Below are 115,343 nucleotides of genomic sequence, written 5' to 3'. Positions count from 1 at the left end.
AAACCAAGCGTATGAATGCGTTGGTGAATGATTTACTGTTGTTATCGAATTTAGAAAATAACAAGAAAATTGCAAAAAATCAGATTATCGAAATGCCGAGTTTAATGAATCAATTGTTTGATGATGCTCAGGCCTACAATGCCGATTATGGACACACGCTCAATTTACATATTGATAGCCACTGTGACCTGATTGGTTCCGATATGGAAATTGCCAGCGCGTTTAGTAACTTAATTACCAATGCCATCAAGTACACGCCAAAAGGTGGAACTATTACCATTGGTTGGCATGATGATGGTGAACATGCTTACTTTAGCGTGCAAGACACAGGCATCGGAATTAACCCTAAACATTTGCCACGACTGACTGAACGCTTCTATCGTGTTGACAGTGACCGTAGCCGTCAAACAGGTGGTACAGGTTTAGGCTTAGCGATTGTAAAACACGTGCTTATGCAACACGGCGCTTATTTAGATGTGCAGTCTAAAGAAAACGAAGGATCAACCTTTACCGCAGTTTTTCCAAAAGAAAGACTCTATAACATGACCTAAAGTTGCCCTCTCACATTTAAAAAGCCGACTCATGAAAAGTCGGCTTTTTTGTAGCATTTAAACCAATTTACTTAAAATTTGAGCAATAAGATTTTGTCTGGTTTTTCTCTATGACATTCAAAAAGTGAGTGGCAAAAGTATTACTTTGACGCAGTGCATCACGGTGATCACCACCATCAATCGTTTGATAAATAGTTGGTTTTTTTAATTTACATAACTGTTGGTAATAAGCAGATGTCCCTCTAGGGTCGACTAAATGATCTTTAGAGCCTTGAACAATCATTAATGGCACGGTCGGCACCATATTTTCAATAGACTGCTGTTTTAAGTAAGCCAAAAGAGGTTTTAAGTCTGCATTAGGGCGAAATATGCTAGAAGGAGATTTCTTCAAATCAGACTGGAGTTCAGATAAACAACGACTGCGTGCTTGAGTCAACACAGTGTTCATTTCTGGACTGACTAAGTTTTCAGGAACAATGCTTGGTTCTGCTGCTTGTGCTCCCAATAACACAATTGGGAAAAATGCTGCCACACTTGGTTCTGGGTTTGGATTACTCTGCACATATTCTGCAATGCCTTCATATTGATAGCCGCCTGGTGCAAGAGCGATTGCCCCTTTTAAATCTAGTTCGGGCGCATCTTTTTGACCATAAGCCGCCACTGTAATAGCAGCAGCCCCGCCTTGACTATGCCCCATCACCAACCACTGTTTATTGAAATCTTTTGGTTTAAGGACATGTAATGCACGCACTGCATCCACCACTGTATGCAGCTGGCTCTTTGCATTCATATAGGGATGTGCGCCTAACGTACCTAGTCCCTGATAATCAGGTGCGACAACTGCATAGCCACGTGCCAGCCAAGCATCTAAAGCTTTTGAAGCCACTTCTTGATATGAATGAACTGGTCCACCCACATAATCGCCCGAAGGTGCACAAGTATCGGCAACTCCAGTCGTGCCATGCGCCCAAGCCAGTACAGGCCAGCCATTTTTTGGCGGTGTGCCTTTCGGTAATAAAATAAAAGCCGATGCCACAATAGGCTCGCCCTGAATCCCTCGACTACGATAATTGACTAATAAATGCTGATCAGCATGAGGAAATAAATTCGTCACATCTTGCTGTGCTATAGAGAGGATTGAACCTGGTTTTTCACTCACAATTTGCTTACTCAAATCTTTAATTGGAGCAGCCATAGCAGAGCCAGACATCAAACAAACACTGCTAAATAAAATTTTAAAAAAGGAATTACTTTTTCTAATCAAGGGATTACTCCTCTATTATTTACATTACATCTATTTAAATAATCAATTTATAAAGTATAAACTACCATAAAAACATCTATAATTATATTCAATTCAAAAACATTAAATTATAATCACTGAAGTTTAATAAAACGATATTTTAAAAATAGGTAGTATAAATATAGTTGCAAAAATTAATCCCGTTTAAATAATAAAAAATATATGCTGATATTTTCTTAATTACTATAGCGATTAAAATGTCAAAACAATATAAATTTATACAGTACCTGATTTATCTTATTGTCGGTTCACTATCTATCCATAGCTTTGCAGACGTACAAGTATATGGTCCTGGTGGGCCAGCACCTGCAATGAAAGAAGCCGCTAAACAATTCACCAATAAAACAGGAATAGCAGTCCATGTGACTTCTGGACCTACTGCTCAATGGTCTGAAAAAGCGAAACTAGATGCAGATGTTATCTATAGTGGTTCCGAAGCCATGATGTCGGATTTTGAAAATACTTTTTCTGAGCAAATTATAAAAGACTCGGTAGAACCTTTATATTTACGCCCCGCAGCGATTTTAGTGAGAAAAGGAAATCCTAAAAATATTAAAGGATTTAAAGACCTCGCTAAACCCGGTGTTAAAGTTTTAGTTACGCATGGTGCAGGTCAAGTCGGTATGTGGGAAGATATCGCTGGCAGAACTGGGAATATTCAATTAACCAAATCTGTTCGAAAAAATATTGTCACCTATGCAGCCAACACAGGAATTGCCAAGAAAAACTGGGAAGAAAATAGCAGCTATGATGCTTGGTTAGTCTTTAATATTTGGGGAATCAGTAATCCAGACGTGGGACAAATTATCCCTATCGAACCAGAGCTCGTTGTCTATCGCGATACAGGTGTAGCATTGACTAAACATAGTTTAAAAGACACTGAAGCTAAACGTTTTATAGAGTTCTTATCGTCTCAGCAAGGTAATACTATTTTCAAAAAATATGGTTGGACTAAATAATTAAAAAAAGGGAGCTTAGCTCCCTTTTATTTTTTAAAATTATTCACTCTAGTTCACCTAGAATATATTCGTTTCAAATTAAATATACACCTGCGGCATATAAAGCGCCCAGTATTAAACAAAAAGCTGAGCTGACATACCAAAATAAATCAGTATTTCCCACAAATTTTGACTTTAACCATGGAAAAGCAAAACCACGGATAAGAAACACTGCTGCAACAAGCGACAAAATAATTTTAGTAAAAGGTAATACCTGTATTTCCTTTGCTGCAAAGAAGGCATACATAGAACATACAGTTAGAATTAATCCCACAGTTATAGCTGTAAAATTAGGATACCAGTGACCTCTTTCGGCCATCTGGACAATACTTTTACCAGCCCCTAAAATCCGAAAACCATTTGCTCCCCAGAACACACAAATAAAATGAAGTAATGCGGCACAGAATGTTAATAGTGCAGCAAGATATAGTAGAACGTTCGGAAGTGATTGCATTAGATTTTATACTAATCAACATATGTGAGATTTATTATACTTAATCATAAAATATATAAAACTTATAAATAGTTAAAATAAGATTAGCTTGGTATTTAATATTTTAAATACCAAGCTCAGGCCATCTCAATTATTTACTCTCAAACTCTTTAAAATCAGCTTTTCTGATTTTTGCATGAATACCTTTGGTTTTATCTACAACTTGTGAAACTTCAAAATCAGTTGCGGCACTTAAATACGCATAAGCCGTTGCTTCATCAATACCGTATTCTTGATTTAGGAAACGAATGGCTTCACGTGTAGATTTTTTCATCGCTTCATCTAGATCTTCATCAAGACCCGGCGTAATCCAAAACTCAGCATTTTCAGCTAAAGGTTGTTTTAGCTCTTTGCCCGGTATTTTATCTTTACCTGCTTTGAGCAAGGTAAATTTTAGTGTCGCACGTGCTGAAGCTTCGAGTGCAGTTAATGCTACTTCACCATCCCCTTGCGCGAAATGACTATCACCCGTATAGAATAATGCGCCTTTGACCTGAACAGGATAATAAGCTGTTGAGCCTGTACCTAGTTCATTAATATCAATATTTCCACCATACATTGCAGGTGGTACAGAGTGAACAGGCTCAGAAGTATTGGCTGCTACCCCCATAATTCCCATAAAAGGATACAGTGGGAAACGTATTGATTTACCCGATTCTGTTTTTAATACACCTTCATATTCACCTTGTGCATTTTTTTCAATTGGGGTGAAAATCGATACGTTTCCATAACGTTCAGGATGCTCAGCCGATGCGTTTTCTTGCTTTGCTTTTTTAGGAAACTCCCCGACTAAAGCACCCTTACCATGTCGATTTGAAATAACGCCATAAGGAACACGTGGCTCAACTTTAAGCACTTCAACTTTCAGAATATCACCGGGCTGTGCGCCTTCGATTGCAACAGGACCTGTGACAATATGCGGCCCATCTTTATGAAAATCATGCTTTAAATTTGACTGCGTAATTGTTTTTGCATCTTCCAATATTTCATTAGAATTTACGCCCTTCGATTTAAAGAACTTTTCAGCATTACGCCCTTGGTCTTCAAGCAAACCTTCATGAGAAACCGTATCAAATGTCACAACACTACCCGACGGAACAGTAAGCACGGGTTTAGCATCCCGATTTGGCAAATAACCCCATGTAATGGTATTTAAAGTAGATGGAACGTAATAATTCCCTTTATATTCACCACTTTGAAGTTGGGTAGGCTGTTTTGAAATTTGATTTAAAACTTTAAAATCATTGGCATGGGTGAGTGAAATACAAAGTACAGATAAAACCGAAGCTGTCAGGCGTTTAACTTTTAACATGATTTCAGAACCTAAAAAATATGAAAATTACAGTAAGGTCCTGAATAGTTAGCAAGCATTGTGCCAAGGCTAAAGGCTGTGCAATATCTAAAAAGCAAATCATAGTTATAAAATTAAATAATTTTTTTATATTTAATTACTTATCTTTAAATAAAATTAAAATTACGACTTAAGTCTAACTTAAATATTTCTCTATATTCTTCTTTATTAATTTTTAATTATATTAATATTTTTGCTCTCTTCAGACACATATTTATAGATTAGCCTATATAAAGTACTCATTTAGATCACTTAATAACAATTATATTTCCATATAATATAAACCCCAAAATTATAATATATTGTGTTTTTATATAGCTTAATTCAAAAAATAAACCCTGATTAATTAAAGTCAGGGTTTATTTATATTATAGGGGTTATATCGTTTACTAAACTGTATGTCCCATGCGTTCGCCCATTACAACCACAGACTCAGCTTTAAAGCGTTGCTCCCATTCGATCTTATCTTTTTCAAATAAAATAACTGCGGTAGAACCTAAATAAAAACGTCCAAGCTCAGCACCTTTCTCTAACTTTAACTGATGATGCTGTAATTCAATACGACCTGAAGGTTTCACTTTACCTGTCGCCACAGTTTCAATACCCGCAACAATCATTGCACCCACTAACACAACAGCCATACGGCCAAGTTCAGTATCAAACAAGCAAACCATACGTTCATTACGGGCAAATAGTCCCGGTACATTTTCAGCAGTCACCTGATTTACCGAAAATAGCTCGCCCGGTACATACAACGTTTCTGTTAATGTACCTGCAAACGGCATATGAACACGGTGGTAATCACGCGGTGATAAATAAACAGTCGCGAACTCACCGTCTTGGAATGGCTGAGCAAGTTGTGGATCACCAATTAATTTCTCTACAGAGAAACTTTGGCCTTTTGCTTGAAATACTTCACCCGCAGTGATCTTACCAATTTGGGAAATCGCGCCATCGGCCGGTGAAACGATGCTATCTGCATTTTCATCAACCAAACGTACACCTTCTTTTAATGCACGGGTAAAAAAGTCATTAAAAGATTTATATTTTAGTGCATTGCCTTGTTCAGCAATCGATAAATCAATTCCATATTTAGCTTTAAATGCATGAATAACAGCAGCTTTCACAACTGGATTTTCACTCGCAGCAACTTTACCTACCACACGGCTCAATTGATGCTGTGGTACAAGGTTTTGTGCCTTAATAAATAATTCTTTTTTTAATCGAGATGTGAAACTCACGACGGTGATTCTCCAGTAATAATAGGACTATCGAGGCGATTGCCCCATTCACTCCACGCACCATCATAGACTTTTGCTTCCCAGCCCAAGAGTCTAGCCAAAATATAGGCCAAACCGGAACGGTGATGTGACTGGCAGTACACGACTACAGGTTGTTGTAAATCGAACCCAAGTTGTTCAAGGCGCTGCCGCGTGCGTTCAAGCGGATGCAATTTTAGATGATTTTCACGATTAAGTGCAGTACTCCATTCAAAATGGAGAGCATTTGGAATGTGACCGCCGCGTCGCGCTGCTAAACGGACACCACTATATTCATCACTCGTCCGGCAATCCCACAGTTGCACACTTTCTTGTTCAACTTGTTTGCGTAGCTCTTCAAAATTCACTCGGAACTGCGCGGCATGTGATAAATCAATCTCAATTAAGTCTGCAACAGGAGAAAATTTTTCGACTTCTGCCGTAGTGGGCAACCCTGCTCCTAACCATGCATGGATACCACCATTAATTAAACTGGTACGGGTGAATCCTAAGCAGTGCAAATTCCAGATTAAACGCCCAGCCCATGCTCCGCCCTCATCGTCATAGACCACGACATGATGATTAGGTGAAATATTCAATTTTTCAATCAGTGCTTGTAAACCCGCTTCATCTGGCAAAACACCAGTGGCTTCTTCGTGCTGAGCCACTAACCATTTAGGCTGTAAGTGAATAGCATGTGGAATATGGAGTTGTTCATAAACCGATGCACGGCTTAAATCCACAACACGAATATATTCATTGCCTAAATAAGGCACTAACTCTTCTGCTTCTATTAATAAATCGAGTTTAAAATCAGGGAGGGTCATCGTCATGGTTTCTTTTTATACCAGCTTATTTCCAATCTTAGCATAAGCATATATCTAAAAAACTCTGATTTCCTGCTGCGCTTTAGCAGAAAATCAGATATCTGCATTCTCAGTTTTAAAAATAGTAAGACTATTTTCTACTTAAACTACTTCTTCAAGTTCTTCGATATCAAAAACCTGACGTAAATAAGCCAAGAAAGTATCATTATCAGTCATGGTCTTACCTGGACTGTCAGAAATTTTCGCAACTGACTGACCATTACATTCAACGAGTTTCAACACAATATTAAGCGGCTTTTGCCCCATGTCATTGGTCAAATTAGTTCCAATACCAAAACTCACTTGAAAACGATCTTTAAAGTATTGATGTAATTCCCACGCTTTTGGCAAATCAAGACCATCGCTAAAGGTCAGCATTTTGGTTTTAGTATCAATTTTTAATTTACGGTAATGTGCATAAGCCTTATCACCCCATTCATACGGGTCGCCACTGTCATGACGTAAACCATCAAATAGCTTTGCAAAATACAGGTCAAAGTCGCGTAAGAAGGCATCCATCCCCACCACATCAGTTAGGGCAATTCCTAAATCTCCACGATACTCTTGTACCCATGTTTCTAAAGCAGCTTTTTGAAAATCACGTAAGCGGACATCAAGCGCCTGAAACGCTTGTAAAAACTCATGTGCCATGGTTCCAATTGGTGTAATGTTAAGCTCTTTAGCCAGTAATACATTACTTGTACCACGAAACACATTTGGTACCGTTTTATGAAAAGCTGCCACAACATGTTTTTGCCATTCAAAGCTATAGCGACGACGTGTACCAAAATCAGAAACTAAAAACGGTGGATCATTCGGCTGCTGAGATTTTTCATATTGCTGAATCAATTCGAGTTTTGCTTGTAAACGACGTTCGCCTTCGGCCCAAACTTGATCTGTTTTGATACGGCTAAAATACAACTCATTTACAATCGCCAGAACAAAAATCTCGAACATCATGGCTTGGACCATCGGACCTTCGATACGAATATCCAAACGACCTTCCACATCAATACTTGCCTGAATAAAACGTCGTTTGAGTTGGAATAATTCTAAATAATCGACAAAGTCGCTTTTAATAAATCGTAATTTTCGTAAATATTGTAGCTCGTCTTCTTTATATTTGAGATTACATAAATGGTCGAGTTGCTCGTTTAAGTCATCCAAAATATCCACTAACGGATAAACTGTATCTTCTAAGTTTCTGCAACGAAAATGATAGACACTATGTGTTTGCGGGAATTTATGCAAAACCACTTGTAGCATCGTAAATTTGTACAAGTCTGTATCTAGTAAAGAATGGATAATTGGAGACATAGTCAATGATTATTCGCTTGCTTCTTAGCATTAAAGCATATTTTTATGGATGAATTGCGAGGTTTTATACCATTGTTGCAGTTCCATGAAATTTCCTTTTAAAAATCATTTAATTTAAAGTCTGCTAAACTACGTTAATTCAATTAATTATAGAAATTTGCTTTAACTATGCGCGCTTTAATACAACGAGTTCTTGAAGCCAAAGTGGTTGTAGACGGTGAAACTACAGGCGAAATCCAACACGGCCTACTGGTATTTTTAGGCATTGGCCGAGATGATACTTTGGCTGTTGGCCAAAAGCTTATTGATAAGATTTTGAAATATAGAATCTTTGATGATGAGCAAGGCAAAATGGGCTGGAACGTGTCTCAAGCAAAGGGTGGAATACTGCTCGTGTCACAATTTACTTTAATGGCACAAACACAAAAGGGTTTACGTCCAGACTTTGGCCCAGCAATGCCACCTAGCGACGCAAAAGCTTTATACGAGCAATTGGTTGAATATGCGCATTCTCAATTTGAAAATGTTCAAACTGGGATATTTGCTGCTGATATGAAAGTACATTTAATAAATGATGGTCCGGTGACATTCAATTTAGAAGTCGAAGCATAGATATAAAAAAACTCCCAAGATGGGAGTTTTTTTATATCTGGATATTAACGACCAGTTTTCTCTTTAATGAAAGCATGTGCCTGACGGACTTTATCTTTTACTGGTTTTGGTAATTTAGGTGGAATGAGCTTAGCAACTTGGTTAAACCATACTAATAGGCTGAAGTCACCTTCCATTTTAATACTGCCTTCTTGCATACCCGTCATAAATGCTGTTGGGTCACCTTTGATCAAAGTTTTTACACCTTGCTCACTGTCTGCAAATTGCAAAATAAAATCAGCCTTTTCAGGCGCACCTGCAACTGTATCAATCTGACCATTATTGATAATGATCTGACGTGCAACTCCTAAATCTGTACCGATCTGAATACGGAAAGCGCGGTCATGAATCAGTTCAATAAACTTAGGGCTAGTACGCGCCAACTGCTTCATACGCAGCACTAAACCTGCTACCAATAAATCTAACGGGTCTGTACTGACATCAACGAGAGGTAACTTGACTACAGGTATAGAAGAAAGTTTCATGAACATTCACGCCTATTGTATTTTTATGAAAACTTTAGAGCAAAACTTAGCAAGGACATACCATTGCTTATGTTTTATGCATCAATTGATAATTTTTTAGCTGGCAACGCAATCTAGATGAAACGTCAACAGACCCATCTATCGTAGCATAACTGGCTATTTTTTAATAAATGCTTTGTATAATAAAAATCACGTTTCGTAAATGAAAAAGGCATGCTGTGCATACCTTTTTACCGTTAGATAACAATTTAATTATCGGCTAGAACATTGCTGCTGATCATCTTCATATACTGGCGTGTGTTCTATATATTGGCGATTTGCCAAAGCCTTTTGTGCTTGTTTATCCTCACGTAACAAAATAAATGTAACCATTACCATCGCTAGACTTAGTGCAGTTAAATAACTATATGTGACTGGCATTTCAAAAGTGACTTGAACTCCAAAACGGACCACTTCCAATAGCCCCCAAAAGAACATCCCTGCAAGCATAAAACCAAGCCAACGACGGTAAGGAGAAAAGAAAACAGCAACAAGCGCGACAGCAATTAAGCTGAATCCGGCGATAGCGGCAAAATTCGCTGTTACCATAGAAACCTCCGTCTTAATGAAAACGTCTAAAAACATTCGGTCTTAAATACCCGACCTCATTCCAAAAACAACTTTAATTCATGATTTGTGTTGAAGCTTACGATGCATTATGTATGTTTTTTTTTAGAAAAAAAGACCCGTTTTTTCTCTATGCGACATACTTTGTCGCAACATTCTTTTGTCATTACATTTTTGTAAAATTCAAAAAGATCGATTCCCTATATGGCATCAATTCTGGCGTGTCATTACAATAAAATATGATGTTTTTAAGGGCCAAAATAAGTTTTTTTCAGATTTTTTTATTGCCTTTTTTCTGTGCAAAATTTTGACATAACTTGCTTGTTTTTATGACTATTCTGCATAAAAAAAGCGCTACTCTGAAGTAGCGCTTAAAGCTTATCCATATAGGTTAAGCACGATTTAAATCTTTATCATGCATACCGAGTAAATACAGCACACCGTCTAAACCAACACTTGAAATCGCCTGATTTGCGTTTTGGCGTACTAATGGTTTTGCACGATATGCAACACCTAGACCTGCAATCGCAAGCATTGGTAAATCGTTTGCGCCATCGCCTACTGCCATCGCTTGCTCTAGAGAAATCCCCATTTTATTTGCAAGCTCGCGTAGTAACTCAGCTTTACGGGCACCGTCTACAATCGCACCTTTCACTTCACCTGTCACGAAACCGTCTTGCACATCTAAGATGTTGGCATGAACTTCATCAATACCCAGTTTGCCTTGTAAATATTCAGCAAAATACTGGAATCCACCCGATAAAATTGCCGTTTTATACCCCAGTGCTTTTAAAGTCGAGATAAGGCGTTCTGCACCTTCGGTAATGGTTAAACGCTCTGCAATTTTAGGTAAAACAGCAGCATCAAGCCCTTTTAATAATGCAACACGTGCACGGAAGCTTTGCTGAAAATCAAGCTCACCTTGCATCGCTCTTTCAGTAATTTCAGCAACTTGAGCGCCTACCCCTGCTTCAATCGCCAACTCATCAATCACTTCTTGTTCAATTAAGGTTGAGTCCATATCGAAACACACTAAACGGCGATTGCGTCGATACGCATTGTCTTCTTGAACAGCAACATCAATATTTAATTCGCTTGAAAGAAGTAAACATGCAGCACGCATGGCTTGTGCATCTAAAGTTGGGCCGCTACTTAAACCAAACTGTACACAAGCACGACGCGGGAATGCGCTATCCTTTTCAAAGTCTACACGACCCGATAAACGCGTTACTGTTTCAATGTTAAAGCCTTGGCTAGACACAATTTGTGTAACCGCTTGTAAATGTGCAGCCGTGAGTTCTGGGGCTAAAGCCGTGACGATATAACGAGTCCGGCCACCTTCACTAACCCATTGTTCGTATTCTGCGCCCGTGATTGGTTTAAAGCGCACTGTTAAGCCAATATCATGTGCTAAAATCAGAATCTCTTTCATTGCCAATGCGGTTGCAGTTTCATTATCGGAAGCGACCACAATGCCTAATGTAAGTTGATTGTGAATAACAGCCTGACCTACATCCAGTATTTGCAATGAATGTACGGATAGTACTTGCATTAATCGGGTAAACTGGTTTGGTTGGTCCGGTCCTAAAAAGGATATAAGAATGATTTCTCGCATGAATTGACTCTAGTCTGAGTGACAACTATTGTAAGAATCATAATCGAATTTCAATATAATTGCCTTGGAAGTTTAACTTGATTGCGCCTAGACAAGGGCTATTTGCTAGCCTACTGATCGTTAGTTTTGCATTGCATACCTTTTTATTGGTCATTGCAACGACACACCAGCTTAATGAAAACCGTGCGAGTCAAGGTCAGCTCATGACCAGCCAGCTCGTTGCAGACAGCTTATCTGAGCTTGAACCTGCCAATACGGTGTCTTTAGCTCTGATTGCCAATCGCTATGCGACCAATCCAAGCGTTGCGTCTATTCGCATTCTTGATGCTAACAAACAGGTTCTAGCAACGAGCGGAATTTCAAAAACCCGCCAAGGCGAGATTTTTGCTCGTGATGCTCTTCAAAATGAAAAGAAAGTAGGCTCTATCGAGGTTACGTTGATTCAGCCAAGCATTGGAGAAATTCTTCGTACTCAATGGCTTGCAATTTTAGCTTCTCTGTTTTTGCATGTTTTATTATGGCTTGCCTATCGCGCGATTGCTCGTCCAACCCGTAGCGAATATTTGGCACGCATTAATGAAGAAAACCGCTTGAAGCATGAAATTCAGCAGTTAACTCAAGCATTGGCTTTAGAAAAACAAAATACGGTGACATTGGTTGCACAAGCTCAGCAACAAGCTAAAGCTAAACCAGCAGTCCGCCAACAAACTGAGAAAACTTCAGATTCAACTGATCAACATACTCTGGCACTTAATATCCAGTTCTATGACCCTAAACAGTTATTAAGCAGCGTTAACCAGTCGGTTTCTGTACCGTACTTTAAACTCTGTCAGCTCTTTTTAAACAAGAGTATTGAGCTGTGCGTTAAGCATTACCAATTAAAGCTAACCGATATTGAAGTGGTAGATGAGTTTAATGCCGACGGTGCAACACTTGCGATTTCAACTTCGCATGCCCACGCTGTAGAGTGTCTGCTCATGATTGGAACAGTCTTCCAACTACTTTCAGACGTTTTATATAAACGTTACCGTGAAGATAAACGCTTTGCGCTGCAAACTCGTAGTGCAACGTGTAATGCTGTAGAAGCGATGCAAATTGATGCAAAAGAAGCTGCTCAACGTTTAGCGCAGCATCTTCATGCGAAAGAGTCGGCTTTATATCTTGAGAATGATCAGCTCAAAGCAATTCAAGACAGCTATCAACTTGTTGCTATGCCAAACCCAAGCAATGTGATGACACGTCACGCATTTATGATTAATGGCATGAATGCAGAATGTGCTGAACTTGCTCAAAATATCCGGACTGAAATTTTAATGGGAAAAAAATCAATCCCACAAAATGATAGTCCAAGTAGTGCAGCTTCATAAAAAGTAACTACGCGCATCATAACCTAGCCTTTTGGCTAGGTTTTTTTATTTAGATTCATAGCTTTTCTTTAAAATCACTCCATTTTTTTATGATTTATTTGTATAAATAAATCTCGATCTATTCTTTGGATTCATAAATTTGGATAAATCAGAATCATAGGCAAAATTATCTAAACAGCGTAAACTATGCAAAATTTATTAAATAGAAATTGTCTTACGACAAAAAAAGGTGAAAGCGAATGCCGCTGAGTCGTGTTGAAGATCTTGTCGCCGATATTCGTGCAGGCAAAATGGTTATCTTGATGGATGACGAAGATCGCGAAAATGAAGGTGATCTTGTCATTGCAGCAACGCATGTTCGTCCTGAAGATATTAACTTCATGATTACCCATGCACGTGGTCTAGTTTGCCTAACGCTTAGCCGTGAGCGCTGTAAACAGTTAAACCTTCCGTTGATGGTTGACCAAAACGGTGCTCAGCACAGTACAAACTTTACCTTATCAATCGAAGCCGCTGAAGGTATTACAACGGGTATTTCAGCAGCAGAACGTGCACATACAATTCAAGCTGCTGTTGCAGCGCATGCTAAACCAACTGATATTGTACAGCCGGGCCATATTTTCCCATTAATGGCACAACCAGGCGGTGTTTTACATCGTGCAGGCCATACCGAAGCAGGTTGTGATTTAGCACGTTTAGCAGGTCTGGAACCAGCTTCTGTCATTTGTGAAATCATTAATGAAGATGGCACAATGGCACGCCGTGCAGATTTAGAAATTTTTGCTGAGAAGCATGGCTTAAAAATTGGTACAATTGCGGACTTGATTCACTACCGCATGACCAATGAGCAAACGGTTGAACGTCTGGAGCAAAAAACCATTCAAACAGAATATGGTTCATTTGAACTTTATCGTTATCGTGAGATTGGTAACCCGGACATTCATTTGGCTTTAGTCAAAGGCGAGCCAAAAGAAGGTGTTACAACAGTACGTGTCCATGGTTTTAGTCCAATTCGCGATTTGCTTAAGCTCAATAAAGCTGATGGTGAACCAGCGTGGAATTTAGACCGTGCACTACAGACGATTGCAGCGAGTGATCGCGGTGTTTTAGTCTGGATCGGACAAGATCATTTGCAAGACTTGGGACCAGCGTTGGATGATTTAAATAAGCCAAAACCGGTGAAATCCAATGCAGCACTTTCACATCAATATCAAACCATTGGTGTCGGTGCTCAAATTTTGCGTGATTTAGGTGTTGAAAAAATGAAGCTTCTTAGCTCACCATTACGTTTCAATGCCTTATCTGGCTTTAATTTAGAAGTAGTGGAATATGTCACTGCTGATCAAATCACAACGAAATAATCGAGGTTGCTATGGCAATTCGCCGTATTGAAGGTTTATTACATCTCGCAAGCGAAGGTCGTTATGCGATTTTAGTGGGTCGTTTCAACAGCTTTGTTGTTGAACACTTATTGGATGGTGCAATCGACACATTAAAACGTCATGGTGTAAATGAAGATAACATTACTGTTATTCATGCTCCTGGCGCATGGGAACTCCCGATTGTTGCTAAAAAATTAGCTACATCAAACCAGTTTGATGCAATCATCGCACTTGGCGCAGTGATTCGTGGTAGCACACCACACTTTGACTTCGTTGCTGGTGAGTGTGCAAAAGGTTTAGGTGTAGTGGCGTTAGAAAGCAGCTTGCCTGTCATCAATGGTGTATTAACTACTGATAGCATCGAGCAAGCCATCGAACGTTCAGGTACAAAAGCAGGAAACAAAGGTAGCGAAGCTGCATTGACTGCTATTGAAATGGTTAATTTATTAAAGGCAATTTAAAGCATGTCTCAAACACTGCAAGCCGCTTATGCAGCAAAACGTAAAGCACGTCGTTTTGCTGTACAAGGTATTTATGAGTGGCAAATGAGTCACAACCCTGTACATGAAATCGAAGCACGCACCCGTGCTGAAAATGCAATGCACAAGGTAGACTTAAACTACTATCACGAACTGCTCACACAAGTGATTGCACAGCACGAAGATCTTGATGCATTACTTATTCCGGTACTTGACCGTGAACTTAGTGCACTTGATGGTGTAGAGCTAGCAACATTACGCTTAGGTGCTTATGAGTTACGTGATCATTTAGAAGTACCATATCGAGTAGTTCTAGATGAAGCTATTGAACTCGCTAAACACTTTGGTGGAGCAGATAGCCATAAATACATTAATGGCGTTCTAGATCGTTTAAGTTCAACACTACGTAGTGCTGAAAAACAACAAGCAAACTAACAGGTTTGAAGTTGATATGGCTGAGTTTTCTATTATTGACCAGTACTTTAACAGACAATCTTATACGGATGTCACCTTAGGTATTGGAGATGACTCAGCCTTAATTACCCCTCCCGCAAACCAACAATTGGTGATCTGTGCAGATACACTCGTTGCTGGACGTCATTTCCCTCTCGATACTTCTGCCCATGCAATTGGCTGGAAAAGCGTAGCTGTTAATCTTTCAGATATTGCAGCAATGGGGGCAAAACCGCATAGTATTTTACTGGCGCTCAGCCTACCTACAATTGATCATGAATGGCTTGAAGGATTCAGTCAGGGAATTTATGACTGCTGTAATCAATTTGGGGTTGCTCTCATTGGCGGAGATACGACCCAAGGTCCTCATCTCACCATTACCGTCACAGCCATGGGCTGGGTTGAAACCGGACAAGCTGTGTTACGTTCCGGTGCCAAAGTCGGTGACTATGTTTGTGTGAGCGGTCAAGTGGGTGATGCCGCGTATGGTTTACAGCATCTAGGTCATCCATTACAAAAGAGACTGGACTACCCAACACCACGTTGTCAGCTTGGACAACAGTTGAAGGGATTAGCTTCTAGTATGATTGATATTTCTGATGGATTAGCCCAAGATTTAGGCCATATTTTAAAAGCCTCGCACGTCGGCGCCCGATTACTTTTAGAAAAGTTACCGATTGATTCAACACTACAAGAACTACCAGAACAACAGCGCTGGCAATATGCACTCGCTGGTGGCGATGATTACGAATTATGTTTTACAATAACACCGCAAAATTACGAAAAACTTTTGCAAAAACAACTAGACATTAAGATTACAATGATCGGAGAGATCGTTGAGCAAACACAACTAACTTTTGAGCATTTGGGTTCAGATTACCCATTGCAAATTCATGGATACCAACACTTTGCATAAGCCACCGATTCATTTTAAGGACATGTCTTGGTTCAACCGCTGCATCGTTTTCTGTGGAGTTGGTTTCGGATCTGGTCTCGCACCTAAAGCTCCCGGTACTTTTGGCTCTGCCTTTGCCCTACTCTTCGTTCCAATCTGGTTATCGCTTGGCTTTAACTTAAGCTTGATCGCAATCCTCCTCATGTCATTGGTGGGGATTTATATTTGTGGTCAAACCGCAAAAGTTATAGACGTACACGATGATGGTCGTATTGTGTGGGACGAATTTGCAGGTCAATCTATTACCTTCCTTCCCCTGCTTTATTTACAACAAATGAATTGGATGTGGGTGATCGGGGGATTTATATTATTTCGGATTTTCGATGTTTGGAAACCTTGGCCTATACGCGTTATTGATCGTCAAGTGCATGGTGGTTTTGGTATTATGCTTGACGATATTATTGCCGGTGTATGGGCTGCTCTTTGTACACTAATTATTATCCATTTGAGTTAAATCATTAGAGTTATTCATGTCAACTACCGTCATTATTCTTGCTGCAGGCAAAGGAACGCGTATGCGTTCTCAGCTTCCTAAAGTATTACAACCTTTAGCGGGTCGCCCACTTTTAGGACATGTCATTCAAACAGCAAAAAAAATACACGCAGAAAATATTATTACGATTTATGGACATGGTGGTGACCACGTCAAACAAACTTTTGCACAAGAAAAGATTCAATGGGTTGAACAAGCAGAACAATTAGGTACTGGTCATGCAGTACAAATGACTTTACCCGTACTTCCTAAAGACGGTATTTCATTAATTCTTTATGGTGATGTACCTTTAGTACGTCAAACAACGCTAGAGCAACTTGTTGAAGTATCAAGTAAAACGGGTATTGGCATGATTACTTTACATGTCGACAACCCAACAGGTTATGGTCGTATCGTTCGTCAAGAAGGTAAGATTCAAGCGATTGTTGAACATAAAGATGCAACAGAAGCTCAGCGCCAGATTCAAGAAATCAACACAGGTATTTACTGTGTTAGCAACGCAAAACTTCATGAGTGGTTGCCTAAACTTTCAAATGAAAATGCGCAAGGCGAATATTATCTAACTGATATCGTAGCAATGGCTGTTGCAGATGGGCTAGAAATCGCATCTATTCAACCAGAACTCGCTTTTGAAGTTGAAGGCGTCAATGACCGTTTGCAACTTGCTGCACTTGAACGTGAGTTCCAGCAACAACAAGCTAAAGAGCTTATGCAACAAGGCGTAACTTTTGCCGACCCTGCACGCTTTGACTTACGCGGTACTGTGAAAGTTGGACATGACGTTCGTATTGACGTCAATGTGATTATTGAAGGCGACTGCGAGCTTGGTGATTTTGTCGAAATCGGCGCTGGTTGTATTTTAAAGAACACCAAAATTGCAGCGGGCACCAAAGTTCAGGCCTATAGCGTTTTTGATGGTGCGGTTGTTGGTGAAAATGCTCAGATTGGACCATTTGCACGCTTACGCCCAGGTGCTAATTTGGCAAATGAAGTACATATTGGCAACTTTGTGGAAGTTAAAAACACAACAATTGGATTGGGTAGTAAAGCTAACCATTTCACCTATTTAGGTGATGCAGAAATCGGTGCTGAATCGAATATTGGGGCAGGTACTATTACTTGTAATTATGACGGTGCAAATAAACACAAAACCACTATTGGCGATGCCGTTTTTATCGGTTCTAATAGCTCGCTGGTTGCTCCGGTGACCATTGGGAATGGCGCAACAGTTGGTGCGGGTTCTGTGATTACGAAAGATGTAGCCGAACAAAGTCTCTCCTTTGAACGTGCGCAACAAATTTCAAAAGCAAATTATCAACGTCCCCAAAAGGTTAAAAAATAAGAGGATTGAAGTATGTGTGGTATCGTCGGAGGCGTTGCAGAACGTTGTGTAACCGAGATTTTAATTGAAGGTTTAAAACGTCTTGAATACCGCGGTTATGATTCTGCGGGTGTAGCTTTACTAAATAATCAACAAATTTTACGTGAGCGTCGTGTAGGTAAAGTTATTAACCTTGCAGATGCTGTTGCTGAACACCAGCTTACAGGGGCTATCGGGATTGCACATACCCGTTGGGCAACCCATGGTAAACCAACTGAAAACAATGCTCACCCGCATATGTCTGGTAAGGTTGCTGTCGTACATAACGGTATTATTGAAAACTATCAAGAATTAAAAGACGACCTTCAAGCATTAGGTTACGTTTTTACTTCTCAAACAGATACTGAAGTTGTTGCACACTTAGTTGCTGAAGCCTTAAAAAACACAGATAGCCTTTTAGATGCTGTTGAAGCGGTTGTACCACAGCTTAAAGGTGCGTATGCGTTAGGTATTATCCATAGCGATTATCCAGATGAACTGATTACTGTACGTGAAGGTTCACCACTCGTGATTGGTGTAGGTATTGGTGAAAACTTTATTAGTTCAGACCAACTTGCACTTTTACCAGTGACTAACCGCTTTATTTACCTAGAAGAAGGTGATATTGCCCGTCTTACTCGTACTTCAATTGAAGTATTTGCAAATGGGCAACCTGTTGACCGTCCTGCGAGAGAGCTTGACGCAACTGTAAGTAGTGCATCAAAAGGTGAATACAAGCACTACATGCTCAAAGAAATTTATGAGCAACCAGAAGCAATCAAGCAAACGATTTCTCAAGCGCTTGATGGCAATAGCTTACGTGATGATTTCTTGAAAAATTCTGAAGCAGATTTCAATAAAATTCAAAGCGTACAAATCATTGCGTGTGGTACAAGTTACCACTCAGGAATGATTGCGAAATATTGGTTTGAGCAACTGATTGGTGTACCTTGCCAAGTTGAAATCGCAAGTGAGTTCCGCTATCGCACACCTGTAATTGTTGAAAATACACTTTATATTTGTATTTCACAGTCAGGTGAAACTGCTGATACTTTAGCTGCACTACGTGAAACTCAAAAACGTGCGAAAGCAAACAATATCGATATTCAGACTTTGACTATCTGTAACGTTGCAACGTCTTCAATGGTTCGTGAAACTGATCATCACTTATTGACCCTTGCTGGTCCTGAAATTGGTGTTGCTTCAACTAAAGCGTTTACGACTCAACTTGCTGCGCTTATGTTGTTAATCTTGAAAATTGGTCAAGTGAAACAACGTATTAGCCCTGCTCTTATTGAAGAAATTACACGTGAATTGTGGCACAGCCCGAAAGTTATTCTTGATACGCTTAAGAATGACCCAGAAATTTTGCGTTTGTCAGAATTATTCGTTGAAAAAAATCACTGCTTATTCTTAGGCCGTGGTACGAATTATCCAATCGCATTGGAAGGCGCATTAAAGCTGAAAGAAATTTCATATATTCATGCTGAAGGCTATGCGGCTGGCGAGTTAAAACACGGCCCATTGGCACTTGTTGATAGCGAAATGCCAATCGTCATTCTTGCGCCAAATGATGAAATGCTTGATAAGCTCAAATCAAATATGGAAGAAGTTCAGGCACGTGGTGGTGAATTATTCGTTTTCGCTGATGAAAATAGTGGCGTAGTCGAAAAAGAGCGTCAACACGTTGTACAAATTCCAGCAGTAAACGAATGGTTAGCTCCAATTGTTTATAGCGTACCAGTTCAGTTATTGTCGTATCACGTTGCTGTTTTACGTGGTACAGACGTTGACCAGCCACGTAACTTGGCGAAGTCAGTAACTGTAGAGTAATTCAAAAAAGATCATTATTAAGGCATCGCCTGCTTTAATAAATGATTGATTAAGCCCGATATGCATTAATTGCCTATCGGGCTTTTTATTGCGTTCATACCAGAACATAAAGAACACTCCCCCTAGGCCCCCGTGTCACAACGGACTTTTTACTTTTGCGCTGATTTAAAGTTTGAGAGATCATTGTGACACAGAGATAAAGGAGCTAAGCGAACTTAGCCCATTTCATTTTTGTCACAACGTCGAATGATGCTGAGCATATTCGGGGCAAAGTCCTGTGGGAGATCAGGGCTTTGCAAACTGGTGTGTTTTAAACGTTGCACAGTTTGAGGTGAATAAATCTGTTCAAGCTGTTGGCAAATACAATTGCAACTGGCTTGCATTTTTTCACCTGATAAACAAATTTTTTCAAATTCCTGCTGAGCATTGGCATCATCATTTGTAATACTGTAAGCACCGACCACAAGGTTTAAAACTAATATAAATTTATGAAGTTTCATATTATTCTCATGATTATTTATATCTTTAAATAAAAATATGATTCGTCTAAATATTAAAATAATATTTTAAATAATAATTAATCCTCCCATAAAAATAGGATAATAAAATAATTAAATTTTAAAATAAAAATAATTTATAAATCTAAAAAATCAGGTTGTAGAAAACCCAAATTTTAAATAAATAAAATAGTTAAATGAGAGAGAAAATGAGTTTAAATTGTGGCATGGCCAACTCCTTAAAAATGGAGTCCTACCACCAAATCACCGTCAATTGATTAGGGTGGCAGAACGAAAGAGGGTTGACAGACTAGACTTAGCGACCAGCACGCGCGAACGCGTCCCCCTTCCGCCCTACCATAGAGAAAAAGGGGGCACAAAGGTTCCACATGGGAAATACTCAGAAAGTATAACCCATTTGCTAAGTACGGTCTGTCAAAACCGTCTGGCAATGTAGGCCAGCAACGAGATAATAATCGGTATAATAAAGTACGTCAATTTATTTTAATGAAAAAGTTTAAATATAATAATTTAATTAATTTTTGAATAATATTATCCTTATTATTATATTCATGACTTTTAATTAAATTTAAAATATAAAATTTGGTTATATATATTTAGTAAATAAAATAAATTAATCATTAAGTAATTTAAAAATATATTGTTATCAAAGCAACCATAACTTTGATAACTCATTTATTAAAAAGCCTGATATGTCTTTGAAATACATATTGGAATTTTTTATTGCGCTCATAAAGCTCTAAAACATAGTGGCCCCTTTTATTAAGGAATTCTAATAAATACAATTAAATCAACATGTTATATACAAAAACCAACAAAAACACTTGGCTTTTTACATGAAAAGTTATGGTATAAATCACGCTTCGAAATTTACTTGATAACTATTAATTTCGACTATTACAAAAAACTTTCTAATTATAAGGAGCAACTCGTCATGGCTAATGGATTTCCAGGTGGAAACTTTAGAATCATTAACAAAGAAACAGGTGCATGTATTTCAAGTCTGTACGGTGGTCAGACACATGGTTTACAAGACGCCGTAACTGCACGTGGAGAAACTGGTGTTTTACCTTATTCTCATACAAATGACCGACAATTTACGGTACATGACAAGGTTAAAAACATAGAAGAAGAGCTTTGGTATTTTGACAGTCACGCAGACAGCTGGGGTCGTAGAGTAAATATGCTTTATAACAAAGTGACTGATATTCGCTCTAGTTGGGCTCTCGGTGCTCGTGTTGAAACAGATGCGATTGCATATAAATTATTAGATAACGACTTAGAACATTTCCTTAATCTTTTACCAAAGCAAGATGAAGAAACACTCGCCCACTTAAAAACCGCTGATTGTCTTGATATTGTTGGTTTATTAGAGACATTTATTCATAGTAACGGCGAAGAAAATATTAAATCCGAACTCATTGGCAAACTCGATGAGACTAAGCTGAACGAATATTTAAATACCGTACTCGCTCATGAGTCAATTCGTCGCATTGAATACAAGTTCCACGAATATGCTTCCTCTCCTTTACTATTTTTAGATATTCCTGAACTTAAAGATTTACCTAATAGCCCTTTCGCTCAGCAGAATGAAAAAATCTATAAGATCATTCTTGCCGCTGTGCAATTAGATGTCTTGGATCAAAAAGATTGGACTACAAGATCAGAGTTCCGATTGCATTTACGCCATGACAATATCGATGCTCTACTAAAAAATATGAAGAAAGAGAACATGATGGAGCTTCATGTAAAAGCATATAAAGAATATGAAAATACTCAAGACCTTAAAAAAGAAGCCGTAAAAGTCCTTCTAGAGCTTAGAAAAACGCTTGATTTACATACGAATGAAAAAAATATGGATACGGTCAAAAAGATTTTAAAAGTCAGCTTAAAATCAAATGAGTCTTTTGAACAACTCCAAACAGCGTTAAACAGTACCAATGGTAAAGAATTAAAACCAGTTAATTGGCACAGTGGCGATGTTTTCTTGCAAGGCGCGGGTCGTCAGTACCAAACTAAATGGGCATTTGAAGATGGTTATATCTTTGTAGAAGGCCAACCAGATGCTGTACTGACACATCTCTGGGGTTCAACTGTAGGTATTAGTCAACGATCTAATGACCCAAAACAGCGCTGGGAACTTAAAAGAGCTTAATTTGAGCTAGAACATAAGATGGTAAGAGAAAGCTTTCTTACCATCTTTATCAAATTTATATTGCGATATCTTTTACTGGTAAATGCTTACCTAATAAAGAAAAACTAACATCCGCAACTTCCAACGGGTCTGAACTGGTCCAAATAATATGATTTCCCTCATTTGGACTTTCAGAACTTAAATCATATCTATTTAATTGGCGCATTAAATGTGCGGTAACTGCTTCCGAAGGCTCAATAATTTGAATATCACGACCTACAATTTCCTGAATCGTATCTGAGACAAATGGATAGTGCGTACATCCTAAAATAATCGTATCGACTTTTTGTTCGACCAACGGCGCCAAAATATTTTTTAAATAATCCTTAACTTCCGCGGTATATGCTTTGCCCGTTTCGATTTTTTCGGCCAAACCAATACAAGGTACTAAAGACACTTTGATATTTTGTGCATACGTTTCAATTAAACTTTTTAAGTTTTTGCCCTTCACTGTAGTTGCAGTCGCCAAAACCGCAATATGCTTGCTTTGTGTGATTGCTACAGCTGGTTTTACCGCTGGTTCTATTGCAATCAGTGGCACATTAATTTGTGCTCTAATCGTTTCAATCGCTACAGCCGTCATGGTATTACAAGCAATCACGATCGCTTTGCATTTGCCATGATCCACTAAATTTGAAATTAAATGCGCGGTTCTTGAAACAATCCAGTCACTTTCTTTGTCTCCATATGGGACATATTTCGAGTCAGCGAAATAGATAATGTCTTCATTCGGAAGAGCCTCTCGAATATGCTTAAAGAGAGACAACCCGCCTAAACCAGAATCAATCATTCCAATCGGGTTGTTATTGTTATTCATGGTTTGTCCTGCATTTCATATACTTAGAAAAATTCTTTCATGGTTGCCAAGTCTGTGAGCACGACTTTGGGCTGAATGGTTTTTAATTTTTCAGCCGATGTATAACCCCAACATACAGCAGCAAAATCAATGCCTGCTTTATGTGCAGCTTCGCCATCAGTCGTTTGGTCGCCGACATAAATGGCCTGCTCTTTATTTAAATTCAAAATATTGAGAACACGTTTAATTCGTTTAGCTTTGCCAAATATAGAAGAGCCACCATCAATATGGCTAAAAAGTTCACATAGTTCTGTACCAAGAATACTTTGACAGTTTTCTTTAGAGTTTGAAGTAATAATTGCGAGCATATATCCCCGATTATGTAGTTCAATTAAGTGGTCCCGCATGCCGTCAAACATGTAAACTTCTTGGTCTCTTTCTTTCATTAAACGAATGAAATCTTTGGCAATCCAAGGCAGTTTCCACCTAGAAACATTCATCTCTTTCATAATTTCTTTTGGTGAAAGATGTTTGTACTGCTCTACTTCATGTAGCTCTACAGATTTAAATTTATGTTTCTTGGCAAGCTGATTTAAAGCACCTAAAAAGAAGCTAAAGGAGTCAACTAAAGTACCGTCCATATCAAAAATAATAGCTTGATATTCTTTTAAAGATTTTTCCATTTTAAAGTTCTGAAATAAAATATATTTTTTATAATTATATTCTGTTTTCTATTAGTTTTTAAATCAGGCCCAACGAGGACCTGACCTAAATTTCGATTTTTATTTTAAGCTGCCGCTTTTTGTTCCTTAATCCAATTTTTAATACGTGCATCCAAAATATTTACAGGCAATGTTCCTGCATTTAAAATCATGTCATGGAACGCTTTGATATCAAAACGGTCTCCGAGCTCATGTTTTGCAAGCTCCCGTAGCTCTAAGATTTTTAGTTGCCCCATCTTGTATGCCAATGCTTGGGCAGGAATAGCAATATAGCGGTCTGTCTCTGCCTGAATATCAGGCTCATCTAAAGCAGAGTGTTCTCTCATAAAATCAATCATTTGCTGGCGGGTCCACTTTTTATAATGTACGCCAGTGTCCACCACTAGACGACACGCACGAAATAACTCGCTCGAGAGTCTTCCATAGTCTGAAAGCGGGTCTTTATAGAAACCAACATCTTTACCCAATTGCTCTGCGTAAAGTGCCCATCCTTCAATATAGGCGGTATGGTTGGGTTGCTTTCGGAACATCGGTAAATTTGGCAGGTTTTGGGCAATATCAATCTGCATATGGTGCCCAGGAATTGCCTCATGATAAGCGGTCGCTTCCATTGATATTTTTGAACGTTCAGAGAAGTCGCCAGTATTTACATAAACTTGTCCGGGACGTGAACCATCAGGTGTTCCTTGGTGATACTCCGCACCTGCCGCTTCTTTTTCTCGATATTGCTCTACAGGCAAAACTTCGACTTTATTTTTGGGTAATAAACCAAACAGCTTCGGCAACTCTGGTTGCATTTGGGCAATGTATCCTCGATAAATCTCTAAAATTTCTTCACGAGATTTTGGGAAAACAGAGGGATTTGTCTTTAATGATTGTTGGAAACTTTTTAAGTCGTTGAAACCTTGTGCTTTGGCAATTTTAAGCATTTCCGCTTCAATACGGGCAACTTCTTTTAATCCAAGTTGATGAATATTTTCAGGACTTTCCGAGGTGGTCGTATTATTTTCTACATAAAAGCGATAGAGCTCATCACCGTTTGGCAAGCTCCATATCCCCTCGTGTTGTCGCCCATAGGGTAAGTAATCTTTTTGAATAAACGTCCCGAGTTTTTGATAAGCAGGGCGAACATGCTGATCTATGGCCTGTAGTATTTCACGGCTTAAACGCTCTTGTTCTGCTTTAGAAATGTTTTTTGGAAATTGCTTTAATGGAGAAGCAAAAACACTGTCCTTTCCTGCTGGAGTTGCAATGCTATCAATCTGCTTTGCCACTTTTTCAATTAAATACTTGGGTGGCATCAAACCATCTTTTTGTCCTTGTTTTGCTAACTGAACACCTTGATCAAGAATGAGAGGAATTTGTTTTAAACGGGCAATATAGTCTTGATATTGCTTCGTATTATTAAATGGAATCGAACTAATAAATCCCGGAAATTGTAAATGTAGTCCCCACATTTGGTTGAAAGGCATCTCATAGAGTTTCAAATCGTAATTTTTAAGTGACTCTTTTAATTGATAAACCATTAAATCTTTATTTAATTGATCAGTTGCTGAAAACCCTGTGCTATCAATCGCTTCAAAACGTTTTAAAAAATTTTGAGTAGTTTTTTTATCTTTCTCGATCTGATTTTTTGAAAGCTCAGTCCACCGATTGTTATAGCGCAAATCGCCTAAAACGGTTGCAGTTTCAGGATTATTTTTCAAAGTATATTCCCACTGCTCTTGTAAAAGCTGGTTTAAAGCTTTCACCCGAACAGAGACATCACTGTTTTGTTTAGCTTGTGATTTTTCGATGGTATTAGAATTAATTTCGGGGGTTGCTGCATTAGTGGAATGAGATATCCAAAATAAAACACTGATACAAGCCAAATGTAAGGTTCTGTTTTTCATTTAATTATCCAGAAATATTTAACGAAGGTTAAAATAAAGACAAAACAAATTACGTGCCAAACCGCATATAAAATGGTGTAAAAATCGAGTATTTTTTAACTCAATGATTTTATAAATTAATTTTCTTTTTAATTAAATTATTTATAGTTGCTATCTATATTCCGTCTCTGACTTTAATGGATCAGACACTTAAAAAAGTGCACATGAGCGATCTCAGTGCACTTTTTAATTTCTATATTAAAAATTGTTCCTCAAGAAAACAAATATTGATAAACAATATACGCAGCCAGTTTTGCTGTTCGGTTGTCTAAATCAAATTTTGGATTGCACTCTGCAATATCTAAAAGTTGGATTTTGCCAGTCTCTTGAATATGTTTAAAAATTGCTTCAAAAGTCGCTAAATCAATTCCTTTTACAGCAGGTGCACTTACTCCGGGTGCAACCGCGGCAGCAAATACATCTAAATCAATCGTAACGTATAAACAGTCCACTTTTTCAATAAAAGTATCAACCGCTGCAAGCACGTTGTTTAGGTTAAAAATATTCACCTCATGATCGCGCAAATATGAACAATTCAGCGCATCGGCGGTATCAAACAAAACTTTAGTATTGGCATGGTTAGCAACCCCAATACATAAATAATTAAATTGTTTTTGATGCTGTTCGGAAAGTCGCGCTGCTTGTAAAAAAGGTGTTCCAGAAGTGGCATACTCTGCTTCACGCAAATCAAAATGGGCATCGAAATTAATAATGCCTATTTTTTTATCTGGTGCGTGGGCTTGTACATATTGGAACAGACCACTAAAGCTACCAAATGCAACTTCATGTCCACCACCCAATACAATCGGTTTTAAACCATTTTGCAGGCTATTTTCGACTTGTTCAGCTAACTCTGTTTGGGCTTGTTCCAAATTGTCATATTCGCAGGTCACTGTACCCAAATCGACAATACTGACTGGACGATGAATTGGTAAGTTAGCAAGTTGGGTACGAATTGCATCTGGCGCATCGGCAGCACCGACTCGGCCTTTGTTACGCTTCACTCCCTCATCAGAGCTAAAACCAATTAGCGCAAATTCGGCAGGTTGTGTTTTGTTCACAATATGGTGAATACGTTGGTGTGCTTCACCCTCGCCATCATGACGGCCTTGCCATTTAAATGTGTGGTTCATATGACACCGTTTAAAAAATAACTTCTTGTCCATGCTGAACGACTCGCTTAGGCAAATCTCCGCCAAGCCAGTAAACAATTTCAGATGGATGTTCAATATCCCAAGCGACAAAGTCAGCGACTTTACCTTGTTCCAAACTGCCGTGCGTTTGTTCTAAGCCGAGCGCTTGTGCAGCATGAATAGTGACACCCGCTAATGCTTGCTCAGGCGTTAAACGGAATAGCGTGCTGCCCATGTTGAGCATTAAACGTAAAGAAAGTGCTGGAGATGTACCCGGGTTTAAATCACTCGACAGCGCAATACGCACGCCATGTTTAATGAGACTTTCAATCGGTGGATATTGCGTTTCACGTAATAAATAAAACGCGCCCGGCAATAACACTGCAACCGTACCCGACTCTGCCATGGCTTTGACATCATCTTCGGTCATGTACTCTAAATGGTCAGCCGATAAAGCTTGATAACGTGCAGCCAAGCTTGAACCGCCTAGCGATGAAAGCTGTTCAGCATGGAGCTTAACGGGTAAACCTAATAATTGCGCTGTTTTAAAAACACGTTCAACCTGAGCAGGTGAAAATGCTAAATGCTCGCAGAAGGCATCAACTGCATCGACTAAACCTTCGGCATGCAGTTTAGGCAGCATTTCTGTACAGATATGCTCGATATAAGCATCGCTTTTATCTTTGTATTCTGGTGGTAACGCATGTGCTGCTAAACAGGTACTTTTTACCGTTATCGGTAATTTTTCACAAATTTGACGGATCACACGGAGCATCTTGCGCTCATTTTCGTAATCAAGTCCGTAGCCAGACTTAATCTCAATGGTCGTTACACCATCTTGCTGCATGCAACGAATACGCTTAAGTGCTGAACTCAGTAGCTGTTCTTCACTTGCTTCACGCGTTGCACGCACTGTGCTGGCAATTCCACCACCGCTTGCTGCAATTTCAGCATAGCTCACACCTTGCAAGCGTTTTTCAAACTCAACGCTACGGTTGCCACCAAATACACTATGTGTATGACAGTCGATGAACCCTGGGGTCACCCAAGCGCCATTTAAATCAACTGTTTCTGAATATGTGTCGGCAGGAATTTGTTGTTGTTTTCCAATCCAGTGAATCAGATGCCCTTCTGTGACTATTGCAGCATCTTCAATGTAGGAATATTGCCCATTTTGCATGGTCGCAATGTGGCAATTTTGCCAAAGTTTTTTCATTCGCCTTTCCTCGAAACTGCCCAATAGCAATACTATCGGGCAGTTGACTTGTTAGCTTTCTATCTCGATATTTTGCGGAATTGAATTATTTTGCTTTCCTGAATTCTGCTGAGGTTTTACCCAAATACGATAGGCAATCATTAACAGAACAAGCCATGTGATTCCTACATAAATTGCAGGGCGTGAATCTGGGAAATATCCCATCATGACTAAAATGAACACCATAAAACCGATTGCAAAAGCAGGAGCATACGGCCAACCAATAACTGGAAAATCCAATGCCTTAATTTCAGCAGTAGACAACTTACGGCGCATCGCAACTTGCGAAAGCAAGATCATGAGCCACACCCAAACGGTTGCGAAAGTTGCAATCGATGCAATGATCATGAATACATTTTCAGGAATCAGGTAATTCAGCACCACACCAATTAACAGCACGCCAGCCATAACCACTACAGTCATCCATGGCACACCATTACGTGATAATTTTTGAAAAACTCGAGGCGCTTGACCACGGTTTGCCATGCCATAAAGCATACGACCAGCACCAAATACATCACTATTAATCGCTGAAACAGCAGCAGTAATTACGACAATATTTAAAATTGTAGCTGCTGATTGAATGCCTAAATTCTCAAAAATCTGTACAAATGGACTACCTTGGCTACCAATTTGATTCCATGGGAAAATCGACATTAGTACAAAAATGGTTAGTACGTAAAACAGTAAAATACGAACCGGAACAGCATTAATCGCTTTTGGCAAAGTTGTTTTCGGGTCTTGTGATTCACCAGCTGTGATACCAATAATTTCGATACCACCAAAAGCAAATACAACCACAGATAAACACGCAACCAAGCCTGCAATCCCATGTGGCATAAAGCCGTCATAAATCCATAAGTTTTGAATACCCGGTACCACACTGCTATGGTCAGCATGGAATCCATAGAACATTAATCCTATTCCACCTAAAATCATGGCAACAATGGCGCTCACCTTGACAATAGAAAGCCAAAACTCGAGTTCGCCAAAGACTTTAACGTGAATAAGGTTAATTGCACCCAAGAACATAATCAGCGATAGAATCCAGATCCACCGTGGTACATCGGGATACCAAAACCCCATGTAAATACCAAAAGCAGTGACATCAGCCAACGCCACAATGATCATCTCAAAAACATAAGTCCATCCCGTCGTAAAGCCAGCCAATGGACCAATGTACTGTGAAGCATAGTGGCTAAACGAACCAGAGACAGGGTTTTGGACAGCCATTTCACCCAGTGCGCGCATAACGATATAAATTGCAATCCCTGCAACGATATACGCCAGTAATACTGAAGGCCCTGCCATTTTAATCGCAGTTGCCGAACCATAGAAAAGCCCAGTTCCAATTGCTGAGCCCAATGCCAAGAAACGAATGTGGCGGGTGTTCAATCCCCGCTGTAATGTGGAGTTTTGTGACATTATAATCTCCAATCCTTGAGGATATTTAGTTAGATTCGGCCACTCCATGTGACCGTTTTATTAATCACACTTCAGACAAACTAGGGAGTAGTTTTGGAATAAGTAACTCGTTTAAGCAGCCGCTTGAGAGTAATTCACTTGCTTGTTCAATATCAGGAGCAAAGAAACGGTCTTCACTGTAGTAAGGCACTTGAGCGCGCAAGATTTTACGAGCTTGTTCAAGTTTAGGCGAGCTTTTTAAGCCTTCACGGAAGTCTAGACCCTGACAAGCGCCTAACCATTCAACAGCTAAAATGCCACGGACGTTATCAGCCATATACCAAAGACGTTTACCCGCATTCGGAGCCATTGATACGTGGTCTTCTTGGTTAGCTGAAGTTGGCAAGCTATCAACACTTGCCGGATGTGCAAGCGCTTTGTTGTCGCTTGCAAGAGCAGCAGCGGTTACCTGAGCAATCATAAAGCCCGAGTTAACACCACCATTTGCCACCAAGAACGGTGGAAGCTGTGACATGTGACGGTCCATCATCATTGAAATACGACGTTCTGACAGTGAACCAATTTCAGCAATTGCCAGCGCTAAATTATCAGCCGCCATTGCAACAGGCTCTGCATGGAAGTTACCACCAGAAATCACATCCCCTTGTTCGGCAAAAACAAGCGGGTTATCAGATACGGCATTCGCTTCAATTTCTAGTACTTCAGCAGCCTGACGGATTTGTGTTAAACATGCACCCATCACCTGTGGTTGGCAACGTAATGAATATGGGTCTTGAACTTTGCTACAGTCTTCATGTGAGTGCGCAATTTCACTTGAGTCTGTTAATAGGTCACGATAAGCCGCAGCCACATCAATTTGACCACGCTGACCACGTACTTCGTGAATACGCGCATCGAATGGTGCACGTGAACCCAGCATTGCTTCAACGCTTAAGCCACCACAAACAGTTGCAGCAGCAAATAAATCTTCCGCTTCAAACAAGCCACGTAAAGCATAAGCGGTCGAAACCTGAGTACCATTTAGAAGAGCCAAACCTTCTTTAGCTGCTAAAGAAATCGGTTCTAAACCTGCAACTTTTAAAGCTTCAACTGCTGGTAACCATTCACCCTTATAGCGTGCTTTGCCTTCACCAAGTAACACTAAAGACATGTGGGCAAGTGGTGCCAAGTCACCCGATGCGCCTACTGAACCTTTAAGAGGAATATGCGGATAAACCTCTGCATTAATTAAAGCCAACAAAGCATCAATCACTTTACGGCGAATACCAGAGAAACCACGCGCCAAGCTATTTGCTTTTAATAGAATAATTAAACGAACCATTGCATCATCAAGTGCTTCACCTACACCTGCCGCATGCGAAAGAACTAATGAACGCTGTAATTTTTCTAAATCTTCAGGAGCAATCTTGGTCGAAGCAAGTAAGCCAAAGCCCGTGTTAATACCGTAAGCTGTACGCCCTTCATTTACAATTTTCTCAACGCAAGCCACGCTTGCATTAATTGCAGATGAAGCACTTTCATCTAATTTAACTTTAATTGGGTTGAGGTAAGCTTGACGTAAATCGGCTAAGGTTAGTTTTCCTGGTTGGATCAGTAATTCCATGTTGGCTTCCTAATTTTTTGCACTATATTCTGCTGAGACAGTGCTTTTCACAATTGCAAAAAGCACCGCCAGTTCTTCCGTGTATTTTTATTGCGTGATCATTGGCAAGTGTAGACCTTGCTCTTTCGCACAGTTAATCGCAATTTCATAACCAGCATCGGCATGACGCATAACACCTGTTGCAGGGTCATTGGTCAGTACGCGCGCAATACGTGCAGCAGCTTCATCTGTACCATCACACACAATCACAACGCCTGAGTGTTGAGAGAAGCCCATACCTACACCACCACCGTGATGTAAAGACACCCAAGTTGCGCCGCCTGCTGTATTGAGCAACGCATTTAATAAAGGCCAGTCTGATACTGCGTCTGAGCCATCTTGCATTGCTTCAGTTTCACGGTTTGGACTTGCAACCGAACCTGAGTCTAAATGGTCACGACCAATCACAACTGGAGCTGATAATTCACCGCTACGAACCATTTCGTTAAATGCCAAACCAAGTTTTGCACGTAAGCCTAAACCTACCCAGCAAATACGCGCTGGTAAACCTTGGAAGCTAATGCGTTCACGAGCCATGTCTAACCAGTGATGTAAATGTTCATCATCAGGAATTAATTCTTTAACTTTGGCATCTGTTTTATAAATATCTTCTGGGTCACCAGACAACGCTGCCCAGCGGAATGGACCAATACCGCGACAGAACAATGGACGGATGTATGCAGGTACGAAACCAGGGAAATCAAAAGCGTTTGCTACGCCTTCATCTTTTGCCATTTGACGGATGTTGTTGCCATAGTCAAATGTTGGAACACCCATTTTTTGGAAATTGAGCATCGCTTGTACGTGCTTCGCCATCGACTGTTTTGCAGCTTTTACAACAGCTTCTGGTTCAGTTTTTGCACGTTCACGGTATTCATCCCAAGTCCAACCTACTGGTAAATAGCCATTGAGTGGATCGTGTGCACTTGTTTGGTCAGTCACCATGTCTGGACGTACACCACGGCGAACAAGCTCAGGTAAAATTTCAGCAGCATTACCATGAAGCGCGATTGAAATTGCTTTACCTTCTTTTGTATAGCGGTCAATACGCGCCAAAGCGTCATCTAAATCAGTCGCTTGTTCATCTACATAACGGGTACGTAAACGGAAATCGATACTTGCTTGTTGGCATTCAATGTTTAAAGAACACGCACCTGCAAGTGTTGCAGCTAAAGGCTGAGCACCGCCCATACCACCTAAACCAGCAGTAAGAACCCAACGGCCTTTTAAGTCACCGTTGTAGTGTTGACGACCTGCTTCAACGAAAGTTTCGTAAGTACCCTGCACAATGCCTTGGCTACCAATGTAGATCCATGAACCTGCTGTCATTTGACCATACATAGCCAAAGCTTTTGCGTCTAACTCGTTGAAATGTTCCCAGTTTGCCCAGTGCGGTACAAGGTTTGAGTTTGCAATTAAAACACGTGGTGCATCTTTATGAGTTTTAAATACACCGACTGGTTTGCCTGATTGAACTAATAACGTTTCATCAGTTTCAAGATTTTTTAAAGTATCTACAATTTTGTCGAAACATTCCCAGTTTCGTGCTGCGCGGCCAATACCACCGTATACAACCAACTCTTTCGGGTTTTCTGCAACGTCCGGATCAAGGTTATTCATCAACATACGTAATGGAGCTTCAGTTAACCAACTTTTAGCCGTCAATTCAGTGCCGCGTGGCGCACGAATTTCTACATCACGAAATTTTGTTGTCATTGTTGTCACAGGCGGACTCCTTCCTTTGAGCTTACATCAGCAGAACATCTCTTGTTTCTGCATTTGTATAGTAATGTATTAACTTGTATATACATCCATATACTACACAAATATTTTTCGGCGTGAAGAGGCTTGCTCGTATTTTTTTAAAAATAATTAATAAGGTTATGAATTAAATTAATTTATTTTTATATTAAGCATAAAAAAAGCACATGTCTTTTCACGAGACATGTACTTTTAAATAAGTAAATTACTTAAGTTTTAACGCTGAATTAGCTCAATAACATAACAACTTTTTGCCTGAGTTTGAGTAAAATGAACCGATGTTACACCAGTATTTTTTTCAATTTTTAAAGTTTCATGGGTAGCAAGCTGAACGGAATGATCATCCACATTTACTTGTGTTTCACCCCCCTGATTAAAAATAAAAATCAGGTCTGCCGAGCTAATAAATGCTTGAGCCGCTGCATCATTCAACCACTGAAAACGGACATGAAACTTTGCAGGATCATAAATTAAATTTAAGTCCCGAATTGCCCCATCTACTAGTTCACTTTGGACATGACTCTCACCATGAAAAGCAAGAATTTCACCTTGGTTCAGCTTTTTGGCAGCAAGATCATCGACATGCAAAATCATGCCCTGTCCATCGAGTACGCTAATAATGCGCTGCTTATTTGGAAATAGCGAAAATGGTCCAGAAGTAGTCACATCTGCCATCGAAATGCGCCAATCGAAGTCAGCCTCACCTTGGCTTCGAGCAATTTCTAAAGTAAAACCTGCACCATTTTTCCAAAGCATTTTTGTATATTGATCGGCCCTGATCAATTCAATCATGGATTAAATTTCCCTTCGAGATAATAGCGGCTACCCGGATAGATCAAACGCGCACTTGAAATGAGCTGTTTGTTTGACCATGTACGACGACGAATCAATAAACATGGTTCAGCTTTGTTGATCTTCAACCATTTACACTCTTGAGCAGATGCTAAAACGGCCTCAACAATGTGCTCGCCTTCTGTCACGGGTGCTTTTGCCATGAGGTAAGCATTAGGCGTAATGGTTTTAAAATCTTGTTCTAAGTAATCTGGAATTAGTGCTGCCTCAACTAAACGATCTTCGACCTGAACAGGTACATCATTTTCATAATGCACAATAATCGAGTGAAATAATCTTTGCCCTTCGCGAGTCTGCATTAACACGCTTTGCTCTGCATTTGCATTAATTTGTTCTAAGACTAAAACTTCAGCGTGGTGCTTATGGTTTCGTGCAATAATCTCATCGGCAATATTGTTAATCTGAAAAAGTGCAGTTCGGCCTTGCCCTTCAGCAACGAAAGAACCAACGCCTTGAATGCGAACCAATAAACCCTCAGTCGTTAATTCACGAAGCGCACGGTTTACAGTCATACGGCTACAGCCGAGTTGATTCACCAGTTCACTTTCCGAAGGAATTTTTTTATTTACAGCCCACGAGCCTTCATAAATCTTTTGTGAAATCAGCTGTTTGACGCGTTGATATAGAGGAACTGGACTATCAGCTTCAATCGAAAGCTCAGCATGTTCTTGTTTTGATGTTCTGGGCATAACAAATACTCAAAAAGGCGGCAGGCAAAAAGGTATTTTAGTTGACATGCTATGTATATACAACCACATACAACATGTTAATTTATGAATTAAATAGCTTTTAAAAAGTTTAAAAAATAAACATAGCTCAATAAGAGCTAATTTAAAGTTTTATGTAGAGAAATTCAAATATATTAAGCTTTTATCAATATTTATTTAATAGTTATTTCTGCTAAGCCTCTGCTCCATTCAAGGACGTGAAAAGTATGGTCTTTTCTGATTTACGAAATGCTGCTTAAAATTTTTATTTAAAATAACTGATCGATAGTATTCTTCTGCCACACAGTATATTAATAAAACTGGAAGCACATCGAATGCGTAATTATAAAATAGATATTCTCCGAGGAATTTCTATCCTTTTGGTTCTTTTACATCATTTTAATATTCCCTATAAACTTAAAGACACATGGTTAGGTTTTGATTTCTTAGGTGAAGCATTTAGCACAGTCATCGCAAGAAATGGAAATTATGGCGTCACCATGTTTTTTGTGATTTCGGGTTTTTTAATTACTCATCACACTTTAAAAAGAGATAAACAATTCTCCGCAATTAATCTCAAGCATTTTTATATCCGGCGGGCGGCGCGTATTTTACCGTGTCTGGTATTACTCATTTTAGGTGTAAGTGTGCTTGGGTCATTTGACTTAAAACCCTTTATAAACCAAGCCCCCAATGGCATTGAGGTTTCCTATCCACTAACAATTTTTGCAGCTTTAACCTTCTGGATGAATATCCTGATTATTAAATTCGGTTGGGTAAACTATGCTTTAGGCGTGTTGTGGTCGCTCTCTGTAGAAGAAGTTTTTTACTTTGTTTTTCCATTATTGTGCCTGCTCACGCGTAGTAATAAGGTCTTTATTGCGGTACTAATTGGAGTGATTTTGTACGGGCCTTATTTTAGATCTCTCCATTTTGGAGAAGAAAGCGGCGCCTATTTATATCATTATTTTTCGAGTTTTGATGGCATAGCAATTGGTTGTTTAACGGCGATTTTTTCTCATAAATATCAGCCAAATTGGCACTATAAAAAACCTCTTTCGTGGTTAATTATTTTGAGCATGACCGCTCTTTATTTATATGCGCCAATTAAAGAAGTGAGTACTTGGGGTATCAGCTTATTTGCTCTTGCCACAGGCTTACTGATTTTGTGTTTTCAGCATCCTTCCCAAACACAAGCGCATAACCTATTTACCAAAGTGATGGGCTGGTTAGGGCAAAGAAGTTATGAAACTTATTTGTTTCATCTGGTTGTGCTGGGTCTTATGAAAGTTACTTTTATTCCGACTCAAACCGACTCTAGCATCAAAATTATGCTTTTAATTGGCTATCTGGTTTTGACTTTTATCATTAGCGCAGCGATTGAAAAATACTATTCCACACCGCTTAACAGCTATATTCGAAAGGTTTTTATTAAAGACAAATTATAAAAATAAGCCCCTTTAAAATAGGGGCTTTACTTTGTTAAGCGATCAACATGGTTTCATCTTCTTGCTTAAAAGGATTAGACCAGCTCTGCCAAACTTGTGGACCTAAAGCCATTTCTTCATCGCTTAATAAGCAAAGATCTAGGCGTTGTATTAAAGCTTGCTCATCCATTTGCATACCAATTAAAACCAGCTCCTGACGTGCATCGCCTGTGCGGGCATGCCAATTTTTCTTAATTTCTTCAATACTGGCTAGGTCACTCGGCCAGTCTTCTTCTGCAACGGCGACCCACCAATAACCTGCCAAGCCATGCCGCGCCATCGCACCCGCTTGTGACCATGAATAAGCCAATGTCGGTTCAGCAGCCAACCAGAAAAAGCCTTTAGAACGCACGACTCCCGGCCATTCAGCCTGCACCAAATCATAAAAACGCTCGGGATGGAAAGGTCGACGGGCACGGTAAACAAAGCTACTGATTCCATACTCTTCAGTCTCTGGCGTATGCTCACCACGTAACTCTTTTAACCAGCCTGGTGCTTGGGCAGCTTCATCGAAATCGAATAGCTGTGTATTTAAAATTTTATCTAAAGCGATCTTTCCAAATTGAGCAATTTCAATTCGGGCACGCGGGTTTAATGTTTTTAAAATTGCGATAAGCTGGTCTTGCTGAGCCCGATCAATCAGGTCAATTTTATTCAGCACAATTACATCACAAAACTCGATCTGATCAATGAGAAGATCGACTACAGTTCTTTCATCTTGCTCGCTCAAAGACTCACCACGTTGTTGTAGGGAGTCAACTGAACTGTAATCTTTAAGAAAGTTAAAAGCATCGACTACCGTGACCATGGTGTCGAGTCGAGCAAACTCATTGAGTGAGTTTCCTTCTTCATCTTCAAAGGTAAAGGTTTCTGCAACAGGCAGTGGTTCAGAAATGCCTGTCGACTCAATCACCAATTGGTCAAAGCGCCCTTCATCGGCTAAACGTCTCACCTCAACCAATAAATCTTCGCGTAACGTACAACAGATACAGCCATTACTCATTTCCACCAGCTTTTCATCCGTTCTTGAAAGCTCTGCCCCACCTTCACGTACTAATGCAGCATCAATATTCACCTCAGACATATCATTGACAATCACGGCAATACGGCGGCCTTCACGATTATTTAAAATATGGTTGAGTAATGTGGTTTTTCCTGCACCCAAAAAGCCTGATAAAACAGTGACGGGAAGCTTGGCAAATGAGTTGGCGATTGCAGTGCGCATGGCTTGATCTCTTCGAATAATATTTAAACTGATCATGGCTGGCCATTTAGATATGGCCAGATCACAGGCGTAATCTATTTCTAAACCATATTAATGTTATGTTATAACATAACTATTGATCAAGTTTTTATTCCGCTTTTATTTAAGCTAATTTACTTAGTCGTTGAAAAAATTGCTTTTATAGTCCCTGACAAATTGAGGTTTTGTAGTGATGGTCAGGCCCCCATGCACGGAATCCTTGGCTATCAATATGAATTTGTCCTGAAGCATAAACACCCAGTCCCATATTAAGCGCTTGGCCTTTAGTCGCCCAGAACTGACAAAGCTTAGTTTTAGTTTGCTGAATATTGAACTGGTCTAAGTCGCTAGGCTGCTCTGGCCCAATTCTAAAATCAAGTGCTGCATTAAAGACATGTCGAGAAGCATCTGCACCACCCGCACAACGGTTTAGAGATAAAGCACGGTAGACCGAAGTCACTTCAAAATCATTAATTACGCCATCCTCAACTAACGCTTTTAAAATGCTAAGCGTCGGAACAATATTGGACCAAATCTCGCGTGGTGGCACCGCATAAGCCTCAACTCCACATTTTTCCCAATCTCGAGCTGAGCTTAATAACTCATGGTCTGGCACTAAATCTGCAAGTCCCTTTTGCTTAAGAAATTGCTTGTAAGCTTGTACAGCCTGCCTGTGATCTCCTGTAGCTAACCATGCAACATACGCCTCAGGTTGAGGTTTTATTTTGACTACTGGTTTTGTAGGTTGAGGTAAAGACGTCTGAGTTTGTAAAGGAGTTGTTGGCTTGGGTGGCTGAGTACTACATGCTGTGAGAGATAATAAAATTAAACCGAAATAACGCTTCATAAATATGTTCTATCTTCACCAAAAATGGGAAAATTGCTCATCATTAAATTAATGAAATGTTATATTATAACAATAATAAAATCCTTTAATTTCTGTTGCTAAATTTTAAAAATAAAAAAGGACGCCTCTCAGACCTCCTTTTTAAATACAACTCAAGAACTTATTAAATATCTGCTTCTAAGGCAGGTACAGACTGCTCAGCTTTTAATTTTCGGCGTTTAAATTGATAAGCCACCATCAAACATAAGATCCAGCCAGGAATCATCATCACCGCAACACGCATATCTGGTGTTAAAGACATCACAATTAAAATGCCCAACATAAACACGATACACAGATAGTTGCTAAACGGATACATAAAGCTTGGGAACTTCGTTTTTTGCCCTTGGCGCATCATAAATTTACGGAATTTTAAATGCGTCCATGAAATGACTACCCAGTTAATCACAATCGCTGCAACCACCAACATCATGAGTAAACCAAATGCTTTTTCAGGGAAAATATAGTTTAACAGTACACATAAAATAGTGACTGCCGCAGAAAGGATCACAGCATTAGTTGGAATACCGCGTTTATTAATATGTGCAAATACTTTTGGTGCATTTCCTTGTTGTGCAAGGCCCAATAGCATACGGCTACTGCAATAACTTGTACCGTTATAAACCGAAACTGCTGCTGTCAAAATGACAAAGTTCAATAACGTTGCAATGCCTTGGCTATCTAAAGAAGCAAAAACCATCACAAACGGGCTTCCGCCTTGTGCCATTTGATTCCATGGGAATAGCGAGAATAAAACAAAAAGTGTCGCAATATAGAAAATCAAAATACGGTAAATAATTTGATTCACAGCTTTAGGTAAAGTTTTATCAGGGTCACGTGCTTCAGCCGCAGTAATACCGAAAAGCTCAATACCACCGAAAGCAAAAATAATGACCGCCATTGCCATCACTAAGCCTTCAACACCAAACGGAAAGAAACCGCCAAGTGCCCAAAGGTTCGAAATGCTTGCCTGTGGACCTGCTGTGCCTGTTGCAAGTAGATATGAACCAAAGCCAATCATTGCAAGAATTGCTAAGATTTTGACAATAGAAAACCAAAATTCCATTTCGCCAAAAAACTTAACATGTAGCAAATTAATGCCATTAATTAAGACAAAGAAGGTTAAAGCAGATGCCCACGTCGGGATTTGCGGCCACCAATATTGAATGTAAAGACCAATTGCACTGAGTTCTGCCATACAGACGAGGACATTGAGTACCCAATAGTTCCATCCTGACATGAACCCTGCAAATGGTCCCCAATATTTGTAGGCAAAATGACTAAAAGATCCACTGACTGGTTCTTCAACCACCATTTCGCCAAGCTGACGCATCATTAAAAAAGCAATAAATCCTGCAATGGCATAACCGAGGATGACCGATGGACCTGCTAATTTAATCGATTGTGATATACCAAGAAAAAGCCCTGTGCCAATCGCCCCACCCAATGCAATAAGCTGGATGTGCCGATTACTCAAACCATGTTTCAGGTTTCCTTGCTCTTGTGCTGACATATGATTATTCTCATCCGTGTCACGTAATTTTTTTCCAATAAATTACGTATATCATAAATTAATCAAACTTTCATAGAGATTCATGAAAAAATAATTGCGTGACTTTTCTCATGACCGCGAATGAAAACAGAAAATACAAGAAATGACAATTATTATGAAATGTGTAATTAAATTATGTATTGCGTAATTTGATGAATTCAGTATTATAGAGACATGAAGCAATTGGTTGTGCTCGGTCTATATCAAACTCATAAGACAAAAGATGATCTAAGCAAAGGTTAAAACTTATTGAGTAGCTCAGTCCTAGGCCGAACTTTTATTTGTATAAGACCCGAGATAAAGACAAGGACGCGAAAATGGAACAAAAACTAAACTCTTTTATTGAAGTTTCACCTCAATCAGATTTCACTATTCATAATTTGCCTTACGGTGTTTTTAGCAGAGCTAACGAAAGTGAGCGTCAAGTTGGTGTAGCTATTGGTGATTGGGTGATAGATCTCGCTGCGCTTGAAAAGCACGGTCTTTTAAAACTTTCAGAACAAGACACATATTTTAACCAGCCTACACTGAATAAATTTATCGAGTCTGGCAAAGCCAACTGGTCAAAAGTTCGTAAGACACTACAGTCTCTTCTCTCGGTTGAAAATTTAACGCTTCAAGAAAATGAAGCATTGCGTCAGGAAGTTTTGGTTAAGCAAGACAGCGTTACGTTGCATTTACCACTTCAAGTACCTGGTTATACCGATTTCTATTCTTCTAAAGAACATGCCACCAATGTAGGCTGTATGTTCCGCGACCCTAAAAATGCTTTACTGCCAAACTGGACTGAATTGCCTGTCGGTTATAACGGCCGTGCTAGCTCTGTTGTAGTCAGTGGCACTCAAGTTGTACGACCATCTGGACAAATTAAACTTCCAAATGAAGAGCGCCCAGTTTTCTCAGCTACACGTAAACTCGATTTTGAACTTGAAACCGCATTTGTTATTGGTAAACCAACGGAGCTTGGGCAACCGATCTCAATTGAAAATGCATGGGACCATATTTTTGGAATGGTATTACTCAATGACTGGTCAGCACGCGATATCCAGCAATGGGAATATGTTCCACTTGGACCATTTAACGCAAAAACTTTTGCAAGTTCGATTTCTCCTTGGGTGGTAACACTTGAAGCACTTGAGCCATTTAAAGTTGAAGGTCCAAAACAAGAACCGAAGCCACTTGCTTATTTACAAGAAAATATCGCCAACAGTTACGACATTAATTTGAGTGTTGAAATTCAAAGCCCGAAATCAGCACAAGCTGATGTGATCTGCAAAACTAATTTCAAATATATGTATTGGTCTATGGCTCAACAGCTCACTCACCATACTATTGGTGGCTGTAATGTTCAGGTCGGTGACTTAATGGGTTCAGGTACCATTTCAGGTTCTACACCAGATTCGTATGGTAGCTTGCTTGAGCTTACATGGAACACCACCAAGCCATTAACACTCGCCAATGGTGAAACTCGTGGTTTCTTGCAAGACGGCGATACCCTCATTATGAAAGGCCACTGTGAGAAAAATGGTATTCGCATTGGCTTCGGTGAAGTTCGAAATACAGTCCTTCCTGCATTAAATTTCGATTTTGCAGAAACTTCGGAGCCTGACTATGAAGCTGTATAGTTACTTCCGTAGCTCTGCAGCCTACAGAGTACGGATTGGTCTAAACATTAAAGGTTTAGCTTATGAGACTGTTTCAGTCCATCTGGTAAAAAATGAACAGCAAAGCGAAGACTATTTAAAGTTAAACCGCAGTGCTCTCGTTCCGACTTTAATTGACGGCGATTTAACCTTGTCTCAATCGTTAAGTATTTTGGAATATCTGGATGAGCAATATCCAGAAACCAAACTACTTCCAAGTGATGTGCAAGAGAGAGCAAAAGTTCGCGCTTTTGCCCAAGCAATCGCTTGCGATATTCACCCGTTAAACAACTTACGCGTACTGAAATACTTAAAAAATGACTTAAATGTTTCAGATGAGCAGAAAAATTATTGGTATCAGCACTGGATTATTGAAGGCTTTCAAAATCTCGAACAGCAACTTCAAGATTCAAATGGACAATTTTGCTTTGGACAGCAAGCAACTATTGCCGATTGCTGCCTGATTCCACAGGTCTACAACGCGAAACGCTTCAAGATTGATTTATCTGCGTTTCCAAAAATTGAATCGATTTATCACCATTGTTTGTCTATCCCAGCCTTCTATAACGCGGCACCAGAACAACAACCAGATTGGGAATAGTAAAAAGGAGTTTTAACATGACATTTGCCATTAAAAAAATACATCACGTTGCATATCGTTGTAAGGATGCGAAAGAGACCGTTGAGTGGTATAAAAAAATGCTCAACATGGACTTCATCTTAGCTTTTGCTGAGGACCATGTACCTTCAACTAAAGCCTTTGACCCATATATGCATTTATTCTTAGATGCCGGGCAAGGTAACGTTTTGGCATTTTTTGAATTGCCAACTCAACCAGAAATGGGGCGCGACGAAAATACGCCTCAATGGGTACAACATATTGCTTTTGAAGTTGAAGACTTAAATGCGCTGATGGCTGCCAAGCAACATTTAGAAGAAAATGGCGTGAAAGTTTTGGGCGTAACCAACCACGGTATTTTCCACTCAATTTACTTCTTTGACCCAAATGGCCACCGTTTAGAACTGACTTATAACGATGTGCATGCTGAAGAAAAAATTGCAAAAATTACTGAAGAGATGAAAACTGAAATGCTAGAGGAATGGAGCAAAACCAAACGTGCTCCACACCATACTCATTTCTTACATGAAGAAGAGTTAGGAACCTAATTTTTAAAGAGCGCACAAAAAAAATCGGCATTGATTAGAATTGTTTAAATGAACGGTTCTATATCAATGCCGATTTATATTATTTAAAAGCGCTAAATTTCTAGAAAATTGCGCTATAAATGAGAGCATAGTGATTTTAGAAAATTGTTGATTATTAAACATGTCAATTTCGCTAATAGAAAAAGGTGATTTCTATTTTTCACTAGGCTCAGGCATGATGTAAAACGCACCAATTTCAATTTATGTTTTGATCGTCACTGTTTAACAGCTGAAGTAAATTTATTAAGGGTATTTAAATGATTGAAGAAAAAGTATCTGGGGGGGTTCAATCACTTGAAGTCGGTTTATCTGTACTAAACGCCCTTTTGGAACACAATCAACCTATTATTCTCAAAGATCTGTCTAGCAAGCTAGAAATGCATCCTGCCAAGGTTCACCGCTATCTGGTTAGCCTCATTCGCATGGAATATGCGAAACAGCTTGATGATGGGCAATATGCTTTAGGTGATCAGGCATGGCGCTTAGGTCTCAATTGTGTTCAGCATAGCGACACACTACAGCTGGTACAGCATTTAATTTACGACCTACAAAACAAAATTGGTTGCGGTATACAAATTAGTAAATGGTCACCAAAAGGCCCTGTCGTGGTTCAATCGATTGAATCAAACCATCCTATTTCGATTGTGACTAAAGTCGGCTCGATTATGCCTTTAGTCAATTCTGCTGCGGGACGTCTATTTGCTTCTTATCTTCCAGAGCATTTTGTTCGCCCCTTAATGGAAGCAGAATGGCAAAAGCATCAAGAACTTGGTCTGCACATTGCACCACAAAACTGGCAAGCATTTACAGAGCTTAAAGAAACCATTCGCCAGCAACAAATGTCGGCAGCGAAAGGTGATTTACTGACAGGAATTAATGCGGTAGGTTTACCTGTGTTTAACTCAAACCAGAGCATTGAGTTTTGTATTGTCGCACTGGACAGTGAAATGTTTTTACCAGTCGACCCTCACAGTAAAACGATTGAAATCTTAAAAAATGAAGTAAACCTCATCAATCAATATATTAAAAGCCGCTAATCAATAGCCATAAAAAAACCAAGAGGTCAAACTCTTGGTTTTTTTAGATCAGGAATAAAGCTCAGCTTATTTATTTAGTTTCTAAAACACCACGGCGAATCTGGTCACGTTCAATCGACTCGAACAATGCCTTGAAGTTACCTTCACCAAAACCATCATCATCTTTACGTTGAATAAATTCAAAGAAGACTGGACCAATCATATTTTCAGAGAAAATTTGCAATAACAATTTCTTCTGACCATCTTTAGTATTACCATCGAGCAAAATACCGCGCTGTTTTAATTCATCAGTCGGTTCACCATGCTCAGGTAAACGATCTTCTAGCATTTCATAATACGTATTTGGCGGCGGAGTCATAAATTTCAGACCAAGGCCTTTTAACTTATCCCAAGTCGAGATTAAGTCATCACAAATAAATGCGATATGCTGAATACCTTCACCATTAAAATCAGCTAAGAATTCTGCAATTTGGCCGTTTCCTTTGTCTGAATCTTCGTTTAAAGGAATACGAATCATGCCGTCTGGCGCTGTTAATGCTTTAGATGTTAAACCTGTATATTCGCCTTTAATATCAAAGTAACGAATTTCTTGGAAGTTAAAGATTTTCTCATAGAAGTTTGCCCAATACTCCATACGGCCTTTGTAGACATTATGAGTTAAGTGGTCAATCTCGTTTAAGCCTGCACCTACTGGATGTCTTTCGGCATCATCAAAGAAAACAAAGTCATTTTCATAAATATCACGGTCAACTAAAAAGATTGGCATGCCACCAATACCTTTAATTGCCGGAATGTTGAGCTCCATTGGCCCAACTTTTGAATACATTGGTTCAGCACCAAGCTCTACTGCTTTTTGGAAAGCTTTTGCTGCATCACGTGTTTTAAAACCCATCGCACAAGCAGATGGACCATGTTCATTAAAGAAGAATGAAGCATAAGATTCTGGCTGATAATTCAGGATAATATTGATATTTCCTTGACGCCATAAGTACGCTTCTTTCGATTTATGCTTGGCTACTTTTGAAAAGCCGATTGTTTCAAAAACTGGATCTAATTCATTTTCTTTTGAAACAAATTCAATAAATGCAAAACCGCATAATTCTAATGGGTTCTCTAAAATATCCATCTAGTTTCCCTCTGGTGATTACCTGTTCCGTTTATCTCTATTGCTGATGAACTCAGCTCCTTTCTCTATAGAATACGTGGTCATTGGGCGAAGACTTGAACCGTCAAATTGGCTTAACCCAACGCATCCTATGAGAAAAAAACGAGTCGCTAAAACGAAGATATGATGGGCGTAAAGCCTTTAATGATTAATTTCCGTTCCATGTGGTGTTTATTTTCCATACACACTGTCCTTTGTTATCTAAAAGTACGATTGAGATTTTTCAATAAACCCTTAAAAATCGTCTTTTCCTAAAAATCATTTATAGATTTATGGAGACCAACATCCTTGTTGGATCTCCAATGGCCATTTACCTTGAATTAGATGCTACTAAAAACAATTAAATTATGCAATACATAACTTAATTATGAATTGCATAATTTTAGTAATCTTGAATTAAGCTATTTTAAAATTAATGGTCAGTTTTCAAATTTTTTTTATGATTCTTATAGTCAGCCACGCCATCCATTTGATTTAGGAAAACTTATGATCTTAGTGAGCGCCTGTTTAATTGGTGAACCTGTTCGATATGATGGTAAATCTTGTCCAAATACCCGACTTAAGCAGCTATTAATCAATAAAAAAGCCCAAGCATTATGCCCAGAGTTATTAGGGGGTTTTACTACACCTCGCTTACCCGCAGAGATTGTAGGAGGAACAGGTCAAGATGTACTTGATGGCAAAGCAAAAATTACCGATTCATCTGGTTTAGATGTGACTGATTTATATTTAAAAGGTGCTTATCGCACACTTGAAGTCGCACAACAAATAAAAGCAACTTGTGTGGTATTAAAAGAAAATAGCCCATCTTGTGGTAGTCAAAAAATTTATAACGGTACTTTTCAAGGCGAGAAAATTACGGGAGTTGGAATCACCACAGCGCTTTTGCAGCGCCATGGTTTTGAAGTGATTTCTGAAAACGAGATTGAAGATTGTTTAGCAGAACATCCTCTTTAAGGTTGCGTTGATCTACCCAATCAAAACCCTCTTAATTGTTTTCTAAAACGGAAACATATGGCACTCATTAGACAAGCCACAAAATAACTTATGGCTGCCATCCACCAAAAACCATAAATTCCCATCGCAGAAATCGAGATATTCTGCCAATGCAGTCCTTTATAGGCCATCCACCAACCCCCACCCAATCCGAAACACAACACCATGACCAAGAAAATCAGCATCGGTAAAATCGACACATCCCAACAGCGCAATAAAGAGGTCAATAACGCCATTAAGCCATCTAGAAAATGAAACATACAGGCAATCAACAACAGTGATGCAGCCAAAATTTTTACGGCCAAATCATCTGAATAGAAGGTAACTATTATGTCCCGCTCTAACCATAAGCATAGGGACAGACTGCCACTCACCGCCATAATCACCCATATACTTTGTCTGGCAATTTTATTTGCTTCTTCCATGTTCCCACTGCCCATAGAGCGTGACACCAATATGCTATAAGCCGAGGCAATTGATGAAGGGATAATAAACATGAATCCGCTGGTACTTGTGACAATTTGATGGGCTGCGGACACCATACTCCCAAAAGGCAAAATCAAAATAGCAACCGAACAAAATGCAACGACATCCATCAATGCTATGATTGTGGTCGGTATCCCTATTTTTAAAATCATACGCAGACTTTGTCGACTATCTTCAACTGACCGTTCTGGTTGCTCAATAAAGATATATCCTTTCTCCAAGAAAAATACGTAATAAACAGCCAGCATAAACCACCGTACAATGAGAGTGGCTAACAAGGCCCCCATGGCACCGAGTGGTGGAATTGAAAATAAAGCGACACCATAAATCAAAAGATAGGACAAAATAATTTTAAGAATGAAGAATATGCTATCTGATAGTAAAACCCTATGCGCATTTTCAGTGACCTGAGACAAAGCTGTACATAAGCGCATCAGTAAATGCGCAGGTAAAATAAATACCAAAAGCCAAATACAGTTTTTAGTAATTGAAACGACATGTACAGATGCACCAAATAATTTTGGTAAATCACGGAACAAGTAAAGCAAGCCAATACTCAGCAACGCTGAACCTAACATCAGCCAAATGCCTTGAATAAAAATTTGACGAATATGGGGTATGTCATGGCAACCATAAGCTTCCGAGAGCTTGAGGATCACACCTTGCAGAATACCCATCCCAATGACATAAACCACTGTATATAAAGATAAGGTCACCGATAATGCGGCGACATGGTCATTACTAAAATGCCCTACATAAGCAATATCAATCAATCCACTTAAAACTAGAATTAAATTGCTTGAGAGCATGGGAATAAATAATTTAAAAATCTGGTTCATCTAGGAAATACCTTATTTTTCTTTGCGATTTATACTCATATTCACGTTATTTTTAGTGCATCAATCCAAAGCAAAAGACATACCAGCTCTACCTTTAGCTCCCATAAAATATGCTTTAAATAAAAAAGACCAAACTATTCGTTTGGTCTCATTTTCTAATTCATTTTTTCTACAGTTATTCTTGTTTGTGTTTACTTGCCCAATAAGTCGCAAGCGCAGGCCCAGAAATATTATGCCAAAGACTGAAAATCGCGCTTGGTACGGCAGTAATTGGAGATGCAGCAAAATGCACTGCGGCGAGCGCAACACCTAAACCTGAGTTTTGCATTCCGACTTCTACAGCAATAGCTTTACTGTCCGCATAAGGCAATTTAAAGAATCTCGCTGCTGCAAAACCTAATAAATATCCAAGCCCATTATGTAAAATCACCACAGCCAAAATGAGCAAGCCCGATTGAAGAATGGCTGCTTTGCTTCCACCAATAATGGCTGCCACAATCGCTACAATTGCAATGACCGAAACTAAAGGCATGACTTGAATATAAGATTCGACTTGACGTTTAAGCCATGTTCTTAAAATCAGACCAACCACAATAGGAAGCAGAACCACCTGCAAAATCGAAATAAACATCGAAGCTGCATCAATCTTTAGCCATTGGCTGGCAAGCAAATAGAAAATCGCAGGTGTTAGCACAGGCGCTAAAAGCGTAGATACCGATGTACAGGCCACTGATAAAGCCACATTGCCTTTAGCCATATAGGTAATTACGTTTGAAGCCGTTCCACCTGGACAACATCCAACCAAAATAACCCCAACTGCAATTTCAGGTGGTAAATTAAATAATTTACATAAGATAAATGCCAAACCCGGCATCACTACAAACTGCGCTACGACTCCAATGAGTACGGCTTTAGGGCTTTGTAATACCCCTTTAAAATCATCGACAGTCATGGTCATTCCCATGCCGAGCATAATAATCCCCAAAATCCATGGAATGTATGCTTTGAGCCAGACAAAAAATTCAGGCTGCCATAGTGCTAGCGCTGCAAAAACAATCACCCATAGCGCGAATGTTTTTTGAATAAATTGGGTAAAGCGTAGAAATGCAGCCATACTTTCTATCCCTAAAAATTAAAATATGAAAGTTAAAAACTAGAGCAATATATTTAGCGCTCGCTCAACAGATCAGTAGATTGAATACGGACAACACCTTGTTGCTGCATGGTTTGCCATGCATTTTCTAATGAACCATTCAAGTCAATACCTTTGCAAGCATCTTCAACCACTAAAGTTTTAAAACCTTGTTTAACTGCATCTAAAGCAGTCCATGCGACACAAAAATCCGTGGCAATTCCGACCACATAAACCGTAGAAATGCCACGCTCTTTTAAGTATCCCGTTAAACCCGTCATTGTGGCGTGGTCTGCTTCCATAAAAGCCGAGTAGCTATCAATATGAGCATGAAAGCCCTTTCGAATAATCAGTTGAGCGGTCGGAATATTTAAATCAGGATGGAACTCAGCATCTTTGGTACCTTGTACGCAATGCTTAGGCCAAAGCACCTGCTGTCCATAGTCGAGTTCAATCGTTTCAAATGGCTGTTTCCCCGCATGGTTTTGTGCAAAAGAAATATGATTATCCGGATGCCAATCTTGGGTCAGAACGACATTTTCAAAACAACCGGCCAATTGGTTAATGGTTGGAATAATTGTATCGGCATCGGCAACTGCTAAGTTTCCACCCGGTGTAAAACCATTTTGTACATCAACTACGATTAAAGCCGCATTTTGGGGTTGTTCATTCATATTCATGTCATCTTCAATCCCAATCGGGAAAATTGCATTCTATCTTGCCATAAAAAAAGCCTATATTAAGTAAGGCCCAGTCGAATCAGGCTGTATTGTTATATTTACGGGTCTCTCTCAGCTGGCAATAATGAAAACATCCTATCTTTTCCTCAAGTTTACATCGCGATTATCCGTTAGGCGTATTGTTCTTATGCGTCTGATCAGTCATAATTTGCATAATTGTCATTCAACAATCTGTTATTGTTAGAACTGGACAATCAAAATACTGCAACCATCCCACATTTTGTTTTTCTTACCTCAGATTCGGATGGATAAATAGGATATTTTTAAAAATGACTCAGCAAGCACAGACCATTCAAGGCTCAATCGTCGCAATCGTCACACCCATGTTGAAAGACGGCGGTGTAGATTGGAAGGGTCTTGAGAAGCTGGTTGAGTGGCACATAGAACAAGGTACAAACAGTATTGTAGCCGTCGGTACAACCGGCGAAGCCTCAACATTGAGCATGGAAGAGCACACACAGGTTATTAAAGAAATTATTCGTGTAGCCAATAAACGTATTCCAATTATTGCCGGTACTGGTGCAAACTCAACCCGTGAAGCAATCGAATTAACTAAAGCTGCGAAAGATCTTGGCGCAGATGCAGCTTTACTTGTAACGCCATACTATAACAAGCCAACTCAAGAAGGCCTATTCCAACACTATAAAGCGATTGCTGAAGCTGTTGAATTACCGCTTATTCTATATAACGTGCCTGGTCGTACTGGCGTAGACCTTTCAAACGACACAGCTGTACGTTTAGCAGAGATCTCGAATATTGTCGGCATTAAAGATGCGACAGGTGATGTCCCTCGTGGTAAAGCTTTAATTGAGGCGTTAAATGGCAAGATGGCTGTGTACTCAGGTGACGACGAGACAGCATGGGAACTTATGCTTCTTGGCGCTGATGGGAATATCTCGGTTACTGCAAATGTTGCCCCTAAAGCCATGAGCGAAGTATGTGCTGTTGCGATTGCCAAAGATGAGCAACAAGCGAAGGCGCTTAACAATAAGATTGCAAATTTACACAATATTCTATTTTGCGAATCAAACCCAATTCCTGTGAAATGGGCACTACATGAGATGGGACTGATTGATACTGGTATTCGTTTACCACTCACTCCTCTCGCTGAGCAATATCGCGAACCTCTCCGCAATGCCCTAAAAGATGCGGGAATTATTTAATAAGAGCAATTTATGATGCAATTACGTCTTGGTTTAGTCCTTGCAGTTTCAGCCTTAAGTTTAGCTGGTTGTAGTCGCTTCGCAATTAATAATCATTCTTTAGATTATAAAAATGCCAAGCAACTTGCCCCGCTTGAGTACCCTGCCGATGCAACTGTACGACCAGCGACACCTTTGTATCCTGCACCAACTGTAGAACAGCGCGCTATCGATAACGCACCGAAGTTTGAAAACAAGCGTGGCAACCGTTTTGAATTGCCACGCCCTGAACAAACGCAAGGTAACGCTACAGCAGATGCGTCTGCTCAAACCACGACCGCCCTTGGACGTCCTCAACTTGTGACTGACGGTAATAAAAACCCGTTGTTAAAAGTTGATGGAAATACAGCCGAGATCTGGCAATACACCAAAGCAACTTTAAGTACTTTAAATTTCAACATCATCGCTCAAGGTAGTAATCAGGCGACGATTAAAGTAAATGACAATACTTATGTGCTTAAACTTACTGGTGTAGGTTCTAGTCATACTCTTGCTCTATTTAATGTAGATAACACTTTTGCAAGTCCAGATGTGGCTGCTGAAGTGTTAAACCAGATTTACCAAAATTGGCCAGCCTAGTCGTTTACTAGGCATTTTTTTTAAAAAGGTTCCCTCATGTTAAAACAAACCTTGCTCTATACTGGTAAAGCAAAATCTGTATATGAAACAGACAATGCCGACCATCTGATTTTAGTCTTTCGTGATGATGCCTCTGCGTTCAACGGCGAAAAAATCGAACAACTAGATCGTAAAGGCAAGGTGAACAACCGTTTTAACGCCTTCATCATGGAAAAACTTGCTGCTGCGGGTATTGAAACGCATTTTGAAAAATTGCTTTCTCCAACTGAAGTGCTTGTTAAAAAACTTCAAATGATTCCAGTTGAATGTGTAATTCGTAACTACGCAGCTGGTTCTCTATGCCGTCGCTTAGGTGTAGAAGAAGGTAAAGAGTTAACTCCTCCTACATTTGAATTGTTCTATAAAGATGACGGTCTAGGCGACCCAATGGTTAACGAATCTCAAGCGATTGCTTTAGGTTGGGCGACTGCTGAACAGTTAGAACAAATGAAAGTTTTAACTTATAAAGTAAACGATGTATTAAAAGCATTGTTTGCTGAAGGCAACATGATTTTGGTGGACTTCAAGCTTGAATTCGGTGTTTTCCATGACCGTATCGTGCTTGGTGATGAGTTCTCTCCAGACGGCTGTCGTTTATGGGATAAAGACTCTAAGAAGAAACTCGACAAAGACCGTTTCCGTCAAGGTTTAGGCGGTGTTGTTGAAGCTTATGAAGAAGTTGCTGCTCGTTTAGGCGTAGATTTATCTGACATCTAATCAGTAAAACTTCAAAAAAACCGGGCTGAAGCCCGGTTTTTTTATATTCAGCGCAATACAACCAAAACAATATAGACAGATTTGTCTATTAAAATAAATTAGCGCTTGCACAATCTTAATTTAAAACACTAAAATCTAAAAAAACACAAAGTACTTCACAATAATTAAATTTAAAACCAGAGTGATCCTATGGAAATATCTAAGCTTGAAAAGAGATTAATCAATCATCCAGTCCATTTTGGTGAGAATCCTCTGGTCTTATTAACCAACTTTAGCAATTCTGCTTTAAAACAAGGCTGGAGTCAGGCAGAAGTTGAATCTGTTATTGCTCAAGCTTCTCAAGGTGACTATATGGCACTCATCCGCACTTTAAGAACTTATACATTTTTTTAATCTTATTTTTTTGATGATCTGCTCTACTATTGCGAATTCAATTTATAAAAAAATACATAAAGCTGTTATGAATAGACTAGATTTATCCTGAGCACTACCTTAACAATAAATAAAACAATAAATATAAGATATTTATTCAGTGAGGAGTAAACCTGATGGACCATGAAATAGAGGAAAAAAAGGTCGAGAAAACCTTAAGCTGGCGTGAAAAAATGGCAGTAGAAGAACATGAGAAACTGTCACCCCGTCTGGTTTATGAAATTATCCGCCGTGATGGTGCCGAAGAGCTGGATCGTCCAACAACTGCACTGATCTTTTCAGGGATTGCCGCAGGTTTAGTCATCAGTTTTTCATTTGTATTTAAAGCGATTATTGCTGCTTATCTCCCAGCTGATGCAGTCTGGACCGATTTAATCACTAATGTGGGTTATACCATTGGGTTTCTAATCGCTATTTTGAGTCACATGCAACTCTTTACCGAGAATACTATCACCACAGTTGTACCTTTATTCAAGCCCTTTACTCTCGATAAATTACGAGCAGTGGGTCGATTATGGGGGATTGTGATTCTATGCAACATCATTGGAACAGCTTTGGCGAGTTTATTTTTCCTCACTACTCATCTGTTTACTCCAGATATTGACAAAGCACTAGATGAACTCGCCCATCATGTGGGTTCCTTTTCCGCCACCCAGAATATGCTCAAAGGTATTATGTCAGGGCTGTTAATTGCAGCTTTGGTCTGGATGATGCCTTCAGTCAATAATAAATTCTTGCTCATCTTTTTCATGACGTATTTGATAGGACTGGGTGACTTTACCCATGTAGTGGTTGGTTCTACAGAAATGTCCTATCTGGTCTGGCAAGGAGAAGCTTCTATTGGCAAGTATCTATTTACCTTCCTGATCCCGACCACCATTGGTAATATTGTTGGTGGTACAGGCGTGTTTACTCTACTAATTTATGGTCAAGTGACTGAAGAACTAGAGCAGAAGCATCAATGAACTATTGTTCCTGCTGCCATCTGCGTTGCTGTAAGCGCTCGCCTTCAACCTCACGCTTATTTCTCGCAGACTCATAGAGTTTGGTTCCCTTTAACTCTGGCGGCAAATAATCTTGCAGTACAAAGTGCTCAGGGTAATCGTGAGGATAGAGATAATTAATCCCATAGCCTTGCTGTTTCATAAGCTTAGTCGGCGCGTTTCTCAAATGCAAAGGCACAGGTAAATTCGCCGTTTTTTCAGCAAGTTCTAGAGCCTTATTAATCGCTAAATAAGTACTATTACTTTTTGCACTCGTTGCCAAATAAACTGCTGTTTGACCGAGAATAATTCGAGCCTCAGGCATACCCACCGCTTGGACAGAGCGGAAGCATTCACCTGCAAGCAGTAGCGCATTTGGGTTAGAATTTCCAATATCTTCTGAGGCTGCAATCAGCATACGTCTTGCAATAAAAACCGGATCTTCTCCGCCTTTGAGCATACGTGCCATCCAATATAGGGTTGCATCTGGATCACTGCCTCGAATTGATTTAATAAAGGCGGAAACGAGGTCGTAATGCTGCTCACCAGATTTATCATAACGTGCAATATTTTGCTGAGCGACTTTCACCACTACCGCATTGGTAATCGTATTTTCAACTTCTGGTTCAAAAGTACTTGCAATCAAGTCCAGTAAATTAAGCGCTTTACGAGCATCGCCTGCTGCAAACTGAATGAGCGCATCATATTCTTCAATATGGATATAACGTTCTTTTAAAAATTTGTCGCTTTGAAGTGCATTATTAATAAGAGTCTGGATCGCCTCGCTGTCTAAACTATTTAAGGTGTAAACCTGACAGCGTGATAAAAGTGCACTATTCACCTCAAATGATGGGTTCTCGGTGGTCGCTCCAACTAAGGTAATTTTACCTTTTTCAACTGCACCCAATAAAGCATCTTGCTGCGATTTATTAAAACGATGAATTTCATCAATAAATACTACGGGTGTCAGTAAGTCACCACTTTCTGCAATGACTTCACGTAATTCTTTTACACCCGTATTCAGCGCAGATAAGCTGACAAATGGGCGGTCTATCGCCTGAGCCAAAAGTAAAGCAATCGTTGTTTTACCAACGCCTGGTGGTCCCCAAAAAATAATAGAAGGCAAATGACCCTGATCAATCATTTGACGTAAGGGCGCATGTTCACCTAATAAATGGTCTTGCCCAATAATTTCAGACAAGTCTCTTGGGCGCAGGCGTTCGGGAAGTGGAATATGGGTGTCTGACATCTCAAATGGCTTTATCGTCTTTTCACTATAGTCTATTGTGTCTCACAGAAATCTACAATTTGAATCTATGAGACACGTTCTTTATTTACAGGCTCTTGCTTAGCATTAAGAGGGTTTCTTACTCAGCTTGAGTAAACGCGCATTTGAGCCATCTTCAATCACCCAAATCGAACCATCTTGTGCTTCATGCAATCCACGAATACGTTTTTTCATATCTAATCGTTGCACTTCTTTCACAGGCTTTTGCTCTAAATCCACGACCACAATTGCTTCAGAAGATAACCCGCCAATTAATGCTTTATTTTGCCATCCAGGAAATTGTTGACCACGATAAATAATCATACTCGACGGAGAGATTACAGGAGTCCAGTCAATTTCAGGTGCTTTAAATTCTGGACGAGTGTGATGATCTGGAATAGGTTGGCCCGAATAATGGTCTCCATTTGAAACGATCGGATAACCATAATTTTCACTTTTGGTAATAATATTAAGCTCATCACCACCTTTAGGCCCCATCTCAACCACCCACAACTGTCCTTTGCTGTCAAAGGCCATACCTAATGGGTTACGGTGACCCAGTGTCCATATTTCAGCAGTGACCCCGCCTTGCTTATAAAAAGGGTTACCTGCCGCAGCTGAACCATCCTCATTTAAACGCAAAATTTTACCCAAGTTACTTTTCATGTTTTGGGCAGGATCAAACTTTTGTCGCTCACCTGAACTGACCCATAGCTTCCCGTTTGCGCCAAAAAGCATGCGATGTCCATAATGGCCTTGTCCTGAGACTTTAGGTACTTGCTGCCAAATCTGCTTTATAGCGGTAAGTTTTGGCTGATTGGGGTTAGATAAATCTAATTTCGCACGCGAGATAACTGCTCCAGATCCACCTTGCCCTTTCGCAGCATAGCTGAGATAAACCCAGTGATTCTTCGCAAAGTCAGGGTGTAAAACGACGTCTCCTAAACCACCCTGTCCTCCATAATTCACTGCTGGAATACCTTGAACATCCAACATTTGCTTATTTTTAGGATTAAAAATTTTTAATTTACCTTGCCGTTCAGTCACCAATAAACGCTGATCAGGCAGACTGGTTACCGCCCAAGGTTCATTAAAATGTGCGACTGCTTGCACCTGATAAGTTTGTTTGACAGCAACAGACTGATCTGCTTTTGCAGTCGTATTTTGTTCAGGATTTTTTGAATTGGTATTATTAGACCCACAGGCCATTAACAAAAAAAAGCTACTACATAATAAGGGTGCTGCTAATCGTCTCATCATTTTTATCTCCTTTTGTTCTTATTCTTATATAACGGAGATGAGCAAAAAAATTACGATAAAAGTGTTACTTTATTATACGCTGTAATTAATACATCTATTTTTCAAGATTGAACTAACGCACCCATCGCACAATATAATCTTCAAGGTCATCTTCATGGACATCAACTTCAGACAAACAACGTCCTGCAACTGACTTTTTCGCCTTAACAACGCTTTGTCTCGAACCCGTATTTAAATAATGCCAAGAAGGTAAATTCTTGCCTTCATTCAATCGCTTATAGGCACAGCTTGATGGCAACCAGTGGATCGTTTTTAAAGACTCTACAGTTAACTGCAAACAGTCCGGTACTTGCTGCTGACGATTTGAATAATCTGAACAACGCCCTGTACTGCAATCGAGTAACTTACACGCCACTTTGGTATATGCCACCTCATGGGTATCTTCATCTTCAAGCTTGACCAGACAGCATAAACCACAGCCATCACATAAAGCTTCCCACTCAATTTGAGTCAGTTGCTCTAGTGGATAGTTTTTCCAGAAGAGTGGTCGAAGTGAGGTCTCGGTAGACATAATCTTTTAACAGCTGATGAGATAAAACGATGTATCAGTATAGCATTGAAGTGGTCTGTACTAAAAAAGAAGCTGTATTTGCGGCATCACAAAACGATTGTTTAATATACATTTCAACCACATAAACGACACATTCGGCGTAAAAAACACACTATATAGTTAAATGACAATGAAAAATAAGGAGGACAACATTATGTTCCGTTGGGCGATAATTTTTGCAGTAATTGCACTCATTGCCAGTCTATTAGGGTTTGGTGGTGTTGCAGGGCTATCTAAAGATTTTGCCGTGATTTTATTAGTTGTGGCTGTAATTCTAGCTGTAATTGGGTTCATCTCGCGCGGCAGGACCTAATCTAATCATTAGCATATAAAAAGAAGGAACTGGTTTCCTTCTTTTTTTATTGCGCTGAAATATCTATCTTTTTCTTTTGATGTAGATTTTTACATAGTTATTTATTTTACTTCTTATTTTTTATGCTTTAATCAAGCGTGTTTAAACCAAGTTTAATTTCAGGATTAATGTCATGAGTACAGCAATTAAAACCCGTGAAATTCAATATACTGCACCAGACGGCAGCCATTTAATTGGTTACTTTGCGGCTCCAGAGAGTGAGAAACCTGTACCAGGTATCATTATTGGTCCTGAGTGGTGGGGCCGTAATGAATATACTGAGCAACGCGCACGTGAGCTTGCTGAACACGGGTATGCAGCTCTTGCTATTGACATGTATGGTGATAAAAAAGTCACCTCTACTGCAGCTCAAGCCTATGAATGGATGATGCAGACATTTGAAGAATTAGACACGGTTACTGATCGTGCCAACGCTGCGCTGCAAACGCTTGCTGCTCAAGCAGAAGTGAATAGCGAAAAACTAGCTGCAATTGGCTTTTGCTATGGCGGTAAAGTTGTATTGGACCTCGCTCGCTCAGGTGCACCACTTAAAGCAGTTGTAACGTTCCATGCTACATTAGCACCAAAGGCACCTGCTCAAAAAGGCAACATTCAAGGTGAAGTTTTAGTTCTACATGGTGAACTAGACAGTATGGTCACCTTAGAAGATGTTGCTAATTTTGAAAAAGAGATGCAAGCTGCTGAGGTTAAACACGAAGTAGTGGTTTTAGAAGGTGCTAAACATGGCTTTAGTAATCCGCTTGCAGATGAAAAAGCTAAGGCAAACGGTGTAGATCTTGGCTACAACAGCGAAGCGGAAAAACAAGGCCTTGCTAAAATGTACGATGTGCTAGATCGTACTTTAAAATAAAAGAAGCAAATTTGGAGCAAATGACTTTTTCGCATTTGCTCCCTTAAATGTTTATGACTTTGCAATATTTTTACTGTATTTTTTAAACCATACTTCAATAACTATACTCCCGTTGAGCTAGAGCGAAGCCTAGTCTTATTTCCCGCACGCGGGGTTTAATGGAATAACATGAGAGGATACAACAATGACTGACAAGAAATGTCCGTATTGCGAATTTGATGAATATGACATCATTGATAAAAATGAATTTGCTGTAATTTTGCCTGATTCTAATCCGTTATCTAAAGGCCATTGTGTAGTAACACCACTGCGCCATGTTAGTTCTTTTTTTGACATTACATCTAAAGAACACCAAGGCTTGCTTACACTTCTTGAAATTGCCCGTCATGAGACACAACTTCGTCATCAACCAGATGGCTTTCATATTGGCTTTAATGATGGTGAAGTTTTTGGACAAACTTCAGATCATTTCCACATTCATGTCATTCCTTATTATAAAAACCAACCGTTGAAACTTGATCAACTTTGGGGTGTACAAAAGGATTAATCCTTTTATCTGATTAAAACAGGGATTGCTATTTTTCAAAGTCGTCTCTGTTTTAATACCCTCATTTTCATTGTCTGCTTTAAACAAAATTTCATCTAAATTTCAGCTATAATTTAGCCCTTACTTCTCTTCTATAGCTGTTCATGCCTGAATTTTCTTTTTCTGATGCCCTCTTAAACTGGTTCGATCAACATGGTCGTCACGATTTGCCTTGGCAAGTTGCCGATGATCCGTACAAAGTTTGGGTTTCTGAAATTATGCTACAGCAGACTCAGGTGAAAACGGTCTTGCAATATTTTGACCGCTTTATGGAGCGCTTCCCGACTGTAGAAGCTTTAGGTCATGCAACTTGGGATGAAGTAGCCCCTTTTTGGGCTGGCCTCGGTTACTACGCTCGTGCACGCAATTTGCATAAAGCGGCTGGTCTTGTCACGCAGCAAGGTAAATTTCCTGAAACGCTAGAAGAATGGATTGCGTTACCTGGCATTGGTCGCTCTACCGCAGGCGCGCTCATGTCTTTAGGTTTCCGTCAGTACGGCGTCATCATGGATGGCAACGTGAAACGCGTCTTAGCTCGTTTCTTTGCCATTGAAGATGACTTAAGCAAACCACAGCACGAGCGTGAAATGTGGAAACTGGCTGAAGAGCTTTGCCCTACACATCGCAATCATGACTACACTCAAGCGATTATGGATCTCGGCGCAACCATTTGTACGCCTAAAAAACCGCTATGTTTATATTGTCCAATGCAAGCTCACTGTCAGGCTTATCAGCAAGGGTTAGAACAAGAATTACCTTTTAAAAAACCGAAAAAAACACCGCCTGTTAAAACAGCAGATGTTCTTATTATTCAGTGCGAAGGTGAATGGTTCTGGCAACAACGTCAAGCTCATGGTCTATGGGGCGGTTTATTCTGTTTACCTATTTTAGAAAATGAACATGAACGACTGAGCATAAGCCAGCAATATAAATTACAACCTCAAGCACAAACTTTTCAGATCAGCCATAGCTTCACTCATTTCACATGGTTACTTAATGCTCATGTGTTCCACGTGGAACCTGATCAAAAAGAACATCTGGCTATTGAACTTGAAGGTCAATGGTTGAGTCCGGAACAAGCCATTGCCAAAGGTGTTCCAACCGCTATGAAAAAATTGATCTCGACAAGCCGTTCATGACATAGTGAGTAAAATAATTTTGATATGGCTGTGACAGGGAGTATTTTGTGCGACGTTTTGTTTCTCATTTCTCACTTGGTTTTCTGATTATTCTATTGGCGGCCTGTGCCAGTGCACCTAAAAAACCTGCCCCACTTCCACCTGCTCAAGTCATCAAACTCAAAAGTATGCAGCTTCCAAGTCGACTACCTGTACCTGTAAAAGGTATTAACCGTGATGAATTAAAAGACACATGGGGAGCTGCTCGGAGTCAGGGCCGTAGTCACGAAGGAATTGATATTTTGGCTCCACGTGGAACCAAAGTGTACAGTGCAACCGAAGGTCTCGTTGCAGATCTTCGCAATAACAACTTAGGTGGCAAAGTCATCTGGATTTTAGGTCCAGCAGGAACATGGCATTATTATGCTCATCTTGATGGTCACAAACGTGGCTTAAATGTGGGTGACTATGTCAAAAAGGGCGACCTCATTGGCTATGTCGGCAATACGGGCAATGCACGTTATACTTCACCTCATCTTCATTATGGTCTTTACTTAGATGGTAAAGGTCGTGGTGCTGTTAATCCTTATTCATATTTACGCTAGGAACATTTTATGTCGGAAGCGCTGATCAATCGCTTAGTAGAGTTTGCCGAGTCTGGTAACCAGCAAAAGATCGTTTTAAATGGCAATAGCTATCAAGGCTGGATCATGGAAATCAGCGATGATGCCCTACTGATCAGTACCGGTTTTTCAGATAAAGTTGGCAAAGACTTTTGGCTAAAGTTTGAAGACTTAACTCAAGCTGAACTGTATTATTGGGATACTCGCCCAAACGAGTGGGTGTTATTTAAACTTTAAAATTCTAAGATAAATATAAGGAGCATCATCATGAAAACTCAACGCTGCGGATGGTGTTCCGATGATCCAATCTATATTACCTATCATGATGAAGAATGGGGTAAACCTGAACACGACGAAGCTCGCCTATTTGAAATGCTTTGTCTTGAAGGTCAACAAGCAGGCTTATCGTGGATTACGGTACTGAAAAAAAGAGAAAGCTACCGTCAGCACTTTTTTAATCACCCTATTTCACAAATTGCTTCATTTACGGATGATTTTTTAGAACTAAAATTATCCGATGCAGGCTTAATTCGTCACTTGGGTAAACTTAAAGCCATTCGTGATAATGCAATTGCTTGGCAAGCACTTAAAGCCCAAGTCGGCGATGTTCCTACATGGCTTTGGCAGTTTGTAAATGCAACTCCTCAACACAATGATGTTGTAGATTATCGCAAGGCCCCTGCTCAAACCGAGCTAAGCATAAAACTTTCCAAAACACTTAAAAAGAATGGTTTCAAATTTGTTGGACCAACCACCTGCTATGCTTTTATGCAGGCAGTGGGTATGGTCAATGACCATGAAAACGATTGTCAATTTAAAGCTTCATAACCCACCAGAACGGTTTAAATCCGCTTAAGGAGTTCCGATGAGCAATAATACGATTCAGGCTTATGCTGCAATGCAGGCAGGTGAAAAACTGGTTCCCTACCAATTTGACGCAGGTGAATTACAACCGCATCAGGTTGAGGTAAAAGTTGAATATTGTGGTTTATGTCATTCTGATATTTCTGTTTTGAACAATGAATGGCGGTCAACCGTGTACCCTGTGGTTGCAGGCCATGAAATTATTGGACGAATTGTTGCTTTAGGCTCAGAAGCCAAAGGACTACAAATTGGGCAACGCGTTGGTATTGGCTGGACCGCTGAAAGTTGCCAAGCCTGTGATGAATGTATTGGCGGTCAGCAAGTACTGTGTACAGGTGAGAATGTTGCGACAATCGTGGGACATGCTGGTGGCTTTGCCGATAAGGTCCGTGCAGGTTGGCAGTGGGCTATTCCCCTCCCTGACGATTTAGACGCTGAAAGTGCAGGTCCCCTACTTTGTGGCGGAATTACCGTTTTTGACCCATTACTCAAACACAAAATTCAGGCAACACATCATGTGGGTGTAATTGGTATTGGTGGTTTAGGACATATCGCCATTAAGCTACTTAAAGCTTGGGGCTGTGAAATCACTGCTTTTAGTTCTAACCCAGATAAAACAGACGAACTCAAAGCAATGGGAGCTGACCATGTAGTGAATAGCCGCGATACAGAGGCGGTAAAAGCTCAAAAAGGGAAATTTGATTTATTGCTGAGTACTGTAAATGTGACCCTAAATTGGCGTGCTTTCATTTCTACGCTAGCACCAAACGGTTCTTTGCACTTCTTAGGACTCACGCTAGAACCTGTTCCTGTCTCTGTCGGCTCTCTCATTGATGGTGCCAAGTCCGTAACAGGTTCACCTACGGGCTCACCTGCTGCACTACGTCAGCTTTTAAAGTTTGCTGCACGCAAAAAAATTGCACCTCAAATTGAACTATTTCCAATGTCACAGCTTAATGAAGCAATTGAACGTCTACACTCAGGTCAAGCACGCTACCGCATTGTGCTTAAAGCAGACTTTGCAGAATAAGACTAACTCGCTGTTTTAATCTGTTGTCGTGACCAATCCGCCAAGTCTTTAATTGCTTGGCGAACATCTGCTGTTAGCTCATGACCCGCATTTAAACGAATAAAATGCCGATAGCGTTCATCCTCACCAAAAACGTGACCGGGAACTACGGTAATTCCGTGAGATTTTGCAGTGTAATAGAGCGCCAAACTATCTACAGTTTTAGGTAACTGCATCCATAAAGCATAACCCCCTTCTGGTTGGCTCAGTGCAATTGGAATACCTTTAAAGGCATTTAAAATACAACTACGGTACTCCTCGACTTGGCGCATTAAATTTGGTCGTAGTTGCTCTAAATGCTCTCGATAACCACGACTATAAATAAAATCAGCTAGGCCTAGTTGTAGCGGTGTATTGACCCCAATATTACTAGCCAACAGCTCAAGCCTTAAATGCTGTAGCTTCGCACTTAAACAGAACCACCCTACCCGATACGCACTCGACAAAGATTTAGATACCGACCCACACCAAATCACATAACCTTCGCGGTCCCAATAGCGTATAGGTAATGGTCGCTCACCGCTGTAGCCACACTCTCCATAAATGTCATCTTCGATAATAAAGCACTGATACTTTGCTGCTAATTCGGCAATCTTTTGTTTTTCTGCATTACTTAAACAATATCCTAAAGGGTTTTGATAGTTGGCTGTCATTAAGCAAACTTTAGCTAAACCCTGCTTCATAAATGATTCTAAGCGCTCAAGATCGATACCACGATGATGTGCTGGAATTTCAATAATCTGCCGTTTTAAACTTGCTATAAGCTGTAGTTGTCCATTAAAAGTAGGCGTCGGGATTAAAATACTATCACTTACTTCTGTTAGATGCTGAATCACCAAAGACAAAGCAGGCATGCAACCATTGGTAATAAAAATATCTTCTGCTGCGATAAAAATCCCGTCTTCACGCCAATGATCAGATAACGCTTTTCTTAATTGCTCATGCCCTTGTTTATTACAATAAAGAAAGTCTTGAGGCTGACAATTTTTTAAAGCCCGTTGAATAGAACGACGTAAACCTTCCACAGGAATAAAATGAGGGGTTAACTGAATAGAGCCTAATGGTACAAGATGACTTTGTAAGGCAGCTTCCTGAATTTGATTATGCAATTCCAGATTTGAAACTTGTCGAGGTAAAGACAAGAAATCTGGACTTTCAGGAATGGGGCCCGATTGTGCACGAGCAACCACAAAATAACCTGACTTCGGCTTTACATAAATAAGCCCCCTCGCCTCAAGTAACTCATAACAACTTTTTGCTGTACTTAAACTAATGCTGTGCTGACGAGCAAAATCTCGTAAAGAAATAAGTTTCTGATGAGGTTTAAGCTCATCTTGATAAATACGATGTGCTAATTGATTGGCAAGAACCTGATATTGGAAAGTCATTCTGTGCTGCTTTTTTAAAAATTTCTGTATCTGTACTGGTTTATAGAACACCTTTAGGCTATAGAAATCAACTCAGAAAGTAGCAAGATCATGAAATTAAAAGCTATATTGTTATTTACTATTATTTTAGCTGGTTGCCAACAACAATCAAAAGATGAACAGTACAGACATACTGTTTGCCAAAGTCTCATAGAAGGCTATTTAAAAATGACAAATCAACAAGACTATAAAATAGAGCGACGCACTGATGAAAAGACCAGTACGATTTCTCATTATCAATATAAACGGAATAGCTCAAATGAAGTTGTAATGGTGAACTCGGTTTATTCGACTTTGTATTTTAGCTGCCGACAACAGCAAAAAAGCTATTTTCTGTCTCAACATTCATCAGAAGGACAAACGACTCCACTTTTAGAAGTTCACTTTCCAACTGACAGTTACACTACTTTTAGAGAGCGTTTTTAAAACCATCTTTTAACTGTTCTGCCAAAAATTCAATGAATAAACGAATTCGTTTTGGTAGATGCTCTTGTTGATAATACACAGCATGGATGCTTTGATATTGATGTTCAATTTGGTCTTCAAATAAGGCAATCAATCGCCCTTCTTGAATATCTTTCCAAATTTCAAATTCAGATAGTCGTGCGATACCATGGCCTCTAATCGTGAGTTGGCGTACTGTCTCACCACTAGAAGCTTTAATATTTGCTTGTGCAAAAAAATATTCATCACCAACTTTAATCGGCCAGCTATTAATATAGGCAGGTCTGGTAAAGCCGATCAAATCATGTTGTTCAAGTTCTTCAGGTTGTATCGGTGTACCCTTAATCGCTAGATATTCTGGGCTCGCAACAATAAATAAGCGACTTTTACACACTAATTTGGCATGCAGACTCGAATCATTAAGTTCCCCAAATCGAAATGCCACATCGGTTTTATGCTGCAAGAGATCAATCACCTGATCATTACTATTTAACTCAATTTCAATATCAGGATAACACTCGCGGAACTTATGCATTAATGGCGCAATGACATGCAGAACGAATGGTGTGGCAGAATCAATGCGAATGAGCCCTGCGGTGCCCTGATCCGATTTTTGTAGTTCTTCTTCGGCAGCATTCAGCTCATTTAAAATTTTACGGGCCTTTACCAGAAACTGCTGACCTTCTTGCGTGAGTTTCAGTTTACGCGTAGTCCGCTCTAGCAAAGTCACATCTAACTTCGCCTCCAAGCGTGTTAAAGATCGACTAACCCCTGAAGGTGTTTGTTTTAAATGCTCTGCCGCTGCAACAAAAGAGCCTGTATCAACAATGGTGATAAAGGCAACGAGTTCTTCAATTGTTGATTTCATGGCTTATTCTATTATTGACTAATGATCAAAGATATTTTGCTTATTCATCTATTTTTTCGCAACAATAAAAAAAGCAAAATGCACCTCAAGTTAAACAATTATTTAAATTCAGGTGAACACATGAATATCCCTCGTTTTGGTCTAGGAACTTTCCGCCTTAAAGAACAAGCGGTGATTGATTCTGTTAAAAATGCTTTAGATGTAGGTTACCGTGCAATTGATACGGCTCAAATTTATGACAATGAAGCAGCGATTGGTCAAGCCATTGCCGAAAGCGGTGTATCACGTCAGGACTTGTTTTTAACCACAAAAATCTGGGTAGATAATTTTGCTCAAGATAAGTTTATTCCTAGCTTAAAAGAGAGCCTAGAAAAGCTTCGTACTGACCATGTTGACCTCACTTTAATTCATTGGCCAGCACCGGATTTAGGCGTTTCGATTCCTGAAGTTATGAAGCTTTTACTTGAAGCAAAACAACAAGGCTTAACCAAACAAATTGGTATTTCGAACTTCAATATTGAGCTTACCCAACAAGCAATTGACACAATAGGTGTAGAACATATTGCAACGAATCAGATTGAATTAAGTCCTTATCTTCAAAACCATAAGCTTGTAAATTTCTTACAAGAGAAGAATATTGATGTGACTTCATATATGACTCTTGCGTACGGCAAAGTGCTTCAAGACCCTGTTTTAGCTGAAATTGCGGCAGCGCATAAAGCAACAACAGCGCAAATTGCACTAGCGTGGGCATTGCAACGTGGTTTTGCAGTCATTCCTTCTTCGACTAAACGTGAAAACCTGATGAGCAACTTAAAAGCACAGGATATCGAGTTAACTTCAGCTGAAATGCAAATGATTGCCGAACTTGATCGCAACAGTCGTGAAGTTAGCCCAGAGCCATGGGCGCCAGTTTGGGACTAAACTCATGAACACTCAATCAAATACGGCGTTCTCGTTACTGGCATTGGCAATTGGTGCCTTTGCGATTGGCACCACGGAATTCTCTCCAATGGGATTGCTTCCGAATATCGCTCATGATTTAGGGATTTCAATTCCAACAGCCGGAATGTTAATTACAGGCTATGCACTTGGCGTCATGCTAGGTGCTCCGTTCATGACCCTATGGTTTGGTGGTTTTGCACGACGTAATGCGCTTATTTTCCTCATGGCGATCTTTACGGTAGGTAACCTAATCGCAGCATTTTCACCAAGCTATATGAGCTTATTAGGTGCACGTCTCATCACAAGCCTGAACCATGGTGCTTTTTTCGGGATCGGCTCTGTTGTAGCAGCAAGTATTGTGCCCGCACATAAACAGGCCAGCGCTGTAGCCACCATGTTTATGGGCTTAACCATTGCCAATATCGGTGGTGTGCCTTTAGCAACATGGGTAGGACAAAACATTGGCTGGCGTATGTCGTTCCTTGCGATTTCCTTGCTTGGTGTGATTACCATGCTCGCTTTATGGAAAGCGCTGCCATCAGGCATGGTTGCCCAAAAGCCAAATGTGAAAGCCGAGTTGAAGGTATTAACGCGTACTCCTGTGGTCCTTGCGCTACTGACTACAGTACTCGGTGCAGGTGCAATGTTTACGCTCTACACCTATATTGCGCCAAGTTTGACTGAGTTTACCCATGCTTCACCGACCTTCATTACGTTTATGTTGGTATTGATTGGTGTCGGTTTCTCGATTGGTAACCATTTAGGCGGACGTTTTGCAGATTTGTCCATTAACAAAACTCTGATTGGTTTCTTGGTTCTGTTAATTGTCATGATGGTGACTTTCCCGATCCTTGCGCAAAGCCAGATTGGAGCAGCCATTGCATTAGTCATCTGGGGTGCAGCAACCTTTGCTTTAGTACCACCTTTGCAAATGCGTGTAATGTCAGTCGCTCATGAAGCACCAGGACTTGCCTCTTCAGTGAATATCGGTGCGTTTAACTTAGGTAACGCAGTAGGAGCAGCAGCAGGCGCGTTAGTACTCGATTTAGGTTGGGGTTATAGCGCAGTATCATTTGCTGGTGCATTACTGGCTGGTTTAGGTTTGTTATTGGTTTTATTTCAAATCAAACGCGAAAGTAGTCCCGCCCAAGCGTTGCAGCAGTGTTCAGATTAATAAAAAAAGCGCCTGAATCAGGCGCTTTTTTTAAGCTATTTATTTTAAAATTTCTGGTAATTTCGGGTGTTCATAAATCGGGCTAGTCACTTCCCGCTTCATTTTAAGCAACATCTGATAAGGCTGCTGTTGAACAAACATATTTACAAAACTTAATGGAATGGCACCAGCAGGATCTGCATAACCACTAGTGGTTACTTTCACCTTATTATTTGCAAGTTTCTGAAACGTCCAATCCCCTTCATAGCGCGTTAAGCGTACTACATCAGGTTGTATCGGATAATTTCCGCTAATTGCAGTATTTTTAATTGTCACAACGCCATTCGCGGCCTTGCTCATTTTTCCTTTTACAACGACATCACGATCTTTTAAAGGAAATGGAAAGTCCAACACCATATACAGTGTGAACTCACCTTTTTTCTCATCTTGAGACAACATCTCAACTTTGCCCATATAAGGCACCCACTGATCAGCACGATTTACATCTAAAATCACAGCGACAGCGCGCTCAAGTGGCACATCAAATGTGGTTTCCGCTTTATATTGAAAGACTGGATTATCCGTTTTTTGATAGGTCCAGACTTTAATATTATTGCGGTCTAAGCTGAGTTTAGCTTTTTCTGTAGAAGCAGCCCCCGTCCAGAGGCTGCTTAAGCAAAGAAGAGTGGTCAAAGCAATTTGTTTTTTATTCATGTTCTGCTCTATCTTGTTTTTCTCGCTACACATGGAATACGTACAGGGTTTTAAACCTGTACGTCGTTCAATCCTAAAACATCTTTCATGTCATATTTACGCGCTTCACGGCCCACAACCCATGCCGCAGCTCGCACTGCACCAGCAGCAAAGTTCATACGGTTAGTGGCTTTATGAGTCACTTCAACGCGCTCACCTTCACCAATGAACATGACAGTGTGTTCGCCAACGATATCACCACCACGAATAGTTTCAAAACCAATCGTTTGACGGTCACGTGGGCCTGTATGCCCTTCACGGCCATACACAGCAACTTCTTTTAAGTTACGACCTAAAGTATCTGCAATTGCTTCGCCCATCATTAACGCTGTACCTGACGGTGCATCTACTTTATGACGGTGGTGAGCTTCGATGACTTCAATATCTACTGTATCGCCAAATACTTTTGCTGCAAGCTCAAGTAACTTGATCGATACATTTACGCCCACAGAATAATTTGCAGCGTAAACCACAGGAGTATGAGTAGCAACTTCGTCTAACTCAGCTTTTTGCTCATCTGACATACCTGTTGTACCAATAACCATAGCAACCCCAGCTTCACGGCAAAGCTTCAAATGCTGAGCAGTCGCAACTGGTGCAGTAAAATCAATGATTACATCGCAGTCTTTCAAAACATCTGACAAGTTTCCAGAGACCTTAACACCCACTGAACCAATACCAGCAAGCTCACCTGCATCAGTGCCCACCAAACTACTTTCCGGACGTTCTACCGCAGCAGCTAATTGATAGCCTGCTTGTTGAACTGCTTGAATAAGCGTACGGCCCATACGACCGCCTGCGCCTAAAATACCAATGCGTGGAGCTGCTGACATAATCCTTTCCAATCTTCGGTTTTACGTAATTTGTCTACTATATCAAAACTCTTTGCTCATCTTAAAAAGTAAAAATTATTTTTTGAGTTAGGACGAAATTTAATCTGTTTTCACAAAAGTTAAAGAATTGATCGGCACACTACGAAGCCACGAATGAGAAAAAGATGACGATAAAGGAGTTCAAAATGCATTCGAGAATTATTGGCTTTACAGTGATGATGGGGATGATGACTTCAGTGGCATTTGCAGAGCCTGCAATCCAGCCAGGAGACACATTAGAAAGCTTATCTAAAGCGCGTATTACGACAAACGTAAATACTCAAACAGCAACGCCTACAGCTCAATCAAGTGATGCCAATGCTGACGTTAAAGTTGAAGATATTGACCCGATTATTGGCGAAACAACAGCAGAAGCACCGAAAGTAGCTGTACAGGCAGAAGTAGTAGCCGCACCAGTGATCGAAAATACTCCTACTCTTGCTTCTAGCGATCCGACTGTAAGTGTTAATGATATTGATGTTGCTCACCCTACAGAGTAAGTAGTCGTAATTTTTCTTTTAAGCAGAATAAAAATAATAAGATACATCAGCGCAATAAAAAGGCGGATATTTTATCAATATCCGCCTTCTTTTTAATTTCTTATTTAATCAAGTATTAATCGAACAAACGATCAAAGAATGATTTTTTCTTCGGTGAAGAAGCACTGTCTTCGCCATCAAAAGAAGCTTGCAACTCTTTAAGTAATTCACGTTGACGAGAATTTAAGTTAACCGGTGTTTCTACCACAATACGGCAGAGTAAATCACCCACCATGCTGCTACGTACTGGACGAACGCCTTTGCCACGTAAACGGAATAATTTACCAGTTTGAGTTCCCTCAGGAATTTTCAGGCTAACACGACCTTCCAAAGTTGGAATTTCAATTTCTTTACCAAGTGCAGCATCAGCAATGCTTACTGGCACATCCATATATAGATCTGCGCCATCACGTTGGAAAATTTCGTGTTCACGAACTACCACTTCAACGTACAAGTCACCTGACTGGCCATCACGAATTGCTTCGCCTTTACCACTCAAACGAACGCGGTCACCATTATCTACACCCGCTGGAATGGTAACTTCCAACGTTTGCTGGCGATCGGCAACACCTGAACCATGACATGCCTGACAAGGGTTTTTAATAATTTTACCTTGGCCACGACAAGTACCACATGTTTGTTGTACAGAGAAGAAACCTTGCTGCATACGTACTTGTCCTGAACCATGACAAGTTTTACAGGTTTCAACATCTTTTGGATTTTTAGAACCTTTACCATCACACACATCACATGGTGCTGGAGCAGTAAAGGTAATGGTTTTTTTCACCCCTTTTACAGCTTCTTCAAGGGTAAGTTCCATTACATAGCGTAAATCTGATCCGCGACGTTGACGCTGTTGACGTCCACCACCACCGAATGCGCCACCGAAGATATCACCGAACTGGCTAAAAATATCTTCTGCACTAAATCCGCCGAAGCCACCACCGCCTCCGCCAAAGCCACCTTCGAACGCATTATGTCCCATGCGATCGTACATGCTACGCTTTTCGCTATCCGATAAAACTTCATAAGCTTCAGCAGCTTCTTTAAATTTCTCTTCAGCTTCGGCATTGTCAGGGTTTCTATCAGGATGATATTTCATCGCCAATTTACGGTAGGCTTTTTTGATCTCATCATCACTTGCGGTTTTTGAAACGCCTAAAACCTCATAATAATCACGTTTAGCCATTTTTGGCGGTGCTCCTCACGGAATTTTATCAATACTCTATTGCCGACTAAATGGGGGACTTTAGCCGAATTTACAAGGGGGAAATGTTCAAAAAATAGATATATTAAAAAACTGCCTTATTTTTTAAATATTTAGACAAGCCTTTTAACCATGCATTTAATAGAAATAACCACGCAATAGCGCTAAAAACTACACCAGCAACTGTAGAGGCTGTGACCCAAAGATTGCTGTCCCATGCAAAGAAGAAGAGCGGAATAAACCAGACAACAGCAAAAATTGCCATAAATAGAAATAGAATCGCATTGCGCATAATCCATAGCGCATGCGCATGAATCCAAACTTCTGCATTATCTACAACTGCCACTTTACGAGCGACCAAATAAGCAAAGGCCGCAAAAATAACCGTAAACAATGCAAGAAACATGAACGCATAAGAAATTACTATATAGCGGCGATGCTGTTCGATATGGTCTTGCCCCATCTGTATTTCACCTCAATTCACTGCATTTTGCCTATTTTTTATGCAGTGAAATAATCCTGTATTTTTTGTGTAAAGACAGGTGCTACTATATTGGAGTTTTCAATATTTCGCACCTTTATTCACAAAAAATTTATGTATTTTATGCGGTTTTTTTCACCTTAAACCACGCTGCATAGAGTGCGGGTAGGAAAAATAATGTCAGTAAGGTGGCAACAATCAATCCACCCATGATCGCAACTGCCATCGGACCAAAGAAAATACTCCGCGAAAGTGGAATCATGGCCAAAACTGCGGCTAAAGCAGTCAAAATAATGGGACGGAATCGACGCACTGTCGCTTCAATAATTGCCTCCCAAGTTGGATGTCCTGCCTGTCTGTCTTGCTCAATTTGATCAATCAAAATAAGCGAGTTACGCATGATCATCCCAGAGAGCGCAATTGTGCCTAGCATGGCCACAAAGCCAAATGGTTTGTTAAATAACAATAAGAATAAAACAACGCCAATTAAACCCAGTGGAGCTGTTAACAACACGATGGTCGAGCGAGATAAGCTTTTGAGCTGAATCATCAGTAATGTCATGACCACTGCCAAGAAGAGTGGCATCCCAGCATTTACAGAATTTTGCCCACGTGCAGACTCTTCCACGGTTCCACCCACTTCAATGAGATAACCACTTGGCAATTCAGCCCGTAACTTATCCATTGATTCAGCTAACTCACCAACAACGGTAGCAGGCTGCAAATTGGTACGAATATCTGCGCGAACGGTAATCGTCGGTAAGCGGTTACGATGCCAAATCAAACCATCTTCAAACTTATACTCAATTTTCGCAATTTGAGCTAAAGGTACTGTCGTTCCATTGTTGGTGGGTACGGCTAAGCTTGCCAGTGAAGCCACTTCAACGCGCTCTGCTTGGTCTCCGCGTAAGCGGATTTCAATGAGTTCACGCTTTTCACGATATTGCTCAATCGCACTACCTGTAATTGATGCATTAATGAAGTTCGCTAAATCCAGACTAGAGACACCCATTTGTCGAGCACGGTCTTGATCTATTTGAATTGAAATGATCTTACTTGGCTCGCCCCAATCTAAATGCACATTGGTAGTATTCGGGTTCTCGCTGATCACTTTAGCGACCTGCTGTGCTTCTTTACGTACCAGATTTAAATCTTCACCTGATACACGATATTGCAATGGATAACCAACAGGTGGGCCATTTTCGAGTAATGACACGCGAGTACGAACTTGCGGAAGTAACTGCTTAATTTGTGTTTCTAACGAGCGTCGAATGTCATCACGATCATCAAGCGATGATGCGAGTACAACAAACTGTGCAAAACTGGCTTGCGGTAATTGCTGATCTAAAGGTAAATAAAAACGTGGTGAACCTGTACCCACATAAGCCACATAGTTATCAATACCTTTTTGTTTAGATAGGAATTTTTCAACCTTTTTCACAGCTTGTTCGGTTGCTGTTAAAGAAGCGCCTTCTTCAAGTTTTAAATCGACTAAAATTTCGGCACGGTTTGAAGGCGGGAAAAACTGCTGTGGTACCATCTTAAACATCAGTACAGATAGCACGAAAATTCCCACCGTCGTTGCAATCACGGTTTTACGATAGGTCACACAAAACTCGACCATTTTCCTAAAACGTACATAAAAACTAGATTGATAAGGATCGTAATGGTGGTCCTGTGAAATAGCGACAGTTTGCGGTTGCGGTTTTTTAGTTAATCTTGCCCATAAACGGACATACCAAGGGGCCTGATGTCCTAACTTGGTAAAATCTGGTAATAGCTTTTCACCTAAATAAGGTACGAATAAAACTGCTGCAATCCAAGATACCAATAAGGCAATCGTCACGACCTGAAAGATCGATCGCGTATATTCACCTGTACTAGACTGAGCTGTAGCGATAGGTAAAAAACCTGCCGCAGTGATGAGTGTTCCAGTTAACATTGGAAATGCTGTGGTTTTCCACGCAAATCCGGCGGCTTTAATTCGGCTATAACCCTGCTCCATCTTAATGGCCATCATCTCGACGGCAATAATAGCATCATCGACTAACAGGCCTAACGCCAAGATCAGAGCACCAAGTGAAATCTTATGCAGCCCGACATCGAATAAACTCATACCGGCAAAGGTCATTGCTAAAACTAAAGGAATAGAAAAAGCGACCACCAATCCTGTACGGAAGCCTAAAGAGAAAAAACTCACCAACAAGACAATAATGACTGCTTCAGCGAGTACCTTCACAAACTCATGAATACTGCGTTGTACTGCTACAGGTTGATCAGAAACTTTTTGCAGTTTCATCCCTAAAGGTAATGTTTTTTGCAGTTGGGCAAACTCTGTTTCAAGATTTTTACCAAGGGCAATAATGTCACCGCCTTTACGCATCGAAACGGCAATACCAATACCATTTTCACCCATGAAACGCATACGTGGTTGAGCAGGTTGACTAAAACCACGATAAACATCCGCGACGTCACCAAGCTGGATGGTTTTATCGCCAACCAACAAAGGTGTTTTTTTAATTTCCTCAATGTCTTGTAAATGCCCACTTACCCTAATTTGAATACGGTCTGTGCCCGTCTCAAAAAAGCCAGCACTTGCCATACTATTTTGCTTTTGTAAGGCTTCTTGAATCGCAGTAACCGGAATTCCAAGCTGTACCGCTTTGGTGTTAGAAATCTCAATCCAGATTTTTTGATCTTGTAGACCAATCAATTCGACCTTACTAACATCCTTGACCCTTTGAAGCTGTAATTGCAAACGATCTGCGTATTCTTTCAAAAGTGCATAGTCAAAGTCTTTGCCTGTCAGTACATAAATATTACCGAAAGTATCTCCAAATTCATCATTGAAAAATGGGCCTTGTACACCGCTTGGTAGTTCATGGCGAATATCATTCACCTTCTTACGAACGTTGTACCAAACATCAGGAATCTGTGCCGAAGTCAGCGAATCTTTGGCAACAAACGTAACCATCGACTCACCCGGGCGGGAGTAAGCCATAATCTTGTCATACTGCCCTGTTGTCATGAGTTCCTTTTCGATACGGTCAGTCACCAGCGTTGAAACTTCTTTCGCTGTTGCTCCCGGCCAATAGGTTTGTACGACCATGACTTTAAAGGTAAATGGTGGGTCTTCACTTTGTGAGAGTTTTGAATAAGAGATCGCGCCGATAATGCCAAGTAACAGCATAAAATAAAGGACGATACCTTTATTATTTAATGCCCATTCCGAGAGATTGAATTTCATGGCTGGATTGCTCCCTGAATTTTCACCGCACGGTTTTCACGGTCAATCGGGTGAATCTTCTGCTTATCGCGTAGCAAATGCACACCACCAATCACCACCCAATCATTTGGTGTTAAACCAGATATCACGGGTACACTGTCTCTGCCATATGCACCAACCGTTACAGGTACTTTACGTAAAGTTTGATTCGCATTAACAACCCAGACATAAGGCTGATTATCCGTTGCTGAAACACTCGAAAGTGGCACACTCATCACGTTAGTTTGAGTTGAGGTAAAAAATACGCGTGCACTTTGTCCAAGCTGAATAACAGACTGTCCTTCTTTGAGGGCTACCTTGACTGTAAAAGTACGAGACTGATCCGCTGCGGGAGAAACTTCGCGAACATATCCGGCAAATTTTTCATTCGGTTTAGACCACAAGGTTATCCAAGCAGCTTGACCAACTTTAATCTCGCTAACTGCTTGCTCTGGTACACCAATGACAACTTCACGCTCACCATCAATTGCAAGTTGATAAGCAGCTTGTCCTGCTGCAACAACTTGTCCAATTTCTATATTTCGAGCAGTAATAACGCCGTTTTTGTTAGAAACGAGTTGGTTATAACTTGTCTGGTTGGCAGAAACTTCATAGTTAGAACGAGCTTGCTGTAAGGCTGCTTGTGCCGCATCGTATTGATTTTTTACCGTATCAAATTGCGAACGGCTCACAGCATTAATCGGAAGTAATTGTTGAAAACGTTTAAGTTCATCTGCTGCTGTTTTTGCCGAAGCCTGTGCATTATCCAGTTGTGCTTTAGCAGCATTTAATTGTAACTGAGCATCTGCTACGTCAAGCTTTGCTAGTACTTGTCCCACTTTAACTCGGTCGCCTACATCCACATAGCGAGCCGTAACTTGTCCACCTACCCGAAATGCTAAAGCCGTTTGTTGTCTAGCCTGAACATCTCCTGCATAGCTTTTTTGTTCATTAAGTGTGGTTAATGGCTGTGCCACCATCACATAGGGTATTTCTTCTGTTTTTGGAGCTTCTTTACTACACCCCATTAATGTGACCGTACAAACAATCACCATACTCATGATGAGAGGTTTTAACACATTCATATCTTATCGCTCTTATTCAAACTGATTTTTTAAGGCACAATATGCTTGCATCATAGTTCGTTTATTTTTTAATTAATATACCCATGGGTACATTAATTAAAGAAAAACTGATAAATGTTTTATTTTTAAAATTATTATTTAGAGGGTTTTGTGCAAACAGTTAATCAAAGTGGTCGCCCGAAAGATCTAGAAAAACGTGCTCGTATCTTACAAGCCGCGAAAGCTATTTTTTTGAAATCTGGCTATCACGGTACCAGTATGAACCAGATTGCACAGGAAGCAGGCGTTACTAAACTCACGGTTTATAATCACTTTCAAGATAAAGCGAACCTGTTTATCTGTGCGATTACAGAAACCTGTGAAGAGACACTGGATACTAAACAATTTGAATTAGATGCATCGGCAGACTTTTATCAAGCCCTCTTTATTGTGTGTTCACGCGCCTTACAAATTATTTACTCACCTGAAGCGCTTAAACTTGAACACGTTTTATTTGAACTTGCAGCAGAGCAAAGTCCTCTCACTCTACAGTTTTTTGATGCATCACATACGCGACTGCAAAATCAATTAACTGAGTTTTTGCAAAAAGCGGCTCAATTAGGTTTTATTCAAACCGATGACCCGAATTATCAAACCGAGCTTCTTTTGTCCTTATTGCTTGGCGTACGTCACCAGAAGGTTTTACTGGGGATCATTGCTGTACCCAATGCTCAAGAGCTTGAGCAAATTATTCAAGACGCAATAAATTTATTCTTGCTTAAATACCGGAATTAAACCAAAGTCCGATTGTCAAAAGTTGCGCTGAGTGCATGCCAACTTTTAAGACTCTGCACGCGAATTAAATGTTATTTTTTAAGCAAAAATTCACATTTTCTTACGCTCAAAGCTTGGAATGTTTGTTAATCGCGCTATATTCGATAAGAATAAGAACAGGAGAAAAATAGCATGGTTCAGCAAATCGATGCGCCACTGCGTGAGGATGTCCGCTTACTTGGTAATTTGTTAGGTGAAACCCTAAAACAACATGCAGGACAAGAACTGTTTAATCAGATCGAGCAAATCCGTGCTCTTGCCAAAGGTGCACGTGATGGTCAAGCTGAAGCCCAAAAGCAACTAGAACAATTATTTTTAGAACTGCCCGATGAAGAGCTACTTCCTCTTACCCGCGCTTTTTCTCATTTCCTAAATTTTGCGAATATTGCCGAGCAATATCATGTGGTCCGTAGCCGCCGACAGGCAGAATTTGATTCGGATGCGAACTCTCCGAATCCACTTGTTCACTTATTTCAAAAATTTAAAGATAAAAGTATTTCGACAGAAAAACTGTTCCAGCAAATTTGCGATCTTAAGATTGAATTAGTACTTACGGCGCACCCCACTGAAGTGAGTCGTCGTACCCTGATCCAAAAATATGATGATATTAATGCTTGTCTCTCACAGCTTGATCAGCAAAAACTTACTCCACGCGAACGTCAAAATGCACTTGCCAACTTAAAGCAACAAATTAGTTCGGCTTGGCAAACAGATGAAATCAGACAGCACCGCCCTACTCCAGTCGATGAAGCAAAATGGGGATTTGCCACAATTGAGCAAACACTTTGGAACGCTGTACCCAAATTCATTCGCGAGTTAAATGAATTAGTTCAAGAAAACTGCCAACTCAATTTACCACTTAATATTGCACCAGTACGTTTTGCATCTTGGATGGGCGGAGACCGTGATGGTAACCCGAACGTTACTCATCAAATCACTCAAGAAGTGCTGTGGTTATCACGCTGGCAAGCTGCTGACCTCTACCTAAGAGATATCGAAAACTTACGTTGGGAACTTTCAATCCAGACTTGTTCCGAAGAAATGATTCAGGCAATTGGTAGCCAACATGCCGAACCTTATCGTGAATATTTACGTGCTACACGAGAACGTTTAAAAGCAACTCGCCACTGGTTAGCTCAGCGTTTACAAGGCTTAGAAGCAGACGACAGCAATGTCATTAAAAGCAAAGATGAGCTTTTACAACCATTATTGCTGTGCTACCGCTCTTTAATCGACAGTAATCTACCTGAAATTGCGAATGGTCAACTGCTCGACTTTATTTACCGTGTGAACTGTTTTGGTATTGAACTACTTAAACTCGACATTCGCCAAGAATCAGGCCGCCATCGCCAAGCGATTTCAGCCATTACCGAATATTTAGGTTTAGGTAATTTTGAATCATGGACCGAACAAGCGCGCCAAAACTTCCTCATTCAAGAATTACAAAGTAAACGCCCGCTTTTACCGAAATATATTAATGAGCCTGAAGGCAGTTTAATTGGTCATCCAGATGTTCAAGAAGTATTTGCAACCATGCGTACTTTGGCAGACCAACCACCTGAGTCTTTAGGAGCTTATATTATTTCGATGGCTGAATATCCAAGCGATGTTTTGGCTGTATTGTTATTGCAAAAAGAAGCCGGTATTCAGCATCCTTTACGTGTAGTTCCTCTGTTTGAAACTTTAAAAGATTTAGATGGCGCTGCAACGACCATGAATACACTGTTCAATATGCATTGGTATAAACAGCACATTCAGGGTAAACACGAAGTCATGATCGGTTACTCCGACTCTGCAAAAGATGCCGGTTTCATGTCTGCCAACTGGGCGCAATATCGTGCTCAAGAAGAGCTGACTGCAATTGCTCAAACGCACGGCGTACAGTTGACACTATTCCATGGTCGTGGTGGTTCAATTAGTCGTGGTGGTGCTCCAACCCAGCAGGCTTTGTTCTCACAACCTCCTGGTTCAATTTCTGGTGCAATTCGTGTCACAGAACAAGGGGAAATGATCCGCTTCAAATTCGGTTTAGAGGGCATTGCTATGCAAAACCTTGAAATCTATACCGCAGCAACACTTGAAGCGACTTTACTACCACCACCAGAACCTAAAGCCGAATGGCGTGAACTTATGAACCGTATGACAGATCATTCTGTTAAGGTTTATCGCCAGACAGTGCGTGAAAACCCACATTTTGTGAAGTATTTACGTACGGTTACACCTGAACTTGAATTACAAATGTTGCCTTTAGGCTCACGTCCTGCAAAACGAAAAGTGAGTGGCGGCATTGAGTCTTTACGTGCGATTCCATGGGTATTTGCTTGGACACAAATTCGTTTGATGTTGCCTGCATGGCTAGGTACTGGCGCAGCAATTAATGAAGTGATCGCCGATCAGCAAAAAGCAACACTTGATGAAATGCTTCAGCAATGGCCTTATTTCCAAACACTCATTGATATGCTGGAAATGGTATTGTCTAAAGCCGATGCCAACATTGCACTCTATTATGAGTCTCATCTGACTGAAGATGAAGATTTGAAAGTTCTTGGTAACCAATTACGTCAACGTCTAAAAGATGCTGTTGAAACCTTGCTTGCATTAAAAGATGAATCAAAGCTTCTGAGTAATAACGATGTTCTTGATCAATCCATGCAGGTTCGTAAACCATACTTACTCCCTTTGCATCTTTTACAGGCTGAACTCATGAAGCGTCGTCGTGATTATCTTGCTGAACGTCAGGCAGAACATACCCCTGTTGACCATGCACTTATGGTGAGTATTGCGGGTATCGCGGCTGGTTTACGTAATACAGGCTAAACTGATTTTACCAATTGTTTTATAAAGCAGTGCATTGCGATGTGCTGCTTTTTACTTGCAAAGTTCTCTATTTTTCTTAAATTTTCCTCGATTTTCTATTTTTTAGAATATTTTTTTAAAATCAAAAAATTAATTCTTATGATAAAAAAATAACTAATTCCCTATATTTAGAATTCATTAAATTATACCAATCGTTAAAAAACAATTACTTTTCACAGACATACTTCTCTCTAGAGATTAAATGCATTCTCAAGAAAGAGTATCATTGCACCAATTAAAAAATAATGAGCTTATTTTATGTCCAACTGGTTTCCAAAATGGCAGCCTTACCAAGGTGATGTTGACCATCGACCGGTCTCTACCAATGAATATCTCCCACCTGTTCAAAGTGCTGTTTTGGGTATTCAACATGCATTTGCCATGTTTGGAGCGACTGTTTTAGCACCATTACTCATGGGCTTTAATCCTAACCTTGCTATTTTAATGTCTGGAATCTGTACCATCCTGTTCTTTTTAATTACAGGTGGTCGTGTTCCGAGCTACTTAGGATCAAGTTTTGCCTTTATTGGGGTGGTTGCAGCTGCAACTGGGCATATTACAGGTTCAGGTGCCAATCCGAATCTGTCTATGGCTTTAGGTGGAATCGTAGCATGTGGTGTTTTTTATGCCATCATCGGTTTTATTGTGATGCTTACGGGTACACGCTGGATTGAAAAACTCATGCCGCCTGTGGTGACTGGCGCCATTGTGATGATTATTGGTCTAAACCTTGCACCTGTTACCATTAAAGGTGTTGCAGGCCAACCATTTGAAATGTGGATGGCTTTAATTACCGTACTTTGTATGGGCAGTATTGCGGTCTTTACGCGTGGCTTATTGCAGCGTCTACTTCTGTTGGTTGGTTTGATCTTGGCCTATGTAATTTATGCCATCACCACCAATGGACTAGGTTTTGGTAAGCCAATCGATTTTAGCCAGATCTCACAAGCTGCATGGTTCGGAATTCCAAGCTTTTCACATCCTACTTTTGATACGAATGCTATGCTAATTATTGCGCCAGTTGCGCTTATTTTAGTAGCAGAAAACCTAGGGCACATCAAAGCTGTTGGCGCAATGACTGGTGAAAATCTGACTCCACAATTAGGCAAAGCATTTGTCGCAGATGGTTTAGCAACAACGCTATCTGGTAGTGTCGGTGCTCCGGGCATGACCACTTACGGCGAAAACATTGGGGTGATGGCAGTCACTCGTGTGTACTCAACCATTGTTTTTGTAATTGCGGGTATCTTCGCAATTTTCTTAGGTTTATCTCCAAAATTTGGTGCGGTAATTAGTACCATTCCAAGTGCGGTCTTAACAGGCGCATCTATTGTTGTGTTTGGTTTAATTACCATTGCTGGGGCCAAAATCTGGATCGAAAACAAAGTTGATTTTTCTAACAATAAAAATCTAATTGTTGCTTCAGTCACGATTATTTTAGGTGCTGGTAACTTTGAATTATTATTCGGTAACTTCAATTTAGGTGGTATTGGTACCGCAACTTTTGCAGCTATTATTTTAAATTGGCTGTTTAGTTTAAAAGATAAAACCTAAATCCAAAAAGGCAGCGCAAGCTGCCTTTTTTCATTACGATTTAGTATGATGACTTTTTAGCCTTTTCAATACGTTCCCTATCATGCGTTTTGATTTTTTTGATTTACACCTGGTTCTTCATATTGTCTCTACAGGTAGTCTAACCAAAGGTGCAGACCGCTCTGCGATTTCACTTCAAGCTGCCAGTGAACGTATAAAAAAACTCGAACAATATTTCGAAACACCCTTATTTATTCGCCAAACTACTGGCGTAGAACTCACCACAGCAGGACACGCGTTTGTAGAGCATGCACGCCAACTTATGGCACAAAAAGAGCAGCTCGAACAAGAAATGCAGAGGTTTAGGCACCCTACCACAGAAGCATTAACGCTTTGGTGTAACTCTTCTGCTCAAAGTGAATATTTGCCTACGTTATTACCTCAATATTTAGTGCTTCATCCCGAAATGAATATCGATTTGCACGAAGCAGAAAGTTCGGAAATTGTAGATGCATTAACCCAAGGAGTTGCGAGTCTTGGCTTGGTCTCAAGCTTTTTTGAGACCCGCCATTTGCAAACTAAGGAATTTGCGAGTGATCCTTTAGTTCTAATTTGCCCTACTACTCACAATTTAGCTCAATACCAAGAGCTGAATTTGGTAGAGGCTCTAAGCTATGGCTTTATTGGTCTTAAACCCCACCACTCTTTGCAACAATCCATTGAAACTCAAGCGAAGCTATTAGGCTTTAACATACAGTACCGTTTGCGCTTACCTAATTTTGGGGCGATCGCTGAGGTCGTTGCCAAAGGCGTTGGAATTGCGATTATGCCGGCTCGTGCCGCACAGCGTTTGCAATCAAACTATGATTTTCATTCCATTCAATTGCAAGGTGCATGGGCAAATCGCAAACTGCTTTTGGCGACCCAAAATTTCAACCGGCTTCCTAGCAGTTACCAACAGTTTGCAGATTTTTTATTACAAAATCGCCCTTAAAAATTGGCTTAATGCGAAATCATATAAAGCCCTAATGACATCAAGCCTATAAAAAATATACGACGAAATAACTGCTCATTTAAGCGATAACGAATTTTTTTACCCACCCACATTCCAACGAGCGCTGCCAACAATGCAGCAAACGATAAACGATAGTCCAGTGTTATTCCCGACATAGGGTTATGGTGTAAAAACACTGCAAGACAAATGGTAGAGACAGTAAAGGTTAGTCCTAAAGCCTGAACCAACTCATCACGCTTTAAATGTAAAGACTGCAAATAAGGAACGATTGGAATAATAATGACACCAGTTGCGACAGTTACTGCCCCGCCGATATATCCAATCATCGGTGATAGCCAACGTTCATGCTTTCCTAAGTGTGGAAGTTTCTTCACACACAAACCATAGAGCCCATATAAGACCAACATACAGCCCAATAAAATTTCACTACTATGCCCATGACTTTGACTTAAAGTAGGTAAAAAGCTCCATATTGAACCTACTATAATGCCGACAAGTAACGTCCAGAAACGGCGAATAAACGCCCAGACATGTCCTTCAGCAAAAAGTTGCCAGACATTGGTGACCATTGAGGGAACGATGAGCAGAGATGCTGCCTGAAAAGGGCTCATTGCGATGGTGAGTAAGCCCATCGATACCGCGGGTAATCCTAACCCGATCATGCCTTTAATCATGCCGGCAAAGGCAAACACCACCATAATAATTGCTAGAAATGTCACTGTTTATCTCCGATTCCCTACTTGGTTATGCTACGGAAAAAACAGGTTCTGCCCTATTCTTGTTTTTAGAAGTGGGCCTCAATTAAAAGTTGAGGCTGTTTTATATTTTTCTTCTAATACATTGCTAAAAATACTTTCAATCATCCACACACGATACAAGCTATTAAATACATAAGTCTGGCCATCAATACGCAATTCTAAAACCGGTAAATCAGGCTGATGTTTATCTTTACACAAGGCATCATTTTGCGCCAAAACAGATTGCACATCTTGGTCGGTTAGCTGCTCAATGCCCAACTGTTGATGTAACTGTTGGAAATGTTTTAAGAAAGATAAATCTTTTCCTTTCGTCCAAACTGCCTGCAAGATCGTAAAAATTGTATCGATTTGCTGATTTTCTTCCACACTATAGAAAAGCTTTGCCATCTCGAGCGTACTTTCCTCGGTAGGGCGGCAAAACGGCGTAAAAGCTACACCTGTTCGTTTAGAAACACGTGTCGCCAAACTCCAGTCAAACCAGTCTCGACCTTGATAACTTAAAGGGTAAACTTTTAGTTGAATATCATAATAATCAGCCAGTTCTTCTTTGATATAGGCAAGTAACAACCAGCTCATTGGGTCTTCTAAAGCAATATAAATATCAAGTTCAGGATGAAGCGTCTGAATCTCGGTAAGTGCTTCAGCATCATTAATTAAATGTTCACGCCATTCGATATGATTAATTAAAAAAATCGGATTACCCGTCAGTAGCTTTTGCTGCTTTAAACGACGAGTCAAACGTAATAAATCATCTACTGCGTGATATTTACGTCCGCCAAATTCAAAGTATGCTGCAGGTACAGGCTCATCCGTAAAAATACGTTCTGAGAAATGTTGAGGAAGCTGATGTTTAACTGCCATGGCATGTAAAGTACGTAACTTTCCGTATTGTTGTTGCCAAAGCATGTGGAAAATATCTTCTAGTAAATGAAAGAAATTCTGACCTTGTAATGGGGTTCTTTTTAATATGACTGCCGCTTGTTTTAAAGATTCTGGGCTTGGGATTTCTGGAAATTCATCGAAACCGAAACGATGTTGTTTGGCTAATATCTTGGCATCATTTAAACAATAATTTTGCCACTCTTCATGCGACATGCTGTTTGGAGGTTCAGAAGCCGTATGGGAAATAATAATTTTTAAAGGCTTAAGTTCATCACTTAAAATTTCATCTAGCTGAGACAATTGCTGAACAGCCAAATAGCTATACACATCATCAAGTCGTAAATAAATACTTAAACCATTTTCCGTGGGTAACACCGCTTGACGAGAAGGCTTTTGGTAAAACCAGCTCGATCGAATAGGGTCAAACCAACGGCGTAGCAGTGACATGAGTTGTGCCTCTAAAAATTAAATCCTAAGCGAGATCAAAGATTGTTTTGATCATAGTGCAAGGTAAAACAGTAGTCGAGATTGAAATATAACTACCTTAGTTTACGCAGAAAATAAGTCATGTTTTTAGCAAGTTTCTACGTAGGTGAAGATTTTATCACCATTTTATGGCAAACCCATAGAATGATCTAAAAACACCTTTTTCCACAAGCTGATTTTTTTTACCAGACATGAAAAATGCACCCTTAACATGATAGCAATTCATCGTGTTAAAGGGTGCATGATTCCTAATCAATTATTAAAATTGAATATTTTATAGAACGCGTACAGCTCCTTTCGCTGCACTTGTTGTATGCATTGCATAAACTTTTAACGCTTTTGATACTTTACGTTTACGTTCTTCTTTCGGATGCCAGCCTTTCGCTTCTTGCACTGTACGGCGATGCGCCATAGTCGCATCATCAACGTTCAAGTGAATGGTACGGTTTGGTATATCGATTTCAATGGTGTCGCCATCTTCAACTAAACCAATTGCACCGCCTTCAGCTGCTTCTGGTGAAACGTGTCCAATCGAAAGACCTGATGAACCACCAGAGAAACGACCATCTGTTACTAATGCACAGTCTTTACCTAAACCTTTCGATTTAAGATAGCTAGTTGGGTAAAGCATTTCTTGCATGCCCGGACCACCACGTGGACCTTCATAACGAATCACAACAACATCGCCAGCTTTAATGTCATGACCCAAAATTGCATCTACAGCTGCATCTTGGCTCTCAAATACACGCGCTGTACCCGTAAATTTCAAGATCGATTCATCAACACCCGCAGTTTTCACGATACAACCATCAAGCGCGATGTTGCCGTATAGAACTGCTAAACCACCATCTTTAGAGAATGCATGTTCTGCATTACGGATAACGCCTTTTTCACGGTCGCCATCTAACGTTGAATAGTAACGATTTTGAGAGAAGGCAACTTGAGTTGGAACCCCACCTGGAGATGAACGATAGAACTCATAAACATCTGCATCTTCAGTACGAATAATGTCCCACTTATCTAATGCATCTTTTAAAGTTTTCTCATGTACAGTCGGTACGGATACATCAAGTAAATTCGCACGATCCAGCTCGCCCAAGATCGCCATAATGCCACCCGCACGGTGTACATCTTCCATATGAACGTCTTGTTTTGCAGGCGCTACTTTAGACAATACAGGAACTCGACGTGATAATTCGTCAATATCGTCCATTGTAAAATCAACTTCTGCTTCACTTGCCGCTGCCAATAAATGCAGAACGGTATTGGTTGAACCACCCATTGCAATATCAAGGGTCATCGCATTTTTAAATGCAGCCTTGGTTGCAATTGAACGAGGTAAAATACTTGCGTCGTTTTGTTCGTAATAGCGCTTAGCCAATTCAACAATAAGTTGACCTGCTTTTAAGAATAATTTTTTACGGTTTGCATGCGTCGCAACAATCGAACCATTACCTGGTAAAGATAAACCTAAAGCTTCTGTTAAACAGTTCATTGAGTTTGCAGTGAACATACCTGAACATGAACCACAGGTTGGACATGCCGAACGTTCAAATTCTTCAACTTCTTCGTCTGTATAACTTTCATCAGCCGCAACAACCATTGCATCAACAAGGTCAATCGCTTTTTCATTACCGCGGAACTTAACCTTACCAGCTTCCATTGGTCCGCCAGACACAAAAACAACAGGAATATTCAGACGCATCGCAGCCATGAGCATTCCCGGAGTAATCTTGTCACAGTTTGAAATACACACCATGGCATCTGCACAGTGTGCATTCACCATATATTCAACTGAGTCAGCAATCAAATCACGTGATGGAAGTGAATAAAGCATGCCGTCATGCCCCATTGCGATCCCGTCATCAACTGCAATCGTATTGAACTCTTTAGCAACACCACCTGCTGCATGAATTTCTGCCGCGACAAGCTGCCCTAGATCTTTAAGATGTACATGGCCTGGCACAAATTGAGTAAATGAGTTGACCACCGCAATAATCGGTTTGCCGAAATCCTCATCTTTCATTCCTGTTGCACGCCATAAGCCACGTGCGCCAGCCATATTTCTTCCGTGTGTCGATGTTTTTGAACGATAGTCAGGCATTAGTGTTTCCAACAAGTTGTGCTTGAGCAGAATTTTTCCCGCTCTGGCGAATGATACTGATATAGCGTTAGATCAGTCGGAATATTGACTCATCATCATAATTTGATCATTCTCCATTCTATAGAAGCAAATAATATTCGGAAAGCCAAGAACAGTAATAGTCAGTCAATATTTAGCAAAACTTACATGAATAATTTTTTATTTTTTCATAACCTTTTTTTATCAATAAAAGTTTTTCAATAATTTTTTGTTCACTATTTAAAAACTAAAACGCTCAATCTCCATGAGTTTAGGGCTTCAATCGTTTTTCACGTATACTACGCGTAAACTCTTTTTGGATTGCATTTGTGAAAATTATTTTTGCTGGCACCCCCGAATTTGCTGCAACAGCATTGGCGGCTTTATTAAAAACTTCCCATGAAATTATCGCGGTTTATACTCAGCCAGATCGTAAATCGGGTCGTGGACAAAAACTAACGCCCTCTCCTGTAAAACAGCTTGCACTTGAACATAATATCCCTGTTTATCAACCGCTTCACTTCAAAGCTTCAACTGAAGAAGGTTTAGCAGCTCAACAAGAACTGGCTGCTTTAGGCGCTGATGTCATGGTAGTTGCAGCCTATGGTTTAATCCTTCCACAAACTGTGCTCGATACACCGAAATATGGCTGTTTAAATATTCACGGTTCACTATTACCACGCTGGCGCGGTGCAGCACCAATTCAGCGTGCAATTGCAACGGGTGATGAAGAAACCGGAATCACTATCATGCAAATGGCTGCCGGTTTAGATACAGGCGATATGATGTATAAAACCTATTGCCCAATCACTAACGAAGATACATCAGCGACTTTACACGACAAACTAGCCACTCAAGGTGCAACGGCAATTTGTGCGGTACTCGAGTCGGAAGAAACACTACAAAAATATTTAGCAGAACGCGAAGTTCAAGACGAAAGCTTAACGGTCTACGCACATAAATTAGTGAAATCAGAAGCTCGTATTGACTGGTCAAATGATGCTGTGCAAATTGACCGAAATATCCGTGCATTTAATCCTTGGCCCGTCGCTTTTGTTCAACTTGATGAAAATAATGCTCTGCGTATCTGGAACTCTCTAGTTTCTAGCCAAATCAAAGCGAATGCTCAAGCTGGTGAAATTATTGCAATCGATAAACAAGGCGTACACATTGCTTGTGGTCAAGATTCATTTATTTGTCTGACTAGCGTGCAATGGCCGGGTGGCAAAGCATTAAATGCTCAACAAATTGCACAAACTCAAAAACTTCATGTAGGACAAATTTTGCCATGAGTCAGGTTACATCAAATTCCTCTCGTTTTAACCTGCGTGCTCAAGTCGTCCAGACCTTATTAAAAGTCCAGCAAGGTCAATCATTGGCTAGTATTTTAAATACACAGCTCAATCAAGTCGCAGAGCGTGATCGTGCTTTATTTCACGAACTCGTTTTGGGTACATTGCGCCAATGGTTTGCGCTTAAATCAATTAGCCTACCTTTACTCAGCAAACCTTTAAACAATGAGACAGTAGAAACCTGCCTATACGTTGGTCTTTATCAAGTTTTATGCACACGTATTGCAGCACACGCTGCCATCTCGGAAACAGTGGATGCAACCAAACAACTTGGATTCCCTGCACTCAGCGGCATTGTTAATGCAATTTTGCGCCGAGCTACACGTGAAACTGATGACTTTCAGCAAGGCTTACAGCAAGCGCATGGCTTACCAAGTTGGCTTTTCAAACGGTTAAAAAAGGATTGGGGTGAGCAAACTGAAGCTCTTTGCCAATCGTTAAAGCAAGTTGCGCCTTTAACCTTACGAGTGAACCAACGACATATTGGCCGTGATGCTTATTTAGCAAAATTACAGAGCTCAGAAATTCAGGCACGTGCTTGTACTTTGTCTGAGGCAGGCATTGTTCTTGAACAATCTGTACAAATTACTCAGCTACCCGGTTTTGAACAAGGCTGGTTTTCTGTACAAGATGAACACGCTCAGCTTTGCGCAACAGTATTGCCAGATTTGAATGATAAAATAGTAGTTGATGCCTGTGCTGCCCCAGGGGGTAAAACAGCTCATTTACTTGAAAAGTTTAAACCTGCTCAGCTCATTGCAATTGATCAGGACCCAAGCCGTTTAGTGCGTGTAACTGAGAACTTAAATCGCTTAGCACTTGATCAAAGCCATACAGAAATTTTGGCAGCCGACGCAACCCAATGGGTACCTGCACAGCCAGTAGATTGTATCGTGCTCGATGCACCTTGCTCTGCTACAGGGGTTATTCGTCGTCATCCTGACATACGCCTATTGCGCCAATCTAGCGATATAGCGCAAACCATTGAACTGCAAAAGCAGATCTTAGATCACATGTGGCAACAACTCAAAGTTGGCGGGACATTGCTTTACATTACCTGCTCAATTTTGAAAGCTGAAAATGAACAGCAGATGATGAAATTTTTTGCTGAAAATCCAAATGCAAAAGAGATCAAAATTGATGCTAATTGGGGAATTGAGCAAACTCATGGCCGCCAATTACTGCCAGAAGCGCAGTCTGGCGATGGATTTTATTATTGTAAAATCCAAAAAATTGCGTAAAAAAAGCAGGCTTAAAGCCTGCTTTTTTTACTCGATCAGCATCAAAGCGTATGCTGATCTTTTACTTCTTCTAAAACGTCATCTAACTCTTCAGGATGTTTCGATAAATGGATAATGGATAAAGCCAAGCCACCCCATAAAAACACCATCGAAATTACCATCATCACGATTGCTGAAGTATTCATTATTCTATCCTCCTAGCGATCTTTCATTTTGCTTAAAACAATTGCAACGACTGCACAGAAAATCACACTGCCCCAGCCGAATACTCCTTGTAAGCTCATACTATAAGTATCATAGCCATTTTTGATCAAATTAAACACAGTCATACTGAGCGTAGTTAATAAGATTAACGATGTAATGACTGTTAAAGTGAAATCCCATCCCTTACCTAATTGAATAGTTGAGATGCGATTGACGTGATCACGAAGTTCTTTCAGTGCAGAACGCTTAAACCAAGCCACGGTAATAATAGAAAGTAAAGCACCACCAATAATACCGATGTTATTGATAAAGTGGTCAACGATATCAACCAACTTAATTGCGTTTACACTTGAGAATAAAATAATTGATACAAGTGCACTACCACCACCAATAATGGTTACAGCTTTTTTACGGCCCCATTTCAATTTATCTTGCATTGCTGCAATAGGTACTTCCAAAATACTTACCATCGAAGAAATACCTGCGACGAAAAGCGAAGAGAAGAATAAGAAACCAAATAAATCGGCACCAGCACCTAAACTTGAAATAATTTTAGGGAACGCAATAAATGCTAACCCAATCCCGCCACTCACCACATCTTTAACTTCAGTACCTGCCGCATGGGCCATAAAGCCGAGCGCTGCGAAGATACCAATACCCGCTAAAATTTCTGTTGATGCATTTGCAAAACCAACGATTAAACCAGAACCAGTTAAATTCGTTTTCGGTTTCAAATAAGATGCATAAGTCACCATGATCCCGAAACCGACAGAGAGGGAGAAGAAAGTATGGCCATAAGCCGCTAACCAAACTTTATAATCCATCATTGCTGACCAGTTCGGCGTAAAGAATGCGTTCAAGCCTTGAACAGCGCCCGGTAAACGTAATGATTGAATCACTAAAATAGTGAATAGAATGAATAATAAAGGCATGAAAATCTTATTTGATAATTCTACACCTTTTTTCACACCACCATAAAGAATGATTAAAGTAAGTGCCCAAATCCCAACAATCGGCCAGAATAAATGACCTACAAACTGTAAGTCAAAACCGGTTGCTTTTGTAGTCTGCAAATAGGTATTAAAGAAGAAACCTTCCGGATCACTTCCCCACATTTGACCAATAGAGAAGTAAACATAACTACCAGCCCAGGTGAGTACACTGGCATAGTACAAACCAATAATGATACAGACACAAACCTGCCACCATCCTAATGCTTCCCCACCTTTAAACAGAGCACGATAAGCTTTAGGCGGGGAGTTAGTACTACGATGACCTACCGCATAATCTAAAAATAGTAACGGTAAACCAGCAGTAATGAGTGCTAATAGATAGGGAATAAGAAACGCACCACCACCATTTTCATAAGCAACGTATGGAAAGCGCCAAATATTACCTAAGCCTACAGCCGAACCAACGGCTGCAATAATAAAACCAGATCGTGACGTCCAGTTTTCACGAGAATCTGTCATAGAACACCTAATGTTAAAAGATTACTTATTTTTACTGCTATTGTTGATTGTTATTCCGCATGCAAAAAAAGAACCAAAAAATACTTTTGTGTTTGTAGAAAATAAAAAGCACCTTTTGAGTTTTTTTATTCCCTTAACAAACAAGCAAAAATAGAAAATTCTTCCTTAAAGATTTTTGTCCATTTTTTGCCCCTATATAGCTGAACAATACCTGTTTTTATTTCTTTTTACTGTAATTTCCATCAGAAATTTTACGAATTTTCTGAGTTTTTTTCACAATTGGTTATTTTTCAGCTAATATTTACGTTCTACTACTTGTAGATCAAAATTATGATTCAATGATATTTTATTCCAACTCCTGAAGATGCCTTTCTAATTACTCAACTTATCCACTAATTTATTCTTATCTTTCTAGTTTTCAAATAAGACTTGATAACCCTATATTATTAAATGACAAAATTTATACTAAAAATTTTAGATAAATGAAAATCCACTAAATTAAAAATAAAATAATAATTATTTGAAATAAATAAACTTTTTTAATAACTAAAAATTTACTTCTATTACCCGCTTAAGATCCTTATTTTTTATCAATGCATCTGTAGCAAGATGTCTATATCATGCGCTCAAAGATTTCTTCTATGTGGATGCACAAATGAAAATATTAAAAATATCTTTATTAACGCTCGGGATGGGCCTAAGTGGTTTTGCTCAAGCAGACTTTGTAGGAGTAAAAGGAGAAGTTGGCTATTGGTTCTATGACGGTAAAGCTAATATGTCTTCTCAATTTCCGGATGATCAAGATTTAGATCAAAAAGGTAGTGCTCAACTCTCATTAGCAGTAGAACACCCAATCCCATTTATTCCAAATGCAAAAATTCGTTATGTAAATTTAGATACTGAAACTAAATCAGAAACTTTAGGTCAAGCCAACTATAAAGTTGATTTAGATCATAGCGATTTTATCCTCTACTATGAATTACTAGACAATATCGTAAGTGTAGATGCTGGTCTTGGCGCAACAGTATTAAATGGTGATATTACTGCGTATACAGGTAAACGCGTGGATATTGATAAAACTTATCCTATCGCTTATTTGTCAGGAGAAGTAAAGCTTCCATTTACAGGCTTAAGTGCTAAAGGTGAAGCAACATATACAAACTTTGATGATGCACGAATTACAGATGCATTAGCAGAAGTGAAGTATAAATTTGCAGATAACCTACTCATTGATCTTGGTCTAACAGCAGGCTATCGCGTACTTAATATCGATTTAGATGACTACGATAACAATGATCTTAAATTTGAGTTTAAAGGTCCATATGTAGGTCTAGAAGCACATTTCTAAATCAGAAAAACTTCAAAATTTTTTCATAATAAAAAAGAACTCTAAGAGTTCTTTTTTATTCCGTCATACTTACATATCTTGAATGCTCTTGAATTTTCTGGAACCACTCTTGAATATTTGGGTATAACCTTAAATCGAAACCACCTTCCTCAGCGACATGAGTGTATGCATATAAGGCAATATCAGCAATAGTTAATTGATTTCCAACAAGATAATCATGATCTGCTAAAGCTTTATTCATAATAGTTAGTGCTTTATGGCCTTTTGGCTGTAAATTATGATATTCCTCTATTCTTTCTGACGGTAGGCCTAAATATTTATTAATAAAACGAGCCACTGCAATAAATGGTTCATGGCTATACTGCTCAAAGAACATCCACTGATACATTTTGGCCTTAATAAAAGGATCTGTAGGAATAAATTTTGTTCCCTCAGCTAAGTAACCTAAAATAGCATTGGATTCACTTAAAACACGACCATCATCTAGGACTAATACAGGTATTTTTCCATTAGGGTTTAAGGATAAAAAATCTGCTGTTTGAGTCTCTTTTTCTAAAATATCAACGTGGATCCATCTATGACTAATATTTAATAAGGAAAGTAATAGTTTAATCTTATAACAGTTACCCGAACCTACATCACCATAAATTACCATAGATGCTTTTCCCTTATTATACATATTTGAAAGATTAATTTTCTTAGTATTTATAGCACAGCTCGTCCTTAGTATTTTTAATATATTTTAGGCAATAAAAAACACCCCCACTCAAAGAGTGGGGGTGTTTGAATAATGAGCTGGCGATGACTTACTCTCACATGGGTAACCCCACACTACCATCAGCGCTAAGAGGTTTCACTTCTGAGTTCGGGAAGGGATCAGGTGGTTCACTCTTGCTATGGTCGCCAGCACAACTGGTATGGATACTTGCTTCGTTTTATTCACTGTGTGATACGTTGCGTTTTCCAAATCTTGACAGACGGGCTGATTGAATCTGAATTTGTTCATTTTAGCTAGTAGTATAACTAAATCAAGTTGCTTTGCATGTTTATGAATCGATTGATGCTTCATATACAACTGCTTGGGTGTTGTATAGTCAAGCCTCACGAGCAATTAGTATTGGTCAGCTTCACATATCACTATGCTTCCACATCCAACCTATCAACGTCCTAGTCTCGAACGGCTCTTTAGAGGAATAAATTCCTAGGGAAATCTTATCTTGAGGTAGGCTTCCCGCTTAGATGCTTTCAGCGGTTATCCCTTCCGAACATAGCTACCCGGCGATGCGACTGGCGTCACAACCGGTACACCAGAGGTTCGTCCACTCTGGTCCTCTCGTACTAGGAGCAGATCCTCTCAAATTTCCAGCGCCCACGGTAGATAGGGACCGAACTGTCTCACGACGTTCTAAACCCAGCTCGCGTACCTCTTTAAATGGCGAACAGCCATACCCTTGGGACCTGCTTCAGCCCCAGGATGAGATGAGCCGACATCGAGGTGCCAAACACCGCCGTCGATATGAACTCTTGGGCGGTATCAGCCTGTTATCCCCAGAGTACCTTTTATCCGTTGAGCGATGGCCCTTCCATACAGAACCACCGGATCACTAAGACCTACTTTCGTACCTGCTCGACTTGTGGGTCTCGCAGTTAAGCGCGCTTTTGCCTTTATACTCTACGCGTGATTTCCGACCACGCTGAGCGCACCTTCGTACTCCTCCGTTACTCTTTAGGAGGAGACCGCCCCAGTCAAACTACCCACCAGACACGGTCCTCGTCCCGGATAACGGGACAGAGTTAGAACCTCAACATTACCAGGGTGGTATTTCAAGGACGGCTCCATTGGAACTAGCGTTCCAACTTCAAAGCCTCCCACCTATCCTACACAAGTAAGGTCAAAGTTCAGTGTCAAGCTGCAGTAAAGGTTCACGGGGTCTTTCCGTCTAGCCGCGGGTACACTGCATCTTCACAGCGATTTCGATTTCACTGAGCCTCTGCTGGAGACAGCGCCGCCATCATTATGCCATTCGTGCAGGTCGGAACTTACCCGACAAGGAATTTCGCTACCTTAGGACCGTTATAGTTACGGCCGCCGTTTACTGGGGCTTCGATCAAGAGCTTCGCTTACGCTAACCCCATCAATTAACCTTCCAGCACCGGGCAGGCATCACACCCTATACGTCCACTTTCGTGTTTGCAGAGTGCTATGTTTTTAATAAACAGTTGCAGCGGCCTGGTTTCTGCGGCTGTCGTCAGCTCAGGAAGCAAGTTCCATCACCAACAACAGCGTACCTTCTCCCGAAGTTACGGTACCATTTTGCCTAGTTCCTTCAGCAGAGTTCTCTCAAGCGCCTTGGTCTACTCGACCTGACCACCTGTGTCGGTTTCGGGTACGATTCCTGTGTAACTGAAGCTTAGAGACTTTTCCTGGAAGCATGGTATCAGCCACTTCACTGTACAAGTACAGCTTGCTATCGGATCTCAGTATAGAGTACCCCGGATTTGCCTAAGATACATACCTACATCCTTCCACCTGGACAACCAACGCCAGGCTGACTTAACCTTCTCCGTCCTCTCATCGCATTACACAGAAGTATTGGAATATTAACCAATTTCCCATCGACTACGCCTTTCGGCCTCGCCTTAGGGGTCGACTCACCCAGCCCCGATTAACGTTGGACTGGAACCCTTGGTCTTTCGGCGAACGGGTTTTTCACCCGTTTTGTCGTTACTCACGTCAGCATTCGCACTTCTGATACCTCCAGCATACTTCTCAATACACCTTCATCGGCTTACAGAACGCTCCCCTACCACTTGACTAATGTCAAATCCGCAGCTTCGGCACATAGTTTTAGCCCCGTTACATCTTCCGCGCAGGCCGACTCGACTAGTGAGCTATTACGCTTTCTTTAAAGGGTGGCTGCTTCTAAGCCAACCTCCTAGCTGTCTATGCCTTCCCACATCGTTTCCCACTTAACTATGATTTTGGGGCCTTAGCTGGCGGTCTGGATTGTTTTCCTCTTGACTACGGACGTTAGCACCCGCAGTCTGTCTCCCGGATAGTACTCATAGGTATTCGGAGTTTGCATCGGTTTGGTAAGTCGGGATGACCCCCTAGCCGAAACAGTGCTCTACCCCCTATGGTATTCGTCCGAGGCGCTACCTAAATAGCTTTCGGGGAGAACCAGCTATCACCAGGCTTGATTAGCCTTTCACCCCTATCCACAAGTCATCCCCTGGCTTTTCAACGACAGTGGGTTCGGTCCTCCAGTTAGTGTTACCCAACCTTCAACCTGCTCATGGATAGATCGCCTGGTTTCGGGTCTATACCCAGCAACTAAACGCCCTATTAAGACTCGATTTCTCTACGGCTCCCCTATACGGTTAACCTCGCTACTGAATATAAGTCGCTGACCCATTATACAAAAGGTACGCAGTCACCGAACAAGTCGGCTCCCACTGCTTGTATGCATGCGGTTTCAGGATCTATTTCACTCCCCTCACAGGGGTTCTTTTCGCCTTTCCCTCACGGTACTGGTTCACTATCGGTCAGTCAGGAGTATTTAGCCTTGGAGGATGGTCCCCCCATATTCAGACAAGGTTTCACGTGCCTCGCCCTACTCGTCATCATTATGTGTGCCCTTTCGTGTACGGGAATATCACCCTCTACGTTCGCACTTCCCAGAGCGTTCCACTAAAACACACATAACTTAATGGGCTGATCCCCGTTCGCTCGCCGCTACTGAGGGAATCTCAATTGATTTCTTTTCCTAAGGGTACTGAGATGTTTCACTTCCCCTCGTTCGCCTTGCAACACTATGTATTCATGTTGCAATACCTACCTTAAAGTAGGTGGGTTCCCCCATTCAGAAATCTCCGGATCAAAGGATATTTGCCGCCTCCCCGGAGCTTTTCGCAGGCTATCACGTCTTTCATCGCCTCTGACTGCCAAGGCATCCACCACATGCACTTAATTACTTGACTATACAACCCCAAACAGTCGTCAACACCTACAAGTGAGTGTTGTCCGTGCGATTCTTCATCGCTACTATCTGTTGTCTGTGTACTTAAACACTGTACAGCTTCAATCTAAATTCATATACCAAAACGCTTGATTCAGTTAATTTGCTAGTTCTCAATTCATTCAGATTAATTGCTTAATCTAAACTCTTGAGTGAACAATTTATTTCAGACTCAATTTTGCCAATCTGTTAATGAATAAACATGCCTTCGTCAGGTCATGCTTAATACCGTGATACTTAAATCACAGAAGTTAATAAACCAAGATCCTAAAATCTCTATTTACTAATTTCTGTAATCCGAACTTCTCTTAAGTTCTGGTGGAGACTAGGAGAGTCGAACTCCTGACCTCCTGCGTGCAAAGCAGGCGCTCTACCAACTAAGCTAAGTCCCCAGCTTACATCATCAGTCATGTATCTTTTATCTATAACTTTAACCAGTCAAAGTCATGGTGGGTCTGACAAGACTTGAACTTGTGACCCCACGCTTATCAAGCGTGTGCTCTAACCAACTGAGCTACAGACCCTCAGATACATCTATGAAGAACAACTTGTTGTGGATTCTTACCAATCGTCAATCTTTCGTTAAGGAGGTGATCCAGCCGCAGGTTCCCCTACGGCTACCTTGTTACGACTTCACCCCAGTCATCGGCCACACCGTGGTAACCGCCCTCTTTGCAGTTAGGCTAGCTACTTCTGGTGCAACAAACTCCCATGGTGTGACGGGCGGTGTGTACAAGGCCCGGGAACGTATTCACCGCGGCATTCTGATCCGCGATTACTAGCGATTCCGACTTCATGGAGTCGAGTTGCAGACTCCAATCCGGACTACGATCGGCTTTTTGAGATTAGCATCCTATCGCTAGGTAGCAACCCTTTGTACCGACCATTGTAGCACGTGTGTAGCCCTGGCCGTAAGGGCCATGATGACTTGACGTCGTCCCCGCCTTCCTCCAGTTTGTCACTGGCAGTATCCTTAAAGTTCCCGACATTACTCGCTGGCAAATAAGGAAAAGGGTTGCGCTCGTTGCGGGACTTAACCCAACATCTCACGACACGAGCTGACGACAGCCATGCAGCACCTGTATGTAAGTTCCCGAAGGCACCAATCCATCTCTGGAAAGTTCTTACTATGTCAAGGCCAGGTAAGGTTCTTCGCGTTGCATCGAATTAAACCACATGCTCCACCGCTTGTGCGGGCCCCCGTCAATTCATTTGAGTTTTAGTCTTGCGACCGTACTCCCCAGGCGGTCTACTTATCGCGTTAGCTGCGCCACTAAAGCCTCAAAGGCCCCAACGGCTAGTAGACATCGTTTACGGCATGGACTACCAGGGTATCTAATCCTGTTTGCTCCCCATGCTTTCGCACCTCAGCGTCAGTGTTAGGCCAGATGGCTGCCTTCGCCATCGGTATTCCTCCAGATCTCTACGCATTTCACCGCTACACCTGGAATTCTACCATCCTCTCCCACACTCTAGCTAACCAGTATCGAATGCAATTCCCAAGTTAAGCTCGGGGATTTCACATTTGACTTAATTAGCCGCCTACGCGCGCTTTACGCCCAGTAAATCCGATTAACGCTTGCACCCTCTGTATTACCGCGGCTGCTGGCACAGAGTTAGCCGGTGCTTATTCTGCGAGTAACGTCCACTATCTCTAGGTATTATCTAAAGTAGCCTCCTCCTCGCTTAAAGTGCTTTACAACCATAAGGCCTTCTTCACACACGCGGCATGGCTGGATCAGGCTTGCGCCCATTGTCCAATATTCCCCACTGCTGCCTCCCGTAGGAGTCTGGGCCGTGTCTCAGTCCCAGTGTGGCGGATCATCCTCTCAGACCCGCTACAGATCGTCGCCTTGGTAGGCCTTTACCCCACCAACTAGCTAATCCGACTTAGGCTCATCTATTAGCGCAAGGTCCGAAGATCCCCTGCTTTCTCCCGTAGGACGTATGCGGTATTAGCATTCCTTTCGAAATGTTGTCCCCCACTAATAGGCAGATTCCTAAGCATTACTCACCCGTCCGCCGCTAGGTGATAGTGCAAGCACCATCACCCCGCTCGACTTGCATGTGTTAAGCCTGCCGCCAGCGTTCAATCTGAGCCATGATCAAACTCTTCAGTTAAAATCATTTTGCACCTTATTAAAGACAAGGTGCCAATTCTGGCTCATCAATTACTGACTTAAATTTCGCTCAAATAAACTTCGAGTAATTTAAACCAATCAATCAATGAAAATTATTTCGATTAATCAATCAGTAAAAATCCACACAAGTTGTTCTTCAATTCTCTTAATGATCTTCTTACTGGTTCGTCACCAGCAAGCTAGGTCGGCTATATTACTCTTAATCTCTTAAAAGTCAACAGGTAATTTCGATATTTTTAAAACTTATCCTCTAAACCAACTTCTCATCAAATTCATCACTTAAAGCAACCAATCTAATCACAAGTAACTGTTTTTCAACAAGTTTCTATCTGCATCACCGCCGATGGATGTGCATTATAGACCATCCAATTCCCTTTGCAAGGGGTATTTCAGCCTTTTTCACTTGAGTGCCGTTTTTTTCTACTATTTTGCGAAAAAAGTGATATATATGACTTTTTTTTAGGCGTTTCTATCACTTTTATTAATTCTTATTTTGGGAAAACAAACTTCATCTTAGATTTTTGATGTCTTCAATAGAGTTTATAGACATATATATTCCCTTAATTCCAAAGAATCCAAAGAATCCAAAGAATCCAAAGAATCCAAAGAATCCAAAGAATCCAAAGAATCCAAAGAAGTAATAGAGTAAATGCTCTACCCTGCTTTATATTTCTTATTGTTTTTAATTTAATTCTTTAACTATATAAGTATGTTTAGATGGTTCCACGTGGAACGTTTAATTACTTTGGTAACTCTAAAATAAAAAAAGCAGGATTACTCCTGCTTTTATCACCATATAACTTTCTTATTAATCAGTGAAAATTACACGTGCAATTGCTTTCTTACCTGACTGAATAATGAAAGTACCGTTTTCTTTTACAGAGAAACTTGCATCAACCGCGTTCCAGTCAACTTTTACTGCTCCACGAGCTACAGCATCTTTTGCAGCTGCTGCATTCGGATTTAGGCCTGCTACACGTAGAATGGTAGCAATAAAGATTTCTCCACCAAACTCACCAAGTGAAATAGTTACTTCCGGTGTGTCTTCAGGTACTTCACCTTCTGTAATACGGTTACCAGCACTCTTATGGGCATTAGCAGCAGCTTCTGCATCATGGAAGCGTTCAACTAGCTCAAGCGCAAGGATACGTTTTACTTCTTGTGGATTACGACCAGCAGCAATTTCATCTAATAAAGCTTTGATCTCATCAAGAGATTTGAAACTTAATAAATCGAAATAGCGCTCGATTAAAGAGTCGGGCATTGATAAAACTTTTTGGTACATTGCCCCTGGCGTATCAAATACACCAATATAGTTACCTAAAGATTTAGACATTTTATTTACGCCATCTAAACCTTCTAGAATCGGAACAGTGATACACACTTGTGATTCTTGACCATAACGACTTTGTAAAGTACGACCCATAAGTAAGTTAAAGGTCTGGTCTGTACCGCCTAACTCAACGTCAGCTTCAAGCGCAATTGAGTCATAACCTTGAACTAAAGGATATAAAAACTCATGAATTGCGATCGGTTGATGGTTGCTATAACGCTTTGTAAAGTCATCACGTTCTAACATGCGAGATACGGTTTGCTGGCTTGCTAACTGAATAAGGTCAGCAGCAGATTTTTGATTAAACCATTCTGAGTTAAAACGTACTTTTGTTTTATTTGGGTCTAATATTTTGAAAACTTGTTCTTGATAAGTTTTAGCGTTAGCTTCTACTTGTTCACGTGACAACGGCGGACGAGTTGCGCTTTTACCAGTTGGGTCACCGATCATCGCTGTATAGTCACCAATCAAGAAGGTAACTTCATGGCCCAAATCTTGGAAAGTTTTTAATTTATTAATAAGAACGGTATGTCCTAAATGTAAATCTGGTGCTGTAGGATCAAAACCAGCTTTAATTTTAAGAGGACGATTCTCTTTAAGCTTTTTCAGTAAATCTTCTTCTGAAATAATTTCGTGCGTGCCTCGTTGGATGAGGGCAAGCTGTTCTTCGGCGGGCAAGAAATTTGACATCACAAAACCTAAACACATCAGTTATTCAATTTGTGCGATATACTAACATTTTTTCAGCGTCTTGCAGGGGAAGTTGCATATGAGCGCAATCTATATCGGCGTAATGACTGGCACTAGTATGGATGGTGTGGATATTGTTGCGGCTTCATTTGAGCCACTACAGCTTCATGCCACACTTACAGTTCCATTCGAACCCGAGTTACGTGATGAGCTTATGGCATTAACTTTACCCGATGACAATGAAATTGACCGCATGGGTAAAGCTGATGTTGCTCTAGCCAAAATGATTGGTGATGGGATTAATACTCTCATTGAAAAGTACCAATTAGACCGTAGCCAAATTAAAGCAATTGGTTCACACGGGCAAACCATTCGTCATCGTCCAGAACATGGATTTACACTACAAATTGGTGATCCCAATATTATTACTGAAATTACTCAGATTCCGGTTGTTTCAGATTTCCGTCGTAGAGATATGGCAGCAGGCGGTCAAGGCGCGCCATTAGTTCCAGCTTTCCATCAAGCATTATTTCAACATCCGAGTATTCATCGTGTGATTTTGAATTTAGGTGGTATTGCCAATGTGAGTATGCTGCCTGCCAATAACCCTGAAGGTGTATTTGGTTTTGATACGGGCCCTGCAAATATTTTGATGGATGCGTGGTGTCATCGCCATACAGGTCATCCATATGATGAAAATGGTGATTGGGCTGCTTATGGTCATCCTATCCGTTCTTTGCTCGATCGTCTTCATGCACATGAATATTTTTCTAAAGAACCGCCTAAGAGCACAGGACGTGAAGACTTTAATATTGACTGGTTAGATGATCAGTTAATCGATTGGCGAAATGATTTAACTTACGATGAGCTAGAAGATACACCGGAAAACATCCAAGCCACTTTATTAAAGCTTACTGTGCGTGCCATTCAAAAAGCGATTTATCGCTCTGAGATGGAAACAGGCGAAGTATATGTTTGTGGTGGTGGTGCTTATAACTCTTATTTATTAGAACAATTACGTTGGCGTCTTCGTAAGCATAATTGGTCTGTTCAACCTACAGATGTTTTAGGGCTATCCCCTACTTGGGTAGAGGCTACAGCATTTGCATGGTTGGCAATGCGTTTTGTAAATGGTTTAAGTGGTAATTTGCCAGCAGTAACAGGTGCTTCGGATTTCAGAATCCTAGGTACGATCACGGCGGTATAAAACTATTTATTGATTGGTTTGGTTAGATTCGACCTCATAGCACATTTACTGACCCGAAATGCTGTTATTTAAATGAACATAAAAACTCATGATAAATGCCAACAAAAATAATTTAAGGCATTTTTTCATGGATCTGACCAACCGTATTCAACAATACACACGTGGGGCTTGGACATTCGATGTGATTGATTCGGGGCCTATAGATGGTCCTCTCGTTGTTTTATTGCATGGTTTTCCAGAGACTGCTCATAGTTGGGAGCAAACCTCTGAATTATTGCATCAGTATGGATTTCGAACACTTGCGATTCATCAACGCGGTTATAGTTTAAATGCTAGGCCTCAAAGCCGATTTCAATATTCACTGAGCGAACTTGTAGAAGATGTGGCGAGTTTAATTGAGCAACTTGGTCAGCCAGTTTATTTAATTGGGCATGACTGGGGCTCGGCAATCGCTTCGGGGGTTGCCATGAAATATCCACAATATATTCAACATCTCACTTTAGTTTCTGTGCCCCACCAAGCTGCATTTTTAAAAGCTTGTTTAAGCAGTAGACAACTTTTTAAATCTTATTATTTTGCAATTTTTCAGCTACCGATTCTGCCCGAACTTTTATTTAAAAAGTTGCCTAAATTGGGTCATAAGTTTCTGAAGTCATCTGGCATGACCGAGCAGCAAATTGAAATATTCGAGGCTGAGTTTATAAAGGAAAAGAGATTATCTACGGCGTTGAATTGGTATCGTGGCTTTTTTTGGGACAAGCCTCAAAATCCATTTAAAGCCATAGATGTTCCTACTCTCTTTATTTGGGGTAAACATGATATTGCCGTTACAGAAAAAAGTGCCGAGCTAAACTCAAATTATTTTAAAAATAGTTATGACGCAGTTTTTATGGAAGCGTCGCATTGGATTCCTTATCAGAATGCACCTGAACTCGTGCAATGTTTTTTAGAATCTATCCGTGAAAAATAATAATTTGATCAATAAAAAAACCTCTCGTTACGGAGAGGTTTTTTAAATTTTAAAATTCTGTTAAATCGAGAATGAAGAACCACAACCACATGTTGTTGTTGCATTCGGATTTTGTACGATAAAACGCGAACCCTCTAGGCCCTCTACGTAATCAACTACTGAACCAATGAGATATTGGTAGCTCAGTGAGTCAACCAGCATTTTTACATCGCCATTTACGAATTCTGCATCATCTTCATTTACGCTTTCAGCAAAATTAAAGCCATACGAAAACCCTGAACACCCGCCTCCCGTTACATATACACGTAACATGAGATCGTCATTCCCTTCACTATCACGGAGTTGGCGTACCTTATTGGCAGCATTATCTGTCAAAACTAGAGCTTGGGCATTCATGATGATTGTTCCTCGGATTTTGCTGTGCCTTTCAAAATAAAAAAGACCCTATATTGAGTATAGCATAATCAATATAGGGTCTGTCTTCGAAGTTTAAAGCGAATCTTGAGTATTTTTATCAAGATTATTTGTAATTCTCATCTTGTAAGCCACATTCGAAGTTTTTAGCATCTTGCTTACAACGGAATTGCCATAGTAATTTCATCATACGTTTATCGTACACACCGCGTTGTGTAAGGTTAATTCGAGACTCACGCATGAGCTTTTGGTAACCTGGTTTATCGGCTGCTGGGACATCCATCCAGTATTTTTGTGGAATATCAGTTTTCATTTTACCCAAGATGGTAAAAGCACGTGGTAGTTGACCCGAAACCCATTCTCTAGATTTTTGCCCAAAACCAGCAGGGAATTTATCTGGACGGATAATAATATTTCCCGTGACCTGTAAGATTGGATAATTCACAATCGCACCTTTTGTGCCCAAACCTTTTTGTAGCTCCAAAGGTTTAAATGCTGCTGCTGGCGCACCAATAATATCAACTTGATGATTATTAAATTTCGCACCGAAATTTGTGACGTCCGCACTCACAGCCTGTGCCCCAACCTGCTGAACCATAATTTTTTGTGCTTCATCATAGTCAAGAACAGCAATTTTCTTACCTGCAGCTTTTGCTACCGTATTGATGCTGCGATCATTTACTAGAAGGTACGCATCACCAACCGGAATAACACCGACAACTTCATAGCGACCATTCACCATATATTTACTAAAAGTTGGACTCGCTAAACCTTGCATCACTTTTACAGCAAGCTTGAGATCAGGAATGGCACCAATTGCGTCTAATGACCCTGTGAATGAGTTAAATTGGCGTCCACGCATCCCTGACACACTAATACCATCACATTTACCCGCTTTAAAATCTTCCGCAATCACGGCTTCATTCTGATTTACTTTAAGCTCGATATCAGCTCCCCAGTTTTTAGCGGCAAGTTGATAATCCTTCATCAGTGCATAGACATCGCCATTTTTTCCAACGAAGTCAAAAACACATACTGTTTGTTTAGCCTGAGCTGCAAAAGAAACTGTAGTAAGTCCCATCGCAAGTAATAGCATTTTGGAAAATTGCATATTCTTTTTCCTTTCCTTGTGGAGTTTTTGTTTTTCGATACCAAGAAATTTCACACCGATCAGGTATGAATCGGATAGACCTCATCTAAAAATCATGTTGGAGTACTTTTATAGACCGTATTTGCTTTTATGATTTGATTTTCATGAAAAATAGATAGCGAATGACCTATCTATTAACAATTATTTAATCATTCAAGTCCTTGATCCATTTTTATACCTTCATGTTTCCTTATGAAGTTTTTATCTAAATTTAGCTTAACGTCTTTCTAACTAACCACAATGGCAGAACTGACAGCACATATAAAACAAAAAGCCTAGAACTCAGTCTAGGCTTTTTGAAAGAAATTAGGATTATTCACCAGGCATCGAACATTCAAAGTTAGCCTTATCTACAGAACAACGTGCTTTTTTGAGTACAGACATCATTCCTGCATCGTAAACACCGCGTTTAGTTAAGTCCATACGGCCATCACGCAACATTTTTTGATACTTAAGCTTATCTTCTGCACTTAAGTTCATTTTGTATTTGCCAGGAATTTGCGCTTCTAAGCGGTTGATCATTGCAAAGTTCTTAGGCAACTGTTTAACAAACCAGTCACGAGATTTTTGACCAAAACCAGCTGGGAATTTATCAGAACGTAATACTAGATCTGCTGTAACGTGTAATACAGGGAAGTTCCACATTACACCGTTTGCGCCTAAACCTTTATTTAATTCTAATGGTTTATAAGCATAAGCAGGCGCACCTACCATATCTACCTGACCATTGTTAAATTTAGCAGCAAAGTTTGAGATATCAGAAAGAACCGCTTGGGCCCCTACGCGCTGCACCATAATTTTTTGTGCATCGTCATAGCCCAATACAGCGAATTTTTTACCCGCAGCTTTTTCAACAGAGTTGATGTTTTTATCACGTACGAAAATGAATGCTGAACCTAGCGGAGAAATACCAGCAACTTCGTATTTTTTACCACCCATATTCGTGGTCATTTTTGCTGCATTACGCGCATCTAATACATAAGTAATTGCACGTTGAGCGATTTGGTTATTTGGAACACCACCGAGTGAGTCGATAGATCCTGCGAATTTGTTATATTGACGTGCACGCATTGCTGTCATTGCTACAGCATCACATTTACCCGCTTTAAAATCATTATCAGCAACAGCCTCGTCCTGACGAGGAACTAAGTTAATTTCAGTACCCCAGCCTTTTGCAGCTAGAGCCCATTCTTCCATCATTTTATATGAGTCGCCTGCTTTTCCTAAGAGGTCGAATACACATACGGTACTCGCTGCTTGCGCTGAAGCAGAAAAACCAACAACAGAAGCGGCAGCCATAGCAAGTACGATTTTTTTCATTTTCTTCATCCTTCCACGGAACAGATTTTTTGTTTGAAGTTTCCTTTCAAACACAGATATTAATCATGTTTTTTAGAAAAAAATAGAGCTTTTACTCAAATATTTTTATCTCATTGAACCATTGTTTGTTCGATTTAAATTATTTATTAAAACGAAAAATTGCTAATTTTCCGTAAGTTATTTTTTATATTCACAATTTTCATACCCATATTCAGCTTTGAAATATATGTAGCGTTTTTGTGTTTAAAAAATAAACTACTCCCTATTAAGCGTACATTCAAAATTTGTTCGTTCAACTGTACAGCGAGCACGCTTCAGCACACTCATCATGGTTGCATCGTATACACCTTGTTTTGTTAAGCTGAGGCGACCTTCACGTAAAATTTTTTGATATTTAGTTTTGTCTTCTGCTGAAAAATTAATTTTAATTTTTGAGGGTACACCCATTTCTAGCCGCTTTATCATGGCAAAATTCTGAGGTAATTTTTGTATAAACCAAGCACGTGACTTTATACCGAAATCTGTGGGGAACTTATCACTTCGGGCAATTAAATCACCCGTAACGTTAACTACGGGGAAAGTAAACATTGCCCCTTTCACGCCGACCCCTTTACCAATCTCTAAAGGTTTATAAGCATAGGCTGGTGCCGCAATTGCATCGACTTGGCCACTATTAAACTTTTTCACAAAATCGGTAATTTCTGAAGGAATGGGCTGAGCGCCAACGCTTTCCACCATAATTTTTTGTGCTGCGTCATATTGCAAAATAGCAAACTTAGTCCCACGTACTTTTTCAATTGAGTTGAGGTTTTTATCTCTTACAAATAAATAAGCCAATCCAATCTGAACAATACCAACGACCTCGTAATTGGTTCCAGTTTGTGTAGTCACCATGCGATGTTTATTACGCTTATCTAAAACATAACTAATAGCTTTTTGGGCGATTGCATTACTGGTTACCCCTCCAATCGCATCAATTGAACCTGCAAATTTATTATAATTTCGCGCCCGCATGGAGGTCATATAAGCGGCGTCACATTTTCCTTCACGCAGTCTACGGTCAACTAAGCCTTCATCTTGAAATGGAATTAAAGTGATATCTGCTTGCCATTCTTTCGCTGCAAGCGCCCACTCTTCCATCATTTTATAGGATTCACCTGACTTTCCTAATAAATCAAACACACAGACACTTTGCCCAGCATGTACTGTCCCCACAGCACAGCAAAATACTGCACCAATTATCCCCAATCTTTTTTTCATTTGACTTTCCTTAGTCTAGTTTTATTAGTAGCTCATTAATCAACCAAATTTCAAACTGTTTTTATTTTAGCCATATTTTTTTAAAAGTATTCTATCTTGTTCAATATTTTGAAAATTTCGGATGAATAGCGAAATTTAGAATGTCTGGATATATCTAATTATTAATACCTGCTCACTAAAATCCGGAAAGTTTTGTTTTCATCGGCAGTTCTCTTTAAAATACAGCATCCCTAACTCACCTCGATACAATAAGATGATTCAATTTGACCAAGTTTCTTTACGCCGCGGTGGACGTGTTCTATTTCAAAAAGCGTCTATGCAATTACACCCAGGTTGGAAGATTGGTCTAACTGGTGTAAATGGCGCAGGTAAATCGACCTTATTTGCTGCATTACTTGGAAGTTTAGGTGCAGATGAAGGTTCACTTACTCGTCCGACAGGCTGGACCGTGGCGCATATGGCGCAAGAAGTAAAAGCCCTAGATATGCCTGCAATTGATTTTGTTCTTTCAGGTGATGAAGAGTTTTGGGATATACAAAATAAGCTTGCTCAACCAGATCAACTGACTGATTTTGAATTGGCTAAATTGCATGGCCGTTTTGATGAAATCCATGGTTATTCAGCGCCCTCTAAAGCTGCGCAGCTCATGGCAGGCCTTGGTTTTCTAGAAAATCAATTACGTTTGAACGTTGAGAGCTTCTCGGGTGGATGGCGTATGCGCTTAAATTTGGCGCGTACCCTCATGAGTCGTTCTGATCTACTCTTACTGGATGAGCCAACAAACCACTTAGATTTGGATGCAATTCTGTGGTTAGAAGATTGGCTTAAAGCCTATGAAGGTACACTCATTCTAATTTCGCATGACCGCGACTTTTTAGATGCGATTACAGATCATATTCTTCACATTGAAAATCAAGAACTCACGCTTTACACCGGAAACTACTCTACATTTGAAACCACACGTAGTGAACGTCTTGCTCAACAACAACAAGCTTTTGAAAAGCAGCAAGAAACACGTGCTCATCTACAAAAATTTATTGACCGATTTAAAGCAAAAGCGACTAAAGCTCGTCAGGCACAAAGTCGTATTAAACAACTTGAACGCATGCAGCAACTTGCACCCGCTCACATCGATACGCCATTTACTTTTAGTTTCCGTGAACCGACTAAAATGAGCTCTCCTTTGCTGACTTTAGATAATGCCAGCATTGGTTATGGTGATAAGCAAATAGCCGAAAAAATTAGATTACAAATTACACCAAACTCACGTATTGGTTTACTTGGGATGAACGGCGCAGGTAAATCAACACTAATTAAGAGTTTGGTTGGTGATCTACCACTCTTGGCAGGTGAACGTAAAGCTTCCGAGCTGCTTAACATTGGTTACTTTGCACAGCACCAAATGGATGCTTTAGATGGCAATGCTAGTCCAATGTTACAGCTTGCCCGTATAGCAGATAAACAAATTAGCGAAGCCACCCTACGTTCGTTCTTAGGTAGTTTTGGCTTTAGTGGTGAACGCATGGATACGCCATGTGAAAGCTTTTCTGGTGGAGAACGCGCTCGTTTAGCCCTAGCACTCATTGTATGGCAGCGTCCAAATGTTTTAATTCTCGATGAACCGACAAACCATTTAGATCTTGATATGCGTCATGCACTGAGCATGGCATTACAAGATTTTGAAGGTGCAGTTGTTCTGGTTTCCCATGAACGCCAACTCATTGCAAGTGTTTGTGACGAGCTTCTTTTAGTACATGGCGGTAAATGTACTGAGTTCGAAGGCGATTTACAGGATTATGCAAAATGGCTACGTGAAGCACGCCAGCAACAAATCAATGCTCAGACTGCAGTAGCACAGACTAACTCATCCTCTACCACTGTTGCCCCAGCTAAAGTTGATAAAGAAGCACAGCGTAAAGAAGCGGCTCGCCGTCGTGAACAGACTCGACCTATTCGTAAAAATATTGAAAAGGTTGAGTCTCAAATTGAAAAGCTACAACCGCAGCTTGCCAAAATTGAAGAATCCTTAGCTGATTCTTCTTTATATGACGCTGCACGTAAGGATGATCTACTCAAACTTATGAATGAACAGACAGAGCTAAAAGCTAAACTTGAACAATATGAAGAGCAGCTATTAGAACTCATGATGGAATTGGAAGAAATGGAAGCTTCTTTTGATTAATCTATTTTCTAAAATAAAAAGCCGATTTCTTAATCGGCTTTTTATTGATTAGTAAGGCGTATAAAAAGCCCCTAATTCATTTAAATTGGTATTTATTGGTAAAGGCCAAACATTGCTTGATAGACTGTCAGCGATATATAAATCGTAACCACCTCGACTTCCTGTTTGTCCTGCAAGAGATACAACCATGTAACGCTGATCTAAAGGAGCTGGATCGGAAGTATCATAATTAATACTGTTAAATGGTAAACGTATAGTTTGTTTATTAGCCATATCATAGATATAGATCTGGTCATGAGGATTTGTTGGACTGTACCAGCGTACATATAAGAACCGACTTCCTTGCCACCATACTGGATAATATGAAGCGATATTGGTCAGCTGTGTATCATAAGCACCCGACTGATCAATACTGAAAATTCGAGAATTATTTCCAGCACCTTTCGCATATAAGATTTGAGTAGTATTCACCATTGGATAAGGCATCGACTCTTCTATGTCCCAACCATTTTGCGTGACAGAAGTCATCGTCCGATCAGTCATTTTAACGATTTTTAGATCGCCATTTTGTTTAAAAATAATACGCTGGTTATCTATGAATTTAGGATCTTCATCGCGCTTATTATTGCCCTGAGTTAAGTTAATGGGTAACTCAGTGCTTCCGACTTTCCAAACATATACATCCCATGCATCACCATAATGCTGCCCAGAGTTCACTCCCATGAAAGTTAACCATTTTCCATCTGGAGAGAAATGGCCATTCATCATATGGTCAATTTTCCAATTTGTGCCCAGTAATGTAGTCTGCTGTGTTGTGAAGTTATACAAATAAAGCTTACTGTCCCATGCGTCATAATCACTATAACGATGAAATACTAATTTTCCGTAAAAGGTGGGGGCTATCGCAGCATGCAGTTGAAATAAACAATTAAAAAAAATGATCCCAATGCATAAGAGTATGTGAGTTTTTTTCAAAATTATATTCTCTTGATATAAATAAAAACTACCACTTAAATGGCAGTTTAAAAGTTCAGTTCTTATAAAAAGAAAAGGCTTTGTCTTAAACTAAACAAAGCCTTTTCTTTAAATATCATAAACAATTATCTAAATTTTTTATGATTTTCATTTCGTATTGTGACTAAATTGATTGCTTCAGTTTTGGCTTGATCTAATTGTCCTTGCTCAACCAAAGCAGTTACTTTATCAATCTCGGCAACAAGCTGATCTAAACCAGCTTGGTACTCTTTTACCTTTACATTTTCTTTTGGCAAACCTTCGAGTTTATGCGGTAAATATTGCTTAGAAGAAACAGCTGCTTCACGCATTACAACAAGCTGTTGTTTCGCGTTATCAGTATCTTTTGCTTCAGCAAATGCTTTAGTACTCTTAGCTAAAGTTTTCATACTCGTTTCTAGGTCTGCCGCCGAAACAGCAGAACTTCCTAAAACCGCACATGAAATTAAAAGGCTAGCTAATAACTTCTGACTCATCATTCTCTCCCTAGACTGATTTAGAATCATGTTATGAATTAAGCATCAATATCCGCATTTAAAGCATTCTCTTCAATGAATGCGCGACGTGGTTCAACGTCATCACCCATTAAGCAAGAGAACATACGATCTGCTTCAATCGCATCGTCAATTGTTACCTGCAACATATTACGGTTTTCAGGATCCATTGTCGTTTCCCAAAGCTGTTCAGCATTCATCTCTCCAAGACCTTTATAGCGTTGGATCATCATACCGCGACGAGAATCTTGCAAAATGTGTTGCCAAACTTGATGGAAGTTAGCCACTTGAATACGGCGATCACCTTTTTGTAAATAAGCGCCATCTTCAAGTAAAGTGAACCAACTCTTCGAGTTTTTCAACAAACGTGCATACTCAGCTGAATTCAATAAAGCTGCATCAAGCAAGTACGCATGTGGCAGGTTATGTACATACACCGTAATACGTGGCCAGTAATGTGCAGATTTTTCACCCTGAGCATTTTCACGCTCAAATGCCTCTAATGAAATTTCCGGACGTAAGCTTGGCTGTAATCTGGTAATGATATCGCGTACCTGATCAGCCCATTGTTGTACATAAGCTTCATCGTGGTTCTGATCGCTCTTGAATGCTTCTACTTCAAGTAAAGCATCCAGTAAGCTCGCTGGATAACGTAAAGTTAAACGCTGTAAGCTCTTTTGTGAAACTTGATAGTCCTGAATCACTTTTGCAAGAGCTTCACCTGTAATTGCAGGTGCTTCAGCATTGGTATGCAAGGATAGCTCATCAATCGCATTTGAGATGAGATACGTTTCTAATGCATCATTATCTTTGATGTATTGTTCTTGCTTACCTTTCTTCAATTTATACAAAGGTGGCTGAGCAATATAAATATGACCACGCTCAACCAATTCCGGCATTTGACGGAAGAAGAACGTTAACAACAAGGTACGGATGTGAGAACCATCGACGTCAGCATCGGTCATAATAATGATTTTATGATAGCGAAGCTTATCTGGGTTATATTCTTCACGACCAATACCACAGCCAAGTGCAGTGATTAAAGTACCCACTTCCTGACTTGAAATCATTTTGTCAAAGCGTGCACGTTCAACGTTCAGGATTTTACCTTTCAACGGTAAAATAGCTTGCATCTTACGGTTACGGCCTTGCTTAGCACTACCACCTGCAGAGTCACCCTCGACTAGATATAATTCAGAAAGTGCCGGATCTTTTTCCTGACAATCTGCCAATTTACCTGGTAAACCAGCAATATCTAGCGCACTCTTACGACGCGTCATTTCGCGAGCTTTACGCGCAGCATCACGTGCACGTGCAGCATCAATAATTTTACCGGCAATAGATTTTGCAGCTTGCGGGTTTTCAAGTAAGTAAGCAGAGAACTCTTTATTCATTGCTTGCTCAACCGCTGGTTTTACTTCGCTTGATACCAGTTTTTCTTTAGTTTGAGATGAGAATTTCGGATCAGGTACTTTGACCGAAATAATCGCCGTTAAACCTTCACGAGCATCATCACCTGTCACATTGACTTTTTCTTTCTTGAGAATATTTTCATTTTCAAGATATTGGTTCAGACCACGTGTTAAAGCCGCACGGAAACCAGCTAAATGCGTACCGCCATCTTTTTGAGGAATATTGTTGGTAAAGCAACGCACATTTTCTTGATAACTTTCGTTCCACTGCAATGCAACTTCTACACCAATACCATTTTCGGTATCTGCAGTGAAATGGAAAATCTCGTTTAGATGAGTTTTACCTTCATTAATGTATTTTACAAACTCAGATAAACCACCTTCGTAGTCATATACATGCTCAAGGTTAATACGTTCATCACGTAAAACAATGCGCACGCCCGCGTTTAAAAATGAAAGCTCTCGTAAACGACGCGCTAGGATTTCAACGTTAAAAATAGTTTGACTAAATGTTAGTTCACTTGGCCAAAAACGTACGATTGTACCACTCTTATCCGTTTCACCAATCACACGTAATGGATATTGAGGATCACCGTGGTGATACTCTTGTTCGTGCACTTGGCCAGCGCGATTAATAATTAAATGTAATTTACTTGAAAGCGCATTTACAACTGAAACGCCTACGCCGTGCAAACCACCTGAAACTTTATAGCTGTTGTCGTCAAACTTACCGCCTGCGTGCAAGATCGTAAGAATTACTTCTGCTGCAGAAACCCCTTCTTCAGGGTGGATATCGGTTGGAATACCACGGCCATTATCAGAAACACTCACTGATTCATCTTCGTGAATAGTGACAATAATTTCATCACAATGTCCCGCTAAAGCTTCATCGATTGCGTTATCGACAACCTCGAATACCATATGGTGTAAACCGGTACCGTCGTCTGTATCCCCAATATACATCCCCGGACGTTTACGAACTGCATCTAATCCACGTAATACTTTAATACTAGAGGAATCATAAGCCTTTTCATTGGTTTGTTCTGTTTGAGAGGCTGATTGAGACTCTGAACTCATGGTTTCTCCCTAGCAAATATAGGTTTATTCAAAGATGGGTAACATCAAAAAATTATGGTGAAGCAAGACTAACTTGACCGGATTCAACATTGAATAATTGATATGAAATAGACAGATCATGTAAGTGTTTTTTTACCGATGCATGATCTAAAGTTGTCATAAAAACCTGGCTACCAAGTTGGCTTAATCGTTCAATTAAACGTTGTTGTGCGGTTAAGTCTAATTCTGCTGTCAGATCATCTAATAATACCACAGTTTCCTTATTACTCGCATGCAACATTGCAATTTGTGACAGTTTTAAGGCAATAATCAGCAGTTTTTTCTGACCTCTTGATAAAACAACGTCAGCATGTCCAAACGGGGTTTTTAAGCGCAAATCTGCACGATGTGGACCATATTCGGTATAGCGTCTTTCGATGTCTTTTTGGTGTTGATTCAGCAAGTCTTGCATGAGTCCCTGCTCTGTATGAAAACCTGGACTATATTCCAGTTCAATCTCCAGATCAGGTAGTAATTGACTTAAATCATTTTGAAAAAAGACATTCCATTGTTCCACAATACTTAAACGTTGAGAGTGTAAAATTTCCCCATAATCACTCAACATTTTGTTCCACGGCTCTAAATCCGCTAAAGAAATATTCCGTCTGGTTTTAAGTAAGGTATTACGCTGTTTTAATGCACGAGAATAATATTGCCAAGCAAAATAAAACTCAGGTTCCACGTGGAACATCAGCCAATCTAAAAGCTGACGGCGAGGTTTTGCCCCATGATCAATAATATCTGTACTTTGTGGATCAATATGTTGCAAAGGCAGCAGTTTAGCCAATTGCCCTTGTGTAGCCACCGTATCGCCATTGACCTTCATCAATTGCTCACCAGAGGCTAACTTTTGCATGCCAATTTTTTCAGTTGCAGACTGGGCGAAGACAATCGCATCTTCGGCAGAATATTGAATATAATTTTTGGGGATATGGGTACGGAATGACCGCCCTGTTGCAAGCAAATGGATTGCTTCCAGAATTGAAGTTTTTCCTGAACCGTTAGCGCCATAAAATACATTAAACGGTTGCAACCCTTGGAGTGCAACCGTTTTTAAATTACGCACACGTTCAATATTTAAACGCGTAAGATGCATATTAGATAGCCAGATTATACACGCATCGGCATAACGACATAGGTCTGGTCAGGATGTGCCGGATCTTGAACCAATACAGACTGGTTTGCCTCAGTCATGCTCATATTGACATCATCACCATCAAGTACACCTAAAACATCTAGTAAATATTGCGCATTAAATGACATTTCAAGCGGTATGTTTTGATACTGAATCGCTAAATCTTCAATCGCTTCGTCTTGTTCAGGGTTATTTGCACGCAGTTGTAAAGAGTCTTGATTAAAATTCAAGAAAACACCACGTAACTTCTCATTACTCAAAATTGCGACACGTTGTAATGATTGTTTAAACACATCATGGCTAATTAACACATGTTTATCGCCACCACGTGGAATTACACGACGATAATCAGGGAATTTTCCATCGATCAATTTCGTCGTAAAACGAACAGTGATATCGCCCTGCTCTTTGTCACGGCTTGGTGTATTAATCGTTACATTTAACAATTCACGGCCAATGAGTAACGTTAATTGTTCATCTTCAATACTGAGTAAACGCTGCAATTCACCCACAGCTTTACGAGGCACAATTGCTTGAACCAATTGAGATGATGTAGAAGAGGCAGTAATTTCACAAAGTGCTAAGCGGTGTCCATCTGTTGTTACTGCACGCAATTGATTTTCATCAATTTCTAATAAAGTACCAGTTAAATAGAAACGCACATCCTGTACAGCCATCGCAAAAGCAGTTTTTTCAAATAAACGCTTTAACTCACGTTGGGTGACCTGTACTTGTGTACCTTGACTATTTTCAGTCGTCAATAATGGATAATCTTCTGCCGGTAAAGTACCTAATACAAAACGGCTATTACCAGATTTTAAGATACATCTTTGATCTTCAGTAATTTGTAAATCAATCAATGCAGCTGTAGGCAATGATTTACAAATTTCCATCAACTTACGAGCAGGAACAGTTGTTTCACCTGCTTCAATGCATGCCCCTTCTGTTAAAACAGTACTGGCAACCAGCTCGACTTCTAAATCAGAACCAGTAATGGTGAGTGCCTGAGCATTAGTCTGAATTTTGACGTTTGAAAGAATATTCAATGTATGACGACGTTCTACCGCACCAACAACATGCGATAAAACATTGAGTAAGCTTTCTTTAGCGATTTTCAAACGCACGATTCATTCCTCTAGCAACTTGGAGCAAATATTTCATTTTTTAGCTGTGTACTATGCTGCACTTACGTAGACTTTGCAACAACGTCTTATTATTTCATTAACTCTGAAGTAGACGCAGTAGATTTTTATAATCTTCGTCAAAAATCGGATCTTCCTCTCGAAGACTCACAACTTTTTCACAAGCATGCATCACCGTACTATGGTCACGCCCACCAAAAGCCATTCCAATTTCAGGAAAACTATCACCCGTCAACTCACGAGCAAGACCCATTGCTAACTGACGCGGTCGAGCATAGATTCGTGTCCGTTTTGGTCCAACCAATTCTTTTAAAGGAATACGGAAATATTCACTGACCACACGTTGGATATTTTCTACACTAATTGTACGCGCACGAATTGCCAATACATCTTTTAAAGACTCACGGACAACATCAAGATCGATTGGCGCACCTTTAAAACGGGAAATTGCAACGACTTTATTGAGCGCACCTTCAAGTTCACGTACATTGGCAACCACTTGTTGTGCAATAAATAACGCACAGTTCCGAGGTAAATCAACGCCGCTATTTTCAGCTTTCTTCAATAGAATTTCGATACGAGTTTCAATATCTGGTGGCTCAACACCTACAGAAAGTCCCCAAGAAAAGCGAGATACCAAACGCGGATCTAACTCGGTCAATTCTTTTGGATAACGATCTGAAGTTAAAATAATCTGTTTAGATTCATCAAGTAAAGCATTAAATGTATAGAAGAATTCAACCAAACTTGCTTCTTTACCAGCTAAGAGATGAATATCATCAACCAACAGTAAATCTAAAGAACGGCAATTTTTCTTAAATTCTTCAACTTTGCCTTTTTGCAAAGAACTTACAAAATCCTGAACGAAGCTCTCAGAGGTCATATACATCACCCGTGCATTAGGTTTGGCTTGCAATAAAGCATTACCAACCGCTTGCATCAAGTGAGTCTTACCCAATCCTGTCGGACCATATAAGAATAAAGGGTTGTGCTGTGAAGCACCTAATTGAGTTAATACTTTTCTACATGTTTCAGCAGCCATCTGGTTCGAACGGCCCTCAACAAATAAAGAAAAAGTAAATTGAGGATTTAATAGCTTCTTTTTCGGTGTTTTAGTGTTTACAACACCACTAGTAGTTGAACTAGAAATTGAATCTGGTTCTTTTTTTACTTTAATAGTTTGTTGAGGTGCACTGTGTAAAGCAGCTGTTGTAGTTGCTGGCTGTTCACTCGATGACAAAATACTGCCAGGACGAGAATCAACTAAAATCTCAACCTGACGCACACGTCCCTCAGATAACTGTTCGGCCAATATAGAAATTAATTCTAAATGGTTCTCTTGAATGTAACGCGTCCAATAAGGGTTAGGTGCATAAAGACGCAGTATTCCTTCTACTTCTTCAGCAACTAATGGGCGAATCCACATCGCAAAGACGTTATCAGATAGCTCTTGTCGCAAGCGAGTTAAGCAGTCTGTCCAAAGCAT

99 protein-coding genes, 2 tRNA genes, 3 rRNA genes and 2 pseudogenes (1 of these 106 running past the window's edge) are annotated in these 115,343 nt (G+C 40.2%); 46 read left to right on the top strand and 60 right to left on the bottom strand.

What is annotated here, in order from left to right:
* Positions 1 to 551 carry the final stretch of a phosphate regulon sensor histidine kinase PhoR gene (gene phoR, locus HLV59_RS00530; RefSeq protein WP_002121907.1) on the top strand. The gene continues 808 nt to the left of window position 1, outside the view, so 551 of the gene's 1,359 nt are visible here — the last part of the coding sequence; its start codon lies off the left edge, out of view; it ends in the stop codon at positions 549 to 551.
* A 67-nt stretch (positions 552 to 618) separates the two neighbouring features.
* Here the strand turns inward: phoR and HLV59_RS00525 are convergent, their stop codons facing one another.
* Positions 619 to 1,815, bottom strand: a complete 1,197-nt coding sequence (locus HLV59_RS00525; RefSeq protein WP_215901694.1) for an alpha/beta fold hydrolase — start codon at positions 1,813 to 1,815, stop codon at positions 619 to 621.
* A 236-nt stretch (positions 1,816 to 2,051) separates the two neighbouring features.
* Between HLV59_RS00525 and HLV59_RS00520 the strand changes: the two genes are divergently transcribed.
* Positions 2,052 to 2,813 carry an AcfC family putative adhesin gene (locus HLV59_RS00520; RefSeq protein ID WP_151748352.1) on the top strand — a complete coding sequence of 254 codons (762 nt, stop codon included), beginning with the start codon at positions 2,052 to 2,054 and terminating at the stop codon, positions 2,811 to 2,813.
* A 73-nt stretch (positions 2,814 to 2,886) separates the two neighbouring features.
* On the opposite strand, the gene HLV59_RS00515 is transcribed toward HLV59_RS00520, so the two are convergent.
* The 5 genes from HLV59_RS00515 to pncB form a co-directional block, all read right to left on the bottom strand.
* Positions 2,887 to 3,306 (bottom strand): hypothetical protein, encoded by a 420-nt coding sequence (locus tag HLV59_RS00515; RefSeq protein WP_125740083.1) that lies wholly within the window; start codon positions 3,304 to 3,306, stop codon positions 2,887 to 2,889.
* A 130-nt stretch (positions 3,307 to 3,436) separates the two neighbouring features.
* The gene (locus tag HLV59_RS00510; protein ID WP_125740082.1) at positions 3,437 to 4,657 is read right to left on the bottom strand and encodes an acetamidase/formamidase family protein; all 1,221 of its coding nucleotides are present in this window, start codon (positions 4,655 to 4,657) and stop codon (positions 3,437 to 3,439) included.
* 428 nt (positions 4,658 to 5,085) lie between these two features.
* Positions 5,086 to 5,937 (bottom strand): archaetidylserine decarboxylase, encoded by an 852-nt coding sequence (gene asd / locus HLV59_RS00505; RefSeq protein ID WP_016143824.1) that lies wholly within the window; start codon positions 5,935 to 5,937, stop codon positions 5,086 to 5,088.
* Positions 5,934 to 6,782 carry a sulfurtransferase gene (locus HLV59_RS00500; RefSeq protein ID WP_171429070.1) on the bottom strand — a complete coding sequence of 283 codons (849 nt, stop codon included), beginning with the start codon at positions 6,780 to 6,782 and terminating at the stop codon, positions 5,934 to 5,936. Before HLV59_RS00500 ends, asd begins: the two co-directional genes overlap by 4 nt.
* Positions 6,783 to 6,923: 141 nt before the next feature.
* Entirely contained in the window at positions 6,924 to 8,138 is a 1,215-nt protein-coding gene (gene pncB / locus HLV59_RS00495) for a nicotinate phosphoribosyltransferase (RefSeq protein WP_061874143.1), read from the bottom strand.
* 168 nt (positions 8,139 to 8,306) lie between these two features.
* Between pncB and dtd the strand changes: the two genes are divergently transcribed.
* Positions 8,307 to 8,750, top strand: a complete 444-nt coding sequence (gene dtd, locus HLV59_RS00490; protein WP_016143827.1) for a D-aminoacyl-tRNA deacylase — start codon at positions 8,307 to 8,309, stop codon at positions 8,748 to 8,750.
* Positions 8,751 to 8,794: 44 nt separating this feature from the next.
* Here the strand turns inward: dtd and HLV59_RS00485 are convergent, their stop codons facing one another.
* On the bottom strand, positions 8,795 to 9,274 hold the full coding sequence (locus HLV59_RS00485; RefSeq protein ID WP_171429068.1) for an SCP-2 sterol transfer family protein: 480 nt from the start codon (positions 9,272 to 9,274) through the stop codon (positions 8,795 to 8,797).
* 252 nt (positions 9,275 to 9,526) lie between these two features.
* Complete coding sequence (aciT, locus tag HLV59_RS00480) at positions 9,527 to 9,862, bottom strand: ciprofloxacin tolerance protein AciT (RefSeq protein ID WP_002119105.1); 336 nt, start codon at positions 9,860 to 9,862, stop codon at positions 9,527 to 9,529.
* Between the two features lie 113 nt (positions 9,863 to 9,975).
* On the opposite strand from aciT, the pseudogene HLV59_RS18800 reads away from it, so the two are divergent.
* A pseudogene (locus HLV59_RS18800) lies at positions 9,976 to 10,191 on the top strand (hypothetical protein).
* Positions 10,192 to 10,271: 80 nt separating this feature from the next.
* Here the strand turns inward: HLV59_RS18800 and serB are convergent.
* On the bottom strand, positions 10,272 to 11,495 hold the full coding sequence (serB, locus tag HLV59_RS00475; protein ID WP_031949656.1) for a phosphoserine phosphatase SerB: 1,224 nt from the start codon (positions 11,493 to 11,495) through the stop codon (positions 10,272 to 10,274).
* A 59-nt stretch (positions 11,496 to 11,554) separates the two neighbouring features.
* Here serB and HLV59_RS00470 point away from each other — a divergent pair, with 59 nt between their 5' ends.
* The 8 genes from HLV59_RS00470 to glmS all read left to right on the top strand — a co-directional run bounded on the left by HLV59_RS00470 (position 11,555) and on the right by glmS (position 19,817).
* The gene (locus tag HLV59_RS00470) at positions 11,555 to 12,862 is read left to right on the top strand and encodes a hypothetical protein (RefSeq protein WP_080648611.1); all 1,308 of its coding nucleotides are present in this window, start codon (positions 11,555 to 11,557) and stop codon (positions 12,860 to 12,862) included.
* A gap of 239 nt (positions 12,863 to 13,101) precedes the next feature.
* Complete coding sequence (gene ribBA / locus HLV59_RS00465; RefSeq protein WP_125698249.1) at positions 13,102 to 14,223, top strand: bifunctional 3,4-dihydroxy-2-butanone-4-phosphate synthase/GTP cyclohydrolase II; 1,122 nt, start codon at positions 13,102 to 13,104, stop codon at positions 14,221 to 14,223.
* Between the two features lie 11 nt (positions 14,224 to 14,234).
* On the top strand, positions 14,235 to 14,705 hold the full coding sequence (gene ribH, locus HLV59_RS00460) for a 6,7-dimethyl-8-ribityllumazine synthase (RefSeq protein WP_002119264.1): 471 nt from the start codon (positions 14,235 to 14,237) through the stop codon (positions 14,703 to 14,705).
* Positions 14,706 to 14,708: 3 nt separating this feature from the next.
* Positions 14,709 to 15,158, top strand: a complete 450-nt coding sequence (nusB, locus tag HLV59_RS00455) for a transcription antitermination factor NusB (protein WP_002119137.1) — start codon at positions 14,709 to 14,711, stop codon at positions 15,156 to 15,158.
* Positions 15,159 to 15,174: 16 nt separating this feature from the next.
* Complete coding sequence (gene thiL, locus HLV59_RS00450; RefSeq protein ID WP_062850321.1) at positions 15,175 to 16,092, top strand: thiamine-phosphate kinase; 918 nt, start codon at positions 15,175 to 15,177, stop codon at positions 16,090 to 16,092.
* On the top strand, positions 16,070 to 16,585 hold the full coding sequence (locus HLV59_RS00445; protein ID WP_171429066.1) for a phosphatidylglycerophosphatase A family protein: 516 nt from the start codon (positions 16,070 to 16,072) through the stop codon (positions 16,583 to 16,585). Before thiL ends, HLV59_RS00445 begins: the two co-directional genes overlap by 23 nt.
* A gap of 16 nt (positions 16,586 to 16,601) precedes the next feature.
* On the top strand, positions 16,602 to 17,966 hold the full coding sequence (gene glmU, locus HLV59_RS00440; RefSeq protein ID WP_031949660.1) for a bifunctional UDP-N-acetylglucosamine diphosphorylase/glucosamine-1-phosphate N-acetyltransferase GlmU: 1,365 nt from the start codon (positions 16,602 to 16,604) through the stop codon (positions 17,964 to 17,966).
* Positions 17,967 to 17,978: 12 nt separating this feature from the next.
* Positions 17,979 to 19,817 (top strand): glutamine--fructose-6-phosphate transaminase (isomerizing), encoded by a 1,839-nt coding sequence (glmS, locus tag HLV59_RS00435; RefSeq protein ID WP_031949661.1) that lies wholly within the window; start codon positions 17,979 to 17,981, stop codon positions 19,815 to 19,817.
* A 205-nt stretch (positions 19,818 to 20,022) separates the two neighbouring features.
* Here glmS and HLV59_RS00430 read toward each other — a convergent pair.
* Positions 20,023 to 20,317, bottom strand: a pseudogene (locus tag HLV59_RS00430) (hypothetical protein).
* A gap of 952 nt (positions 20,318 to 21,269) precedes the next feature.
* Between HLV59_RS00430 and HLV59_RS00425 the strand changes: the two are divergent.
* On the top strand, positions 21,270 to 22,490 hold the full coding sequence (locus HLV59_RS00425) for a hypothetical protein (protein WP_081172499.1): 1,221 nt from the start codon (positions 21,270 to 21,272) through the stop codon (positions 22,488 to 22,490).
* 55 nt (positions 22,491 to 22,545) lie between these two features.
* Here the strand turns inward: HLV59_RS00425 and murI are convergent, their stop codons facing one another.
* From murI to hutC, 10 genes are all read right to left on the bottom strand, one after another.
* Entirely contained in the window at positions 22,546 to 23,346 is an 801-nt protein-coding gene (murI, locus tag HLV59_RS00420) for a glutamate racemase (RefSeq protein ID WP_081172497.1), read from the bottom strand.
* A 23-nt stretch (positions 23,347 to 23,369) separates the two neighbouring features.
* Complete coding sequence (locus tag HLV59_RS00415) at positions 23,370 to 24,008, bottom strand: HAD family hydrolase (RefSeq protein WP_081172495.1); 639 nt, start codon at positions 24,006 to 24,008, stop codon at positions 23,370 to 23,372.
* A 104-nt stretch (positions 24,009 to 24,112) separates the two neighbouring features.
* Positions 24,113 to 25,939, bottom strand: a complete 1,827-nt coding sequence (locus HLV59_RS00410) for a DUF885 domain-containing protein (protein WP_171429064.1) — start codon at positions 25,937 to 25,939, stop codon at positions 24,113 to 24,115.
* 251 nt (positions 25,940 to 26,190) lie between these two features.
* A complete protein-coding gene (gene hutG / locus HLV59_RS00405; RefSeq protein WP_081172490.1) occupies positions 26,191 to 27,111 on the bottom strand; it encodes a formimidoylglutamase in 921 nt (306 codons plus the stop codon).
* Positions 27,112 to 27,121: 10 nt separating this feature from the next.
* A complete protein-coding gene (gene hutI / locus HLV59_RS00400) occupies positions 27,122 to 28,327 on the bottom strand; it encodes an imidazolonepropionase (RefSeq protein WP_081172488.1) in 1,206 nt (401 codons plus the stop codon).
* Positions 28,328 to 28,378: 51 nt separating this feature from the next.
* A complete protein-coding gene (locus tag HLV59_RS00395) occupies positions 28,379 to 29,791 on the bottom strand; it encodes an amino acid permease (RefSeq protein WP_005804358.1) in 1,413 nt (470 codons plus the stop codon).
* Between the two features lie 64 nt (positions 29,792 to 29,855).
* Positions 29,856 to 31,394: a histidine ammonia-lyase gene (hutH, locus tag HLV59_RS00390; protein WP_016143848.1), complete on the bottom strand. Its 1,539-nt coding sequence runs from the start codon at positions 31,392 to 31,394 to the stop codon at positions 29,856 to 29,858.
* An 87-nt stretch (positions 31,395 to 31,481) separates the two neighbouring features.
* Positions 31,482 to 33,149, bottom strand: a complete 1,668-nt coding sequence (gene hutU, locus HLV59_RS00385; RefSeq protein WP_171430558.1) for a urocanate hydratase — start codon at positions 33,147 to 33,149, stop codon at positions 31,482 to 31,484.
* A gap of 261 nt (positions 33,150 to 33,410) precedes the next feature.
* Positions 33,411 to 33,986, bottom strand: coding sequence for a HutD/Ves family protein (locus HLV59_RS00380; RefSeq protein WP_171429063.1), 576 nt, complete (start codon positions 33,984 to 33,986; stop codon positions 33,411 to 33,413).
* Positions 33,983 to 34,735, bottom strand: coding sequence for a histidine utilization repressor (hutC, locus tag HLV59_RS00375; protein ID WP_081172484.1), 753 nt, complete (start codon positions 34,733 to 34,735; stop codon positions 33,983 to 33,985). The genes HLV59_RS00380 and hutC overlap by 4 nt, the downstream gene beginning before the upstream one ends.
* Positions 34,736 to 35,088: 353 nt before the next feature.
* Here hutC and HLV59_RS00370 point away from each other — a divergent pair, with 353 nt between their 5' ends.
* Entirely contained in the window at positions 35,089 to 36,201 is a 1,113-nt protein-coding gene (locus HLV59_RS00370) for an acyltransferase family protein (protein ID WP_081172481.1), read from the top strand.
* A 34-nt stretch (positions 36,202 to 36,235) separates the two neighbouring features.
* Here the strand turns inward: HLV59_RS00370 and zigA are convergent, their stop codons facing one another.
* From zigA to HLV59_RS00355, 3 genes are all read right to left on the bottom strand, one after another.
* Positions 36,236 to 37,501 carry a zinc metallochaperone GTPase ZigA gene (zigA, locus tag HLV59_RS00365; protein ID WP_081172478.1) on the bottom strand — a complete coding sequence of 422 codons (1,266 nt, stop codon included), beginning with the start codon at positions 37,499 to 37,501 and terminating at the stop codon, positions 36,236 to 36,238.
* 142 nt (positions 37,502 to 37,643) lie between these two features.
* Positions 37,644 to 38,330 carry a D-Ala-D-Ala carboxypeptidase ZrlA gene (zrlA, locus tag HLV59_RS00360; protein WP_081172476.1) on the bottom strand — a complete coding sequence of 229 codons (687 nt, stop codon included), beginning with the start codon at positions 38,328 to 38,330 and terminating at the stop codon, positions 37,644 to 37,646.
* 163 nt (positions 38,331 to 38,493) lie between these two features.
* The gene (locus HLV59_RS00355) at positions 38,494 to 39,882 is read right to left on the bottom strand and encodes an amino acid permease (protein WP_081172473.1); all 1,389 of its coding nucleotides are present in this window, start codon (positions 39,880 to 39,882) and stop codon (positions 38,494 to 38,496) included.
* A gap of 356 nt (positions 39,883 to 40,238) precedes the next feature.
* On the opposite strand from HLV59_RS00355, the gene fahA reads away from it, so the two are divergent.
* The 4 genes from fahA to HLV59_RS00335 all read left to right on the top strand — a co-directional run bounded on the left by fahA (position 40,239) and on the right by HLV59_RS00335 (position 43,807).
* Positions 40,239 to 41,546 carry a fumarylacetoacetase gene (gene fahA / locus HLV59_RS00350; protein ID WP_081172470.1) on the top strand — a complete coding sequence of 436 codons (1,308 nt, stop codon included), beginning with the start codon at positions 40,239 to 40,241 and terminating at the stop codon, positions 41,544 to 41,546.
* Positions 41,533 to 42,165, top strand: coding sequence for a maleylacetoacetate isomerase (gene maiA / locus HLV59_RS00345; protein ID WP_171429061.1), 633 nt, complete (start codon positions 41,533 to 41,535; stop codon positions 42,163 to 42,165). The genes fahA and maiA overlap by 14 nt, the downstream gene beginning before the upstream one ends.
* A 17-nt stretch (positions 42,166 to 42,182) precedes the next feature.
* Complete coding sequence (locus tag HLV59_RS00340) at positions 42,183 to 42,731, top strand: VOC family protein (protein ID WP_016143857.1); 549 nt, start codon at positions 42,183 to 42,185, stop codon at positions 42,729 to 42,731.
* A 296-nt stretch (positions 42,732 to 43,027) separates the two neighbouring features.
* On the top strand, positions 43,028 to 43,807 hold the full coding sequence (locus HLV59_RS00335) for an IclR family transcriptional regulator (RefSeq protein ID WP_061874160.1): 780 nt from the start codon (positions 43,028 to 43,030) through the stop codon (positions 43,805 to 43,807).
* 70 nt (positions 43,808 to 43,877) lie between these two features.
* On the opposite strand, the gene hppD is transcribed toward HLV59_RS00335, so the two are convergent.
* Positions 43,878 to 44,933 (bottom strand): 4-hydroxyphenylpyruvate dioxygenase, encoded by a 1,056-nt coding sequence (gene hppD / locus HLV59_RS00330; RefSeq protein WP_081172468.1) that lies wholly within the window; start codon positions 44,931 to 44,933, stop codon positions 43,878 to 43,880.
* A gap of 525 nt (positions 44,934 to 45,458) precedes the next feature.
* Between hppD and HLV59_RS00325 the strand changes: the two genes are divergently transcribed.
* The gene (locus HLV59_RS00325) at positions 45,459 to 45,929 is read left to right on the top strand and encodes a DUF523 domain-containing protein (RefSeq protein WP_171429060.1); all 471 of its coding nucleotides are present in this window, start codon (positions 45,459 to 45,461) and stop codon (positions 45,927 to 45,929) included.
* A 20-nt stretch (positions 45,930 to 45,949) separates the two neighbouring features.
* Here HLV59_RS00325 and HLV59_RS00320 read toward each other — a convergent pair whose 3' ends face one another.
* The 3 genes from HLV59_RS00320 to pncA form a co-directional block, all read right to left on the bottom strand.
* Positions 45,950 to 47,293, bottom strand: a complete 1,344-nt coding sequence (locus HLV59_RS00320; RefSeq protein ID WP_171429058.1) for an MATE family efflux transporter — start codon at positions 47,291 to 47,293, stop codon at positions 45,950 to 45,952.
* A gap of 175 nt (positions 47,294 to 47,468) precedes the next feature.
* Entirely contained in the window at positions 47,469 to 48,407 is a 939-nt protein-coding gene (locus HLV59_RS00315) for a bile acid:sodium symporter family protein (RefSeq protein WP_016143862.1), read from the bottom strand.
* Positions 48,408 to 48,460: 53 nt separating this feature from the next.
* A complete protein-coding gene (pncA, locus tag HLV59_RS00310; protein WP_125698285.1) occupies positions 48,461 to 49,105 on the bottom strand; it encodes a bifunctional nicotinamidase/pyrazinamidase in 645 nt (214 codons plus the stop codon).
* 329 nt (positions 49,106 to 49,434) lie between these two features.
* Here pncA and dapA point away from each other — a divergent pair, with 329 nt between their 5' ends.
* The 5 genes from dapA (at position 49,435) to HLV59_RS00285 (ending at position 53,099) form a co-directional block, all read left to right on the top strand.
* Positions 49,435 to 50,328, top strand: a complete 894-nt coding sequence (dapA, locus tag HLV59_RS00305; RefSeq protein ID WP_016143864.1) for a 4-hydroxy-tetrahydrodipicolinate synthase — start codon at positions 49,435 to 49,437, stop codon at positions 50,326 to 50,328.
* 15 nt (positions 50,329 to 50,343) lie between these two features.
* A complete protein-coding gene (locus tag HLV59_RS00300; RefSeq protein ID WP_082183009.1) occupies positions 50,344 to 50,946 on the top strand; it encodes a lipoprotein-34 precursor (NlpB) in 603 nt (200 codons plus the stop codon).
* A 36-nt stretch (positions 50,947 to 50,982) separates the two neighbouring features.
* Entirely contained in the window at positions 50,983 to 51,702 is a 720-nt protein-coding gene (gene purC, locus HLV59_RS00295; protein ID WP_002119240.1) for a phosphoribosylaminoimidazolesuccinocarboxamide synthase, read from the top strand.
* A gap of 189 nt (positions 51,703 to 51,891) precedes the next feature.
* On the top strand, positions 51,892 to 52,095 hold the full coding sequence (locus HLV59_RS00290) for a hypothetical protein (protein ID WP_016143866.1): 204 nt from the start codon (positions 51,892 to 51,894) through the stop codon (positions 52,093 to 52,095).
* A gap of 155 nt (positions 52,096 to 52,250) precedes the next feature.
* On the top strand, positions 52,251 to 53,099 hold the full coding sequence (locus HLV59_RS00285) for a formate/nitrite transporter family protein (RefSeq protein WP_016143867.1): 849 nt from the start codon (positions 52,251 to 52,253) through the stop codon (positions 53,097 to 53,099).
* A gap of 1 nt (position 53,100) precedes the next feature.
* On the opposite strand, the gene HLV59_RS00280 is transcribed toward HLV59_RS00285, so the two are convergent.
* From HLV59_RS00280 to HLV59_RS00270, 3 genes are all read right to left on the bottom strand, one after another.
* Positions 53,101 to 54,366, bottom strand: a complete 1,266-nt coding sequence (locus HLV59_RS00280) for a replication-associated recombination protein A (RefSeq protein ID WP_081172461.1) — start codon at positions 54,364 to 54,366, stop codon at positions 53,101 to 53,103.
* Between the two features lie 105 nt (positions 54,367 to 54,471).
* Complete coding sequence (locus HLV59_RS00275) at positions 54,472 to 55,644, bottom strand: PQQ-dependent sugar dehydrogenase (RefSeq protein ID WP_171429055.1); 1,173 nt, start codon at positions 55,642 to 55,644, stop codon at positions 54,472 to 54,474.
* Between the two features lie 112 nt (positions 55,645 to 55,756).
* Positions 55,757 to 56,215, bottom strand: a complete 459-nt coding sequence (locus HLV59_RS00270) for a YcgN family cysteine cluster protein (protein WP_057105731.1) — start codon at positions 56,213 to 56,215, stop codon at positions 55,757 to 55,759.
* Between the two features lie 193 nt (positions 56,216 to 56,408).
* Here HLV59_RS00270 and HLV59_RS00265 point away from each other — a divergent pair, with 193 nt between their 5' ends.
* The 8 genes from HLV59_RS00265 to ahr all read left to right on the top strand — a co-directional run bounded on the left by HLV59_RS00265 (position 56,409) and on the right by ahr (position 61,698).
* Positions 56,409 to 56,567 (top strand): DUF1328 domain-containing protein, encoded by a 159-nt coding sequence (locus HLV59_RS00265; protein WP_002053759.1) that lies wholly within the window; start codon positions 56,409 to 56,411, stop codon positions 56,565 to 56,567.
* Between the two features lie 172 nt (positions 56,568 to 56,739).
* Positions 56,740 to 57,477: a dienelactone hydrolase family protein gene (locus tag HLV59_RS00260; protein ID WP_081172458.1), complete on the top strand. Its 738-nt coding sequence runs from the start codon at positions 56,740 to 56,742 to the stop codon at positions 57,475 to 57,477.
* A gap of 184 nt (positions 57,478 to 57,661) precedes the next feature.
* A complete protein-coding gene (locus HLV59_RS00255) occupies positions 57,662 to 58,024 on the top strand; it encodes an HIT family protein (RefSeq protein WP_081172456.1) in 363 nt (120 codons plus the stop codon).
* Positions 58,025 to 58,167: 143 nt separating this feature from the next.
* Positions 58,168 to 59,202, top strand: coding sequence for an A/G-specific adenine glycosylase (gene mutY / locus HLV59_RS00250; RefSeq protein WP_171429053.1), 1,035 nt, complete (start codon positions 58,168 to 58,170; stop codon positions 59,200 to 59,202).
* A 47-nt stretch (positions 59,203 to 59,249) separates the two neighbouring features.
* Positions 59,250 to 59,786 carry a M23 family metallopeptidase gene (locus HLV59_RS00245; RefSeq protein WP_171429052.1) on the top strand — a complete coding sequence of 179 codons (537 nt, stop codon included), beginning with the start codon at positions 59,250 to 59,252 and terminating at the stop codon, positions 59,784 to 59,786.
* Positions 59,787 to 59,795: 9 nt separating this feature from the next.
* The gene (locus tag HLV59_RS00240; protein WP_005066589.1) at positions 59,796 to 60,041 is read left to right on the top strand and encodes a hypothetical protein; all 246 of its coding nucleotides are present in this window, start codon (positions 59,796 to 59,798) and stop codon (positions 60,039 to 60,041) included.
* A 30-nt stretch (positions 60,042 to 60,071) separates the two neighbouring features.
* Complete coding sequence (locus HLV59_RS00235; RefSeq protein WP_171429050.1) at positions 60,072 to 60,632, top strand: DNA-3-methyladenine glycosylase I; 561 nt, start codon at positions 60,072 to 60,074, stop codon at positions 60,630 to 60,632.
* 37 nt (positions 60,633 to 60,669) lie between these two features.
* A complete protein-coding gene (ahr, locus tag HLV59_RS00230) occupies positions 60,670 to 61,698 on the top strand; it encodes an NADPH-dependent aldehyde reductase Ahr (protein ID WP_057104633.1) in 1,029 nt (342 codons plus the stop codon).
* Positions 61,699 to 61,700: 2 nt separating this feature from the next.
* On the opposite strand, the gene HLV59_RS00225 is transcribed toward ahr, so the two are convergent.
* Positions 61,701 to 63,125: an aminotransferase-like domain-containing protein gene (locus tag HLV59_RS00225; RefSeq protein WP_171429048.1), complete on the bottom strand. Its 1,425-nt coding sequence runs from the start codon at positions 63,123 to 63,125 to the stop codon at positions 61,701 to 61,703.
* A gap of 90 nt (positions 63,126 to 63,215) precedes the next feature.
* On the opposite strand from HLV59_RS00225, the gene HLV59_RS00215 reads away from it, so the two are divergent.
* Positions 63,216 to 63,590, top strand: a complete 375-nt coding sequence (locus tag HLV59_RS00215) for a hypothetical protein (protein ID WP_171429046.1) — start codon at positions 63,216 to 63,218, stop codon at positions 63,588 to 63,590.
* Here HLV59_RS00215 and HLV59_RS00210 read toward each other — a convergent pair.
* The gene (locus HLV59_RS00210) at positions 63,574 to 64,476 is read right to left on the bottom strand and encodes a LysR family transcriptional regulator (RefSeq protein WP_031949694.1); all 903 of its coding nucleotides are present in this window, start codon (positions 64,474 to 64,476) and stop codon (positions 63,574 to 63,576) included. The two genes, HLV59_RS00215 and HLV59_RS00210, sit on opposite strands and share 17 nt — an antisense overlap.
* A 120-nt stretch (positions 64,477 to 64,596) precedes the next feature.
* Here HLV59_RS00210 and dkgB point away from each other — a divergent pair, with 120 nt between their 5' ends.
* Entirely contained in the window at positions 64,597 to 65,400 is an 804-nt protein-coding gene (gene dkgB / locus HLV59_RS00205) for a 2,5-didehydrogluconate reductase DkgB (protein WP_061874195.1), read from the top strand.
* 4 nt (positions 65,401 to 65,404) lie between these two features.
* A complete protein-coding gene (locus tag HLV59_RS00200; RefSeq protein WP_062850346.1) occupies positions 65,405 to 66,595 on the top strand; it encodes an MFS transporter in 1,191 nt (396 codons plus the stop codon).
* A gap of 39 nt (positions 66,596 to 66,634) precedes the next feature.
* Here the strand turns inward: HLV59_RS00200 and HLV59_RS00195 are convergent, their stop codons facing one another.
* A complete protein-coding gene (locus HLV59_RS00195; RefSeq protein ID WP_031949697.1) occupies positions 66,635 to 67,288 on the bottom strand; it encodes an START domain-containing protein in 654 nt (217 codons plus the stop codon).
* A gap of 50 nt (positions 67,289 to 67,338) precedes the next feature.
* A complete protein-coding gene (gene dapB, locus HLV59_RS00190; RefSeq protein WP_061874179.1) occupies positions 67,339 to 68,160 on the bottom strand; it encodes a 4-hydroxy-tetrahydrodipicolinate reductase in 822 nt (273 codons plus the stop codon).
* A 185-nt stretch (positions 68,161 to 68,345) separates the two neighbouring features.
* Between dapB and HLV59_RS00185 the strand changes: the two genes are divergently transcribed.
* A complete protein-coding gene (locus tag HLV59_RS00185; protein WP_171429044.1) occupies positions 68,346 to 68,699 on the top strand; it encodes a hypothetical protein in 354 nt (117 codons plus the stop codon).
* A 115-nt stretch (positions 68,700 to 68,814) separates the two neighbouring features.
* On the opposite strand, the gene dnaJ is transcribed toward HLV59_RS00185, so the two are convergent.
* The 4 genes from dnaJ to HLV59_RS00165 form a co-directional block, all read right to left on the bottom strand.
* Positions 68,815 to 69,927 carry a molecular chaperone DnaJ gene (gene dnaJ / locus HLV59_RS00180; RefSeq protein ID WP_002119101.1) on the bottom strand — a complete coding sequence of 371 codons (1,113 nt, stop codon included), beginning with the start codon at positions 69,925 to 69,927 and terminating at the stop codon, positions 68,815 to 68,817.
* Positions 69,928 to 70,030: 103 nt separating this feature from the next.
* Positions 70,031 to 70,408, bottom strand: a complete 378-nt coding sequence (locus tag HLV59_RS00175; RefSeq protein ID WP_002119294.1) for a membrane protein — start codon at positions 70,406 to 70,408, stop codon at positions 70,031 to 70,033.
* Between the two features lie 139 nt (positions 70,409 to 70,547).
* The gene (locus HLV59_RS00170) at positions 70,548 to 73,673 is read right to left on the bottom strand and encodes an efflux RND transporter permease subunit (protein WP_171429043.1); all 3,126 of its coding nucleotides are present in this window, start codon (positions 73,671 to 73,673) and stop codon (positions 70,548 to 70,550) included.
* Positions 73,670 to 74,776, bottom strand: coding sequence for an efflux RND transporter periplasmic adaptor subunit (locus HLV59_RS00165; protein WP_171429041.1), 1,107 nt, complete (start codon positions 74,774 to 74,776; stop codon positions 73,670 to 73,672). Before HLV59_RS00165 ends, HLV59_RS00170 begins: the two co-directional genes overlap by 4 nt.
* Positions 74,777 to 74,926: 150 nt before the next feature.
* Between HLV59_RS00165 and HLV59_RS00160 the strand changes: the two genes are divergently transcribed.
* From HLV59_RS00160 to HLV59_RS00145, 4 genes are all read left to right on the top strand, one after another.
* Positions 74,927 to 75,550 carry a TetR/AcrR family transcriptional regulator gene (locus HLV59_RS00160; protein WP_125698307.1) on the top strand — a complete coding sequence of 208 codons (624 nt, stop codon included), beginning with the start codon at positions 74,927 to 74,929 and terminating at the stop codon, positions 75,548 to 75,550.
* A 171-nt stretch (positions 75,551 to 75,721) separates the two neighbouring features.
* Positions 75,722 to 78,406: a phosphoenolpyruvate carboxylase gene (ppc, locus tag HLV59_RS00155; protein WP_031949704.1), complete on the top strand. Its 2,685-nt coding sequence runs from the start codon at positions 75,722 to 75,724 to the stop codon at positions 78,404 to 78,406.
* A gap of 297 nt (positions 78,407 to 78,703) precedes the next feature.
* A complete protein-coding gene (locus HLV59_RS00150) occupies positions 78,704 to 79,999 on the top strand; it encodes a solute carrier family 23 protein (RefSeq protein WP_081172437.1) in 1,296 nt (431 codons plus the stop codon).
* 82 nt (positions 80,000 to 80,081) lie between these two features.
* Positions 80,082 to 80,972 (top strand): LysR family transcriptional regulator, encoded by an 891-nt coding sequence (locus tag HLV59_RS00145; protein WP_081172435.1) that lies wholly within the window; start codon positions 80,082 to 80,084, stop codon positions 80,970 to 80,972.
* An 8-nt stretch (positions 80,973 to 80,980) separates the two neighbouring features.
* On the opposite strand, the gene HLV59_RS00140 is transcribed toward HLV59_RS00145, so the two are convergent.
* From HLV59_RS00140 to ilvD, 3 genes are all read right to left on the bottom strand, one after another.
* Positions 80,981 to 81,712: a sulfite exporter TauE/SafE family protein gene (locus tag HLV59_RS00140; protein ID WP_200043506.1), complete on the bottom strand. Its 732-nt coding sequence runs from the start codon at positions 81,710 to 81,712 to the stop codon at positions 80,981 to 80,983.
* 78 nt (positions 81,713 to 81,790) lie between these two features.
* Positions 81,791 to 83,080 (bottom strand): hypothetical protein, encoded by a 1,290-nt coding sequence (locus HLV59_RS00135; RefSeq protein ID WP_171429039.1) that lies wholly within the window; start codon positions 83,078 to 83,080, stop codon positions 81,791 to 81,793.
* A 313-nt stretch (positions 83,081 to 83,393) separates the two neighbouring features.
* Positions 83,394 to 85,223 carry a dihydroxy-acid dehydratase gene (gene ilvD, locus HLV59_RS00130; RefSeq protein ID WP_081172430.1) on the bottom strand — a complete coding sequence of 610 codons (1,830 nt, stop codon included), beginning with the start codon at positions 85,221 to 85,223 and terminating at the stop codon, positions 83,394 to 83,396.
* A 347-nt stretch (positions 85,224 to 85,570) separates the two neighbouring features.
* Here ilvD and fmt point away from each other — a divergent pair, with 347 nt between their 5' ends.
* Positions 85,571 to 86,533 carry a methionyl-tRNA formyltransferase gene (gene fmt / locus HLV59_RS00125; RefSeq protein ID WP_062850353.1) on the top strand — a complete coding sequence of 321 codons (963 nt, stop codon included), beginning with the start codon at positions 85,571 to 85,573 and terminating at the stop codon, positions 86,531 to 86,533.
* Positions 86,530 to 87,834 (top strand): 16S rRNA (cytosine(967)-C(5))-methyltransferase RsmB, encoded by a 1,305-nt coding sequence (gene rsmB / locus HLV59_RS00120; protein ID WP_171429037.1) that lies wholly within the window; start codon positions 86,530 to 86,532, stop codon positions 87,832 to 87,834. Before fmt ends, rsmB begins: the two co-directional genes overlap by 4 nt.
* Positions 87,835 to 87,875: 41 nt before the next feature.
* Here rsmB and HLV59_RS00115 read toward each other — a convergent pair whose 3' ends face one another.
* Complete coding sequence (locus HLV59_RS00115; protein ID WP_002119126.1) at positions 87,876 to 88,019, bottom strand: methionine/alanine import family NSS transporter small subunit; 144 nt, start codon at positions 88,017 to 88,019, stop codon at positions 87,876 to 87,878.
* Between the two features lie 12 nt (positions 88,020 to 88,031).
* Positions 88,032 to 89,510: a sodium-dependent transporter gene (locus HLV59_RS00110; RefSeq protein WP_031949712.1), complete on the bottom strand. Its 1,479-nt coding sequence runs from the start codon at positions 89,508 to 89,510 to the stop codon at positions 88,032 to 88,034.
* A 643-nt stretch (positions 89,511 to 90,153) separates the two neighbouring features.
* Here HLV59_RS00110 and HLV59_RS00105 point away from each other — a divergent pair.
* Entirely contained in the window at positions 90,154 to 90,858 is a 705-nt protein-coding gene (locus HLV59_RS00105; protein ID WP_079748570.1) for a TIGR04219 family outer membrane beta-barrel protein, read from the top strand.
* A gap of 55 nt (positions 90,859 to 90,913) precedes the next feature.
* Here HLV59_RS00105 and HLV59_RS00100 read toward each other — a convergent pair whose 3' ends face one another.
* The 7 genes from HLV59_RS00100 to tyrS form a co-directional block, all read right to left on the bottom strand.
* Entirely contained in the window at positions 90,914 to 91,513 is a 600-nt protein-coding gene (locus tag HLV59_RS00100; protein ID WP_171429035.1) for a glutathione S-transferase family protein, read from the bottom strand.
* Positions 91,514 to 91,651: 138 nt separating this feature from the next.
* Positions 91,652 to 91,766, bottom strand: a 5S ribosomal RNA gene (gene rrf / locus HLV59_RS00095).
* 182 nt (positions 91,767 to 91,948) lie between these two features.
* A 23S ribosomal RNA gene (locus HLV59_RS00090) occupies positions 91,949 to 94,839 on the bottom strand.
* A 354-nt stretch (positions 94,840 to 95,193) separates the two neighbouring features.
* Positions 95,194 to 95,269: transfer RNA gene (locus tag HLV59_RS00085), tRNA-Ala, on the bottom strand.
* 55 nt (positions 95,270 to 95,324) lie between these two features.
* A tRNA-Ile gene (locus HLV59_RS00080) sits at positions 95,325 to 95,401 on the bottom strand.
* A 59-nt stretch (positions 95,402 to 95,460) separates the two neighbouring features.
* Positions 95,461 to 96,998 (bottom strand): 16S ribosomal RNA (locus HLV59_RS00075).
* Together the 16S, 23S and 5S rRNA genes with 2 tRNA genes alongside form the textbook arrangement of a ribosomal RNA operon.
* A gap of 828 nt (positions 96,999 to 97,826) precedes the next feature.
* Positions 97,827 to 99,059, bottom strand: coding sequence for a tyrosine--tRNA ligase (gene tyrS / locus HLV59_RS00070; protein WP_151748508.1), 1,233 nt, complete (start codon positions 99,057 to 99,059; stop codon positions 97,827 to 97,829).
* A 61-nt stretch (positions 99,060 to 99,120) separates the two neighbouring features.
* On the opposite strand from tyrS, the gene HLV59_RS00065 reads away from it, so the two are divergent.
* Complete coding sequence (locus HLV59_RS00065) at positions 99,121 to 100,248, top strand: anhydro-N-acetylmuramic acid kinase (RefSeq protein ID WP_171429034.1); 1,128 nt, start codon at positions 99,121 to 99,123, stop codon at positions 100,246 to 100,248.
* A 127-nt stretch (positions 100,249 to 100,375) separates the two neighbouring features.
* Entirely contained in the window at positions 100,376 to 101,218 is an 843-nt protein-coding gene (locus HLV59_RS00060) for an alpha/beta fold hydrolase (protein ID WP_171429032.1), read from the top strand.
* A gap of 60 nt (positions 101,219 to 101,278) precedes the next feature.
* Here HLV59_RS00060 and erpA read toward each other — a convergent pair whose 3' ends face one another.
* The 4 genes from erpA to HLV59_RS00040 form a co-directional block, all read right to left on the bottom strand.
* Positions 101,279 to 101,614: an iron-sulfur cluster insertion protein ErpA gene (erpA, locus tag HLV59_RS00055; protein WP_002115421.1), complete on the bottom strand. Its 336-nt coding sequence runs from the start codon at positions 101,612 to 101,614 to the stop codon at positions 101,279 to 101,281.
* Between the two features lie 124 nt (positions 101,615 to 101,738).
* Entirely contained in the window at positions 101,739 to 102,743 is a 1,005-nt protein-coding gene (locus tag HLV59_RS00050; RefSeq protein WP_171429030.1) for a putative solute-binding protein, read from the bottom strand.
* Between the two features lie 351 nt (positions 102,744 to 103,094).
* Positions 103,095 to 104,102 carry a putative solute-binding protein gene (locus tag HLV59_RS00045; RefSeq protein WP_003656045.1) on the bottom strand — a complete coding sequence of 336 codons (1,008 nt, stop codon included), beginning with the start codon at positions 104,100 to 104,102 and terminating at the stop codon, positions 103,095 to 103,097.
* A gap of 255 nt (positions 104,103 to 104,357) precedes the next feature.
* Positions 104,358 to 105,362, bottom strand: a complete 1,005-nt coding sequence (locus HLV59_RS00040) for a putative solute-binding protein (RefSeq protein ID WP_171429028.1) — start codon at positions 105,360 to 105,362, stop codon at positions 104,358 to 104,360.
* 253 nt (positions 105,363 to 105,615) lie between these two features.
* Here HLV59_RS00040 and HLV59_RS00035 point away from each other — a divergent pair, with 253 nt between their 5' ends.
* Positions 105,616 to 107,544 carry an ATP-binding cassette domain-containing protein gene (locus HLV59_RS00035; RefSeq protein ID WP_031949368.1) on the top strand — a complete coding sequence of 643 codons (1,929 nt, stop codon included), beginning with the start codon at positions 105,616 to 105,618 and terminating at the stop codon, positions 107,542 to 107,544.
* Positions 107,545 to 107,592: 48 nt separating this feature from the next.
* Here the strand turns inward: HLV59_RS00035 and HLV59_RS00030 are convergent, their stop codons facing one another.
* From HLV59_RS00030 to dnaA, 6 genes are all read right to left on the bottom strand, one after another.
* On the bottom strand, positions 107,593 to 108,519 hold the full coding sequence (locus HLV59_RS00030) for a TolB-like translocation protein (RefSeq protein WP_171429026.1): 927 nt from the start codon (positions 108,517 to 108,519) through the stop codon (positions 107,593 to 107,595).
* Between the two features lie 125 nt (positions 108,520 to 108,644).
* Positions 108,645 to 109,037, bottom strand: a complete 393-nt coding sequence (gene cybC / locus HLV59_RS00025) for a cytochrome b562 (protein ID WP_171429024.1) — start codon at positions 109,035 to 109,037, stop codon at positions 108,645 to 108,647.
* 35 nt (positions 109,038 to 109,072) lie between these two features.
* Entirely contained in the window at positions 109,073 to 111,541 is a 2,469-nt protein-coding gene (gene gyrB, locus HLV59_RS00020) for a DNA topoisomerase (ATP-hydrolyzing) subunit B (protein ID WP_171429022.1), read from the bottom strand.
* 52 nt (positions 111,542 to 111,593) lie between these two features.
* Positions 111,594 to 112,676, bottom strand: coding sequence for a DNA replication/repair protein RecF (gene recF, locus HLV59_RS00015; protein WP_002115479.1), 1,083 nt, complete (start codon positions 112,674 to 112,676; stop codon positions 111,594 to 111,596).
* A gap of 14 nt (positions 112,677 to 112,690) precedes the next feature.
* On the bottom strand, positions 112,691 to 113,839 hold the full coding sequence (gene dnaN, locus HLV59_RS00010) for a DNA polymerase III subunit beta (protein ID WP_002115478.1): 1,149 nt from the start codon (positions 113,837 to 113,839) through the stop codon (positions 112,691 to 112,693).
* 97 nt (positions 113,840 to 113,936) lie between these two features.
* Entirely contained in the window at positions 113,937 to 115,343 is a 1,407-nt protein-coding gene (gene dnaA, locus HLV59_RS00005) for a chromosomal replication initiator protein DnaA (protein ID WP_016143909.1), read from the bottom strand.

It is taken from the genome of Acinetobacter lactucae (assembly GCF_013122135.1).
Lineage (GTDB): Bacteria > Pseudomonadota > Gammaproteobacteria > Pseudomonadales > Moraxellaceae > Acinetobacter > Acinetobacter lactucae.
The sequence above is the reverse complement of the archived record's forward strand: the minus strand, read 5'-3'. Positions and strand labels throughout refer to the sequence as shown.

What these genes read in the sequence shown, in the direction of transcription:
- HLV59_RS00520 (WP_151748352.1), top strand. Translation starts at nt 2,052, where the DNA reads ATGTCAAAACAATATAAATTTATACAGTACCTGATTTATCTTATTGTC.
- HLV59_RS00515 (WP_125740083.1), bottom strand. Translation starts at nt 3,306, where the DNA reads ATGCAATCACTTCCGAACGTTCTACTATATCTTGCTGCACTATTAACA.
- HLV59_RS00510 (WP_125740082.1), bottom strand. Translation starts at nt 4,657, where the DNA reads ATGTTAAAAGTTAAACGCCTGACAGCTTCGGTTTTATCTGTACTTTGT.
- HLV59_RS00500 (WP_171429070.1), bottom strand. Translation starts at nt 6,782, where the DNA reads ATGACCCTCCCTGATTTTAAACTCGATTTATTAATAGAAGCAGAAGAG.
- pncB (WP_061874143.1), bottom strand. Translation starts at nt 8,138, where the DNA reads ATGTCTCCAATTATCCATTCTTTACTAGATACAGACTTGTACAAATTT.
- dtd (WP_016143827.1), top strand. Translation starts at nt 8,307, where the DNA reads ATGCGCGCTTTAATACAACGAGTTCTTGAAGCCAAAGTGGTTGTAGAC.
- HLV59_RS00485 (WP_171429068.1), bottom strand. Translation starts at nt 9,274, where the DNA reads ATGAAACTTTCTTCTATACCTGTAGTCAAGTTACCTCTCGTTGATGTC.
- aciT (WP_002119105.1), bottom strand. Translation starts at nt 9,862, where the DNA reads ATGGTAACAGCGAATTTTGCCGCTATCGCCGGATTCAGCTTAATTGCT.
- serB (WP_031949656.1), bottom strand. Translation starts at nt 11,495, where the DNA reads ATGCGAGAAATCATTCTTATATCCTTTTTAGGACCGGACCAACCAAAC.
- ribBA (WP_125698249.1), top strand. Translation starts at nt 13,102, where the DNA reads ATGCCGCTGAGTCGTGTTGAAGATCTTGTCGCCGATATTCGTGCAGGC.
- ribH (WP_002119264.1), top strand. Translation starts at nt 14,235, where the DNA reads ATGGCAATTCGCCGTATTGAAGGTTTATTACATCTCGCAAGCGAAGGT.
- nusB (WP_002119137.1), top strand. Translation starts at nt 14,709, where the DNA reads ATGTCTCAAACACTGCAAGCCGCTTATGCAGCAAAACGTAAAGCACGT.
- thiL (WP_062850321.1), top strand. Translation starts at nt 15,175, where the DNA reads ATGGCTGAGTTTTCTATTATTGACCAGTACTTTAACAGACAATCTTAT.
- HLV59_RS00445 (WP_171429066.1), top strand. Translation starts at nt 16,070, where the DNA reads ATGGATACCAACACTTTGCATAAGCCACCGATTCATTTTAAGGACATG.
- glmU (WP_031949660.1), top strand. Translation starts at nt 16,602, where the DNA reads ATGTCAACTACCGTCATTATTCTTGCTGCAGGCAAAGGAACGCGTATG.
- glmS (WP_031949661.1), top strand. Translation starts at nt 17,979, where the DNA reads ATGTGTGGTATCGTCGGAGGCGTTGCAGAACGTTGTGTAACCGAGATT.
- HLV59_RS00425 (WP_081172499.1), top strand. Translation starts at nt 21,270, where the DNA reads ATGGCTAATGGATTTCCAGGTGGAAACTTTAGAATCATTAACAAAGAA.
- murI (WP_081172497.1), bottom strand. Translation starts at nt 23,346, where the DNA reads ATGAATAACAATAACAACCCGATTGGAATGATTGATTCTGGTTTAGGC.
- HLV59_RS00415 (WP_081172495.1), bottom strand. Translation starts at nt 24,008, where the DNA reads ATGGAAAAATCTTTAAAAGAATATCAAGCTATTATTTTTGATATGGAC.
- HLV59_RS00410 (WP_171429064.1), bottom strand. Translation starts at nt 25,939, where the DNA reads ATGAAAAACAGAACCTTACATTTGGCTTGTATCAGTGTTTTATTTTGG.
- hutG (WP_081172490.1), bottom strand. Translation starts at nt 27,111, where the DNA reads ATGAACCACACATTTAAATGGCAAGGCCGTCATGATGGCGAGGGTGAA.
- hutI (WP_081172488.1), bottom strand. Translation starts at nt 28,327, where the DNA reads ATGAAAAAACTTTGGCAAAATTGCCACATTGCGACCATGCAAAATGGG.
- HLV59_RS00395 (WP_005804358.1), bottom strand. Translation starts at nt 29,791, where the DNA reads ATGTCACAAAACTCCACATTACAGCGGGGATTGAACACCCGCCACATT.
- hutH (WP_016143848.1), bottom strand. Translation starts at nt 31,394, where the DNA reads ATGGAATTACTGATCCAACCAGGAAAACTAACCTTAGCCGATTTACGT.
- hutU (WP_171430558.1), bottom strand. Translation starts at nt 33,149, where the DNA reads ATGACAACAAAATTTCGTGATGTAGAAATTCGTGCGCCACGCGGCACT.
- HLV59_RS00380 (WP_171429063.1), bottom strand. Translation starts at nt 33,986, where the DNA reads ATGATTGAATTGATCAGGGCCGATCAATATACAAAAATGCTTTGGAAA.
- hutC (WP_081172484.1), bottom strand. Translation starts at nt 34,735, where the DNA reads ATGCCCAGAACATCAAAACAAGAACATGCTGAGCTTTCGATTGAAGCT.
- HLV59_RS00370 (WP_081172481.1), top strand. Translation starts at nt 35,089, where the DNA reads ATGCGTAATTATAAAATAGATATTCTCCGAGGAATTTCTATCCTTTTG.
- zigA (WP_081172478.1), bottom strand. Translation starts at nt 37,501, where the DNA reads ATGATCAGTTTAAATATTATTCGAAGAGATCAAGCCATGCGCACTGCA.
- zrlA (WP_081172476.1), bottom strand. Translation starts at nt 38,330, where the DNA reads ATGAAGCGTTATTTCGGTTTAATTTTATTATCTCTCACAGCATGTAGT.
- HLV59_RS00355 (WP_081172473.1), bottom strand. Translation starts at nt 39,882, where the DNA reads ATGTCAGCACAAGAGCAAGGAAACCTGAAACATGGTTTGAGTAATCGG.
- fahA (WP_081172470.1), top strand. Translation starts at nt 40,239, where the DNA reads ATGGAACAAAAACTAAACTCTTTTATTGAAGTTTCACCTCAATCAGAT.
- maiA (WP_171429061.1), top strand. Translation starts at nt 41,533, where the DNA reads ATGAAGCTGTATAGTTACTTCCGTAGCTCTGCAGCCTACAGAGTACGG.
- HLV59_RS00340 (WP_016143857.1), top strand. Translation starts at nt 42,183, where the DNA reads ATGACATTTGCCATTAAAAAAATACATCACGTTGCATATCGTTGTAAG.
- HLV59_RS00335 (WP_061874160.1), top strand. Translation starts at nt 43,028, where the DNA reads ATGATTGAAGAAAAAGTATCTGGGGGGGTTCAATCACTTGAAGTCGGT.
- hppD (WP_081172468.1), bottom strand. Translation starts at nt 44,933, where the DNA reads ATGGATATTTTAGAGAACCCATTAGAATTATGCGGTTTTGCATTTATT.
- HLV59_RS00325 (WP_171429060.1), top strand. Translation starts at nt 45,459, where the DNA reads ATGATCTTAGTGAGCGCCTGTTTAATTGGTGAACCTGTTCGATATGAT.
- HLV59_RS00320 (WP_171429058.1), bottom strand. Translation starts at nt 47,293, where the DNA reads ATGAACCAGATTTTTAAATTATTTATTCCCATGCTCTCAAGCAATTTA.
- HLV59_RS00315 (WP_016143862.1), bottom strand. Translation starts at nt 48,407, where the DNA reads ATGGCTGCATTTCTACGCTTTACCCAATTTATTCAAAAAACATTCGCG.
- pncA (WP_125698285.1), bottom strand. Translation starts at nt 49,105, where the DNA reads ATGAATATGAATGAACAACCCCAAAATGCGGCTTTAATCGTAGTTGAT.
- dapA (WP_016143864.1), top strand. Translation starts at nt 49,435, where the DNA reads ATGACTCAGCAAGCACAGACCATTCAAGGCTCAATCGTCGCAATCGTC.
- HLV59_RS00300 (WP_082183009.1), top strand. Translation starts at nt 50,344, where the DNA reads ATGCAATTACGTCTTGGTTTAGTCCTTGCAGTTTCAGCCTTAAGTTTA.
- purC (WP_002119240.1), top strand. Translation starts at nt 50,983, where the DNA reads ATGTTAAAACAAACCTTGCTCTATACTGGTAAAGCAAAATCTGTATAT.
- HLV59_RS00290 (WP_016143866.1), top strand. Translation starts at nt 51,892, where the DNA reads ATGGAAATATCTAAGCTTGAAAAGAGATTAATCAATCATCCAGTCCAT.
- HLV59_RS00285 (WP_016143867.1), top strand. Translation starts at nt 52,251, where the DNA reads ATGGACCATGAAATAGAGGAAAAAAAGGTCGAGAAAACCTTAAGCTGG.
- HLV59_RS00280 (WP_081172461.1), bottom strand. Translation starts at nt 54,366, where the DNA reads ATGTCAGACACCCATATTCCACTTCCCGAACGCCTGCGCCCAAGAGAC.
- HLV59_RS00275 (WP_171429055.1), bottom strand. Translation starts at nt 55,644, where the DNA reads ATGATGAGACGATTAGCAGCACCCTTATTATGTAGTAGCTTTTTTTTG.
- HLV59_RS00270 (WP_057105731.1), bottom strand. Translation starts at nt 56,215, where the DNA reads ATGTCTACCGAGACCTCACTTCGACCACTCTTCTGGAAAAACTATCCA.
- HLV59_RS00265 (WP_002053759.1), top strand. Translation starts at nt 56,409, where the DNA reads ATGTTCCGTTGGGCGATAATTTTTGCAGTAATTGCACTCATTGCCAGT.
- HLV59_RS00260 (WP_081172458.1), top strand. Translation starts at nt 56,740, where the DNA reads ATGAGTACAGCAATTAAAACCCGTGAAATTCAATATACTGCACCAGAC.
- HLV59_RS00255 (WP_081172456.1), top strand. Translation starts at nt 57,662, where the DNA reads ATGACTGACAAGAAATGTCCGTATTGCGAATTTGATGAATATGACATC.
- mutY (WP_171429053.1), top strand. Translation starts at nt 58,168, where the DNA reads ATGCCTGAATTTTCTTTTTCTGATGCCCTCTTAAACTGGTTCGATCAA.
- HLV59_RS00240 (WP_005066589.1), top strand. Translation starts at nt 59,796, where the DNA reads ATGTCGGAAGCGCTGATCAATCGCTTAGTAGAGTTTGCCGAGTCTGGT.
- HLV59_RS00235 (WP_171429050.1), top strand. Translation starts at nt 60,072, where the DNA reads ATGAAAACTCAACGCTGCGGATGGTGTTCCGATGATCCAATCTATATT.
- ahr (WP_057104633.1), top strand. Translation starts at nt 60,670, where the DNA reads ATGAGCAATAATACGATTCAGGCTTATGCTGCAATGCAGGCAGGTGAA.
- HLV59_RS00225 (WP_171429048.1), bottom strand. Translation starts at nt 63,125, where the DNA reads ATGACTTTCCAATATCAGGTTCTTGCCAATCAATTAGCACATCGTATT.
- HLV59_RS00215 (WP_171429046.1), top strand. Translation starts at nt 63,216, where the DNA reads ATGAAATTAAAAGCTATATTGTTATTTACTATTATTTTAGCTGGTTGC.
- HLV59_RS00210 (WP_031949694.1), bottom strand. Translation starts at nt 64,476, where the DNA reads ATGAAATCAACAATTGAAGAACTCGTTGCCTTTATCACCATTGTTGAT.
- dkgB (WP_061874195.1), top strand. Translation starts at nt 64,597, where the DNA reads ATGAATATCCCTCGTTTTGGTCTAGGAACTTTCCGCCTTAAAGAACAA.
- HLV59_RS00200 (WP_062850346.1), top strand. Translation starts at nt 65,405, where the DNA reads ATGAACACTCAATCAAATACGGCGTTCTCGTTACTGGCATTGGCAATT.
- HLV59_RS00195 (WP_031949697.1), bottom strand. Translation starts at nt 67,288, where the DNA reads ATGAATAAAAAACAAATTGCTTTGACCACTCTTCTTTGCTTAAGCAGC.
- dapB (WP_061874179.1), bottom strand. Translation starts at nt 68,160, where the DNA reads ATGTCAGCAGCTCCACGCATTGGTATTTTAGGCGCAGGCGGTCGTATG.
- HLV59_RS00185 (WP_171429044.1), top strand. Translation starts at nt 68,346, where the DNA reads ATGCATTCGAGAATTATTGGCTTTACAGTGATGATGGGGATGATGACT.
- dnaJ (WP_002119101.1), bottom strand. Translation starts at nt 69,927, where the DNA reads ATGGCTAAACGTGATTATTATGAGGTTTTAGGCGTTTCAAAAACCGCA.
- HLV59_RS00175 (WP_002119294.1), bottom strand. Translation starts at nt 70,408, where the DNA reads ATGGGGCAAGACCATATCGAACAGCATCGCCGCTATATAGTAATTTCT.
- HLV59_RS00170 (WP_171429043.1), bottom strand. Translation starts at nt 73,673, where the DNA reads ATGAAATTCAATCTCTCGGAATGGGCATTAAATAATAAAGGTATCGTC.
- HLV59_RS00165 (WP_171429041.1), bottom strand. Translation starts at nt 74,776, where the DNA reads ATGAATGTGTTAAAACCTCTCATCATGAGTATGGTGATTGTTTGTACG.
- ppc (WP_031949704.1), top strand. Translation starts at nt 75,722, where the DNA reads ATGGTTCAGCAAATCGATGCGCCACTGCGTGAGGATGTCCGCTTACTT.
- HLV59_RS00150 (WP_081172437.1), top strand. Translation starts at nt 78,704, where the DNA reads ATGTCCAACTGGTTTCCAAAATGGCAGCCTTACCAAGGTGATGTTGAC.
- HLV59_RS00145 (WP_081172435.1), top strand. Translation starts at nt 80,082, where the DNA reads ATGCGTTTTGATTTTTTTGATTTACACCTGGTTCTTCATATTGTCTCT.
- HLV59_RS00135 (WP_171429039.1), bottom strand. Translation starts at nt 83,080, where the DNA reads ATGTCACTGCTACGCCGTTGGTTTGACCCTATTCGATCGAGCTGGTTT.
- ilvD (WP_081172430.1), bottom strand. Translation starts at nt 85,223, where the DNA reads ATGCCTGACTATCGTTCAAAAACATCGACACACGGAAGAAATATGGCT.
- rsmB (WP_171429037.1), top strand. Translation starts at nt 86,530, where the DNA reads ATGAGTCAGGTTACATCAAATTCCTCTCGTTTTAACCTGCGTGCTCAA.
- HLV59_RS00115 (WP_002119126.1), bottom strand. Translation starts at nt 88,019, where the DNA reads ATGAATACTTCAGCAATCGTGATGATGGTAATTTCGATGGTGTTTTTA.
- HLV59_RS00110 (WP_031949712.1), bottom strand. Translation starts at nt 89,510, where the DNA reads ATGACAGATTCTCGTGAAAACTGGACGTCACGATCTGGTTTTATTATT.
- HLV59_RS00100 (WP_171429035.1), bottom strand. Translation starts at nt 91,513, where the DNA reads ATGGTAATTTATGGTGATGTAGGTTCGGGTAACTGTTATAAGATTAAA.
- tyrS (WP_151748508.1), bottom strand. Translation starts at nt 99,059, where the DNA reads ATGTGTTTAGGTTTTGTGATGTCAAATTTCTTGCCCGCCGAAGAACAG.
- HLV59_RS00065 (WP_171429034.1), top strand. Translation starts at nt 99,121, where the DNA reads ATGAGCGCAATCTATATCGGCGTAATGACTGGCACTAGTATGGATGGT.
- HLV59_RS00060 (WP_171429032.1), top strand. Translation starts at nt 100,376, where the DNA reads ATGGATCTGACCAACCGTATTCAACAATACACACGTGGGGCTTGGACA.
- erpA (WP_002115421.1), bottom strand. Translation starts at nt 101,614, where the DNA reads ATGAATGCCCAAGCTCTAGTTTTGACAGATAATGCTGCCAATAAGGTA.
- HLV59_RS00050 (WP_171429030.1), bottom strand. Translation starts at nt 102,743, where the DNA reads ATGCAATTTTCCAAAATGCTATTACTTGCGATGGGACTTACTACAGTT.
- HLV59_RS00045 (WP_003656045.1), bottom strand. Translation starts at nt 104,102, where the DNA reads ATGAAAAAAATCGTACTTGCTATGGCTGCCGCTTCTGTTGTTGGTTTT.
- HLV59_RS00040 (WP_171429028.1), bottom strand. Translation starts at nt 105,362, where the DNA reads ATGAAAAAAAGATTGGGGATAATTGGTGCAGTATTTTGCTGTGCTGTG.
- HLV59_RS00035 (WP_031949368.1), top strand. Translation starts at nt 105,616, where the DNA reads ATGATTCAATTTGACCAAGTTTCTTTACGCCGCGGTGGACGTGTTCTA.
- cybC (WP_171429024.1), bottom strand. Translation starts at nt 109,037, where the DNA reads ATGATGAGTCAGAAGTTATTAGCTAGCCTTTTAATTTCATGTGCGGTT.
- gyrB (WP_171429022.1), bottom strand. Translation starts at nt 111,541, where the DNA reads ATGAGTTCAGAGTCTCAATCAGCCTCTCAAACAGAACAAACCAATGAA.
- recF (WP_002115479.1), bottom strand. Translation starts at nt 112,676, where the DNA reads ATGCATCTTACGCGTTTAAATATTGAACGTGTGCGTAATTTAAAAACG.
- dnaA (WP_016143909.1), bottom strand. Translation starts at nt 115,343, where the DNA reads ATGCTTTGGACAGACTGCTTAACTCGCTTGCGACAAGAGCTATCTGAT.